Origin of the sequence: Paenibacillus agilis, assembly GCF_007786455.1 — a bacterium.
GTDB lineage: Bacteria > Bacillota > Bacilli > Paenibacillales > Paenibacillaceae > Paenibacillus_B > Paenibacillus_B agilis.
In genome coordinates this window covers 1-110,102 of the sequence record NZ_VNJK01000006.1, presented here as the reverse complement: position 1 = coordinate 110,102, position 110,102 = coordinate 1, and the positions used below count along the sequence as shown (strand labels likewise).

General features: G+C 38.4%; 151 protein-coding genes and 1 pseudogene (1 of these 152 running past the window's edge). 120 read left to right on the top strand and 32 right to left on the bottom strand.

Going from position 1 to position 110,102, the window contains the following annotated elements; translation table 11 throughout:
• The 24 genes from FPZ44_RS27000 to recD2 all read right to left on the bottom strand — a co-directional run.
• Positions 1-7,527 carry the 5' portion of a phage tail tape measure protein gene (locus FPZ44_RS27000; protein WP_261378536.1) on the bottom strand. 291 nt of this gene lie to the left of the window's left edge, so the window shows 7,527 of its 7,818 coding nt (coding positions 1-7,527); its start codon is at positions 7,525-7,527; its stop codon lies off the left edge, out of view.
• Positions 7,528-7,592: 65 nt separating this feature from the next.
• Complete coding sequence (locus tag FPZ44_RS24385) at positions 7,593-8,018, bottom strand: hypothetical protein (protein ID WP_261378535.1); 426 nt, start codon at positions 8,016-8,018, stop codon at positions 7,593-7,595.
• 20 nt (positions 8,019-8,038) lie between these two features.
• Positions 8,039-9,040, bottom strand: coding sequence for a tyrosine-type recombinase/integrase (locus tag FPZ44_RS24380; RefSeq protein WP_144994895.1), 1,002 nt, complete (start codon positions 9,038-9,040; stop codon positions 8,039-8,041).
• Positions 9,041-9,049: 9 nt separating this feature from the next.
• Complete coding sequence (locus FPZ44_RS24375) at positions 9,050-9,544, bottom strand: hypothetical protein (protein ID WP_144994893.1); 495 nt, start codon at positions 9,542-9,544, stop codon at positions 9,050-9,052.
• Between the two features lie 5 nt (positions 9,545-9,549).
• Positions 9,550-10,053 (bottom strand): hypothetical protein, encoded by a 504-nt coding sequence (locus FPZ44_RS24370; protein ID WP_144994891.1) that lies wholly within the window; start codon positions 10,051-10,053, stop codon positions 9,550-9,552.
• 135 nt (positions 10,054-10,188) lie between these two features.
• Positions 10,189-10,944 carry a hypothetical protein gene (locus FPZ44_RS24365; protein WP_144994889.1) on the bottom strand — a complete coding sequence of 252 codons (756 nt, stop codon included), beginning with the start codon at positions 10,942-10,944 and terminating at the stop codon, positions 10,189-10,191.
• A gap of 90 nt (positions 10,945-11,034) precedes the next feature.
• Positions 11,035-11,781 (bottom strand): hypothetical protein, encoded by a 747-nt coding sequence (locus FPZ44_RS24360; RefSeq protein ID WP_144994887.1) that lies wholly within the window; start codon positions 11,779-11,781, stop codon positions 11,035-11,037.
• Positions 11,782-11,796: 15 nt separating this feature from the next.
• Positions 11,797-12,282 carry a hypothetical protein gene (locus FPZ44_RS24355; protein WP_144994885.1) on the bottom strand — a complete coding sequence of 162 codons (486 nt, stop codon included), beginning with the start codon at positions 12,280-12,282 and terminating at the stop codon, positions 11,797-11,799.
• The gene (locus tag FPZ44_RS24350; protein WP_144994883.1) at positions 12,282-12,938 is read right to left on the bottom strand and encodes a hypothetical protein; all 657 of its coding nucleotides are present in this window, start codon (positions 12,936-12,938) and stop codon (positions 12,282-12,284) included. Before FPZ44_RS24350 ends, FPZ44_RS24355 begins: the two co-directional genes overlap by 1 nt.
• A complete protein-coding gene (locus tag FPZ44_RS24345) occupies positions 12,939-13,235 on the bottom strand; it encodes a hypothetical protein (RefSeq protein ID WP_144994881.1) in 297 nt (98 codons plus the stop codon).
• Positions 13,232-13,657, bottom strand: coding sequence for a hypothetical protein (locus FPZ44_RS24340; RefSeq protein WP_144994879.1), 426 nt, complete (start codon positions 13,655-13,657; stop codon positions 13,232-13,234). The genes FPZ44_RS24345 and FPZ44_RS24340 overlap by 4 nt, the downstream gene beginning before the upstream one ends.
• Positions 13,658-13,662: 5 nt before the next feature.
• Positions 13,663-14,418, bottom strand: a complete 756-nt coding sequence (locus tag FPZ44_RS24335) for a hypothetical protein (RefSeq protein WP_144994877.1) — start codon at positions 14,416-14,418, stop codon at positions 13,663-13,665.
• Positions 14,419-14,499: 81 nt separating this feature from the next.
• The gene (locus tag FPZ44_RS24330; protein WP_144994875.1) at positions 14,500-15,477 is read right to left on the bottom strand and encodes a hypothetical protein; all 978 of its coding nucleotides are present in this window, start codon (positions 15,475-15,477) and stop codon (positions 14,500-14,502) included.
• Positions 15,478-15,592: 115 nt separating this feature from the next.
• Positions 15,593-16,081 (bottom strand): hypothetical protein, encoded by a 489-nt coding sequence (locus tag FPZ44_RS24325; RefSeq protein WP_144994873.1) that lies wholly within the window; start codon positions 16,079-16,081, stop codon positions 15,593-15,595.
• Positions 16,082-16,121: 40 nt separating this feature from the next.
• On the bottom strand, positions 16,122-17,681 hold the full coding sequence (locus FPZ44_RS24320) for a hypothetical protein (protein ID WP_144994872.1): 1,560 nt from the start codon (positions 17,679-17,681) through the stop codon (positions 16,122-16,124).
• Positions 17,682-17,696: 15 nt separating this feature from the next.
• Entirely contained in the window at positions 17,697-19,184 is a 1,488-nt protein-coding gene (locus tag FPZ44_RS24315; protein WP_261378534.1) for a hypothetical protein, read from the bottom strand.
• A 14-nt stretch (positions 19,185-19,198) separates the two neighbouring features.
• Positions 19,199-20,866 carry a DNA-packaging protein gene (locus FPZ44_RS24310; RefSeq protein WP_144994868.1) on the bottom strand — a complete coding sequence of 556 codons (1,668 nt, stop codon included), beginning with the start codon at positions 20,864-20,866 and terminating at the stop codon, positions 19,199-19,201.
• The gene (locus FPZ44_RS24305) at positions 20,856-21,758 is read right to left on the bottom strand and encodes a hypothetical protein (RefSeq protein WP_144994866.1); all 903 of its coding nucleotides are present in this window, start codon (positions 21,756-21,758) and stop codon (positions 20,856-20,858) included. Before FPZ44_RS24305 ends, FPZ44_RS24310 begins: the two co-directional genes overlap by 11 nt.
• A gap of 70 nt (positions 21,759-21,828) precedes the next feature.
• Positions 21,829-23,082 (bottom strand): metallophosphoesterase family protein, encoded by a 1,254-nt coding sequence (locus tag FPZ44_RS24300; protein ID WP_144994864.1) that lies wholly within the window; start codon positions 23,080-23,082, stop codon positions 21,829-21,831.
• Positions 23,083-23,084: 2 nt separating this feature from the next.
• The gene (locus FPZ44_RS24295) at positions 23,085-23,282 is read right to left on the bottom strand and encodes a YonK family protein (RefSeq protein WP_144994862.1); all 198 of its coding nucleotides are present in this window, start codon (positions 23,280-23,282) and stop codon (positions 23,085-23,087) included.
• A gap of 76 nt (positions 23,283-23,358) precedes the next feature.
• Positions 23,359-23,502: a hypothetical protein gene (locus FPZ44_RS26620; protein ID WP_186786228.1), complete on the bottom strand. Its 144-nt coding sequence runs from the start codon at positions 23,500-23,502 to the stop codon at positions 23,359-23,361.
• Between the two features lie 81 nt (positions 23,503-23,583).
• Positions 23,584-23,868, bottom strand: a complete 285-nt coding sequence (locus FPZ44_RS24290) for an HU family DNA-binding protein (protein ID WP_144994860.1) — start codon at positions 23,866-23,868, stop codon at positions 23,584-23,586.
• Between the two features lie 116 nt (positions 23,869-23,984).
• Positions 23,985-25,094: a hypothetical protein gene (locus FPZ44_RS24285; protein WP_144994858.1), complete on the bottom strand. Its 1,110-nt coding sequence runs from the start codon at positions 25,092-25,094 to the stop codon at positions 23,985-23,987.
• A gap of 137 nt (positions 25,095-25,231) precedes the next feature.
• Positions 25,232-27,481: an SF1B family DNA helicase RecD2 gene (recD2, locus tag FPZ44_RS24280; protein WP_144994856.1), complete on the bottom strand. Its 2,250-nt coding sequence runs from the start codon at positions 27,479-27,481 to the stop codon at positions 25,232-25,234.
• 198 nt (positions 27,482-27,679) lie between these two features.
• Between recD2 and FPZ44_RS24275 the strand changes: the two genes are divergently transcribed.
• Complete coding sequence (locus FPZ44_RS24275) at positions 27,680-28,738, top strand: tyrosine-type recombinase/integrase (RefSeq protein WP_144994854.1); 1,059 nt, start codon at positions 27,680-27,682, stop codon at positions 28,736-28,738.
• A gap of 339 nt (positions 28,739-29,077) precedes the next feature.
• Here FPZ44_RS24275 and FPZ44_RS26995 read toward each other — a convergent pair whose 3' ends face one another.
• On the bottom strand, positions 29,078-29,839 hold the full coding sequence (locus FPZ44_RS26995) for a hypothetical protein (protein WP_261378533.1): 762 nt from the start codon (positions 29,837-29,839) through the stop codon (positions 29,078-29,080).
• Between the two features lie 338 nt (positions 29,840-30,177).
• Here FPZ44_RS26995 and FPZ44_RS24260 point away from each other — a divergent pair, with 338 nt between their 5' ends.
• The 34 genes from FPZ44_RS24260 (at position 30,178) to FPZ44_RS24100 (ending at position 52,181) form a co-directional block, all read left to right on the top strand.
• The gene (locus tag FPZ44_RS24260; protein ID WP_144994852.1) at positions 30,178-31,137 is read left to right on the top strand and encodes a ParM/StbA family protein; all 960 of its coding nucleotides are present in this window, start codon (positions 30,178-30,180) and stop codon (positions 31,135-31,137) included.
• Positions 31,121-31,660, top strand: a complete 540-nt coding sequence (locus tag FPZ44_RS24255; protein ID WP_144994850.1) for a hypothetical protein — start codon at positions 31,121-31,123, stop codon at positions 31,658-31,660. Before FPZ44_RS24260 ends, FPZ44_RS24255 begins: the two co-directional genes overlap by 17 nt.
• Positions 31,661-32,032: 372 nt before the next feature.
• Entirely contained in the window at positions 32,033-32,524 is a 492-nt protein-coding gene (locus FPZ44_RS24250; RefSeq protein WP_144994848.1) for a hypothetical protein, read from the top strand.
• Positions 32,525-32,856: 332 nt separating this feature from the next.
• The gene (locus FPZ44_RS26990; RefSeq protein WP_261378532.1) at positions 32,857-34,095 is read left to right on the top strand and encodes a hypothetical protein; all 1,239 of its coding nucleotides are present in this window, start codon (positions 32,857-32,859) and stop codon (positions 34,093-34,095) included.
• Between the two features lie 1,086 nt (positions 34,096-35,181).
• Positions 35,182-36,198: a hypothetical protein gene (locus FPZ44_RS24240; RefSeq protein WP_144994846.1), complete on the top strand. Its 1,017-nt coding sequence runs from the start codon at positions 35,182-35,184 to the stop codon at positions 36,196-36,198.
• Positions 36,199-36,325: 127 nt separating this feature from the next.
• Positions 36,326-36,481, top strand: a complete 156-nt coding sequence (locus FPZ44_RS26615; protein ID WP_186786227.1) for a hypothetical protein — start codon at positions 36,326-36,328, stop codon at positions 36,479-36,481.
• A 53-nt stretch (positions 36,482-36,534) separates the two neighbouring features.
• Positions 36,535-36,876: a hypothetical protein gene (locus FPZ44_RS24235; protein ID WP_144994844.1), complete on the top strand. Its 342-nt coding sequence runs from the start codon at positions 36,535-36,537 to the stop codon at positions 36,874-36,876.
• Positions 36,877-37,020: 144 nt separating this feature from the next.
• Entirely contained in the window at positions 37,021-37,293 is a 273-nt protein-coding gene (locus FPZ44_RS24230; RefSeq protein ID WP_144994842.1) for a hypothetical protein, read from the top strand.
• 85 nt (positions 37,294-37,378) lie between these two features.
• Positions 37,379-37,642, top strand: a complete 264-nt coding sequence (locus tag FPZ44_RS24225; protein ID WP_144994840.1) for a hypothetical protein — start codon at positions 37,379-37,381, stop codon at positions 37,640-37,642.
• An 80-nt stretch (positions 37,643-37,722) separates the two neighbouring features.
• A complete protein-coding gene (locus FPZ44_RS24220) occupies positions 37,723-37,974 on the top strand; it encodes a hypothetical protein (protein ID WP_144994838.1) in 252 nt (83 codons plus the stop codon).
• A gap of 141 nt (positions 37,975-38,115) precedes the next feature.
• Positions 38,116-38,331 carry a hypothetical protein gene (locus FPZ44_RS24215; RefSeq protein WP_144994836.1) on the top strand — a complete coding sequence of 72 codons (216 nt, stop codon included), beginning with the start codon at positions 38,116-38,118 and terminating at the stop codon, positions 38,329-38,331.
• Positions 38,332-38,460: 129 nt separating this feature from the next.
• Positions 38,461-38,700 carry a hypothetical protein gene (locus tag FPZ44_RS24210; protein ID WP_144994834.1) on the top strand — a complete coding sequence of 80 codons (240 nt, stop codon included), beginning with the start codon at positions 38,461-38,463 and terminating at the stop codon, positions 38,698-38,700.
• 248 nt (positions 38,701-38,948) lie between these two features.
• Entirely contained in the window at positions 38,949-39,173 is a 225-nt protein-coding gene (locus FPZ44_RS24205; RefSeq protein ID WP_144994832.1) for a hypothetical protein, read from the top strand.
• Positions 39,174-39,550: 377 nt separating this feature from the next.
• Positions 39,551-39,892 (top strand): hypothetical protein, encoded by a 342-nt coding sequence (locus tag FPZ44_RS24200; protein ID WP_144994831.1) that lies wholly within the window; start codon positions 39,551-39,553, stop codon positions 39,890-39,892.
• A 133-nt stretch (positions 39,893-40,025) separates the two neighbouring features.
• Positions 40,026-40,427 carry a hypothetical protein gene (locus FPZ44_RS24195; protein WP_261378531.1) on the top strand — a complete coding sequence of 134 codons (402 nt, stop codon included), beginning with the start codon at positions 40,026-40,028 and terminating at the stop codon, positions 40,425-40,427.
• A gap of 90 nt (positions 40,428-40,517) precedes the next feature.
• Positions 40,518-40,841 (top strand): hypothetical protein, encoded by a 324-nt coding sequence (locus tag FPZ44_RS24190; protein ID WP_261378530.1) that lies wholly within the window; start codon positions 40,518-40,520, stop codon positions 40,839-40,841.
• A gap of 225 nt (positions 40,842-41,066) precedes the next feature.
• Positions 41,067-41,642, top strand: coding sequence for a hypothetical protein (locus FPZ44_RS24185; protein WP_144994827.1), 576 nt, complete (start codon positions 41,067-41,069; stop codon positions 41,640-41,642).
• Positions 41,643-41,715: 73 nt separating this feature from the next.
• Positions 41,716-42,108, top strand: coding sequence for a DUF7222 domain-containing protein (locus tag FPZ44_RS24180; protein WP_144994825.1), 393 nt, complete (start codon positions 41,716-41,718; stop codon positions 42,106-42,108).
• A gap of 142 nt (positions 42,109-42,250) precedes the next feature.
• Entirely contained in the window at positions 42,251-42,475 is a 225-nt protein-coding gene (locus tag FPZ44_RS24175) for a hypothetical protein (RefSeq protein WP_144994824.1), read from the top strand.
• A gap of 73 nt (positions 42,476-42,548) precedes the next feature.
• Complete coding sequence (locus tag FPZ44_RS24170) at positions 42,549-42,998, top strand: hypothetical protein (protein WP_144994823.1); 450 nt, start codon at positions 42,549-42,551, stop codon at positions 42,996-42,998.
• An 81-nt stretch (positions 42,999-43,079) separates the two neighbouring features.
• A complete protein-coding gene (locus FPZ44_RS24165) occupies positions 43,080-43,292 on the top strand; it encodes a hypothetical protein (protein WP_144994822.1) in 213 nt (70 codons plus the stop codon).
• A 56-nt stretch (positions 43,293-43,348) separates the two neighbouring features.
• A complete protein-coding gene (locus FPZ44_RS24160) occupies positions 43,349-44,074 on the top strand; it encodes a tRNA(His) guanylyltransferase Thg1 family protein (protein ID WP_144994821.1) in 726 nt (241 codons plus the stop codon).
• 57 nt (positions 44,075-44,131) lie between these two features.
• Positions 44,132-44,410, top strand: coding sequence for a DUF4258 domain-containing protein (locus tag FPZ44_RS24155; RefSeq protein ID WP_144994819.1), 279 nt, complete (start codon positions 44,132-44,134; stop codon positions 44,408-44,410).
• A gap of 42 nt (positions 44,411-44,452) precedes the next feature.
• Positions 44,453-44,662: a hypothetical protein gene (locus FPZ44_RS24150; protein ID WP_144994817.1), complete on the top strand. Its 210-nt coding sequence runs from the start codon at positions 44,453-44,455 to the stop codon at positions 44,660-44,662.
• 80 nt (positions 44,663-44,742) lie between these two features.
• Positions 44,743-45,099 (top strand): hypothetical protein, encoded by a 357-nt coding sequence (locus FPZ44_RS24145; protein ID WP_144994815.1) that lies wholly within the window; start codon positions 44,743-44,745, stop codon positions 45,097-45,099.
• Positions 45,099-45,380 carry a hypothetical protein gene (locus FPZ44_RS24140; RefSeq protein WP_144994813.1) on the top strand — a complete coding sequence of 94 codons (282 nt, stop codon included), beginning with the start codon at positions 45,099-45,101 and terminating at the stop codon, positions 45,378-45,380. The genes FPZ44_RS24145 and FPZ44_RS24140 overlap by 1 nt, the downstream gene beginning before the upstream one ends.
• A gap of 70 nt (positions 45,381-45,450) precedes the next feature.
• Positions 45,451-46,029, top strand: a complete 579-nt coding sequence (locus FPZ44_RS24135; protein WP_144994811.1) for a hypothetical protein — start codon at positions 45,451-45,453, stop codon at positions 46,027-46,029.
• 54 nt (positions 46,030-46,083) lie between these two features.
• Entirely contained in the window at positions 46,084-46,491 is a 408-nt protein-coding gene (locus tag FPZ44_RS24130; protein ID WP_144994809.1) for a hypothetical protein, read from the top strand.
• 19 nt (positions 46,492-46,510) lie between these two features.
• The gene (locus FPZ44_RS24125) at positions 46,511-46,963 is read left to right on the top strand and encodes a hypothetical protein (protein WP_144994807.1); all 453 of its coding nucleotides are present in this window, start codon (positions 46,511-46,513) and stop codon (positions 46,961-46,963) included.
• Positions 46,964-47,231: 268 nt separating this feature from the next.
• Positions 47,232-47,909, top strand: coding sequence for a hypothetical protein (locus FPZ44_RS26985; protein WP_261378529.1), 678 nt, complete (start codon positions 47,232-47,234; stop codon positions 47,907-47,909).
• Positions 47,910-48,050: 141 nt separating this feature from the next.
• The gene (locus tag FPZ44_RS24110) at positions 48,051-48,833 is read left to right on the top strand and encodes a hypothetical protein (protein ID WP_144994805.1); all 783 of its coding nucleotides are present in this window, start codon (positions 48,051-48,053) and stop codon (positions 48,831-48,833) included.
• Between the two features lie 124 nt (positions 48,834-48,957).
• Positions 48,958-49,113, top strand: a complete 156-nt coding sequence (locus tag FPZ44_RS26610; RefSeq protein ID WP_186786226.1) for a hypothetical protein — start codon at positions 48,958-48,960, stop codon at positions 49,111-49,113.
• 92 nt (positions 49,114-49,205) lie between these two features.
• Positions 49,206-50,933 carry a DUF262 domain-containing protein gene (locus FPZ44_RS24105; protein WP_144994803.1) on the top strand — a complete coding sequence of 576 codons (1,728 nt, stop codon included), beginning with the start codon at positions 49,206-49,208 and terminating at the stop codon, positions 50,931-50,933.
• A gap of 240 nt (positions 50,934-51,173) precedes the next feature.
• The gene (locus FPZ44_RS24100; RefSeq protein ID WP_261378528.1) at positions 51,174-52,181 is read left to right on the top strand and encodes a phage lytic cycle repressor MrpR family protein; all 1,008 of its coding nucleotides are present in this window, start codon (positions 51,174-51,176) and stop codon (positions 52,179-52,181) included.
• A gap of 400 nt (positions 52,182-52,581) precedes the next feature.
• Here the strand turns inward: FPZ44_RS24100 and FPZ44_RS24095 are convergent, their stop codons facing one another.
• Positions 52,582-52,968, bottom strand: coding sequence for a helix-turn-helix domain-containing protein (locus FPZ44_RS24095; protein WP_261378527.1), 387 nt, complete (start codon positions 52,966-52,968; stop codon positions 52,582-52,584).
• A 399-nt stretch (positions 52,969-53,367) separates the two neighbouring features.
• Between FPZ44_RS24095 and FPZ44_RS24090 the strand changes: the two genes are divergently transcribed.
• The 85 genes from FPZ44_RS24090 (at position 53,368) to FPZ44_RS23675 (ending at position 106,598) form a co-directional block, all read left to right on the top strand.
• Entirely contained in the window at positions 53,368-53,814 is a 447-nt protein-coding gene (locus FPZ44_RS24090) for a hypothetical protein (RefSeq protein WP_144994799.1), read from the top strand.
• A 400-nt stretch (positions 53,815-54,214) separates the two neighbouring features.
• Positions 54,215-55,276 carry a hypothetical protein gene (locus tag FPZ44_RS24085; RefSeq protein WP_144994797.1) on the top strand — a complete coding sequence of 354 codons (1,062 nt, stop codon included), beginning with the start codon at positions 54,215-54,217 and terminating at the stop codon, positions 55,274-55,276.
• A 106-nt stretch (positions 55,277-55,382) separates the two neighbouring features.
• Positions 55,383-56,465, top strand: coding sequence for an ATP-binding protein (locus FPZ44_RS24080; RefSeq protein ID WP_144994795.1), 1,083 nt, complete (start codon positions 55,383-55,385; stop codon positions 56,463-56,465).
• Positions 56,466-56,542: 77 nt separating this feature from the next.
• Positions 56,543-56,905 carry a hypothetical protein gene (locus tag FPZ44_RS24075; protein WP_261378526.1) on the top strand — a complete coding sequence of 121 codons (363 nt, stop codon included), beginning with the start codon at positions 56,543-56,545 and terminating at the stop codon, positions 56,903-56,905.
• A 19-nt stretch (positions 56,906-56,924) separates the two neighbouring features.
• Positions 56,925-57,233, top strand: coding sequence for a hypothetical protein (locus FPZ44_RS24070; protein WP_144994793.1), 309 nt, complete (start codon positions 56,925-56,927; stop codon positions 57,231-57,233).
• A gap of 57 nt (positions 57,234-57,290) precedes the next feature.
• Positions 57,291-59,330, top strand: a complete 2,040-nt coding sequence (locus FPZ44_RS24065; RefSeq protein ID WP_144994791.1) for a YfaP family protein — start codon at positions 57,291-57,293, stop codon at positions 59,328-59,330.
• Positions 59,331-59,383: 53 nt separating this feature from the next.
• Positions 59,384-59,701, top strand: a complete 318-nt coding sequence (locus tag FPZ44_RS24060; RefSeq protein ID WP_144994789.1) for a hypothetical protein — start codon at positions 59,384-59,386, stop codon at positions 59,699-59,701.
• A gap of 19 nt (positions 59,702-59,720) precedes the next feature.
• Complete coding sequence (locus FPZ44_RS24055) at positions 59,721-59,978, top strand: hypothetical protein (RefSeq protein ID WP_144994787.1); 258 nt, start codon at positions 59,721-59,723, stop codon at positions 59,976-59,978.
• 36 nt (positions 59,979-60,014) lie between these two features.
• On the top strand, positions 60,015-61,118 hold the full coding sequence (locus tag FPZ44_RS24050) for an AAA family ATPase (RefSeq protein ID WP_144994785.1): 1,104 nt from the start codon (positions 60,015-60,017) through the stop codon (positions 61,116-61,118).
• A 2-nt stretch (positions 61,119-61,120) separates the two neighbouring features.
• Positions 61,121-61,384 (top strand): hypothetical protein, encoded by a 264-nt coding sequence (locus FPZ44_RS24045; RefSeq protein WP_144994783.1) that lies wholly within the window; start codon positions 61,121-61,123, stop codon positions 61,382-61,384.
• Between the two features lie 13 nt (positions 61,385-61,397).
• A complete protein-coding gene (locus tag FPZ44_RS24040) occupies positions 61,398-61,595 on the top strand; it encodes a hypothetical protein (protein WP_144994781.1) in 198 nt (65 codons plus the stop codon).
• 269 nt (positions 61,596-61,864) lie between these two features.
• Positions 61,865-62,224 (top strand): hypothetical protein, encoded by a 360-nt coding sequence (locus FPZ44_RS24035; RefSeq protein ID WP_144994779.1) that lies wholly within the window; start codon positions 61,865-61,867, stop codon positions 62,222-62,224.
• Complete coding sequence (locus tag FPZ44_RS24030; RefSeq protein WP_144994777.1) at positions 62,221-62,436, top strand: Acb2/Tad1 domain-containing protein; 216 nt, start codon at positions 62,221-62,223, stop codon at positions 62,434-62,436. The genes FPZ44_RS24035 and FPZ44_RS24030 overlap by 4 nt, the downstream gene beginning before the upstream one ends.
• Before the next feature lie 13 nt (positions 62,437-62,449).
• Positions 62,450-62,734 carry a hypothetical protein gene (locus tag FPZ44_RS24025; protein ID WP_144994775.1) on the top strand — a complete coding sequence of 95 codons (285 nt, stop codon included), beginning with the start codon at positions 62,450-62,452 and terminating at the stop codon, positions 62,732-62,734.
• 35 nt (positions 62,735-62,769) lie between these two features.
• A complete protein-coding gene (locus FPZ44_RS24020) occupies positions 62,770-63,423 on the top strand; it encodes a Gabija anti-defense Gad2 family protein (RefSeq protein ID WP_144994774.1) in 654 nt (217 codons plus the stop codon).
• Positions 63,424-63,457: 34 nt separating this feature from the next.
• On the top strand, positions 63,458-63,937 hold the full coding sequence (locus tag FPZ44_RS24015) for a hypothetical protein (RefSeq protein WP_144994772.1): 480 nt from the start codon (positions 63,458-63,460) through the stop codon (positions 63,935-63,937).
• Positions 63,938-64,309: 372 nt separating this feature from the next.
• Positions 64,310-66,625, top strand: coding sequence for an RNA ligase (locus FPZ44_RS24010; protein WP_144994769.1), 2,316 nt, complete (start codon positions 64,310-64,312; stop codon positions 66,623-66,625).
• 98 nt (positions 66,626-66,723) lie between these two features.
• Positions 66,724-67,266 carry a guanylate kinase gene (locus FPZ44_RS24005; protein WP_144994767.1) on the top strand — a complete coding sequence of 181 codons (543 nt, stop codon included), beginning with the start codon at positions 66,724-66,726 and terminating at the stop codon, positions 67,264-67,266.
• 17 nt (positions 67,267-67,283) lie between these two features.
• Positions 67,284-67,898: a hypothetical protein gene (locus tag FPZ44_RS24000; protein ID WP_144994765.1), complete on the top strand. Its 615-nt coding sequence runs from the start codon at positions 67,284-67,286 to the stop codon at positions 67,896-67,898.
• Positions 67,899-67,912: 14 nt separating this feature from the next.
• Positions 67,913-69,505: a replicative DNA helicase gene (locus FPZ44_RS23995; RefSeq protein ID WP_144994763.1), complete on the top strand. Its 1,593-nt coding sequence runs from the start codon at positions 67,913-67,915 to the stop codon at positions 69,503-69,505.
• Between the two features lie 12 nt (positions 69,506-69,517).
• Positions 69,518-70,597, top strand: a complete 1,080-nt coding sequence (locus tag FPZ44_RS23990) for a toprim domain-containing protein (RefSeq protein ID WP_144994761.1) — start codon at positions 69,518-69,520, stop codon at positions 70,595-70,597.
• Positions 70,558-71,238 carry a 3D domain-containing protein gene (locus tag FPZ44_RS23985; protein ID WP_261378525.1) on the top strand — a complete coding sequence of 227 codons (681 nt, stop codon included), beginning with the start codon at positions 70,558-70,560 and terminating at the stop codon, positions 71,236-71,238. The genes FPZ44_RS23990 and FPZ44_RS23985 overlap by 40 nt, the downstream gene beginning before the upstream one ends.
• 68 nt (positions 71,239-71,306) lie before the next feature.
• Positions 71,307-71,462, top strand: a complete 156-nt coding sequence (locus FPZ44_RS26980) for a hypothetical protein (protein WP_261378524.1) — start codon at positions 71,307-71,309, stop codon at positions 71,460-71,462.
• Positions 71,463-71,514: 52 nt separating this feature from the next.
• Positions 71,515-73,218, top strand: coding sequence for a DHH family phosphoesterase (locus FPZ44_RS26700; protein ID WP_144994757.1), 1,704 nt, complete (start codon positions 71,515-71,517; stop codon positions 73,216-73,218).
• Entirely contained in the window at positions 73,218-73,592 is a 375-nt protein-coding gene (gene nrdI / locus FPZ44_RS23970; RefSeq protein WP_144994755.1) for a class Ib ribonucleoside-diphosphate reductase assembly flavoprotein NrdI, read from the top strand. Before FPZ44_RS26700 ends, nrdI begins: the two co-directional genes overlap by 1 nt.
• A complete protein-coding gene (gene nrdE, locus FPZ44_RS23965) occupies positions 73,570-75,666 on the top strand; it encodes a class 1b ribonucleoside-diphosphate reductase subunit alpha (RefSeq protein WP_144994753.1) in 2,097 nt (698 codons plus the stop codon). The genes nrdI and nrdE overlap by 23 nt, the downstream gene beginning before the upstream one ends.
• 79 nt (positions 75,667-75,745) lie before the next feature.
• A complete protein-coding gene (gene nrdF, locus FPZ44_RS23960) occupies positions 75,746-76,789 on the top strand; it encodes a class 1b ribonucleoside-diphosphate reductase subunit beta (protein WP_144994751.1) in 1,044 nt (347 codons plus the stop codon).
• A gap of 27 nt (positions 76,790-76,816) precedes the next feature.
• Positions 76,817-77,074: a thioredoxin family protein gene (locus FPZ44_RS23955; protein ID WP_144994750.1), complete on the top strand. Its 258-nt coding sequence runs from the start codon at positions 76,817-76,819 to the stop codon at positions 77,072-77,074.
• A 54-nt stretch (positions 77,075-77,128) separates the two neighbouring features.
• Positions 77,129-77,641 carry a nucleoside 2-deoxyribosyltransferase gene (locus FPZ44_RS23950; protein ID WP_261378523.1) on the top strand — a complete coding sequence of 171 codons (513 nt, stop codon included), beginning with the start codon at positions 77,129-77,131 and terminating at the stop codon, positions 77,639-77,641.
• Entirely contained in the window at positions 77,634-77,918 is a 285-nt protein-coding gene (locus tag FPZ44_RS23945) for a PQ-loop repeat-containing protein (protein WP_186786225.1), read from the top strand. Before FPZ44_RS23950 ends, FPZ44_RS23945 begins: the two co-directional genes overlap by 8 nt.
• Positions 77,919-78,208: 290 nt before the next feature.
• Positions 78,209-78,376: a hypothetical protein gene (locus FPZ44_RS26600; protein ID WP_186786224.1), complete on the top strand. Its 168-nt coding sequence runs from the start codon at positions 78,209-78,211 to the stop codon at positions 78,374-78,376.
• A gap of 14 nt (positions 78,377-78,390) precedes the next feature.
• Positions 78,391-79,755 (top strand): PcfJ domain-containing protein, encoded by a 1,365-nt coding sequence (locus FPZ44_RS23940; RefSeq protein ID WP_261378522.1) that lies wholly within the window; start codon positions 78,391-78,393, stop codon positions 79,753-79,755.
• 13 nt (positions 79,756-79,768) lie between these two features.
• Positions 79,769-80,119 (top strand): hypothetical protein, encoded by a 351-nt coding sequence (locus FPZ44_RS26595; protein ID WP_186786223.1) that lies wholly within the window; start codon positions 79,769-79,771, stop codon positions 80,117-80,119.
• Between the two features lie 43 nt (positions 80,120-80,162).
• Positions 80,163-80,855, top strand: coding sequence for a nicotinamide riboside transporter PnuC (gene pnuC, locus FPZ44_RS23935; RefSeq protein ID WP_261378521.1), 693 nt, complete (start codon positions 80,163-80,165; stop codon positions 80,853-80,855).
• 1 nt (position 80,856) lies between these two features.
• Positions 80,857-81,903 (top strand): multifunctional transcriptional regulator/nicotinamide-nucleotide adenylyltransferase/ribosylnicotinamide kinase NadR, encoded by a 1,047-nt coding sequence (gene nadR / locus FPZ44_RS23930; protein WP_144994744.1) that lies wholly within the window; start codon positions 80,857-80,859, stop codon positions 81,901-81,903.
• A gap of 3 nt (positions 81,904-81,906) precedes the next feature.
• A complete protein-coding gene (locus tag FPZ44_RS23925) occupies positions 81,907-82,449 on the top strand; it encodes an NUDIX hydrolase (protein WP_144994742.1) in 543 nt (180 codons plus the stop codon).
• Between the two features lie 60 nt (positions 82,450-82,509).
• Complete coding sequence (locus FPZ44_RS23920) at positions 82,510-82,851, top strand: hypothetical protein (protein ID WP_144994741.1); 342 nt, start codon at positions 82,510-82,512, stop codon at positions 82,849-82,851.
• 113 nt (positions 82,852-82,964) lie between these two features.
• A complete protein-coding gene (locus FPZ44_RS23915) occupies positions 82,965-83,777 on the top strand; it encodes a DNA polymerase beta superfamily protein (protein ID WP_144994739.1) in 813 nt (270 codons plus the stop codon).
• On the top strand, positions 83,770-83,928 hold the full coding sequence (locus FPZ44_RS26590; protein WP_186786222.1) for a hypothetical protein: 159 nt from the start codon (positions 83,770-83,772) through the stop codon (positions 83,926-83,928). The genes FPZ44_RS23915 and FPZ44_RS26590 overlap by 8 nt, the downstream gene beginning before the upstream one ends.
• Positions 83,929-83,939: 11 nt before the next feature.
• A complete protein-coding gene (locus tag FPZ44_RS23910) occupies positions 83,940-84,242 on the top strand; it encodes a hypothetical protein (RefSeq protein ID WP_144994737.1) in 303 nt (100 codons plus the stop codon).
• Positions 84,243-84,255: 13 nt separating this feature from the next.
• On the top strand, positions 84,256-84,696 hold the full coding sequence (locus FPZ44_RS23905; RefSeq protein ID WP_144994735.1) for a GatB/YqeY domain-containing protein: 441 nt from the start codon (positions 84,256-84,258) through the stop codon (positions 84,694-84,696).
• Positions 84,697-84,746: 50 nt separating this feature from the next.
• Entirely contained in the window at positions 84,747-84,902 is a 156-nt protein-coding gene (locus FPZ44_RS23900; protein ID WP_261378520.1) for a hypothetical protein, read from the top strand.
• A 211-nt stretch (positions 84,903-85,113) separates the two neighbouring features.
• Positions 85,114-85,332, top strand: a complete 219-nt coding sequence (locus FPZ44_RS23890) for a hypothetical protein (protein WP_144994729.1) — start codon at positions 85,114-85,116, stop codon at positions 85,330-85,332.
• Positions 85,329-85,550: a hypothetical protein gene (locus tag FPZ44_RS23885; protein WP_144994727.1), complete on the top strand. Its 222-nt coding sequence runs from the start codon at positions 85,329-85,331 to the stop codon at positions 85,548-85,550. Before FPZ44_RS23890 ends, FPZ44_RS23885 begins: the two co-directional genes overlap by 4 nt.
• Positions 85,522-85,824, top strand: a complete 303-nt coding sequence (locus tag FPZ44_RS23880) for a DUF1653 domain-containing protein (RefSeq protein WP_144994725.1) — start codon at positions 85,522-85,524, stop codon at positions 85,822-85,824. The genes FPZ44_RS23885 and FPZ44_RS23880 overlap by 29 nt, the downstream gene beginning before the upstream one ends.
• Before the next feature lie 28 nt (positions 85,825-85,852).
• Positions 85,853-87,151: an ATP-dependent DNA ligase gene (locus tag FPZ44_RS23875; protein ID WP_144994723.1), complete on the top strand. Its 1,299-nt coding sequence runs from the start codon at positions 85,853-85,855 to the stop codon at positions 87,149-87,151.
• Complete coding sequence (locus FPZ44_RS23870; protein ID WP_144994721.1) at positions 87,151-87,348, top strand: zinc-finger domain-containing protein; 198 nt, start codon at positions 87,151-87,153, stop codon at positions 87,346-87,348. Before FPZ44_RS23875 ends, FPZ44_RS23870 begins: the two co-directional genes overlap by 1 nt.
• Positions 87,349-87,483: 135 nt before the next feature.
• A complete protein-coding gene (locus FPZ44_RS23865; RefSeq protein WP_186786221.1) occupies positions 87,484-88,212 on the top strand; it encodes a dUTP diphosphatase in 729 nt (242 codons plus the stop codon).
• A 47-nt stretch (positions 88,213-88,259) separates the two neighbouring features.
• Positions 88,260-88,553, top strand: coding sequence for a hypothetical protein (locus tag FPZ44_RS23860; protein ID WP_144994719.1), 294 nt, complete (start codon positions 88,260-88,262; stop codon positions 88,551-88,553).
• Between the two features lie 13 nt (positions 88,554-88,566).
• On the top strand, positions 88,567-88,809 hold the full coding sequence (locus FPZ44_RS23855; protein ID WP_144994717.1) for a hypothetical protein: 243 nt from the start codon (positions 88,567-88,569) through the stop codon (positions 88,807-88,809).
• The gene (locus FPZ44_RS23850) at positions 88,806-88,997 is read left to right on the top strand and encodes a hypothetical protein (RefSeq protein WP_144994714.1); all 192 of its coding nucleotides are present in this window, start codon (positions 88,806-88,808) and stop codon (positions 88,995-88,997) included. The genes FPZ44_RS23855 and FPZ44_RS23850 overlap by 4 nt, the downstream gene beginning before the upstream one ends.
• Positions 88,998-89,296: 299 nt before the next feature.
• Positions 89,297-89,977 (top strand): hypothetical protein, encoded by a 681-nt coding sequence (locus FPZ44_RS23840; RefSeq protein ID WP_144994712.1) that lies wholly within the window; start codon positions 89,297-89,299, stop codon positions 89,975-89,977.
• Between the two features lie 157 nt (positions 89,978-90,134).
• Positions 90,135-90,419, top strand: a complete 285-nt coding sequence (locus tag FPZ44_RS23835) for a hypothetical protein (RefSeq protein ID WP_144994710.1) — start codon at positions 90,135-90,137, stop codon at positions 90,417-90,419.
• Between the two features lie 5 nt (positions 90,420-90,424).
• Positions 90,425-91,057 (top strand): HD domain-containing protein, encoded by a 633-nt coding sequence (locus tag FPZ44_RS23830; RefSeq protein ID WP_144994708.1) that lies wholly within the window; start codon positions 90,425-90,427, stop codon positions 91,055-91,057.
• The gene (locus tag FPZ44_RS23825) at positions 91,041-91,343 is read left to right on the top strand and encodes a DUF7352 domain-containing protein (RefSeq protein ID WP_144994706.1); all 303 of its coding nucleotides are present in this window, start codon (positions 91,041-91,043) and stop codon (positions 91,341-91,343) included. Before FPZ44_RS23830 ends, FPZ44_RS23825 begins: the two co-directional genes overlap by 17 nt.
• Entirely contained in the window at positions 91,340-91,618 is a 279-nt protein-coding gene (locus tag FPZ44_RS23820; RefSeq protein ID WP_144994704.1) for a hypothetical protein, read from the top strand. Before FPZ44_RS23825 ends, FPZ44_RS23820 begins: the two co-directional genes overlap by 4 nt.
• Positions 91,615-91,974 carry a hypothetical protein gene (locus FPZ44_RS23815; protein ID WP_144994702.1) on the top strand — a complete coding sequence of 120 codons (360 nt, stop codon included), beginning with the start codon at positions 91,615-91,617 and terminating at the stop codon, positions 91,972-91,974. The genes FPZ44_RS23820 and FPZ44_RS23815 overlap by 4 nt, the downstream gene beginning before the upstream one ends.
• A gap of 3 nt (positions 91,975-91,977) precedes the next feature.
• Positions 91,978-92,502 (top strand): ribonuclease H family protein, encoded by a 525-nt coding sequence (locus FPZ44_RS23810; protein ID WP_144994700.1) that lies wholly within the window; start codon positions 91,978-91,980, stop codon positions 92,500-92,502.
• Entirely contained in the window at positions 92,502-92,750 is a 249-nt protein-coding gene (locus FPZ44_RS23805; protein WP_144994698.1) for a hypothetical protein, read from the top strand. The genes FPZ44_RS23810 and FPZ44_RS23805 overlap by 1 nt, the downstream gene beginning before the upstream one ends.
• 100 nt (positions 92,751-92,850) lie before the next feature.
• Positions 92,851-93,147: a hypothetical protein gene (locus tag FPZ44_RS23800; RefSeq protein ID WP_144994696.1), complete on the top strand. Its 297-nt coding sequence runs from the start codon at positions 92,851-92,853 to the stop codon at positions 93,145-93,147.
• A gap of 122 nt (positions 93,148-93,269) precedes the next feature.
• Entirely contained in the window at positions 93,270-93,899 is a 630-nt protein-coding gene (locus FPZ44_RS23795) for a thymidine kinase (protein WP_261378541.1), read from the top strand.
• On the top strand, positions 93,896-94,210 hold the full coding sequence (locus FPZ44_RS23790) for a hypothetical protein (RefSeq protein ID WP_144994694.1): 315 nt from the start codon (positions 93,896-93,898) through the stop codon (positions 94,208-94,210). The genes FPZ44_RS23795 and FPZ44_RS23790 overlap by 4 nt, the downstream gene beginning before the upstream one ends.
• 106 nt (positions 94,211-94,316) lie before the next feature.
• Positions 94,317-94,643 (top strand): hypothetical protein, encoded by a 327-nt coding sequence (locus FPZ44_RS23785; RefSeq protein WP_261378519.1) that lies wholly within the window; start codon positions 94,317-94,319, stop codon positions 94,641-94,643.
• Positions 94,640-94,837, top strand: coding sequence for a hypothetical protein (locus FPZ44_RS23780; protein ID WP_261378518.1), 198 nt, complete (start codon positions 94,640-94,642; stop codon positions 94,835-94,837). The genes FPZ44_RS23785 and FPZ44_RS23780 overlap by 4 nt, the downstream gene beginning before the upstream one ends.
• 258 nt (positions 94,838-95,095) lie before the next feature.
• Complete coding sequence (locus FPZ44_RS23770) at positions 95,096-95,275, top strand: hypothetical protein (RefSeq protein WP_144994690.1); 180 nt, start codon at positions 95,096-95,098, stop codon at positions 95,273-95,275.
• A gap of 4 nt (positions 95,276-95,279) precedes the next feature.
• Positions 95,280-95,456, top strand: coding sequence for a hypothetical protein (locus FPZ44_RS26585; RefSeq protein ID WP_186786220.1), 177 nt, complete (start codon positions 95,280-95,282; stop codon positions 95,454-95,456).
• 38 nt (positions 95,457-95,494) lie between these two features.
• Positions 95,495-95,701: a hypothetical protein gene (locus FPZ44_RS23765; protein WP_144994688.1), complete on the top strand. Its 207-nt coding sequence runs from the start codon at positions 95,495-95,497 to the stop codon at positions 95,699-95,701.
• 31 nt (positions 95,702-95,732) lie between these two features.
• Complete coding sequence (locus tag FPZ44_RS23760; protein ID WP_144994686.1) at positions 95,733-96,023, top strand: hypothetical protein; 291 nt, start codon at positions 95,733-95,735, stop codon at positions 96,021-96,023.
• Positions 96,024-96,276: 253 nt separating this feature from the next.
• Positions 96,277-96,498, top strand: a complete 222-nt coding sequence (locus FPZ44_RS23755; RefSeq protein ID WP_144994684.1) for a hypothetical protein — start codon at positions 96,277-96,279, stop codon at positions 96,496-96,498.
• Between the two features lie 126 nt (positions 96,499-96,624).
• Positions 96,625-96,981, top strand: coding sequence for a hypothetical protein (locus FPZ44_RS23750; protein WP_144994681.1), 357 nt, complete (start codon positions 96,625-96,627; stop codon positions 96,979-96,981).
• Positions 96,982-96,992: 11 nt separating this feature from the next.
• Complete coding sequence (locus FPZ44_RS23745) at positions 96,993-97,340, top strand: hypothetical protein (RefSeq protein ID WP_144994679.1); 348 nt, start codon at positions 96,993-96,995, stop codon at positions 97,338-97,340.
• A gap of 2 nt (positions 97,341-97,342) precedes the next feature.
• Positions 97,343-97,681, top strand: a complete 339-nt coding sequence (locus tag FPZ44_RS23740; protein ID WP_144994677.1) for a hypothetical protein — start codon at positions 97,343-97,345, stop codon at positions 97,679-97,681.
• 67 nt (positions 97,682-97,748) lie between these two features.
• On the top strand, positions 97,749-98,267 hold the full coding sequence (locus FPZ44_RS26695) for a hypothetical protein (protein WP_222429836.1): 519 nt from the start codon (positions 97,749-97,751) through the stop codon (positions 98,265-98,267).
• Positions 98,264-98,491, top strand: coding sequence for a hypothetical protein (locus FPZ44_RS23730; protein ID WP_144994675.1), 228 nt, complete (start codon positions 98,264-98,266; stop codon positions 98,489-98,491). The genes FPZ44_RS26695 and FPZ44_RS23730 overlap by 4 nt, the downstream gene beginning before the upstream one ends.
• Before the next feature lie 20 nt (positions 98,492-98,511).
• Positions 98,512-98,979, top strand: coding sequence for a hypothetical protein (locus tag FPZ44_RS23725; protein ID WP_261378517.1), 468 nt, complete (start codon positions 98,512-98,514; stop codon positions 98,977-98,979).
• A 14-nt stretch (positions 98,980-98,993) separates the two neighbouring features.
• Entirely contained in the window at positions 98,994-102,416 is a 3,423-nt protein-coding gene (dnaE, locus tag FPZ44_RS23720; RefSeq protein ID WP_144994671.1) for a DNA polymerase III subunit alpha, read from the top strand.
• Positions 102,416-102,610 (top strand): hypothetical protein, encoded by a 195-nt coding sequence (locus tag FPZ44_RS23715; protein WP_144994669.1) that lies wholly within the window; start codon positions 102,416-102,418, stop codon positions 102,608-102,610. Before dnaE ends, FPZ44_RS23715 begins: the two co-directional genes overlap by 1 nt.
• 17 nt (positions 102,611-102,627) lie before the next feature.
• Complete coding sequence (locus tag FPZ44_RS23710) at positions 102,628-102,897, top strand: hypothetical protein (protein WP_144994667.1); 270 nt, start codon at positions 102,628-102,630, stop codon at positions 102,895-102,897.
• Between the two features lie 78 nt (positions 102,898-102,975).
• Positions 102,976-103,569, top strand: a complete 594-nt coding sequence (locus FPZ44_RS23705; RefSeq protein ID WP_144994665.1) for a RusA family crossover junction endodeoxyribonuclease — start codon at positions 102,976-102,978, stop codon at positions 103,567-103,569.
• A gap of 145 nt (positions 103,570-103,714) precedes the next feature.
• Entirely contained in the window at positions 103,715-103,927 is a 213-nt protein-coding gene (locus tag FPZ44_RS23700) for a hypothetical protein (RefSeq protein ID WP_144994663.1), read from the top strand.
• The gene (locus FPZ44_RS23695) at positions 103,924-104,211 is read left to right on the top strand and encodes a hypothetical protein (RefSeq protein ID WP_144994661.1); all 288 of its coding nucleotides are present in this window, start codon (positions 103,924-103,926) and stop codon (positions 104,209-104,211) included. Before FPZ44_RS23700 ends, FPZ44_RS23695 begins: the two co-directional genes overlap by 4 nt.
• Positions 104,204-104,629 carry a hypothetical protein gene (locus FPZ44_RS23690; protein WP_144994659.1) on the top strand — a complete coding sequence of 142 codons (426 nt, stop codon included), beginning with the start codon at positions 104,204-104,206 and terminating at the stop codon, positions 104,627-104,629. Before FPZ44_RS23695 ends, FPZ44_RS23690 begins: the two co-directional genes overlap by 8 nt.
• A gap of 81 nt (positions 104,630-104,710) precedes the next feature.
• Complete coding sequence (locus tag FPZ44_RS23685) at positions 104,711-105,325, top strand: hypothetical protein (protein WP_144994657.1); 615 nt, start codon at positions 104,711-104,713, stop codon at positions 105,323-105,325.
• 322 nt (positions 105,326-105,647) lie between these two features.
• Positions 105,648-106,067 carry a DUF4262 domain-containing protein gene (locus tag FPZ44_RS23680; RefSeq protein WP_186786219.1) on the top strand — a complete coding sequence of 140 codons (420 nt, stop codon included), beginning with the start codon at positions 105,648-105,650 and terminating at the stop codon, positions 106,065-106,067.
• Positions 106,068-106,103: 36 nt separating this feature from the next.
• Positions 106,104-106,598, top strand: coding sequence for a hypothetical protein (locus FPZ44_RS23675; RefSeq protein ID WP_144994652.1), 495 nt, complete (start codon positions 106,104-106,106; stop codon positions 106,596-106,598).
• 717 nt (positions 106,599-107,315) lie between these two features.
• Here FPZ44_RS23675 and FPZ44_RS23670 read toward each other — a convergent pair.
• From FPZ44_RS23670 to FPZ44_RS26580, 6 genes and pseudogenes are all read right to left on the bottom strand, one after another.
• A complete protein-coding gene (locus FPZ44_RS23670; protein WP_144994650.1) occupies positions 107,316-107,828 on the bottom strand; it encodes an SMI1/KNR4 family protein in 513 nt (170 codons plus the stop codon).
• A 12-nt stretch (positions 107,829-107,840) separates the two neighbouring features.
• A complete protein-coding gene (locus FPZ44_RS23665; protein ID WP_144994648.1) occupies positions 107,841-108,908 on the bottom strand; it encodes an HNH endonuclease signature motif containing protein in 1,068 nt (355 codons plus the stop codon).
• Positions 108,909-109,051: 143 nt separating this feature from the next.
• Complete coding sequence (locus FPZ44_RS23660) at positions 109,052-109,300, bottom strand: hypothetical protein (RefSeq protein ID WP_144994646.1); 249 nt, start codon at positions 109,298-109,300, stop codon at positions 109,052-109,054.
• Positions 109,272-109,442, bottom strand: coding sequence for an aspartyl-phosphate phosphatase Spo0E family protein (locus tag FPZ44_RS23655; RefSeq protein WP_186786218.1), 171 nt, complete (start codon positions 109,440-109,442; stop codon positions 109,272-109,274). The genes FPZ44_RS23660 and FPZ44_RS23655 overlap by 29 nt, the downstream gene beginning before the upstream one ends.
• A gap of 262 nt (positions 109,443-109,704) precedes the next feature.
• Positions 109,705-109,830: a hypothetical protein gene (locus tag FPZ44_RS26975; RefSeq protein WP_261378516.1), complete on the bottom strand. Its 126-nt coding sequence runs from the start codon at positions 109,828-109,830 to the stop codon at positions 109,705-109,707.
• 19 nt (positions 109,831-109,849) lie between these two features.
• Positions 109,850-110,102, bottom strand: a pseudogene (locus FPZ44_RS26580) (transcriptional regulator); the annotation flags it as partial.

The following is a 110,102-nucleotide window of genomic DNA, read 5'->3' as shown; positions in this document are numbered from 1 at the left end:
ACCATCACCACTCCAATCACCAGTGTAACCACCACTTCTCAACTCATATAGTTTCTTACCGTTTTTATACCACGAACCATTTTTGTATGTCGCACCTATATCAGCACCAAGTTTTTGATTCGCTTTGTAGTAAATATCTTTCTCTGCTTTTGACCCCGCGTTCTTCCATCTCCAACTGTTTCTCTTCATCTCGTCGATAACATCATCATCATTCAACTCGTTATCCTTTGGTGGAGTAGATGGCTCTTTTAATTCTCCATCTTTATTTTTTGTTCCAGAATTGTTTTGAGAGTGAGTAACAGATTTGATTTTCATGCTGTTTAATTGTTTGATAGAATCAATAGCTTCGTTTACTTTCTTAGTAAAGTTATCAGTAACTTGTTGCCCAAGGTTGCCCATTTCGCCAGCTACATTTTCCGACCATGTTTTAATAGTAGCTTCCATTTCGGCAAAGTTTCCTTCGAGAACTTGTTTACGCATCTCTGCGAACTTCTTCTCGTTGATTAACTCTGCTTCCCAATATTCTTGTTTTTTCTTAGCTTGTTCTTCGAGAGATTTAATGTAGTTGTCGGTATCTTCCTCGTATTTTTCTCTTCTATTCTCCAACTTCTCCTTTTCAGCGTCCAAGTCATCTTCAAGGTTGTCTTTTCTCAGTTCAACTTCTCTGTTATGCTCAGTCTCAGAGAGTTGAAGCTCCTTTTCTGTTAGCTGTTTAACCAATTCAGCTTTCTTGGCTTTCGCTTCATAGGAATCGTCCATCGAGAGAAGGTCGATTTGTTTTTTCAGTTCATCTGCTTCTTTTTGGAGCTTAGACACATCGTTTTCATGTGTTCTTGCAGATTCTGCTCTGTCAATCATTTTCATTTGTTTAGCATACGCTTCTTCCAAAGCTTCCATCTCTTTATCAAGCTGTTTCATGCGTTTCTCATGCGCTTTTTGTTCTGCTTCGATTTTGTCAGCGTAATACTTCTCATCAGCCTGTTGCATTAGTTCTAGCTGTTCTTTGTATAGTTCAACGTAATCATCCGCGAGCTTTTCATAAACCTCTTTGATTTCAATGTTCGTGTCTTTGATTGCGTTTTTAGTATCTTTCAACTGTTCTTCTTGCGATTCAAGTTCGGAAGTTATTTTCTCGACCACTTCTTTGTTGTCTCTGTTTGCTTTAAGTTGTTCTTTCAGATACTTAATGTTATTTTCGATATCAGCTTGTTCGCCTTTACGCAGCGCAACGATTTGCTTGAGGAAGTCGATATGTTTACCCATATCCTTATCATCATCCAAGTCATACTTAATTTTGTCTTGGATATCGGAAATTGCATCGGCATATTTCTTGCTTTCGCTGGACATTCTATTCATTTGCTTGTCAAGTTTGGAATTGATAATGAGCGTGTTCATTTCATCAATCATCTTAGCCATATCCCAAATAGCATTTTTTTTAGCACGAATCAGTTCGTTCAGTTCGTTAATTTGAGCGTTAGTAAGACTTTTGTTTGTATCTCGTTCCTTAAGGAGAAATTCAAGTTCTTGTTTATTGTACTTTTGCTGTTCTTTAATTAAGTCCAATTTTTCTTGTGCATGTTTACGATAACCTTCCGTTGTTTCATCATATAGACTCATAGCATACTCTTGGTACGCAATATCATCTGTTAACATCTCACGTTGAATATTGTAAAACTCAGTCATCGTTTGAATCTTAACCATCCGAAGTTCATTGATTCTCGATTCAACAGCATCAGATTCAGAAGCAAGCTGATTCAGTCTGTCTTCGGCTTGGTCAATCTCTTGGTCAAGTTCAGCGGCAATTGCTTGCTGTGTTTTGTTTTCATTTGCTTTAGGGTCGATGTTAATCATACCCTTTTTCGCAATGCTATTCTTTCTGATTTGTTCGTTTAGCGATGCAATCTCAGCGTCAATAGCCTTCTTTTTCTCCACAGTAAGCCAAGTCTCTTCGTTCAGAGCTTTCTTATATTCGGCAGTCCAAGTGCTATTTTCACTTTGAAGTTTTTGTTGTTTCTCAATAGAGCGATTCAGCCAATCAATACGCTTCTTATACTCATCAACAACATAAATGGCATCTTGAAGCTCTTTTGCCTTATCTTCTTTTTCATCCTTACCGCCACCACCAGTAATATTACCGATTTGTGCGCTCCAATCCTGTGCAATGAACTTGTCGATAGCGGCAATCGCATCTTCCGTATCTTTTATGTTTTTCTCGTTTTTAATCATCACATCTTGTTGTTCTTTTAGCTTCGCTTGCAGTTCTGCTTGTTGTTTTTTCGCTTCTGCGTTCGCCTTTTCTTGAAGCTCTTTCGGCAATGGCATCATTGGGAAATCAAGACCGAATTGATTCTCTGGCTTTTGGTCTACGAACATCGGGTTTGTACTCAACCCATTGATTTGATTGTGGATTTTTAGTTTTTCTCTCAGAACTTCCATCTCTTTTTTTGCGGCTTCAATATTTTGATTAGCAGTATTAATTGCTTCAATTCTCTCTGTTTTCATTCGTGCCAGATTCGCCTTAAATTCTGCTTCCCTGATTTTAGACAAATCTTTAAGTGCATCTCCTGTTAGAGTTAGAACGCCATTCTCCATTTTCATGTGTTTAATAAGTTCTGGATGTTTGGAGACCAAATCCATTGTTGTTGATAATGAAAGCTCCTGACCATCTGCCAGTGTTCTGTAAGCAGAGTCAAGATCACTAATGTCATCAATCAATGAATGCACTTGACCCATTACGTCCTTCTGAAATTCAAAAGGAACTATCGGGGCAGTATCGACTGCATTCTTTGCGGATAGATGTTTCGCAATCAGAGCGTCATACACTTGAATGATTGGGTCTGCCGAATCAGAAACTGATGCTTTAAGTTCTTCCAGTTTCGCTTTTGTTAATTCAAATGTTTCATAGTTAGGAGTCATAATATCATCAATCGTAATCCCTTTGCTTTCTACATTGGCAACTGCTTCTTGAATGTAATCAGGAATTTCGTTAATAGTTTTTTCCATATCTGTCCCAAAGGCTTCCATGTTGTCTAACATGTTTCTTCTCAATTCCTCAATAAACAGGAATTTATTTGATTTAGTATCAATGTTATTCTCTCTAGCGAAGATGTTAAACGCGTTGTCGATGAGTTTTGCTACATCGTCAGTACCAGTTTGGAGAGAAGCTTTCATTTTCTTAGTTTCGTCCTCGTAGTGCTTGCGAAGTTCTTCGTTGTTTGCAATGAAGATGTCAAGGTTTTTCAAAGCATCTTCTTTACTTTGAGATGTGGGGATTAAGGACTGTAAGCCTTGCATAGCCATATAGTTATTATCTTGTTGTTCTTGGGACATTTTAGAGAATTCTTCTCTAACCTTATCGTTAAACGCATTCAGAACTTCAAAGTAATTAGAGTTGTCAATCTGGTCAATTTCGTTTTCAATAAAATCCTTCGCAACACTATGGACATTTTTCATACCTTCTGATGCGGAAACTTGGTCTTTAGCGTTTTGGATTTCTTTTAGTTTTTTGTTTGCATTTTTGAAGCTTGTTTCATCCATAGTTAGCTTAAACTGCTCTGTCTCTTTGTCTAAGAGAAGTGCTTCGTTAGCCTCGGCAAGTTTACGAATTTCTTCTGCACTCTTAACAACAATTTCGTTTTTATCGTTGTAATGCGAAATCAGTTCTGGCATTTCAGATTTGATTTGCTGAATTACAGAAAGATATTTCTCTTCTTCTTGCGTTGTTCTTCCAGTAGAACCTTTAGCTTGAAGGTCTGCGAAGTCATCGAGATTAAAGTCCTTTTGTTCGAATGTGTCTTCGTAGGATTTTTTGAACTCTTTATGTTTACTAATTTCATCATCAAGCGTCTTCAATCTTTCTTTGCGCGCTCTCGACTCTGCGGTGAATGCTTTGTAAACAAGTGTTACTGCTGTACCAATCGCGAGAAGAATACCTACAAATGGAATCAAACGAGGTATGAATTTAATGAAGTTCATCACAAACCCACCAAGACCCTCAAATGCCCTTCCTAACGCACCCACAGTTGTAACGGAATCTCTGAGTGGTTTACTTGCCATGACAGCTACAAGACCAGCTAGAAGTACAGTAATGTTCGTTGCGCCGAAAGTTTCAACCAACCACGTAAGTCCATCAACAATTGCTGTGATAGCATCAATGATTCCTTTAACAGCGTCATCATCAATGACAGTTGTCCAGAATTTTTCCAGAGCGTTTTTCAGTTGTCCGATTTTGTACTCGAAACCATCCATATATGCACTAAACTCTCGCGAAGCAGAGCCAGCGGAATTGGAAGCTGTATCACTTGCCTTTTCAGCATCTTCCCAGTTCTGAATGATTGCAGATACAACGACACCCTGATGCTTTCCACCCATCGTTTCAACGAGGTTCGCTTGCTCCATATCGGAAAGCTTATCCCACATTCCTACGACTTCTTCAAAAATATCATAGGTAGACTTAAATGTACGCTTGTCTTTTTCCATAACATTTAAAGCTTCTTCGCCAATAAGTCCAAACTCTTTATTGATGCGGTCAAATGTTTGTTGAAGTTGTGGAACAATCTCTTGAATATGCTCTCCTTCTTCACTCACACCACGAAGACGCATGGCAATGGTCTTCAAACCATTACCTACTTTCTTAGGGTCTTGTATAACAGCATTAGCGGCAGTCACCAATCCAACGGAATCTTCAATCGAATTTCCTGCTTCTTTAAATACAGAAGAAGAACGTTTCAATGCTTCACCGATTCCTGCGGAAGAGATTGCGAAGTTGTTACCAACTTCGTTGAACATGTCAACAAGATTACGAACGTTGTTCCCTTGTACATCGACTTCAATGCCAAAACCTTTGATTGCGGATACGAGGTTCGCACTCGCTTCCTCAACGCCCATATCACCAACGTTAGCGTAAATGATACTATTCTTACCAAGTGATGTAGCCTGTTCAAGAGAGTAGCCAAGACGTTGGAATTCTGTCGTAGCTTTAATTACTTCGGCAGATACAACACCCAAATCTCTACCCATTTCTATAGCTGTACTCTTAAACTCATCCAATTGTTGTTGACTGGCTTCGGATACTTTTGCCAAGTTAATCATTGCTTTGTCGATTTCAAGAATAGACTGAAATCCCTGTCTAATTAACTCGATTGTTCCGTACACAGCACCCATAGCCGCTGTCCAGATAGGAACTTTTCTTAGGGCGTTCGCAAGTTGACCACCCATAGAACCTCTTTCACGTTGGTCTTCGTCACGAAGTCTGCGAGACTCTTCATTCAATCGGTTCATAGATTCCTCAATCTCTCTAGTAGCCTGATTGAACTCATCTCCAACCCTGCCAGAAAGACCATTAACTTTAGCTTCAATTTCATCAATCATAGATTTAATCTTTTTCGCTTCGGCAGAGTTCTCGCTGAAACCTCTCGTTGCACGATAACTAGTACTGTTGAACTTGTCTCTGATTTTTTGTTCATCTGAATCTCTATTGTTACCTGTCGAGTTAGCTTCCCTTTGAATTGAAGCAAGTCGTCTTAGAGCTTCGATTTTTTGTTGGATTTCTCTTTGTTCATCGTAGGAAAGTTGCAGTCCTCTTTCTTTCAGCCTATTGATTTCTCGCTGAATACGAGTTGCATCTTCTTCGATCTGGTTTTGTCTGCTTTGATTCACCATTTCTTCCTGAGAAATACGTTGTAATGTCTGTCTCTTCTGTTCTAACTGCTTTTGTTGTTTTTGTGTGATTTTATTTCCGTAAGACTCTAAATCGTTAATCTCTCTTTTCAATCGAGCGGAATCGTGTGCTATTCTCTTTTGTCTCTCATCGAAGCTACTTTGCCTCTTAGAGTCTTGAAGGATAGATTTTACAGTATCGCCATACTTGTCTACAGACTTTGTTGCACTTGCCTGATGGTCAGCAATGGCTTTGCGTATCTTCTCTTCATCCTGTCCAGCCTTCTTAATTTCGTCTTCCAGTTTTGCAATCTTCTTCATTTCATCTTCAATAAGAGCAACGTCTTTTTTTGAAGAACTGAAATCAATCAGATTGTTTAATCCTTTAACATCATCAAGCAAGTTGTCTGGAACTGTACCCCTCATAGTTTCAATCTTAGCGTCATTTCTACCTTTTGTTATATCACGCGATTCTTGTCTTTCAGAACGTTTTTCGGACAATGTATTAATGCGAGTAATTAACGTTTGAATACGCTTCAAATCGTGCTCATATGTTTTGGACTCTGCACTAAGATTACGCATTGCTTTACGAACACCATCAAAGTCGTTTTCGTTTGCGAAGCCGCCGCCTTTAATTGATTCAATTTCTTTATTCCAATCATGCGTTCGTGCGCGAATATTCTGTTGTTTACCCTCTAATTCTCTCTGTTCCAGTACTTTCTTTTGCTTTTTAAACATTTCGTCGTAAAGATGGTTTACGCGCCTAACAGCATTCTCAAACTGCTTAACAGTTTCAGCATCAAAGACTTGCTTAATTTTAGCTTCAAGAGTATCCATCGACTGTTGACCAACCAACTCAGGGTCGATATTAGCCTTTACTTTGTCGTTAATTTTTTCTCCTTGTGCGGCTGTCTTACGTTTAAATTTACCTTTATCCTCTTGACCATTGATAATCTTCAATTGCTTCTCAATAGCAGAAAACTTTCTACGTGCTTCATCCAATTTAGAGAAGTCTGCATTTTCAAACGTATCCATCAAGCTTTTTAGCTTGGTAACAGAAGCATTGTTCGCAAGACCTTCACGTTGGATTTTAGCAAGCTTATTTTGCAAGTCGATAATCTTTTCCAACTGGTATTTTTCGGCGCTACCCTTTTCTTTAATCTTTTGCTCTAGTTCATCATATTTCAGGATAGCCTTTTGGATTTGTTCCAGTTCTTTATCGAATACTTGTCCATCACCACTAGCAAGAAGTTCTGGAAGCTTGTCGATGCTAGTTTTAACCTTATCAATGCTGTTCTTCGACCGACCATCCTTCGAAACATTTTCCAATGAGTCGATTTTAGCTTTAGCTTTGTCCATATAACTGTTGAGCGAAGCGAAGTCCCTAACATTGTCAATAGTAGTACCTGTCTTCGAGTCCTCAGAAACAGTTTGATTATTAAACTTATTTCCTGTCTTCGTCGTCTTAACAGTGTCCTTGTTTGGCTTTATTTTATTCGAAACCTTCATGAGCTTGTCATAAGACTTCGTAAGGTCATCTGTTGCCTTCTTAGCGTCTTTCATGTCTTTGGCAAGCTTTTCGCCTACATCATTAAGATTCGTATTTGCAACTTCTTTTAAGGATTTATTTATATTTTGAACATCTTTGGCATCGTCCTTTAAACCGAAATCAATATCCAGTTTCCCAAGATTAGAAAGTAAACTTTGGATTGTTTTTATTTGTTTAAAAAACTTATCCTTATTTCCGATGATAAGATTCAATTTCAAATTGTAGTTGTCACCAATACTCTGAATAGATTTTTTAATCTCATTCTCTGCATTAGTCATGTCTACGCCAATTAAAATATTGAAATCAGATTTTCCGCTCATGAATATACACTCCTTTTTATGCTAAAAATAAAAACAAAAAGGAGTGTATAAACACTCCCATTGCACTATTCGTATTTAATTTCCTCAATAATATCGCACCATCTGTCGTACTCTAGCGCTTCTCTACCTTTAAAAGTCTTATCACAGTTCAAAATTACATCTTTTATAAATAGCAACATTTCCTTACGTTCTTCATTCTCTTCAATTACAAAGTCTTCGTTTAGTAGAAGGAAGTATTCCTTATTGAATGCCGCCCTGTCAGGCACATCGTAAGCTTTTTGTCCTTGAATCTCCACTACAATCGGTTCACCATTCTCATTAAATCTTGCAAATTGTCGAAGCAATTCTTTGTGCTCTTCTCCGACAAGCTCGATTCGCTCTGCAAGCAACTTAACGAATCGTGTACGCATACGCGATTCTCGACCCTTCAACTCAAAGGTCATTAAGAAATTGGCAAAATGTTGTACTTCTTCATTCTTCATTCTCAACATTTAAAACACTCCTTTATCTCTTATAGCTCGAATTTTTTCTTAGCGTCTTGAAGCTTTTTCATGTCACGCTTAATGTAATGCTTCAATGTTGTATCAGGACTCCTGTGGTTTAAAAGCTCTTGAACATCTTCTAAAGACATACCTTTATTGAAGAGAAGCGAACTTCCGCTATGTCGGAAATCATGGGGATGGAGTTCTGGAATGTCGATAATCTTGCCAATCTTCTTCGTCCACACTGTCTGCAATGTATTCTTACTTACTTGCTTCCACTCTCCTGAGTATTTTGTAATAAACAAATATTCGCTTTCGATATCATTTTCTTTTCGATAATCTAGCCACTTCTTAATCAGCTTCATCGTTACATCTGAACAATACCCATCGACAATATATCCTTCTTTCTCTTTGATGCCAGTAATCATGCCTGTCTCAAAGTCAATCTGGTCAACCTTTATATTTGATATCGCATTCACCCTTAACATAGTGGACAATGACAACTCGAAGTAGAGTTCCAGTTGTATATCGTCAGTCTTCTTAAAATGCTTTCTAATCTGTTCTACTTGTGCTTCGGTCAAATAGGTCTGTGTAATCTGCGGCTTCTCTCCTGCGCGAACTGAGGGTCTTTCAATGTAGTCCAGAGGGTTGGATTTGATTCTCCGTTTTTTAAGAAGATATAAGAAGAATGAGGAAATCGAACTGAGCCTTCGTTGAATCCTGCGCTCGTTATTGCCTAATACAGTGACACAGAAGGCAATATAGTCCTCAATCAAATCTACCATATCCTCAATGCCATCTTCGTCTTTCAGCATTCTCAGAATATCTTCTGTAGCAAGACTACCTTTACCGAATTTATCGTTGATAAACACAAGCCATTGATTGAAGTCAGACTCATAACTAACCTTTGATGAATCACTAAGATTCATATTTTTATAGTTGAAATATTTTTGGATGTGTATTTTATTTTCGTCCGATACTTTCTCTAGCTTCTCTTTCGTTACGTACCGAACGTACTTTCTCTTTGTCATGTGAATCACCTACTTGTTCATGTAGTCATTTAATTTCTTAGCTAATTTCGTTTTTTCGAGATTGTCTTTCGTGTGACCAATGAAATCCCTTGGCTCATAGAAAGGTGTGAATCCATATGAGTTTTTTAAAAGCATTTTTTCGTAACTTGGGATTTTTGTGTGCTTCAAAATGTAGTTGTTTGTTATAGCCCATAGTTGACCTTTAATGATGAGTGGAGCAACCAAACCATTACCTCCACTTGCTCTCGCTTCGTTCTGAACTAAGAAGTCAAATCCAGTTTTACCCTCATTTAAGGCATAACCTTTCATGACATTCATATCGCCCAAACCTCCATTTGAATACTCTCGACGATTGTATTCAATAGGTGTATAAACACTGTAGACCTCAGATTCTATCGAATCCTTCATCTGCTTTTGCACTACAGGGAGGACGCTGTTTTGCATCCCCTCTTTTGCTTTTTTCATAATCGCTTTTCTTAACGCATCAAAATTTTTGTACGACATGCTCATCACTCCAACAAGCTTTTATCAACGAGTTGTTCACGAATCTGATTCTTAAACTCTTCAACCTGTTCCATATTGTTATTGAAATTGTCAACAACAAATGCAACTTCTTGTTGAATCAAATTGATTTGTTCTGCATCCATGTTCATAAAAATCTGGAATAGAACACCTGTATTCGTCATGTGTTCGATAGCCTTCAACTGCTCTGCAAATCGGTTTGGCAGTTTCAGTGTAGTGAAGTGCTTGATGATAAGGAAAACCATATAAGGAACCATAATGGTAGTAACTTGCCCCTTGTTGTGCGCCCGAACATGGTCAAGTTTCTCAACCAATTCTTGTACGCACATCTTAATTTGAACTGGACTGAAATATCTGTAAATCTCGACAATGAAACTCTCAATCTCATCGTTCTCAATTTCCATTTGGACAACTACTTCGCGTAGATTAGCGTACTTTTCACTTGCCCTTTCGATTGTCTGGAAATCAAGACTACGAATTTGTTCTGTCATTGATTTTTCCTCCTTTAATCTCTAAAGATGAAATTTTAGTTTTATTTAGAAGACAAAAAAAATGGTGAAAGGGGAAATTACCCCCTCTCACCATTAAAGTGTTTTTACCGATACTTTTTTCAGCTTCTATAACTTTTAGTATCGAACGATTTTTACCATATCGGTACTGGAAGAATCTTTAAAAACATCCAGATTCATGTCAAACACAGATGGGTCGCCATCTGGTTGCATCGTCAGCGTGAACGCAGAACTGATTTTAGCTTTAGGAATGACGATTTGAACTTTCTCGTCTTTACCAGTAGCTTCTGAACGCCACAGCGTTTTACCAACAACGCGGTAGAAACCACCGAACTTGTCGGATTTCAGAGTGATAACTTCTGCGTCAGCAGTCGTTTGATACGTAAAGTAAACAATTACTTGCTTACCAACAGCCAAAGATGCGGAAGGAATAGTAACATCGTTACCAGTTACAGTAATAGACGCCTTCGTCACCTCTTTGTCTTGACTATATCCATCAGTTGTCTCGTAGATTTCTACAGAGCCAACATCAGGAGTTTGCTCCAACGTAATCTTGGAGTTACCAGAACCATCGTCAGTTGAAATAGCGACAACGCGCTCGTAAATCGTTTCAACTTTCTTCTCCAAGTCTGTACCAGCTTGCATTGCGATTGCTTTCGGGTTCAAAAGAGCATCCTGTACGTTAAACGTAGCAGTACGACCGAAGTCCCACGAAATCAAACGAGGTGCTCCTTTACCACCATTAGCGTAAACTGTTTCAGCCGCATTTTCGAGATTGGACAACTTCAATGTGTCCAAGAATAGGTCAACTTTGTTAGTGAGCAGATTTATTAACATTACGTCTGCTACTTCCTTAACACCAAAACGTGCCATGTGCAATCCTCTCCTTTTGAGAAATAATATTTAGTGCGCTCAATATTAATAGTGGTTAACGCATTGAAACTTGTCGATTTTGGACACAAACTATGCCTTACTAGACCAGTGTCTTAACTTGACATCTTTTGCTCCTGCTAAAATCGACTTGATGCTTATGTCATATTGGTCGATGATTTCCATACGTTTGAATTTCCTGTACACTTGGTACACAGTCATATCAAGAACGTTTAATTCGCTAATTCCATATGACTTGGAAGATATAGCTGAGAGAATGTCGTAAAAGTCAATGTCAGATTCCTCTTCGTTCAAATCAGCTTGATTTTGCTTTTTCTTCAATTCATCCCTTCGCTTCGCAACTGCATCCATTTGTTCTTTTAGCTTTCGAGTTTCCTCGTCAGCAGGGTCAAAATTCTTATCAAGTTTCTTCTCGTCAAAGCTATTGATATAGTTCTGCCACTTAATAACTTCTTGAATTTCGCGATAGTTATCTTTGTTAACAATGTTGATTGTGTCCTCGCTAACCTTAACGAAGATACGCAAATCATCCCTATCTACGACTATCTCCCCTTTCAAAAAAAGGGATAAAGCCTTTTCAAAAATACTCTCTATTTCTTCTCCACCATATAAAAGAAGTAGGTCAAAAACGCTGATATCATCAGTTGCGTCTTCTAAGAAATCTTTCGTAGTCAAAGTCATAATATTTAAACACTTCATATATTCAGAATAGCCAACGTCAACTATCTCTCGTATTGTGAGTGGAATTATGTCCCCATAACCTTCCGCATTTATTGCCCTACCAGAAAATAGCTTGAGTTTCAAATCAATCTCTTCCATTGATAATCACTCTCCTTAAAATTCTGTGGTAGTAGCAACGAGACGAAATCCTTCGAACTGTTCATTGACAACTGTGTGTTCTGCACTAATGAAATGAATTTCTCCTAAACCCTCAACGTTCTTATCTTTGAAAGCGTCAAGGATTAATGTCGCGATTTGATATGGGCGAATGATTTTCTCTCCTTTGTCAGTAAGCAACCAAATGTCTTTATGAACAACAATGTCGAATAGGATTGCCGCCCTTCCTGCATTGCCATTATTTTCGAATTTCAGTTGCGGATAATAGATGTGCAACTGAGTTCGAACATCATCTTTAAATGTAGTATCGAATGGATACGGAAAGATTCTCTCGCTTGTTCCCCTTGGAGCAAGCAATGCAGGATTAATCATTTGGGTAGATGGATTGTCTCCATTCCAACCCAAATGATTAATGAGTTGTTGATTTCTCAGAACTTCTCCGATAATTGCGATGATGTTCGATGATAATCTTTCAAAGTTCATTACCATCCACCCCATCCTGAATTGCCGCTAGAATCAGCAATTTGATTGTCTTTATCATCTGTATCTGTCGTATTAGTGAATTTCAGAATAAGCTTCATGAAGCCTTTGCCATTGTAAACTTTCGATGCAGTGTCAATCGAAGTAACTTCATAAACACTTTCATCAAAAATAAACCTCATTTGAGGTTTAATGGCTTTTGTGTCGTCATTGAACTGCACTTGAACAGTGAGTTCTCCATCAGAGTTATACACAATCTTTGCGTCATCCTCTTCGTATGTCGTACCTGTGACGAAACACTTGTATTCTTTAATCTCACCCTGACTATCTTTCCAACGCAATGACCTATTACAAAGATTGACGTTAGCCTTCGGATATATTTCATTTTCGATAAAGTCCATAACGATAAAAGTATTTAGACCAAGAACCACATACGAACCTTTGTCGATAGTAAAATTTGGTCTGAGAAGTAAATCCATTTGATGAGACTTTTTTCGATTGATAATACAATCAGAATCGACTCCATCAATCACGACCTTTCTGTAAGAGGGAGACTTACTAAACATATCGTTAACATGAGAGATGGAGTCGTTAATGTAAGCCTGTGTCATATTAGAGTTGTTTGCGCCAATCATCTTTTGATATAGAGTCAAGTCCATTTACTTCACTCGCTCTCTTGCTTTTTCGATTAGTTCAATCGCTTTGAATACATCACTTTTTAATAACCTGTGGTCGCTATAATCAAGACCCTTTAGTGTTCCGCACACCGAAAGCAATTCTTCTCCTAGAAATAGCTTCGAATTCCCCATCAATTCTCTCAATAGAGAGTCCACATACGCTTCAAGTGTGCTTACTTGTTCCTCGTTCATTGGAATAATCTTAAAGACTCTTCCAATCAACTTTGACATATAAGCATCTAATTGATTTTCATTGATTATTCCATATTGCGTCTTCATTCTAAATCGTCTAAGCCATTCCGATATGAATAGCTAACCATTAGGTTGGAAGCTTCTAAATTTAGGTCTTTCTTCAATGAAAGCAATTGACTCAAATGATTTGCTGTGGAGTAAATTTTGTATTCTTTGTCGGAGAGGATTTGTTCCATGTTTTTGATGTGCGTAACCTTGCCTGATGTATAGCTAATGGTCATTAAAGTAGCGAGTATTTCCTTCTCGAAATCATCAAGAGTTGATAAAAACTGTTGTTCTCTCTTATCAACTGTCAAGTCTTTCGCTGAACCAGTAAATCGAACAATTGCGCTCCTAAGATGCTTGTACAAGACTGACTCCAAATCGCCAGTCTCATTAAGGCTGATAAACGAATAATCAGTGACCTTCGTTAAAAAGAAGTCATAGACTTCCGATAGGGGAGTTGTCATTTACATTACCCCCTTTGACCAATATCTGTCTGGAATCGACTATTGATAAAATTCAGTTTTTTAACCGAATCCAATTCTCCACTGTCATAAAGTTTTTTTGCTCTGGAAACAATGAGATGCTTAATTCCCTTTGGCGACTTATCAACAATTTCTTCAAACTCAGGTTGATTCATTTTGAAGATTACGTCGATTTGTTCTGGATTCTTAATATTTTGATACATCTTCGTAAGTCCGAGATGTTCAACTACTCTGTCATCCATAACCAACAGGAAAGGCTCGTCAAAGAATCGACGTTGAGAACTACGCATTGTAAGAAGCTCTTGGAATTCCATGTACTCAATGTCGCCATAGTCAGTGAAAATCCATTCTGCACCAGTTTTGCGAGATGCGTAAACCAATGTGCCATTCGTGATATTCATCACTGGAATCTGCTCAAATCGGTCGATTTCTTCACGCTTAACAATATTTTTTTGGACGGTACTTTTTTCTGCTTTAGGTCGCTCTGCTTCTACTTCCTTGCGCGCTTGCTCCAACAGGGCTGGCATCAACTCGCGCTTCATCTGTTCCATAAGCGCTTGCATGTCCACCTGTGGTGTTGCCTGTTTCGTTACAAGGTCTTCTGAAGGTGTTTGTACCAGTTCGTCTTCTAGCTCGCTTAGAAGTGATTCTAGCTTTGCTAGAGACAGCTTCATGAGATTGGACTTCGTATCCACTTCTTTGATGCTCAAAATCTCTTCAATCAACTGTGCCTTTGTTTTCATATTAAAACATCTCCTTTAACTCTCTTTTGATAAATAAAAAAGCAAGGAAGACCTAAGTCTCCCTTGCGTATGATCTCCCAATTAGGAGATACGGTAGATACCGTACTTAGCCGCAGACAGCACCGCGATACCAGCCTTTTTAATGAAGGTGTACTCACGTTGCATATCTTTACGGTTGGAGCCATCTCCCTCGATAATCATCGAGTCGCCTTCCATTACAAGCTTAACGAACTTGTCAGGCGATTTAGGAACGACCATGATGAAACCATTATCAATTGCAAAGTCGTTAGAACCAACTTTGTGCGCTTGCTTGATAGCCATCATCGGTGTACCATGGAAATTGCCATAAAAACCGAAGTCGTTACGTGCTTCTTTCGATTTCTCAGACTCAGTACCATAGTTGATTTTAGCCAATGCCGATTTCGTACCAAGAATCATTGCTTCCATGCCAGTTGCGGCTTCTACGTGAGCAATCAATTCATCCAATTTAGCTTCGCTGAATGTACCAGAGATAGCGTAAGTGGAACCCAATTGATTGTAGCTGTTGTAAACAGCATCGTAGATTAGATTCTGGATTTTGTTCTCGTAAGAACGAGCTACATTCTCAACCAATTTTGCAAAGTCTTGACGACCAGCAAGCAAGCGAGAAAGTTCTTCGTAGACAGCTACACCCATCATGTAAGTCTTAACTGTCAGTTCGCCAACGTCCAAACGGTCACGACGAAGGTCGCCATTACCATCGGAAACGATGGCTACGTCAAACAGACGATTCTCTTCGATTGTGAACACTTTCGCGTCACCATGCTCAATTACAACCGTTTCTACAAACGTGTCGAATTGACCTTTGATACCTTCCTCAACCAAAATGTCGAGTGCTTCTTCCAGAATTGCAAACAACTGTGGGTTGTTACGGAAGGATTTAGGTGTCAATTTATCAGAACCACCATTAGCTTCCACTAATTCTTTCCGAAGAACTTCCATTGCGTCTGTGCGAGAGAATTTAGTTGCTTCTCCTTGGTTCTTGTATACGTCAATTGCCAATTTAGCGATTTCGCGCATCTGTATTTCCTCCTTAAAATAAATCAAATATTTTTTGTGTGACATTCAAGTCATGACAAATAACCCTATACAAGATAGGGTTATTTAATCATTTCAGTACTTTCTTTGGCTTCTATTAAGCCTTGATTACACGAAGTTGGAACGCGTCAGCGTTGTCAAAGCCAAGTGTAGTCTTGCGAACTACTTCGAGTACCAGACTAGTTTCGTCAGTACCCTGAAGACCATCAGGGGATGCTTCAAGTTTCAGAGAGTTTAGTTGTGGTACTACAAACTGGTCAACTACAGGAGTGCCATCAATGAGGTCTGCTGTCAAAGTGATAACATCACCTTTTACCAAGTGGTAAGCGCGTCCTGCTTCGCCAGCTTCAACTTGGAAGTGTTTAAGTCCAGCTTGACGAGGGTCAGCCATAACCTCTGGCGTAGCATGAAGCAAGAACTCTTTCTTCAAGTCTGCCGCAACCTGTGCCGTTTCAACTGTGTACAACTCTGTTTCGCCACTCACAAGGGAGCCTAGCTGAACAAAATGACCATTCTTCAATACTGCTGTGTGACGGATTGACTCTAAGTGTCCACCAGTAATCTTATCCAAACGAATAACTGCCATTGTTTATTTCCTCCTTTAGAAAATAAAAGATTAATTTGTATTAGGAAAGCCCATGCTTTTTGAAGAGATGAGCGTAACCACTTGGGCTAGGAGAATCTTGGTTTGCGTTAACACCAATCTTCATGCTGTATGTGGTTTTTGGTGCAGAGAATTTTGTAGTCTTACGACCAACCATCTCAAAGCACTTAGATTCGATTTGCTCTAAAGTAGAGTTGTGAATATTCTCTCGAATCTCCGTAACATCATCTTCTGTAAGCTTATCGAATTGAGCAATAACCTCTTCTGCTAAAGCTTCATGCTGTCCTTTAAGAACGTTCGCTTGGAACTCTTTCAGTTCGGTATTCTCTTTCTCGTACTGTTCGAAGCTAGAGCGCATCAGTTCAAGTGCGCCTTTCTCATCGCTAGTAAGGAACATTGCGTATACTTCGCTTACATTGCCAAGAGCGATACTGTCGCCTTCTCTGCTGTATTCGACCTTATGGAACTTTCGACCATAATCATCTTCTGTAATGAAGTGTGTGTCATAAACAGATACGATGTAGTTCCAACTCCACTCTTCTTCACCACCAATTGCTGTTGCAATGTGTTGGTCAAGACCAGTATATAGTTGACTACGAATGTCATCATGAGATAATTCAAAGTTCAAAGTGAACTTGTCAGGTATTGATTCAGTCTCGGAGTCTTTTTCTTGAGAAAAATCTTTCTCATCTTTCTCTTTCTCATCGTCCTCATCTTCATCACTGTCAGAACCTTTTTCATCATCTTTGTCAGAGTCATCTTCGTCGTCTTCCTTGCTGGCGAACACTTCTGCAAGCTTCACATCCAAGTCCTCAATAGAATAAGTGTTTACCTCCACGCCTATTTCCGATAATGCGTCAACAGTAGTGGCGTACTTAGCCAGTAACTCTTCAAGTGTCATTTTTTGTTCCACCTCCTTGTCTTGATTTTTATTACTGAAAGCCATCTGAAATTCTTCAAGCTTCCGAGCAATTTCTTCTTGATAGACATTAACGTTTGCCGAGAACGATACCTCGACACTCGCTTTCTGCATGGCAGGAAGAACATCTTGACCTAGTAAACAAGCACCATAGAATGAGAATCTTGTAAATACGAATACGCCTTCGTCATTAAAGTAGCCATCGTAATCATCATGTAATTCCATCGACTGCGGAACTCCACCATGAGTATTTAGGATGTTGACTCCATCATCGAATTTCGTCCACATCAATCCATCGACTACTAGGTACTCCAATTCATTATCGAAGTCACCTTTCTTTATCTCGAATCGAGGATTACAATTCTCAGGGATTACTCCAAATGCTTGTCCGATGTACTTGGTTTTCAGTTCTCCACCTTCAACAACAAGCTCAACTTCGTGTCCTCTAAAATCTTTGTCTCCCAATCTCGACTCTTCAATATAACCAAGTATTGGAGTGTTTTTTAGAGTACTCATTGCTTCTTCTACTGACTCTTTCATGAAGATACTATTATTGTAGTTCTGCCCTATGTGCATGAGCCAAATCTTCACCTTCTGAAAACGAGTATCAATTTGGTCTACCTTCTCGAACAGAACAGGAATAGATTTGAGTACATTCTTCATTGTTTCTCACCCCCTTTACTCTCTATTAGCGTTGTTTTCTCCTTCTCGTTGTGCTTCGCCTTGTTCAGAAAGTTCATCGTCTTTCATCTCTGGTCTGCCGCCCTGAGAGTTGGAGTTATCCCCTTCTACTCCACCACTTTGGGTATGCGAAGAGGAAAGTGGAACGAAACTACTTGAAAGCATTAGCACTTGTTCTTCGAGGAAGTTCATAGAAACAACTGCGCTTGGAGAGATACCAAGACACGCACAAAGCATCAACTTAACAGGAAGACCATACTGAGCATTCTTTAGAAGAGTCTCTACATTTTCTCTCCAATTAAAGATTGTATTATTGAGTATTCTGAGCCTAAACTTGAAAGAGCCGCTAATCTCATTTTTGAGTTTTCCACTTCCGATTCGTTCAAGCTGTCTCAGAACACTTAACACTTCTGCCTCGTCAACATTGATAGATTTAGCCAGTGTAGAAGACGAACTTCCTTCTGGATTGAACAATTGCTTCGCTGTTCCTGCCGCTGTATAAAAAGCATTTTCAGAGTTCGCAACATTGTCCACTTCTGACTTATCTTTACTAAATTCAATCGTGTCGATTTCAAAGGGAGTGCTGAAAATTCCTATTTCGTCAGGAAGAAGGCTCGAAGTCTTGTTATGGAACATCGAAACAGTCTTCAAATCAATCTTGAAATCATTGTTCTTATCAGAATCTTCTCTAATTGGAATCTTCTCGATAATAAACTTGTAGTTTCCGATTACTGCGCTTGCCATTCGCAAAGCTTTATAGTCTTCAATATCAAAAATATCTCCGAACAATCCTGCGAATGGAGGAATGTCGTAATACGTTTCCTCATTGACCTTAATGCAAATAGACCTTGCAGGGTCAACTTCTTGCCACTTCGGTTTACTGCCAGATTTATAAGAGTTAAACATCTTTTTAAACTCTTTTGGATACAACTCTAACTCATTGGCATTGCGTTCGAAGAAGGATACATCAAAACTAAAAGTGTAAACTCCATCGGCAATTCCACTAATTTGGCAAAAGTCGAAAGGCAACTCTTTAATGAAATAAGAGTCTTTCGTGTACAGCTCGAAACCATAGAAAGTTCCAAGCTTCCACGCGGATACGAGAGCTTTACCAAATTCGTGACGAATGTTCATCAACTCAACAAATTCCATTGCTTTGTTGTAGTTATTACGAAGAGTCTTCGTATTCACATTCTTTGATGTGTCTAAGCCATAAAGCTCAACATAGTAGTCGAGTGTCGGCATTTTAGCGTAATAGTTAATCAGTCTCCGATAATGAGGACTCACATCATACAAGTATGCACTCATGCCTTGCAGTTCTTTAGAATAACGTTTCGGATTCCCTAGATAGGTCGAAACGTTATTCTTCGTGTACGTTTTAGTGGTTGTATTATTGTTTTTACTAAGGTCTTTAATGACCAATTCGGTCAACTTAGCATAATCCAGTACAACACTCTCTCGCACAAATTGTGGATTTTCGTTCATGGAAAATCCTCCTTTCATCGTGATGGTTTTTTAACACCCCTTCCCATAAAGAAAGATGAGATATCACCAATATCCTCTTCGCGCAACGTTTTATTACGTTGTTCTTCGAGGTAGACCCAAAATAACCCATATTCTAACGCAGAGAATCGGTCTTTCTGGATAGATTTCGATACTTGCTTTACTTCCGTTCTGTGACCAGATTGTCTATACTCCAAATTCATGATTTCTTCTTGGAGGAAGTCTGTCATCACATGTGGGCGCAACAGTTCAGCAAGTTTTTCGATATCTTTGTTCTTCATCTTCGCTTTGGCTTGGGATTCCGATTCGAGGAACTTAACTTGATTGTTAGCCATCCATTGTATAAACAAGTTATGGATATCACTCGCGTTAGTGTCCTTCATTTGCGACTTAATCGCGAAAATCATCGGTACACTATTAGAAGTCTTAAACTTGGCGTATCTTTCGTCATTCACGACTTCGTATGGAGGATTGGAGTCAATTTCAAGGATTAATTGGTCAATCAAGCCTTGACCCAAACCATTGGCATCGACAACAAGGATTCTTGCGCGGAAATCATTAACCTTCTGCTTCAAGAACAACGCTTGCTCCCTAAAATGAGTGCCTTCAAACGTATAGATGTTTACTACGTGTTTGGAGTATGTGCCATCGCCCTTTGGACTCAATTTAATGACAACCAATGCCGATTGAGCATTCGCATTTCCTTCGCTACGAGCAACGTCATACGCAAGGACATATTCGATATTTTTGTCATTGACAGCCTTTTCTTCTGCATGATTCAGAACCCTTGCTTTACGGAATGTTTCAAGGTCAACCAAAGAGTTTTCGCTTGAACCAGACCAGATAGAACCATACTCTCGCAAGAATGAGATTGGGTTGAAGTTTGGAGATTCCTTCAAATCATTGATGTAATCCAGAGACAGCAATCCGAATCCTGTCGCCAACTCATATCCTGCCCCAAGAATATAAGCAGATTTCCCATGTGCCATATCGTATAGATATTCTTTCAAGACACTGAATGCAAAGCTTTGTTTCGTCCCTGCTGTTGTAACAACAGTAATAGGCTTATGCAATTCATATGGGTCTTCTCCACCGCAAGCCGCTACACGATTGTTTGCCATGATTGGAAGGAGTACAGAGTTGTAGCTTTCTTCGTCAAATCGTTCATGGATAATTTCCTCTACGCTAAGTCCATTTGCACGAAGACCACGCGAAGACTCACTATTGGCAACTACGTGAAGAACAGAGCCATTGTGAAAAATCAATTTTGTGTAATCTTTCTCGAACCTTATACTTCTACACTCATTTTTCAGCAATGGTAGGAACGACCAAATTGACTCTATATTCTGTTGAGCAATTTGAGCCGCCATCTGCTTTTGTGGTGCGGTAATCGCCAATTTGATTTCGGGATACATGATACAACGAAGCATCAAAGCGAGTATTTGTAGGAAAGACTTTGAACTACCGCGAGTAAGCGTGAAATACGTTTTGCGGTAGCGAAAGATAATCCTCAGAATCAATCTTTGATAAAAGAATAATTTGAATCGCTTTGAATCAGGGTTAATCATGTCGATAAACAAATCAGGATAGCTTCTGAAAAGAGCAAGATACTTCTTCCATTCGGGTTGCATCTGCTCAAAGGACTTCGCTCTACTATCCCTCATCGCTCTCAACTCCTAACAAAACACCATTTGCACTATTTACCTCTTCCGACACATCAGCAGGAAGGTTTGCCAATCTCTCATGACCAATAAGCTGGCGTACATAATTGAGATGCGCCAATATTGCCATGTCAACCAAGTCCATGCGTTCTTCAATAGGTTTAGGCTCAACATAACCACTCCTTTCAACTTGCTCAAATAGTTGTGAAAAACTCAAAAGTCCTGATGTTTCACTTGCACTCTTCCTGTCAATAGGTCGGAAACCAGATGATTGAAGAATCTTCTCATAGCGGTCGTTGTAGTTCTTGAATGCGCTATCGTTCCCTGACTCTAGCGACCTGTCCATCCAAATTTGAAGCTTGCAGAGATACACCAACTGCTTCTTCAACTGTGGAGTATTGATGTCATGGCTATAAGACATATCCTTATAGAATTTCTCCATTGTCAAATACTCGCGGTTTGTGTAGCCAGAACCGAACTTCATTGCGATATCTTTCGACAGCTTAATTACGCCATCATCCGTAGTGATTTCGTCCATATTGTCGATATCATCAAATTTATGTTTGTAGATATCTGTCTGATTTTCGCCTTCAAAATCACTGTCAGCCCAACTCGAATTTTTGTATTGCTGTAAAGAATTAATCATTCGGAAGTATGTGCCTACTGTATCGCTCTCATTTTCCTCTGCCGATTTCCACACCTTTGCAATAAATGGCTTGTCGATACGTTGCAATGTAGTCTTCACTGACTCGATATTGTTTTCGTCAATCATATCTTTTAAACACTTTTTACAAACTGGAACATGACCATCGAACATTATGCTCAAAGATGTATAGAAGTCATTTAACAATTTGTTTTTTCCACACTCACCTTTACACACTTTTCTGTTTGCCATTAAATCACCTCTTTCAAATAAAAAAAATGACTGCCAACATAATTGTTGACAGCCCTTTTGTTGGCATCCATTAAACATTCTGTAAATCAATACGCTTAATATCGATTTCGCCTATTTCATTGACGATAATAATGCCCTGTGAAGCGTTAGAAAGGAATTTACCTTTCATTGCGTAGTTATTTGCACCTTGGAGAGAGCCAACGTAAACTTCATATTTGTTCTGTCCAACCTCTTTTACAGAGTGATGATGCAAATGACCCATAGCCAATACATTGTAGTTAGTGTTATCAATGTCGGCATGGCTTGCAAGCTTCTTATTACCCTTCTCGTTATCTCCATGGACAAACTTCATTTGATATCCATTCACGATGAACGATGTGCTGTAATTGATGTGGTCAACCTCTACATAAGAAAGTCGTTCAGCTTTCGACTTCTCGACAAATTCTTTAACCATAAAGTTGATGACGAAGATTGTGGAATCTCCGTCAATATTGTCACCTTTATCTCCGTTCATGCGGTCATGATTGCCACCTATTCCGCGATATGTGACGTTAAATTCGTCCGACAAATTGACAATAAAATCACGAATTAATTCGTATGCTTTGACAATTTGAACAGCAAGAGGAAATTCAGCTTCGTGTGCTTGATTCACCTTACGCATCGCTATGTGTTCTGTCATATCACCCATGCAAACAACGTCAATCTCAGTTATGCCTTCGTAGTTAGCAATCTTCTTAATACGAGTAAGATATTTGCTTACACGCGCTTGGGCAATCTTAAAATTAAAACTGTTTCCTTTGACGTTATCGACAGTTGCGCCAATATGCCAGTCAGAAAGAAGGACAACCATGCGACCAGCACTCGTTGGAAGTCTGTCTTTGTAAGTATAATTCGGGATTATCTCATTTAACTCTGTGAGCAAAGCTTCCCGAACCTGTTCTGCGATTACACCAAATAAAGTCATTTCGCGCTTCAATCTTCCAAGTTTTAAGCTCTCCATCTGTACTTCCCTCTTAGTGAAGTACATCTCGCCAACAGCTTCTTTGATTGAATTTAGCTTGGAATCAGCAACCAAATCAGCTTGCTTCTCGCGGCTCTCAATTGTGCCTGTGGAAACTTGATATGACTTAATCATCTGGCGATAGTTCTCGCTGAATTCACTGTCATAAAACCCTTCTGCTTGCATTAGACGCTGATGAGTGACCCAATTGGTTCGATGGCTTGGAGAAGCCATTTGAAGTTCGCGTTTCAACTGGACTGCTATGTCCAAATGCTCTTGCGATACCTCAACAACTTCCCCTTCCTTATTAGTATAGGAGCGCATTTTTATTCACCTTCCAGCTTGTCTTTCATGCTGATAGAAAGCGCAACTTCCTTGTCATCATATTCCGAAAGAATATCTTTTAAGTCGTGAGAAACCTCTTCACCTTCGTCGAGAATTTCAACAACCTTCATTTCTTCCAAATTCAAAAAACCCTTTACTGCATGACTCAGTGTGCGTGTGGATTTCGGTTCTTTTGCCATTAAAATCGCCCCTTTTACTCATGTATTATATAAAATAATTTAAAAGTCTTTTAAATTAGTTTTTAACTACATTAAACTATTTAAAGTATTTACCCTTTTCTAATCCCATTCGATATCCATGTTTGAAACCTTCATTGTAGATACTAGCATCATGTGCCTTCTCTGCGTTCCGAATATATTTCGGCTTTTTCCGTTTCATCTTAGATTGACTTTCTTTCATAAAAGCCACCTCCATGAATTTTTAAAGTTCATACAACAAAAAGGGCAAGCCACTCAAAAGTGACTTGCCCTTTTTGTTAAATTATGCTTTCACAGCGTTTTTGAGAGTCGCTTTTACGCTTGCATTTACCTTGCGAGTTGCACCCTTTTCAACTTCTTCACCAGTCTTCGGATTACGAACTGTGCGAGCCGCAACATCCTTAACCTTGAAAGATACAATGCCTGTGATATCAAGTTTCTCACCATCTTGAAGAGTAGGAACTACTGCTAGAATATGGTCAAAAACACCATTTACTTGCTCACGAGCTTCCTTGATAGATACACCTTTAGCTTCTGCATACGAACGAACGAATTGGTCTTTTGTCATTTTAAAACATCTCCTTTTATCTCATAGATATAATTTTGTGAGTTTTAGTAAAAACCAGTACTTTCTTTGGCTTTCTAACACTCCTACATTACTAATAGAGATTTGATGCGAACTTTTTATTCACTTTTGGCAACACTATCATTTTGGTACTTATCTTTCCTACAGTTTTTGCAGATTGGTCGCAATCCTGACTTCGACCTTTTGTTAGGGCTGAAATACTTTTTGGTAGCAAGATAGTTGTTTTTACAGCAACTGCAAGTCTTGTATTCTCCGCGAAGAACATATGTATAAATCCAATCTTCGCGCTTCTGTCTGTACGTATCCGCAATCATAGTTGGAATCGTTTCTCTCGTAATCTTGCTGAGCCGAGGTTTAGTCATCTTGATATTGTACTTCTCTTTAAGAGAGACAATCATATCATCGTAGGACTGACCTTCTACCTTCCATACCAAGATATCTTTCATGTAGTCATTGATTTCGGTCATCTCAATCAATTCCTCGAAAACGAACATGATAATCTTCAAATATCCGAATGTATCATCGCAGGAATACTCTTTTAGTTCAGCGTAATCTTCCAGAAGTACTCGCATCGTTTCCACATCATCAAAGCGGATAAACTCCATTTGGTGGAAATCAGGGTCAGACTTCGTGATATTCTGGAATCGAATGTAACCCTTCAATTCGTTCTTGACAGCAATCTCATCTTTCTGGATATCTGTTCGAATCCATTTCAGCTTCTTGATTTCCGATACAGTTAACTTTCTGCCTGTCGAATCTATGCCACTATTAATGAGATGAGTGATTCGTTTGATGACTTTACCTGTCTCCGCAAGTTCTGGATAACGCGCTCTATCTCTGTCGTTGATTTTGATTTTTGGAGTCTTAATGATAGAGCGATTCGTCTCCTTGCGAACCTCTCTTACTTTCATAAGCTTTTCAATGGAAGCTTCTCTATTGTTGTTGCGCTTCTGGCGGTAATCTGTAATTGTATCATCAGAAGCATCACTGTCTTTTGCATATAATAGGTAGCTTGCTAATGATTCAAGGTCTTTAGCTACTCTTGTATTCTCGCTCAATAATCCAGTTTGATTGATATGAGGATTGTAGTGATTGTCGTAGTAATCAACCAATTGCTTGTCGTTCTCTACTACGATTTTCATCACAAGCTCCATTCTTTCTTCGATGTTAACGAGTGTGTAATTTAATTGGTCAGATAGTTTATTCATATATTCAAGCACCCCTTGGTGTATTATTGTTGTTTGTAGTTCTATTATAGTACTTTCTTTAGTACCCGCAAACTACCTATTTAAACTTTTTTACGATAAATAGCCGCACAAATTTGGCGGCTACTATCTTCGGTATCTTATGCACATTTAAGCATTTTTGGCAGGAATGTTTGTCGCTTTGTAGACTTGTTCGTTTCAATAGAGAATTGTAAAGCTTTCAACTCTACTGGCATAAACAACGCCTTACTAGCCCTTGTCATAGCTGTATAAGTCAACTGGCGGTTTAGCATTCTATAAGATGAGTAATCCATTGCGAATACAACATACTTCCATTGACTACCTTGACTCTTGTGAACTGTTATGGCGTAAGCTAAGTCAACCCTATTCATCTCAGCCTTTGTAAATCTAATATCGCCAATGCCCTCGAAATCAATTACGATTTCCCCTGTGGATTCCCCATCTTTGCTTACATATGTAGAATCGATGTACTTGATGATTCCGATCGTTCCATTGAAGACACCCTTGTCGTAGTTATTACCATTGAGAATTATTTTGTCACCTTCGAGAAACGAAACATTCTTCTTCTCGATTTTGTTTCGTAGGTCTACATTCTCAGGATCTTGGTTGAATAACTTCTGACATGCTTCATTAATATTCTTAGCACAATTCTTTCCTCTGGTCTTCATCGGAACAATGATCTGGAAATCAAGAATATTACCTGTTCCGAATTTCTTGGCAATAGCCATTGTCTGCTTAAATATTTTGTCGCCATCATCATAAGACCAAAGATACAAATCTTGCAACTCGCCAAGTCTCTGAAACCCATAATCCTTATTGCCAATAAACTTCTTGCCTTCCCTTACGAGATTGGCACAAGATAGGATGCCAGATTTTTGGGCTTGTCTGTGTACAATCGTCAGTTCTACTTTCGGAACCTTATTACTTTCCAATAAATCTACGAGTACATTGCCCACTCCAATAGGCTCCAACTGCGCTGTATCACCTGTGATAATAAGTTTGGCTCCATCCTTTATTGCTCTCATCACATAATAGAACAATTCGGAGTTTACCATTGATGCTTCGTCGAGGATGATAATGTCTTTTTGTAAATGATTATACTCATCATACATCCATCCCATTTGAGGGTTATATCCGTATAGTCTGTGGATCGTATAAGCGTCAAGACCAGTTGATTCCTGAATTCTTTGACTTGCCTTTCCTGACAGAGCACATGTAGCGTATTCAAGTCCCTCAATCGTTCTAAGTACTTCAACGATACCTTTTATTACTGACGTTTTACCTGTACCAGCTTTACCATTAACTATAAGAATATTATGCTCAATAGCATAAACAATCGCTTGCTTCTGTTCATCGGTAAACAGGAATCCTTGCCTCTCTTCCACATGAGCGATAATGGCATCCAGATTATGAACCTTATGCTCAAACTTTGCGTTCAGCAATCTAACTACATTCTCCTTAATTTGCAGTTCATACTTGTGGTATTCGTGTAGATAGATAATGTTTTCTTCTTCATCTACAACATACTTCTGAGAATGTGCTTCCGAAATCAATGCATCCTTAATGCTATCAATACTTAACTCCAAAAGTTTAATAGATTCATTAATTAACCTAGTTAACTTCATCCAGCAATGACCATTGCTGGATTCTTCACTTAGTACATATTCAGTACAAGAAACTATTCTATGCTTTGAATCTTTCGCCATACCCATATTTAACGCCATCTCATCGACCTTTTTGAAGCCGAATCCATCCAATTCAGTGAGTATATATGGATTCTCGCTTATCTTGTCGATAAGCATATCTGGTGAGCCATACTTGTCACAAAGCCTTTTGACGGAGCTATACGGTATCCCATATTCCCCTGTTAAAGTGATAATTGCTCTCTGGTATTTCTCATTTGCCAGTATCTTATCCTTTATCTTCGCCAGAGTAGCTTCCCCAACGCCTTTTACGATAGCTAAATCAAGCTTGTCTTCCTTGATTAAGTCAACCAAGTTGCCACTAAGGTAGGCAGATGTGAGGGCTTTGATTTGAAAGTCACTTAATATAGAAGAAAGGAATGTAACCTGTTCTTCGCGAGTGGTGAACATTTTCATGTAGATCTGTCCATTGACCACTTCGTACCCTAAACCGAACTTAGGGTCTTTCTTTCGGCTGACCATAGCCGTATACTGCTTCCCGATTTGTAAATCAGGCATTCCACCTTTAATAGTGATATTTCCATAAGGATTAAGTTCTACTAAATCCCAATTTTGCGATTCTACTACCTCTACTCCAAAGATACCGAAGTCATTGTATTCAGCGAAAGGTTTTGGGAATAACCTTCTTTGCGGAATCAAGACTATCTCAAATTGTTCATCAGACATAGTTTACCTCCAAACATAATTGTTTACTGTATTATAGTACTTTCTTTGGCTTCTATCAAGTATTATTTGCAAAATCCCTTTTATATTATGTGAAAGGTTTGAACGGTTTTAAATACTTTTAAAGTTTTTTGTTGACTCCCACTCTTCTCGATGATATATTGTTCACATAACCGATATGTGAAAACGGAGGGATTAATTATGAGTAACCTTGCATTAGCAACAACAGATAAGGTTTCGTACATTACATATGACAAAAAGTTTGTTTCGTTTTACGAGCAATTTATCAAGAGTCAGCGTTCTAAAAATACATCTGGTGCGTACAGAACTGACTTGAAACAGTTCTTTAAATTTACTTTTAATAAGGAGCCACAATTCGTTCGCATTTCTGATATTGAACAATTGACAAGCGTTGATGCTATGGCTTATCATACTCATCTAAAAGATCTGAAATTATCAGGAAAACTAAAAAATGCAAGTATTAAGAGAAAAATTTCTACTGCGAGAGAATTTGTGAAATCTCTGAAAGTTGATTACCCTGCAATCAACGAATATATCTTCGAAAATATTAAGCTCGATAGCATAGACCTTGATAAAGAGGGTTACGGTAATCTAGATTGGGAAGAAGCATTTCTATTCATTGAATATGCTCACATTGAACAGATGGCAGAAAATCAGATGGCTATGCTATTGAAGCTTGCTTGTATCTCTTCTATTCGTCTGGAAGCTCTGTTAGAGCTAACTTGGGAAGATAGTTTTAGAACAAAGATGGAGAAAGGTGTTTTGGTTAATTACATCGACATCAGTGACAAAGGGACTCGCAACCAGACCCCTATCTCTGACAAGTTGTACAGTGAATTGAGAGAAATGTTAGGTGTGAGCGGCAAGCTGTTCCCTAACCTATACAAACACAAGGTTGGAAGGCTGCTGAAAAAAATTAAGGAGTATTTCGAAATTGACCCGAAACGGAACATCAAGTTTCACAGCTTCAAGAAGTGCGGCGTGAACCGCGTATTGGAGAAAACGGGAGATTTGACGAAGGCACAATTACAAGGAAAACACAAATCAATCATCACAACACAGAGCAGTTATATCGCTCTTAAAGATGATTTAACGTTAAAGCCATCGTATACGCTAGACCAAGAAATAGATGTTGTAGGCGAGATTAAACATCTCTCCAATGATGAATTGTTGAATGCGATAGCGAAGTTGAGCAACAGCGCACAGTTTGAATTATTGAGAATCATTCAGAAAGGGTAGCCCGAAGGGTTGCCCTTTTATTTTTGTTATTTCTAAAAGTAACATATTTTTCTGGTCTTATTTAATTAGTAAAGTATTATATATAGTACTTATTTAAGATATATAATTATATATTATACTTCTATTTATATAAGAGCGGAAAAAAATGATACTTTTAGGAAAATGAACGTTAAAACCAAAGAAAGTTCCGTCTTCGTTATTTTACGCATTTTAAGGCGCTTTAGAGCGACTTTCGTCTCCCGATGAAGAACTACCCTCTTTAAACTGTGCAATGCCGCTATGACCAATTGTAGTTTGTCTGAGAGCCAAAAAGAAGAGTCCATGACCTTCGCCATGAACTCATATCACCGAATACACCTTATACAAAAGCTTGTTGTCAAAGATTCTTCTTGTGCTTTTAAGCAAACCAATCTCTTCTAATCGCAAAATGTAACTCTGAATCGTTCTGTCACTACACCCTACTATCTCACCCAACTCTACATTCGAAATCTGATAAGCATTTGAGAACTTGTCGCACATCATGCTTATATATCCATAAATGAATAGCCCAACATGTCCAAGCTTGTCGTCGGATATTATCTTTATGAATCGTTCAATGCCGATTCTATGTGTGTTTTGTAGAGAATAAAATGTTCCTGTATAGTCCTCCCCATCAAATCTACTCATACATTTAAGTGGTTCCTTGATAGAAAATCTCGGACTGTGATTCAATTCTAATTGCGGCATCTTCTTGCGTAGTTCCTTTATTAGCCCAAATTCCAATATTCCATTATCCATATAACAGGCAACAGGATAATCAGTCGTTGTCTTAGTGTACCCCAACTCGTCAAGCAATCCATCATTCTTCGTTATATATGAAATGACAGTCTTGTTGCTAGTAAACAACTTGATGATATTCTGCTGACTGTACTGTTCAGTATTTCCCCCATACAGTGTATTCCTGTACAGATGGCTTATTAGATAATAGTAAGAATAAGCGAAGCACTTATGATTGAAGCTTTTGAAATCAGCTTTATCGAAGTCTTCGAATATTTCGTTTGGCATTTGGACATTAATACATTCGCTCGCATTGAGCCATACTTCTAATCTTGCTTTGTCCATGCCGATACCTCCGTTCTTCATACGAATTATATAATACTTTCTTTTGTTTCGGTAGTCAAGTTAAAAAGTAACATATTTTTCTGGTCGCAATTATTTTAAAACCTTTGAACGCGTTTATACCTTTGCATCATATTAAACAATTCAAACCTTTAATTTCGTTCAATTTCTTTTATCCGTCTCAAAGCTTTCATACCTTTAATATTATGGCGACTGTTGTCGAACTTTGAATCAATTTAAAATGTTTAAAAGGCATTGCCAAGCTATGGTTATCTATGATAATATACTAGCAGATAGATAATTAATCACACAAAGCTGACTAAAGGAAAGGATGAATCTAAGTGGCACAATCAACAGTTAAAAAACAACAACCCTCCCCTGTCGTCGTAGCAGAGAGTGAACCAACAGTAGGCATCATCGTTATCGACAATGGAGGATTCAACACAAAGATTTTATCGCAAGATATGGAATCTCCTATCGTAATTGATAGCAAAAAGGCGTTTGGTCACAATAACTACAATAACTTCAAAAGCGCAAACGATTATCCAGAAGGTACATACAAGATCAAATGGAAAGGGAAGTATTATTTCCTTGGACTACTTGCTCTTCGTTCGAGAAGGGAATTAACAGGTTTCACTTCGACGAAATCCACTGATTTTTTCATTCTTTCAGTTCTTCAATCTTGTGCCTTGTGGGGGTACGATATAAACTATATCATGACTTCCACTCCGTACTTGAGATACAGCATTGAAGAACAGGAATTAATCAACTCGCGTCTTCGTGGTGATCACGAAATTGAAATAAATAACAAGGTTTATATGTTCTCTATTGCTGAATCTGTCGTTGCACCAGAAGCTCTTATTGCTTCCTATGCTAATAAGAAGCAAGGTATTCATAGATGGCTTGACTTGGGAAGTAGAACAGTAGGTTTTGCTTCTACACAAGGATATGGAGATTTCTTCGATTCTATTGGTGGTGATTCTTGCGGAACCATCGAAAAAGAAGGATTGGAAATTACGAGAGTACTCGAAGACAAAGAAGGCGAAGAACTGAGAGAACACTTGTCTGAGTATGTCGAGAATATTTACAACTACCTCTCTCCTATCTGGGATGACAATGACAATATTACTGCTTTTGGTGGTGGAGCATTGGAGCCAATCTTGATTGAAGAGTTGCAAAAGCGTTATCCAAACCTTGAAGTTGATGAAGATCCTCTTACCCTTCAGGTTCGCGGTATGATGGCATACGCATTGACGCCAGAAGTCTATGGAAGTGAAGAAGAGTATGACGAAGAAAATTAGTAGAAAAGAAAAGTGGAGAAACCACTCTCTTAATCCATCTAATATCGACGAATACCTTACTGACTTGATAGAAGATACGAAAAGCCAGTATATCACACAGGGAGTCTCCTTTAATAAGGATGACTCCTATCAAATGGGTCTTCTTAAACAGGCTTTATTGCAACACAGTTCATTTAGTGGTTTGATGAAACATCTATTGACGCAACACTTTGCAAGCCAACAACAAGTACACGCACATATAGGACAGCAAACGATTGCAACACCTGCGAACTTTGTACCTATGACATTCACGCATACACGAGTAGAAGCTTCTACTCAAACACAGGTACAACCTGATGTAGTAAAGGAAGATAATCCTTTATCGTCGCAAACAACGCCAAGACAACCACAAGCACCAACACAACCGAAGCAAGGTAAAAGTGGTCAAGGCGGTAAGCGAATTGTTCCTAGTCGTCCTGCTGGTGGTGGCTTATTAGCACCGAATCCAAATGCTAAACCACCAACAGCCCCCTCTGCTGATTAGCGGAGGGATTTTTTTAGTCGTTATCTTTTAAAGCTTTCAAATACTTTTATATAATATGAAATACTTTAAAATCATATAAAGAACTTTTATAAAGTTTAATGATATTTTATAATTATATAAAAGAAAAACTATTTTTTCTTAGATATTTACACCAATCTTAACCTATGATACAGTTAAAAGTAGATTTAAGAACATCATTTCCATAGTTTTGGCACTAGATTTGATACCGTCATCTGATGACCTTATCAATGAGAATGTAATGAGAATAATAATGTTGGCATCAATAGAATCTTGCGGCTAACCTTTAAAACTTCTTAAAACCTTTTAAATATATTTCAAAGCTTTTGTAGTGTTTTATAGAGAGGTGATGAAGTGGGTTTTGTGCCACACGAAGTATCAACAGCCTTGTATGGTGGTATAAGTGATATTATTAAAAATTTGCGATCTAAACATAATAGAAAGTCTTGGAACGACTACGACTCACACGATTATTTAAGTCTGTCTGTTGCTATCGAGTGGTACAAGGACAATTGTGTCCTCTCTGCCGCATGTCTCGATGAAGACTATCAGAAGCTAACAGAAGAGATTCGAGGCAAGTACTTTCTCTACGATTGGTATAAGCACTATAGGTTCACTCTAAGATATGAGTCTATTGAAGGTGAGATAAAAGAAGAAAGCAATCACCTGATGGACAGAAAGAACGTTGATAGAGACTCGATTGTCGTCGGACGAATATTCAAGGTGAATGGACTCTACATAAAAATAATAGAGACATTCAAGCCCATCGACGATAAGTATGGCGTGTTCGTAGCAAAAACATTATCGGTTTCAGAGCTTATCAAAATGAAAAAAGGAGGATATTAGGCAAAAAAATACCCATATCGTATTACCAGTACGATAAGGGCGACAAATAAGGTAAAGCCAAAGGGTCTCCAACCCAAAATTGCGATTATCACACAAAGCTACAGGAAAGGCTCGTCAAAGCCACATCTGTAGTCTTGTTAAGCTATTTCTTATTATAGCAGAACGTGATGAAATTGCAACCCTTTTTAAACATTTTAAAGTAATATTTTTCAAGGAATCTCGTTAAAACCTTTTAAACTCCTTGAAATAACTTTAAATTGTTTAAAGCAATGGGTTCAAATCGCTATTAAAATCTTTAAAACCCTTTAAAAGTGATCTGAAATCACTCAAAAATGGCTAAAAATCGCTCGAATTGGGGCAAAAAATCACTAAAACTGCCCAATATGTCCGATTTCCTGTTTGTCGTGAGTATTAATGCGCCTAATTACGACATTATGACCAATACACGCAAGATTTCAAGCCTAGAGGTCAATTATTTGAAGAGTTTGACCCCATATGTAACCAAAAAGGACAAAGATAGCTACAAAACGCTTAAAACCACTCTGCTAGATTCTATGAAAGGTGTATTTGACGATTTGGGCATCAATATCAAGAATAAGACCAGAGATGCGCTGGAACACATGTGTTTCCGCTCTATGGAGCAAGGATTCGTACATACAAGCCCTGCATACCTCGAAAAAGAGTATGGTGTCGGGAAATCTACCATATATGCCAACCTAAAAATACTAATTGATGCAGGAGTTCTGTGTAAAAAGAACTTCTCTTCGAAGAACCATAATGGTCTTGGTGCAGGAATCTACTTCTTTACTGGTCACCCTTATTTCGACCATATCAACGATTACCTTAACCTTAACTGGAAAGCTAACGAGAAAGCTAACGAGAAAGCTGAGAATCCTGAAACCCCTTGTGAGACAAGGCTTCCGAGCGTTTCTGAGACTCCTACCTTTTATTTACCTTCTCTTGACCTAGAAGAAATTAAAGATATAGATTTACATATAAATGTGATTGCTGACGCGAATCGCAACTTATCCACAAAGTCTATTATTAAATATGTTCCAAAAGAGATTAATAAATTATATGCAGGAATCTTCGACTTTAGACTAAGATTTATTTGGGTCAAAATTACGCAAGCGTGGAAGACCATACATAATAACACACTAGACCGAGAATTCCAGCTTGATATTGGTTCCAGAGTCATTAAGCGAATCTATCAACTTTGGAAAGAGAAAACACACAACAATTCTGACATGACTATTGATGAGATGTGTGCGTTCGCATATAAAGCAACGAGAGACATGGTGTTTGGCATTCTAGCAGACGAACACATGGAAGACTACGATTCTGACGAAGTTGCAGTTATGGGCGAAGCTGTAAGCATGATTCCTGCTTATGAAGAGATATGCAAGCGAGTGTATCCTTATTACACTTTTTCAGAAGTTAAGGAGCATGTTGTAGGCTGTATTATGTGGGCATATCCTCAACTATCAACTGACGCATTTGATAGAATAGTAGATAAATACCATTGGTATACGACGATTCTGGAAGAACCTAGATTTTCTATGTGTTCCTAGCGACACCTTCTATTTTATATTTCTAGCATTACCCGATAGAATGACATTTATACAATCCTTAACAACATTTTTTATATGAATTAAATCCAACACGAATAGCCAGAAATCCGTCGATTTCCAGCTACCTATCGGCTCTCCATGGAGTAAAACCAGAGCAAATAGCGAGGTGTTCACCTCTGTTCGTGGCATTGTATATGAGCCTGTCGCGCAACAGCTAATGCTATTATCTAGTAATATCCAAGAAGATTTGTGGCTATACATTCGATAATAGATTGCTAGATAAGATTAAATTGAGAGCCTTATCGGAAGATGGTAGGGATTTGATATGTAATAGGGGTGGAATAGGGTTAAAACGTCACCAGAGAGTGTAGAAAGCCCCTCTGAGCCGTTAGGGGATAATACTGTGTAGTATTGCTAGTTTGACGAGAGATCTTTATCGTGGCTACGAGAGGGGATTTTAGAGGTCGTCGCTCGTAAAGTGAGGTCGGAAGTCTGGATGTATGTGATAGGGGTTTATGAAATGGAAGAATATGTCTTTCAACTGTAAACCTAGCCCCTCCTATCCTTCAAATATTTTCACATAATTGTAGTTATGTGAAAATGAACGGTTAAAAGTTTAAAAAAGGTAGATTAATTGCATGATGTAAAATATTTTGAGTAAGGTAAACAATGTTGCACTAAGGAAACAATCATGCACTTGTCCAACCTTCTAACGAAAAACATTATTGTACATGATTAAAAATGTTTCTCTAGTGCAACATTTTTTTATTTCGGAAAATGTTTTTCGTCTCGTATGATAATTAGTGTAGGTGTGAGACTCGAACACTTATTTGTACAACTACAAACACCAAACCAAAACACTCCAAGACGCTCCAAGCGCCATTCTAACGCCTTTGTTTTGTGTTCCCTTGCTAACTATCGACCAACGCAACAAAACGCCTTACAATCAAAATTAAAAAAATCGAAAAAACTTTAAAAAACATGCTTTTTTACATTTATTGTACTGTACTTTCTTTGGCATGAGTGTTATTATTAAGTAGTCGAGAGGGACACAAAACAAACAAATGGAAAAGGATGGTAAACATTATGAACAACTTTAAATTAGCTCACGCAATCGCAAAAGTACTAACTGGTAGTTATGCGGCAAGAATGGCTTATGCTTGGGAAATCATTAAAGGTAAACGCTTGAATGAAGTATCTGAACTATTTGACATTGAAACGCTAACGCCTAAAATGTACGTATCCAAGTATGAAAGCATTAAACCACAATCGAAGCAAAAGAAAGTACTAAACAAATCATTACAAACTAATGCAAAAAAGGTTCAACCAATCGAAGAACCTGCACAAAAAATCGTATATAATGGTCTTCCTTCATCCATCGCTGAACATTTCAACGCTGAACAATCCGCAACTATCCAAACGTTTATTCTTCGCTATATTGAAGAATCGAACAAGATGGAAGGCGCACACATGGATAAGGCACGTTTTAACTATGAAGATGGAATAAAGGCATTAGCGAACGTTTATGACATACAAAGTCTTCAAGCGGTTATGATTGCGTATTTCCTTCGCTCATACGTTCAAAAGACTGTAAAACGTTTCTTGGATATGGGTGTTAACTTTAAACAGCTTGAAAACGTTAAAGCTATGCAGGAAGTAGAAGCTCGTAACAGTTATATGAGGGCTTCAAGTAATAGTGGTAGCGTTGTAGCGTTCGACGTTGACGACATTACAAACGAGTTGATTGTTGACGCATACCGATTGACATTCAACGAACAAATGTTTGATAGCGAAAACCATGTCATTCCTACAATTTTCTTACGCATTAAAAACGTTTTAAAGGTTCAATTACGTAAATTGCGCAATCAAACGTTAGTTGTAACAGCTTCAAAAAACTATGTGCAAGAAGAAGGTGCTACACGCTCAACAGAAGAAGAAGCGGTAAAAGTAGCGGAAGAAATGGGTATCTTTTCGGACGCTGAAATGAATATCATTAAATTACGTCTTGCAGGATTCAAGAAAACGGAAATTGATAAACAAATTGGGAAACGTACTGACCGCGATTTTAAGCGTATCGAAAAAGCATATAATGCCGCTGTATAAAGCGGATTAATCGAGGATAGATAAAAATCTTATCCTCCAAAAATAAAATTTTTATAGTGTGTGTGATATAGCAAAACTTTTGTACAACTAATATTAGAAAACGAAAAACGAAATGGAGGACATTACAATGTCATTACAAGAAAAATTCGAACGCCTATATGAGCAAGAACAACGCAAGAACGCAAGAAAGCCACAAAAACAAATCAATATTCATAGCTCTGTAATGATGACACAAAAGGAAATTTTGATTATGAACCGCACGAAAAACGCTGTAATTGCATAATAAGCGTGTTAATATGTAAAGTTTTTGTACAACTAATATTGGAGGGCTTGAACATGAAAAATCTTGTATCAACTATCATTATTGCAATCTGTCTTTTCGTTGGAACGAACAACGCAAACGCTTGTGAATGGCAATTAGAAACGCCTATTAGTACCGAAGATATTTCCATCGTAACCGAAAAAGTACAATACGTTACTTTCCATGATGGATGGTATTACCTTGTAACTCAATCAGACGAAGATGGAGGCAGATGGGTTCTTGAAATTGAAGAAGCTGAAAAGATGGATAAAAAACGACTTGCTAAATTGGAAAAGGAGCACTATGGGAAGTTGGTAGATATTCAATATACAGGCGACTATGAATATATATCATGGTACTGGTTCGCGATGGAATGAAGGATAGACGAATCTTGTCTATCCTTTTTTTGTTTGGCTTTAAAATGACATGCTAAAAATAATTTAATTTTGGTGTGTGATTTTTGAATCAAACTGTACAACTCTATATGAGGGACAAACACATATAGAAAAGGTGATATGCGAATGCAAAACAAAGTAATGGAAATCGTAAAGCGTATTTGCGATACTCAATCGAATTGCAAAGGATTATCAAACAATCAACAAAATATAAGCGAGTTGTTAGCGTTGAAAGGCATTAACGAATCTGAAATAAATGTCTATGAAATGCCTATCAATTGGGGAAATCAAGCTTTAATTTGCTATGAAGTAAAAGCAACGAACGAACATAGAGAATTATTTGCTGGAATCGGTAACGACGGAATTTTTTACTTTGAGGATGGCGAACAAGAAGAATAATAATATTTTTCATAGGTGTGTGATTATATACGCCTTTTGTACAACTCTATACGAGGGACAAATAAACCGAAAAGGATGATACACAATGAAAACAGTACAAGATTTAGTAAACGCAACTAGAGAAGTGAAGAAAGGCAATCATAGAGTTAAGCTTGTTCTAGGATGGGAAGGCGTAAAATCTATCATTAAGAAAAGATATTTCATCTACTTTTCAACCGCTATTTGTACAGTGGATGAAATAAACAAAACTTTTTCTATTGATTCCAGCTATGGAAGTCAGTCCACAACTAGAGTATGTAACGCATACCGCAAACATTTTGCAGGAATGGGATACAGTGAACAAAAATAAATTTCAAACAGGCATGTGATTTAGTCATACGCCTGTATAACTAATTATGAGGGACAAAAAACGAAAAGGATGATAAAAACATGAGCAAAAAAGCATTGATTGAAAAGTTTAACAAAGGCGAATTGCGACCGATTGGCGTTACACATATCACGAACACAAGCGGAATCGCTGTATGTCATGTAGAACATGGAATCAATGATAAGGTTTTCGGATACATCACAGTAGGCGAAACGAAACGATTCTTTTTCGTGACGCTAAAATATATGGCTGAAAAGATTGTATTCAATGTTGGAAAAATGCGCTTTGACATAGGCGAATTTATGCGCGTATAGATGATTTATAGGTGAGGTGAAAATGGGTAGGCGAAACGCTTGCCCATTTTTTATTCAAGCATGAAAACATTCATCGAGAGATTGTTGTTTTCGGTGTGTGTTTTTGGTTTTGAATTGTACAACTCAATATGAGGTGAGGATATGTTTAATTTTAATTTTCTTGGAATAGCATTCATCGGTGAAGAAGTACCGAAAAAGAAAGCTGAACAAGTAGAAAATAAAATGCAGGAAATTATCGAAAGGCATAAAGAATTAGCACAGGCTGAGTTTGATGAGTATCTAGCAAGTAAAGGGCTGGAAAGTGCTATGGGTGTAGTAATTAAAATAGAAAAGGCGAGGTTGAAAACTTATGATTAGAGATTTGAAATATAAGATTGACGAATATTTTGGTCTGGATGGAGATTCAGAAGGGCAATTACTCTATTATGGTTGTATTGGAACTATGGTTATTCCGATAATTTTCGGAGCGCTTGGAGGTTTGTTCGCATGAGTAAACAAGTTCGCTACAATAACGAAACACGCAAGCTTGAAACTAATCATAACGCATGGTTAAGTGATTATGAATTATATGTACTTGAAGAAGCTTTAACCATACGCATAGCACAAGCAACTGCAACACGCAACAAATGCGGCATTCCAGCCGATGATATGGCGCGAGATATAAATCAGAATATACAGGCAATGCGTTCTATTGCTGAAAAATTCGGCATGAAAATAATTATTTGAATGTGTGGGATTCCATAAATGTTCTGTATAACTATATATGAGGACAACGAAAGGAGAAGGAAATGCAATCAACTGAAATTAAAAGCGTAAGGATTGGATGGCAATGTACTTGCGGTATTCATAGAAACAAATCTACTGAAACATGGGACGCTTGTGTGTGTCGTGTTGAATATACGAAAGAACAAGTCGAAGCATCGAACAACGAATACTGGAACAGATTTTGGAATCGCTAAAAGGAGAAATGACGAATGACAATGCCAAAAGCATATGACCCACAAGAAGGATACATGTATCAAATTCTAGTTATGTGTCCAAATGATAGAGAATATGAGCATTGCGACTATGCGGTAGGCAATGCCGACAAGAAACATCTTATTCAAAATTACAAGCTTGCATATGGTGCAGGATTCAGATTCAAAACAATTATGTTACCACAAAAATACTGGACTAAAAAAGAAGTGAAAGTCGTGTGATTTGGTTTAACTTCTGTATAACTAATATTGAAAGGTGGTGGAGGGATGGTTGAGATATTCGGATTCACATAGCGAATTACATAGACAATCAATAGGCTCTAGTCAGTCAAAGGCTAACCTAGAAAGGGGAATGCGATATGTGCTAGTCAACTGAGACGAATGAGGAAATCGGACGAACTAAAGGAGGGATGATATACATGATTGTCGAATAGTAATATGTCACCAGATTGCTAGCATAACGCGCGGTGTTGGCAATCTTTTTCATTAGGCACGAAAAAGCTACATAAGAGCTTGTGTATCTTTTTGGCGTTTAGTGTGTGATTTACAAACGCTTCTATATAACTTATAGTGTGAGGGACAAAAAGGAGAAGATAAGCATGCAAAAAGAATTGACATTCACGAAACACACACATGAGGAAGCGAAATCCAAAGAACTTCCAGTTTGGAATGGATGCAATCATTACGAAGTAGATATGTCACACTTGCAATCATCAACAGAAGATTATATGAATACGATTGTTGTCAAGTTGCCAAATGGTAATGCTATTACAATGTGCGTAATGCAAACAAGCAAGGATGAAACTTGTATAGATACCGCATTCCATGGCGACAATATCGAGAAACATCGGGTTTATGCAATGGGCGGCGAAGGTAAGGATGAAAATGTTTACAACAAAAACATTTACGCGCTAATTGCGAAGGCTAAAGAAATCAAATAAAAACTTTTCGGGAGTGTGGGAAACCACACTCCTTTTGTATAAGCTACTACTGAGGGACGAAACAGGAAAGGGAATGGTGAACATGGGAAGAGGAAACGCATGTGTTCATGGTAAATACGAAGGGCTTTATTATGTGGATTGGGATAATTTTGTAGGCGAGTTGGATGGTGAACGAGATTATGAACTTGAACGCGAAGATTGGGAAATGTCACTAGAAACATTTGTAGGTGATTTTACCGAGAAATACAAAACGTTCTCTGAATGCGACATATGGACAAGTAGGGATGAAAAGGCTGTACTTGAAAGTACGCTGTTCTATATTGTCGTTCAAGATAATGAATGGAGCATGGCAATCAAACTAATTCAAAAGGAACAGGATTATTGTAGCAAGGGTAATTTCGAAAACCTTCAAAAAGGATTATATCAAAAATACCTTGAAGGAATTAAACAATGCTTATTCAATCAATTTGAAGAATTGGGCATATATGGCGGTGCATGGACAAGCGGAACAATCCGAAAGCAAGAAGTTGCATAATTTTTTACTAAGAGCGTGGGGAACCGCGCTCTTTTTGTATAACTGCTAACGAACAATAAAACAAATTCAAAACTAAAGGGGAAATTAATTATGATGAACGCAACTAAACAAAACAAAAAAGCAAATAACGAAGGTAAAACATTTGAAGAGCTTCTATTTGAAATGCTTGGCGGTGGAATTCGAAAAAAGTTAGCAATGGCAATCGCAATCGAGGAAGCGAAAGAAGAGATGCGCAAACAACTTCAAGCAATGGGCGATATGGTAATGAGTTCGGTAGAGGTGGAAGAATGCCCATGCGAACGCAATTGCGGAGCAGTCAAAATTTCGGCAGAGTTTCTAGCCCTTGCATTTACACGATCTGGAATTGAAGTCAAAGAAGGAAAGATGGAAAATATCCTATCATTCAACAAGTAAACAAAATGCTAGCCAACTACGGTTGGCTAGAGAATTAAGCACATAAGGCGTGTCCCTCAAAAACACCTTTTCCCCTTGTGTGCTTAATTCTCTATACATAGCTCTGAAAATTAATACTCAATGAGGTTGTCCCTCAAACCTTTTCCTTCCTTATTGAGTATTAATTTTTGAAGCTATGTGGTTTTGCTTCAACTTTGTATAAATATAATTAGGAGGGATTAACATATGAATTTCTTAAATGGTGTTGCGGTTCTGGAAGCATACGAACTTGTGATTGATGCTATCGAATCTTCTAAAAAAGAAGGCTCTGACAATATCGAGTGGGATGACGCTTATACATTCCTGCATAATTCAATGCGCGACAAAATCATGAACGCATACAATTGGGGCAATGAACAACCATCGTATGTAAAAGATTTGTTCTTGCTATTCGGTGAAATGCTTTCGATTATGCAAGATGGGAAAGAACGAGAAGTCGCATATAAATCAATTATCAATTCTGTCAAAGAGCGCATTCAATACTTGAATGGCGGCGAAGTGATGGTATGGGTAAATGTTTATACAATAACTAGAGAATATGGCGGTGCAGAAGAAGGTGGATGGTTCTATGATTGGCGTAAATTATCAGACTCAAAACATTGCAAGTACGAAGAAGCTGAAAGCGTCGAAGCTTCATTGCGTGAAGAACATGGCAATGGAGAAGGCAATATTTCCAGTGTACTTGGAGGTTACGAAGTTGATATTTGCATCGAAGGTTATCGTGGTGCGTCACGTTCGACATGTAGACCGCATTATGAATAGTTGTAGCAATGCGTGGGATTTTGCAATTTTTCTGTATAACTAATATGGACAAATAATCTGGAGGATGATAAACATGGAACACACAATCGTAACGAAATTAGAAAATATCAAATCACAATGCGACAATGAACTGATTCAGCGCGTCATTGAGGATGCGATTGAAAATAACGAAGATGCTCAATCATGGCTGGAAGATGTTCGCCAGTATGGATGCCAAAGCGGTGCGGTGTCTGGTCTGATTTATCACTCTGACACAAAAGAGTTCTTTAAGGAATACGCCGTTGAGATTGGTGAAGCGTTCTTTGAGAGTGCGGAACTGATTAACATACAACGAGTTAAAGATAGTATTAATTCATTCGATTGGTTTGCATGGTTCGGTTATGAATGGGCGGTTGGCGAAGTGTTGAGCAAGCTGGAAAATTACGATGCAAGTGAGTATCCAGACAGCGAAGAAGAACAGGGATAATCTTACACATGAAGCCTATTGATATGATATAATATTCATGGGCTTCCTTGTTTGAAATTAGTTTATAAATCGTTTGTGAATTAATTTGAAGCAAGTGTGTGATTTGCTATTGAACCTGTATAAATATAAATGAGGTGATGATATGGCGAAACAAATAGCTAGAGAAACTGAAGTCATATTTTATGAACGTGAAACCTATATGTATGAATCAAAAGAAGAAGCGAGTCAACATGATTCGTTTATGATAGCGGCTGGATGGTTGAGAGTCGACCAATACGAATGGAAAGGAGCAGAAGGAACAGAGGAAACTATGTTTTTTCAAATATTTACGAAAAAATTTTTACAAAGAAGTGAGGAAAGAAAATGAGCGCGACAAAAACAAATTCTAAAATCGTATCACATAAAGGTTTTTAATTACATACTAATAGGCGGTGATAATAATGTCTGAGATTTACGAAAAAGAACAAGGACATACATATCTCATGGCTGGAAATCAAGTTGTTGCTATCTTCGTGCCTGATGAAACCGATGCCAAAATGGAAAATGGCGTTAGCGGAAATATTTATGAAGTAACTGCTTGGGAAACGGGTGACATACCTTTTGAATTGGATTTCTTTTGTCGCTTTTCGGTTAAATGGGATGGATGTTCTCACTTCTGGTTTTTCGGCAACGAATATACAGTTGAAAAAGGAATGGAACCGCAAATGGAAGCATACTACCATATATGCGGAGCAGAATACTTTGTCAAGCATATGCGGTTAATGGCATTTGCCTATGAACTAAAAGTTTTAAAGGCTGGAATGAATGAGAGATTCGTGCATGAAAACAAGGATTATGAATCCTTGAAAGCGCTTGGATTGCTAAATGGTTATACAATCGTGAAAAATTAATTTCGGTAGAGTGTGGGATTTTATCCTGCACTCGTACAATAATAAATGGAAGTTTACTTCCATTGAGACAGGAGAATAAAAATGAGAGAACCGAAATTTAACATCGGACAACAATATGAAACAATGGGTAAGCATCCGAAAGTATGTACAATTACTGATATTCACAAGACATATAATTCAAATGGTGAAATGGTGAAACTTCGATATGTTTCAGAGCATGAATTTTGCGGACAAATGTTGAAGGATGATGATGTTGTAGAAACAACTATAGCAAGAGGATTAATAAATAATTAAACGAAGGCGTGGGATTCACGCCTTTTGTTGTATACATATATATGGAGGGGTTAAAAATGACAAAAGACAACTTGGGAAATCGCATGAAAGGATACGAAGATGTATCACGAATTTACCTTATGAAGAGGATGCCTGTTATCCTTCGAATTGATGGCAAGGCATTTCACACTTACACAAAAGGTTTGGAAAAGCCATTCAGCGACATGTTGGCAGGATTCTTTTGGGAAGCTTCGAAATATGTTTCCAAAGAGATGATGGGCGTGAAAGTCGCATATCACCAAAGCGACGAAGTTTCATTTTTGCTTACTAACTATCACAAATTGACAACTGAATCTTGGTTTGACAACAATTTACAAAAGATGGTTTCTGTCGCGGCATCACTGTTCACATACAAATTCAATGAGTTGACTCGCGGTATTATCGACAAGCCAGCACTATTCGACTGTCGAGCTTTTGTCTTGCCGAAAGAAGAAGTAAATAATTATTTCATTTGGCGACAACAAGACGCAAGTAAGAATAGTATTTCAATGGTTGCACAATCCCAATTTCCTCACAAGTCCCTACAAGGTTTGAATGGTAATCAAATGCAGGACAAGCTGTTTAACGAGCAGGGGATTAACTGGAATGACCTTCCTACATGGCAAAAGCGTGGTGTGTGTATCACAAAGACCCAATACAGTAAAGAAACTGAGCAAGGTATTGCACAGCGTACTAAATGGGATGTTGATATGGATATTCCTATATTCACACAGGATAGAAATTATATCGAAAAATTTTTGTAGAGCGTGTGATTTATATCTTCTCTTGTATAACTATTTTACGAGGGAGGTGAAACAAACTTGAACGAAAAAGTAGTTTTTCAAATGATTTGCTCTATGATACGAGATGGAGCAAAAATAATTGAAACAAGCCATGCAACGCAACGCATGGACGAAAGAGGTATTGATAAGCATGACATTGTTGAAATTCTTCTAAATCCTACATACATAAAAGATGAAAGAAAGTCCAGTGAATATTATGGGAAAGATAACTACCGAATCATGGGTAAATATGATTGGTCTGTTGTTGTTTCTGTGTATTTTCCTGAGAAGCTAATTGTGGTGACAGTCATTGATTGATTCTCTGCGTTGTAATATAATGGAGATAGGAGGTGGGAGCAATTGTTTACAATCGAAGAATGTGTAATGTGTGGTTGCAAAGATGTTCCCAACAAGAAAATTGAACTTCCTGTTGGGGTTGGCGGTATTGTTAGTGTAATTGTTGAAGGCGCAGAATGTACTAAATGCGGCGAGAAGTATTATGACTCTGATGATACAGAAGCTATTCGTGAATTGAAAAAAGGATATAAAGAACAAGCTGTAGGAGCCTAGCAATAGGCTCCTTGCTTTGTCGATGTGATTCTCTGGTGTTCCTGTATAATTATTAGTATAATAATAAGGAGGTTATTGAGATGAAAGTTATTGCGAGTGTTAATGAAGATAATGTTATCAGTTTGAATGTACACCTAGAAGTTGGTACGCTAAATCAAAAGACATTTCTAGGTAATTATAGAGTTGTTCGTGAAGCATTAAACGAATCGTTGATCAATCAAATCAAAGAAGGAAATAGGGAGGGCGCTTTAGAAACACTAGATGAAATGTACAAGCTTCGTTTTTGGGAAATGGTTGGCGTCGAACAAGGCACAATTGAAATTCGAGATGGCGAATTGTTCGGTTTGAATAAGAGAGTTGAGCTAGATGATACACTGAAAGCGCGTGTAGTTGGCGCAAAGCGTTTCATTGAATTAAATGGAAAGGGTGCTGAATAATGTTTAGCGTTGATGAGAGAGGTCTTCCAAAACATTGTTTCGTTTGCTTGAAAACAACAAATGAAGTAGTTATGATAGCTCGTGACCAAAAGGGGTATTTACCTGTTCGAGAGGGGAATGAGCCATTGTGGGGGCAAGAGACTGCTGATCTTGCAAACAAAGAACGCGGAATCAATAAGGCGCAATCAAAAGCTATGGAAATGGGTTCGATGTTTGGTTGGGACACTCCAGCCGCTAATCCAGCCATGTATGACGAAGAAACTGGGCTTCCAAAAAAGTAAATGTGTTTTGAAAGCGTGTCATCATCTTAGTATGTTGGCACAACTTGAACACACATTTAGGAGGGTTTACATGGGAAAGGTGTTGTATATGAACAAACGCGACGAGGGTATCGCTAAATATATGAAAATTAACATTGATACAAGTAAGTTAAAAAGGGGAGTTGACTTCCACATAGCATCCATTTTTGTTGTGGATGAAAATTTTGGTGTCAACTCACTCGGTGGCTTTCTTAAAGAAAGTAGCAATGAATTATTCCAAAAACTTGAAAGTGATTATATCGGAAAGGCTAAAAAATTACTTGATGGTAAAGGTTCGGAAGGTTTCATGGAAACTCCACACCATGAAGGTGTTCCATTCTATAAGGTGAATGGTGATATTAATATTGATTTGGCAACTGAGATTGGATTGGGTGTTGTTAACTTTCAAGGCGAATATATGCTCTATGCCCCATCTAGCAAAAATGATCCAATGGATGCTGTTACGGAAATGCTTATGTTAAAAGTATACTTTCAGTTAATGTATCCAAATGAAATTGACCAAAAGCTTGGCGAATCATTCTCTAGGCTCCGAAACACTATTTTGACAAATATGACAGCCAATCAAGCAAAACATATAAATCGTTTGAAAGAAATTTTTAAAGTTGTGTAATTGTGTATGTATTCTGTATAACTATAATTGAAACCAAACTTTGGAGGGATTAGAATGGGAGTCAAATTCGATAAAAAGAAAGCTGTTGGAACTGCTGTTATCAAGAAAGAGATTACGGAATCAGATATTGAAAATATTATTGTAACTTCTTTTGAAGGCGGTAGCAATTCTTGGTTAGGATTGGATAATATAAGCGAAGAAATGCAATCGAAGCCAAAAGGTGTACCATGGTCAACGTGGACTGCAAGGCTTTTGATTGATGGAAAATCAATTAAGCTGTACGATGTGACTGGTGAGATAGAAGATGATAGTGAATGGATTCTAACGCTAGAAAAGATTATCAAAGGCTTTCAGTTAAATTGTGAAAAGCGACCGTTTGATTGCGATCTTGAACAAGGTGATGCAATCACATCTGATTGTATCGTTCAGTACGCTTTATTTGACAAACTTGTCTTTAATTAATAATTCGACAGGAGGTGAGGTGTTGAGCGACGAAGGTTATGTTCGAGAAGAGTGGGTTTACATTGGTATGAGTATAAACAGTAAAGGAAAGAAATCTTACGGATGGGCAAATGTTAGCAACGTTGAAGATGAACATTGGTTCGATAAGAATCTAGCAACTGCTTCCGTAGGAAATACCTTTTATGTTTATGTGATTCATAAAGGCGAAGGTGCGCTATCGGTGAGAACGAGTGGTGTAAATTCACCAGCTTGGTTCGGAAGATTCGACAATAAGGAAAAGATTAGAGAGTGGGCTATACGAGATGAAGCCGCAAGACAACAAGCGGCTACGAAGGCTATGAACACAAAGGCAAATAAAGAGGCGCCACTTGATGTGGAGTTTGAGAATCTTCGCAAAATTTCTACAAAACTAAACACAACCGAAAGACTTGCATTGATTGCCAAGCTGTCGGAAATTGTTCTAAGGGCGTGAGTGTGTGAGTGGTGTGATTGGTATGATTATTGGAACAAAAAACATATCCTTGAAGAAGATACAGGGAAAATCCTTCTAACAAAAGGTAGAGGTTATGCGGCAAGAAAAGATGGTGACACAATCACAATTCATAACAACGATGTTGGTCTACCAATGGTAGTTTCTACAAATGGCGTTAGCAAAGAGTTTCGTGGGAACTTTGTAGTATATGAATAGGTGTGTGTGATTCGCACCTAAATTTGTATAATATTAATATGGGGTGACGGTGATGGACTATAATAAATTAAATAAAATCATGCTTTCAAATGATGATGCAGTTAAGATTCTTGAATGGGATAGTGAGAATCATAAAAGATTTTCTTCTATTGAATTTCCTTTGGCAGAAGGGGTTCTATTGTTGTCTGGTTATGTCGAGATGGTAAATATGAATCTTACAACAGGAGTATACTTCAAGGTTGAGTCTGATGGAATGTTATTTGCGATTCTTGATTGGCAAACAAGAACAGAACTTGCATCATATAAAATGGATGCCAGTATGGTTGAGACAGGGAAGTTTTCCAATGTAAAGGTGTATCAACAAGGAATTTCAGATGAACAGATGGAAAAGGATTTCAAAAGACAAGCCCATCTAGTTATGGCGATATTTCAATACATGAACCACCACAAACATATCGTCGAATCAAAGATTGTGAGAACGTCTAAAGTAAAGAAAGCCAAACACAAAAGCGGTTCCAAAAATCGAGTCGTCAAACTGACAAGCGTTGAATATAGAATTGACTTTGCCAAAGAAAATACTGATGAAAAACGAAGTTATGAAAGGAAAACTGAGTCTTGGCATCAGAAAGGTTTCTGGAGATATTATAAGAAGAGTGGTAAGACTGTATGGATTGCTGAACAAATTAAAGGTAGTGGCAAAAATATTGAACCTAAAACCTACAAAATGTAACAAAGGAGGGCTTGTTCCTCGTTTAAGCGCATGAAGATTCGTGTGTTTAAATGAGAGAACAAGTCTTTTAAGTTTGCGTGTGATTTAAGCAACTTTCTGTATAACTAAATTTAAGAACACATTCGAGAGGGGCAGATAACTATGGCAGGACAATTGGAGAGAACGATGTGGGGATTCGATCATTATATTAAGGATGCGGTTCTTAAAAGGCAATTCCAAGAATTATATGCGAAGGTTGTCGAAGAAAATAAAAATAACGTAGTTGCATTCATTCCTGTTACGAAAGTTGATGTAGACAAGATGGATATCAGCGAACGTAAGATTTTTGAGGACTATGAAATTCGCTCTGGTACTCGTAAGGATGGCGACGAGGATGAGTTTGATACTGAAGCTGAGTACATTACCCATTTAAAGGAAAAGAAAGAGGAAGAATTTAAAGACTGGAAGGTTGTTGAAAAGACTGATGAAGCTTTTAATACAATCTATGTTCTGCTGGATGCAGATGGTGACGAATATAGTTGGAACTACAGTCAAGGTGAATCTATGCAAGATCTTGAAGATCTGAAACAAGAATGGATTGATGAGCAACCTGAATTTGAAGATCTTGAATTGGAATGCCATGAGATATACTGGAACACTGTATGGCGGTTTAACAATGATTTAGATAGAGAAGTCGCTGATAAAGTTGGTCTTGGATATCTTGAAATGAATGAGTCTGGTGACGAATACTTATTCTTGCTTGGATGTGGTATGGACTTAACTCCTAAAATTGTTGCATATCAAGCATTAGCGCATGGATACATTGATGAATCTTATTTGCATTATTTTAAAAGTAAAACTAGTTACACTAAAGATGTTATGGGTAAAAACGTTTGGAACGAAGTGGTTGAAAAGCTTGGTATTAAACGCTTTTTTCGAGAATGAGAGGTTTGGTGTGTGTGATATGCTACACTAGACTTTTTGAAAAATCACCTAAATATTCCCTCATACACTGTATACAGAATAAAATTATGTGCTATAATGTTTTTAGATGTAAGGGGGCTGTAGCTTGCAAATACTTGAAAGCATAGAAAAGTTCTTAAACAAGATATGCGATATTCATCAAAGTATTTTAGGTTATCCCCTTAATAAGAATGTTTTTACTGCTTATATGTGGATTTTCTTTATTGGAATGTGTATGGCAATTATTAGTGGTGGAAGATAGAAACCTAAGAAAGTATTAAGAATCGTGCGATATTACAACTGTGTTGTATAACTATATTATGAGGATTACAAATCGAAAGGAGAAAATAAATCATGGTAACTCAAAAACCACAACAAAACGCAGAAGGTACTAACCCCCCTAAAGCTGGCGGTATTCGCAAACCACAAACTGGTGGCACAAGAGGTGGGAAAGCAAAAGGCAAGAAAGAGGAAAGATTAACGCAAGACCCCAAACTAACACTTATTCAAGGCGAAGAGGGCGAGAATCCTTCTGGTGCTGATACTGGTACTAGTTTTGAATCAGAAACTGATGACACAAAGATTGTGGTTCAAGAACCTCAAAATTCTGTTGGCGAAGGTACTGACGACCAACAAGAGGTTGTTGGTAACAATGATAATAAAGAAGAAGAGAGTAAAGGTCAAGAATCTAGTGCTGAGAATCCTGCCGATGATTGGGACAAAGGCAAGCGTGATGGAATCGTTGAGGAAGGTGACGAAGAAGGCGATGGCGTACAGCTTAAAATGGATGACAGTGGCGGCGTAACCGAAGACGACAGCAAAGAAGGCTCCAATCCAATGCTGAAAGACACAATGAAAAAGGAAGAAATCGTTCCATTCTCTCGTGCTACAAAACTGGAATATGCGTCAAGCAACGTAAGCGTCAAGTCGCTTTTCAAAGAATGGAAGAAAGACCAATTAATCAAAGCTAACCGTAAACAAGAGGTTGAAGAAGCTGAAAAGGCTGGACAACCTATCCCTGAATGGGAAGATGAAACAACGCTTCGTTTTGACCTTGCAATCCAACGTAACGAAGCTTGGAGTGATTATCAGAAGAGCGACTTGATTCATACTGTTTTATATGGATATTATATTTTCCCTGTTTTGGTTCAAGACTCGAACGATGGCAAGAAGTGGTTCCTTGATGGTAAACAGCGTATCACAACACTCATGACATATATTAATGGTGACTGGCAATTGAGCAAGAAAACAAAAACTGTTTATGGTCACAAAATCGCTGGCATGAAGTTTAAAGACTTACCTATGGAAATGCAGGAAGAAATTCTTGATAGAACCATTACGCTCGTTCGCATGAAGAACATGACTGAGCCAGAGCGTGATGAGATGTTCGTGAAGCAAAACAGCGGTTCACCATTGACTCGCATGGAACTTACAAGAGCCATGCACAGTGAATTGATTTCTTCTATTAACAAATTAGGTAAGTTGCCATTCTTCAAGGATGATGTTGAATTATCGAAGAAAGCGCGTGACCGCTTTGTTGACCAAGAAATTATCATGCAAATCGCTATGTTATTTGAAGAAGGGAAAGAGAAAATTAAGGGCTTTGGTGCAGGACATATTGAAGAGTATGTGCTTCGCCTGAAGGAAGCTGAGAAGACTATCTCCGACGAGTTGATGGAGCGCTTCGAGGATGTTTCTGCGTATCTTACACTTGCCTTTGAGGATTACGAAATGGACGATGTGAAAAAGGCATTGAAGAAAATTCATGTTCCTATAATATTCTTTATTGCGGAAACAGCAATAAAAGACAATCTTCAACCGAAGTTGTATGGTGACTTTATTCGTAGTTTCCTTGTTACAAACTATAGTGTAGAGAGCAAGTATGGCAAGTCTTGTCAGTCTGGTTCATCTAAGAAAGAAAATGTCTTAACTCGCCTTGATGAAATGTCATCATCACTTGCAGACTTCTTCAAGATGATTAAAGAGTCCGCAAGTATGGAAGAAGGTGTAAAGGCTTTTGATAGACATCTTGCAGACGTAAATGGTATAGAGCGCCAATTGGATGCTGATGATATTGGGTAAATCTGTGATTTTAGTCACGAATCCATTGGGGTAAAGGCAAATAGAACAGCTATTGTACCCAAGTGTCTTAGTGTTTTTTTTGGGTATTGAGGAATTAGCCTCAATACCCTTTGCCTTTTATACATACATATATTATAATACTTGCAGTACGTGTATAACTTTATTAAATAGAGAGATAATAAATAAAGAAAAGGGTAAAGGGTTTACCAAAAAAATAAACTAGGGGAAGTGTGTATTGTCATGTATGTATTCAACATAGAGAAAAAGTCAATTTACTTAGAGCAATTTGAGAATCAGGATACAAAGGAGGTATATACTAGATTATTTAGAAAGTCTTTTGAAACAGAAGAAAGTATGCAAAAAGATTTATATAATTTCGATGATAGTGAATTTGAAAATTTCTTCTTGAACACTCTGAAGCCGAAAACCAAAGAAAGTGCAAGAACATATTGCAATGTTTTGTCGGCTTATGTCCAGTGGGCAATTGATAATAAATACTCTAATCATCTAATAAATCCTATAAAAAGAAGGCAAGCATATTTTTATGAATTTGTGCAGAATGACAATAAAATGTATATTTCTCTTGAAGAAAAGGATGCGATTATTAGTACTTTGATTAATAAACAAGACAGTTTTATTGTAGAAGCGTTGTGGAATGGAATAGAAGGGTCTCAAGTTCATGAAATAACAAATATGAGAATTGATGATTTAAATTTAACTGAAAATACAATTACGATACGTAACAATGAAGGCGCAAAGAAGAGAGTTGTAAAAGTTGATAAAGAAAGTAATCTGATTGAATTAGCTATTTTAGCTAATAGAGAACAAGTGTACTATAAAATGAATGGAACTGTTGATTACTCCGATAATCTCAAAGAATATGTTGAACTTTCCTCATCTAAATACATCCTCAAAGGCGCTAAGTTAAATCAGGAAAATGGAGGTGAAAAAGTTAGTCGTTATACAGTTTATAATCGCTTAGAAAAAATCAGAATGCTCGAAGATAATGAAGAGTACACTAAAGCCCTCACATCAAAATATATTATGCGTAGTGGTATGATATATATGGCATTACGTTTATATGAACGTGATGGAGAGTTAGGGAGAAATCAAATTGAGAAAATTTGTGCAAAGTATAACATGAAATATAAATGGTCTTTGCGGGATTTCTTGAACGTTGATATTTTGAGTGAGCTATATCCGTCTGAAATGAAAAGGATTCAAGCAAAAATCGCAACGGAAGAGTAAGTCTTCTTTTGCGATTTTTCATTCATTGCTCTTGGGTAAGATGCTACAACATTAAGTATAAAGAAAACAACCAATATCATAACAAAGATGAGAATGAATAATAAGTAAAATGGTTAATCGTGAATATCACTTCGCTTGCATTTCAGACAATTTGTCTTTATTGACTAGATGTAAGATTACAAGCCCAAACCTTTTAATTATTTTTGTGTCATAATAATTTGGCTTAACCAAGAAATCGACTTCTTAATTGTCCTAATTCATATGCTAAAAGGAGAGTGCTAATAATCATGAGAGAATCTTCAATCCGCACTGCAACTTTGTATACCCAAAAGTTAGCAAAAGTTTCAATGAACAATTCTTTAAGTCGCTGTATGTATATCATTTTTTTGTTTACTTCCTTTTATTCGAGATTATTTCGTTTAAGGAAATCAACATACACATCATATACTTCCACATATAGTTGATTCCTCAATTTCTCGTCCTTAACCTTCTTGGATAATTCACCGAGAAGTTCTCTAAATCCATCATGTTCATTTATAACACTGTTTATGGAAGGAGGAATTTTATCCAACATCTCAAATAGAGAGTTTTCATCTAGTTCTAGGATTTCAGCAAGCTTACTAATCACCTCATCTCGTGGTGACTTTAACCCACGTTCTACAAGACTAATAAAATTAGTGGATACTCCACAGAATTTGGCAATATGTTTTAATTTTAAATCTAATTCATTTCGCCTTTGATTAATAAGTTCGCCAAAGAGTATTCTATTGCTTGCGCTTTGTGGCAAATGGACACCTCCTTTATTCAATATTGCTGGTGAAAGGCAATGTCTAATTGCTACATTGCATAGGTACATTCTTCAAATAAATATAATAGAAAGCACTGATGTTAAATGGTAAAAATTACAGATTGCGCTTTTTCAACCAAAAGAATATGATGGGAAAGACTCTTTAAACCAAAGGTTTAATAACTGCTGTGCTGTGTCTCTTTAGCCTTAAATGTTGTTAAGAACGGGTAAAAAATATTTAAGTGTTGCAATAATCATAAAAGGTGTTCACTGTCAATAGTTTATCTTTCCTCTTGAAGATTGATTATACCCTTGGTTTAGTATATAATCAAATTGAGGAAAAAGCAAACACATGTTCCCATTACATCGAACATCAAAGACATTGGAGGATGAGGGTCAATGAAATTAACGAACCAAACGATTAAAGAAGTGCTTTTCGAAATGGGTTTTAAAGGATTACTGCTTAAAAAATTAGAATGTATTGTAGTAGATAATGACACTCTTCATGCATTATATAGCTTCATATTAGAGACAGAAGAGGAAAGAATGACAAAGATGCTATTAGTACATAAATTTGTGAAACAAATGCAGGAAAGGGCTTCATATGCAAGTTGCGAAGAATTTGTTTTCGCATATGAAGCCGCTGAGACAGAACATGAGAAGGGAGAAATTGTAGAGAAACTGATGACAGTAAGTTTTAAACCATCGATACTCACAAAAGTATTAGCAGTTTTGGATGACGATACTAACAACCTCTCTTGCCTATACGCACAAATGGTTAAATATCGCAAAATGCAATACAAACCAGAGGAATTCCTTCAACTGCTGGAATCGTTGCCCATGTAATATGGGTATATTCAAATAAATATAGAGGGGAGTAGGTTGGATGGGTATTAACAGTACATGAGTATAGGGTGAAAAGCCTGTACCGACTTGATAATTACCGATGCAAAAAAAAGTACAGAAAAATTGTTGACTTTTGATTTCGCATCGCTTATAATAATAATTGTCGACAGGGTGAAACAACCATGAGACATTAAAAAAAATGCGATGCCAAAGAAAGTACTTGCAATGATTCTTGATGGAATTATTATTAAATAGTCCCATCTGAAAGACACAACATGAACAATGAAGGAGAACAAGCAAACATAAACCTATGAAAAAATAGGTTGAACCTTCTGAAACATGAGAACATGAAGCGAGAAGATTGCTCCATGTAATCACAATCAGGGGAGATGTTTGAAGAATGGCAAAAACAAACTTGGAGCAAACAAAAGGCAAAATTAAATTGGTAGGTCGCGTTAAAGGTATCGGAAACGATAATTCCAAAAAAGAAGGATTCACGAAGTCGGACAAGCAATTCAAGTCGCTTCAATTCTTCTTGGAAACGTCAGCAGTAAACCAAGTTCGAGTTGAATTGTTTGGTATGGAGCGAGAAGAAGTAGTTGCTTATTCCAGCAAAGCGAAGCAATCGAAGAAAGTTCCTTGGAAAAATCGTAAGAATGATTTAGGTGATTACAAGGTCTTGGGTACTGGATGCTACCTCGAAGTAGACCCTAACGATTCCAGCAAGAAATTGCGTATGGTATTGCCTGAGTTTGATGCAGTCGAGTACATTAAAGCCAACCTTAAAGATGGCGATGTTGTACGTGTGAATGGCGAGATCGACTTCCAAGAGTACGTGAACAAGCAAGGAAAAACAGTAAGTAGCAAGAAATTCATTATCAAGTCCATCACGAAGCTTGATGAGAAGCTTGACTTTAACTCTCCTGAGTTTAAAGAAGAATCGAAATTCGAGCATGAAATCATCATTTCTGATGTAATGCTGGACGACGAAAACAAGCGTCTCCACGTAAATGCAAAGACGATTAAGTATGGCGGCGATATTGTAGATACATCATTCACAGTAGATACTTTTCAGTATCCAAAGCTTGCTGGTAATATGACGAAGCGATTTGGTTTTGGTGACTTCATCAAAGTCTATGGACTCGTAATCAACTCAGTTATCCTCAAAGAAGCAGAAGAAAGTCTCGATGACGCTCCTGTATCTGATGATGATTGGGGCGGCGACGAAGAAATCCAAAAGGACTTCGAGAATAACTACATGAAGGACTATATCCAAGAACTGCAAATCATCTCTGTAGATTCCTCGACTTATGAGCCGAAGAAATACAAAGAAGAAGATCTGATTAGCGAAGACGAAGATGCGTTCAATGGTGACGTAAAAGGCGGCGCGAAAACAGGTGGCGATGACTTCTCCGATGATGATGAAGATGGAGAAGGCTTGGATGAACTTCCTTTCGAGTAACTTTAATTGACATGTAACTTGTGCCAATGAAAGTACCGAGGGGAAGAATCGAAAATAATCCTTCCCCTTTGGTACTCAAATACCAAAACCAAAGGGGTAATGCTGAATGATTAATGTACTCAATATCCAACCTAACCTACCGAAAGCTTTGATTTACGAATATATCTTCCTTGTATATGGAGTTGGAAAAGCTGGTAAATCAAGCCTGTTCTACAAACTCGCACAGACTGAATACATTGGAGGCTTAGACAAAGCACTTCTGATTGCTTTTGAGAAAGGCTACAAGGCTCTGCATGGCATTCATGCAGTACCTGTTCCTAATGATGATCCAGAAGACAAACGCGATTCTTGGGTGCAATTCCAAGACCTTGTAACGCAGTTAGTCGAACACCGTAAGGCGGTATCATACCGAATGTTGGCATTCGACACACTGGATTACATGTACAAATACGCTACTGAATACATCATCAAGCGTGAACGTATCGCTCGTAAAGATGCGAAGATTAAACAAATCAACGACATCCCTTGGGGGCAAGGTCATGCAATGGTCGAAGAAGAAGTTGATAAGCAAATCAAACGACTTGTCAATGCTGGATACGGCATCTTCATGATTACGCATGATAAGGAGAAGAAGATTGAGACTAAGAGCGGTCAGTCTTATGACAAGACGACTGTAACGCTTCCAGAACGTGCGAAGAACCTGTTCGTTAATATGTCCGACTTCATCTTGTACATCAGCATCGACAAAGAAGTAGTGAGCGGAAACGTCAAAGAAACACGCTATATTCACTTCCGTTCTGATGGTGATATCGAAGCAGGAAGCCGTTTCGAAAATGTTCCGAACAAAATCGAATACGATGTTGATCTTATGGTTGAGACGTTTGAGAATGCCGTCTTGTCATCGTACAAGAATGATGCTAGTGCAATGAAAAAGGCAAAGGTTGAACAAGAGAAACAGCTTGAAGTACGTATTGAAGAGTACGTGAGTGACGAGGTAGAAGGCGCGGAAAAGACTTCTGAACAGTACATTGAAGAAATCTCTCTTATGATTACTAAGATGGATGCAGAACAACAGACTGAATTGAAGAAGCAGTTCAAGGAAGCTAATGGAAGCATCAATTATAAGAAATATACAGAGATTGAACAGCTTCAACGTGCATCTGAAATTGCAACACAAATTCTTGGCTAAACAGATGCCAAAGAAAGTACTTATGGAGAGCCAAAGCTCTTCATAAGTACAAACAATAAAACATGGAGGAATTTAACATGAGAATCAGTGATGTAGCTATTGGACAATGGAATCAAATTTGCAAGAAAAAAGAAGGTATTCGACGCACAAAGTACAAACTTCTTCGTGCCATTGTAATGGGTAATGTGGCACACACCTATATGTCAAAAGACTACATTATTCGCTACCATGACATGAACATCTTGGTCAGTCGTACTGGTCTGATTCTTACAATTTGGCGCGATAGTGTTAGTAATCCTATCATGGTTTACGATGAGGAAAAAGCTGAATACGATGCAAGTACTACACACAAAGAAAATAAAATAAAAGCTAATCACAGACACAAAGACATAATGCGCGAACAATTGAAAAATTCAATCGAAAGAAAACAACTAAACTAACCTAAAGGGGATATAGAAAATGTTGAATAAAATCGTAAACAAATTCCGCAAAGCAAAGATTGTCATCCTTTCCAATGAAGATAAGGTAAAAGAATTGAGCGATAAAGCTATTGGGTTGTTCGACCACATGAAAAAAGCGCATAGTGAACTTGATGTAATTAATAATGAACTTGACTTAATTATCGTTTCCGAAGAACAAAAGATTGAAAAGGAAATAGAAAATCACCAACGTAAGATTAAGCAACTTACTGACAATAAAATTCGTGCCATTGAAGAGAAAGGTATGAATACGAAAGTGCAAGAAAAACTTTCAGACTTCATTCGATAATTACGGGTAAAACTCTATAAATTAAAACCAAAAACATATATAAGGGAGCTAATACAAATGACAACAATCTACACTTCTACGGACAGCCATAACGACAACTACCCACAATTCAGCAATGCAATCCAAGAACGTTTCGCATCTTTCAGTGATAAGCCGCTGTTCATGACGAGTGCCGCAGAAGGACTGTTCGATGTATTCTTGGAGAATCTTCCAGAACACGCTCGTCAACACTACACTTGCCGTTGTTGCAAACAGTTCATTGAACGTTTCGGTGGCTTGGTACATATCAACGAGAATGGCGAAATGGTTTCCGTCCTGTGGGACGAGAGTGAAACGCCTAAATTCTTCTCTAAGTCTGTAAAGGCTATGAAGCGCAGCATCCTTAACTCTCGCGTAACTGGCATGTTCATTTCGAGTGAGAGAGTACTTGGAACACCATCATCTGGCGGTTGGAGCCATATGTCTGTAGAACTTCCAAGAGCGAATGTATTCAACAATCGCTTGAAGACTGCTGGACAGGAAATGGCTGAGAAGAAAGAAGACTTCCGTATCTTAATTGCTGGATTACTGGCGTATCCTATAGAAGCTGTTGACCAAGCATTGGCATTACTTCAATCCGAATCTCTGTATCGCGGAGACCGCTATGTAGGTATCGCACAATGGATTAAAGAGTTGCATGAGATGCGTGAGAACGCAAAGAACAGCCGCATACGCGACAACATCACATGGTTGGCTGTAGCAACTGCACCAAATGGCTTCTGCCACATTAAGTCAAGCATGATTGGTACATTACTTGATGATATTGTATCTGGATATGACACTGATTCGATTGTTCGACGCTTTGCAGATAAAATGAATCCAGCAACATTCCAACGTTCACAAACTGCTCCTTCGCAGGGTAACATCCAGCAAGCAGAGAAGATTGTTGAGAAACTTGGCATTGCAAATTCCTTGTTACGCCGCTATGCAACAATCGAAGAGATTCCGCAATTCATCTGGAAAGGGAAAGAAGTTACTAAAAAGCCTGTTTCTAAGTCTAGTGGAGTATTCGGAAACATTAAACCTCGTTCCAATGCCGAAGAAAGTACTAATGTTAACGGTCTAGTTCTGCCGAAAACAGTGATGACTTTTGATAAGTTCCAACGCACAGTGATGCCAACAGCGGATAGTATTGAAGTGTTGGTTGACAATGCAAATCGCCTAATGGCTCTGGTTACAGCCACAGACGAAACAGCACCAAATATCCTGCAATGGGATAACACATTCTCTTGGTACTACCATGGCGGTATTGATGGTGAAATCAAGCGGCGTGTTGAGAGTCAGGGTGGTAAGTACGAGAACAATGAAATTCGTTGCTCCTTGATTTGGGAGAACTACACAGACCTTGACTTGCATGTAATCACTCCAAATCGTGAACACATCTACTACGGTGATAGATATGGTCGTTGTGGTGGGAACCTTGACATTGATATGAATGCAGGAGGTCGTACTTCCTTGACTCCTGTCGAAAATATTCGTTGGAGCAATGGTAAAGCGCGTGAAGGTCGCTATCAGTTCTATGTTTATAACTTCTCTGAGCGTGGAAATGGTATCACACCATTCAAAGTTGAGCTTGAAGTAAACGGAAAAGTCTTCACATTCAATAGTTCCTTGCAAGACAGCCAAAAGATTAACGCATTCGAGTTCAACTACATCAAAGGTCAAACACCTACAATATCTGGTACAAATTACTCATCTGTTGACGCATGGGACATTTCAGTAAATGGTTTCGTGAAGGTTCAAGGAATCACTGAATCTCCTAACTTATGGGGCGAGAAGAAAGCTACGAATGCAGGTCATCATGTCTTCTTCTTACTGGAAGGATGTAAAGACACTTCCGAGGGTAAGGGTCGCGGATTCTTTACAGAAACTTTACAACCTGAGTTGCGTGAAGTTCGGAAGACGCTTGAAGCGTATACAGCGAATACACCAATCGAAGGCGCGGAAGACGCAACTGCTTGCGGCGTAGGATACAGCAAAGACAGCGAGTGGAATCTGATTATGAAAGTAACGACAGGTAACTCCACACGCCTTATCAAGATTGACCGTTGGGATTAATAATTAATCACACAAAACATAAATCCTAAAAAACATAAAGGGAGCTAATAAACATGAACAGTTACGAGCATGATGCGATTGAAGAACAGGTGGAGAGATGGTTTGAAGGTTACTCACTCGAAAGGGTGAGCAACCACCTCCGACGAGTAGTGATTGGTACAACTTCCGCTCTAACATCGTATAAGAGTTTCCTTGGATTAAAATATGCAAAAGAGTACGATGTTTCTACAATTGAATTGGACTTCACAGAAAGTCTTCAATATACACGACGAAACATCTATGGGCATACACTTTCTTGTTACAATGTCGAATGTGCGATTGATGAAGGCGAAAAAATTGTGTACTGGAAGGCTGTGCCTATGGAAGATTGAATGAAAGGTGAGTGGTGCAATGGATGCAATAGTAATGAGTAGTAAAGTTTTAGTGGTAACGCAAATTAATCGTAAAACAAAAGCGCAAATGTTTCAGAATCTTAAATTAGGAAGTAAGATTCAACTTTCAATTCCTGTTAAAAGAGCTGGCACTGGTCGTGGCACATACGCGAGTTATATATGTACAGAGAACGTAGATACAAGCGAAACAAATTACAGTTCATTCAACCAATTGCCAGCATTGTTAAGCGCATTTGAGTTCGAAGAATTAAACTAACAAAACAAAAACCAACCTAAAAGGGGATATAACAAAATGAAAATTGTTAAGACAGGCGAAATTACGAGAATTTTTTCTGATGACTTGAAGACTTTCGATAAGATTCCAGTGGGTAACTACAAGGTTTGTTTCCATCCTATGATGGGCTTCTACTTAGAAGATGCTGATTCATTTAAAATAAACGAGAAACCTTACGGCAAGCATCCACAGAAAATCGCTAAAGTTGTTAGCCTGTATAACAACATCGAACGTAGCGTAGGCGTGATTCTGAGCGGTAAAAAAGGTATGGGTAAATCAATGTTTGCTCGGCTTCTTTCTGCAAGCTTTGCTGAGACGCATGAAATGCCAACAATCATTGTTACAGAAGCTTATCAAGGAATCGTTGAATTTATTGAATCAATCAAGCAAGAATGCATCGTAATGTTCGATGAGTTTGAGAAAGTGTTCGACAACTCCGAAAAGAAAGAACATCAAGATAAGTTGCTTAGTTTGTTCGATGGTGTTTCTCAAACAAAACGCCTGTATGTAGTGACTGTGAATGAGATTAGACGAGTTAATCAATACATGATTAATCGCCCAGGTCGTTTCCACTATCATTTACAATTCAATTACCCTTCTGCCGAAGAAATCGAATTGTACCTAAAAGATAAGTTGAAGCCTGAGTATCATAACCAAATTACTCTTGTACAACGCTTCTCCAATCGCTTTGACTTGAACTACGATTCATTACGAGCAATCGCCTTTGAACTGAACTTGGGTTATAGCTTCTTAGAGACAATGGAAGACTTGAATATCTCTTCCACAGAAAATGAGTCTGTTCGATACGATGTAACTATTCACCATAGCAATGGACTTGTTGTTACCACAGAAGAAAGTATTAACTTGATGAGTGCTTTAACTCGAATTGGATATCATACCTCTGGGGACTTTGCTTCTGTTATGTTCTCACCTCTTGAAGTTGAAATCATTGATAAAGAAGTATTCACAGCATACTCTGAAAATGTTGACTTCGATGTGCGATACGATAACGACAATGAAGTTCTTACTGACGAGAGTGAAATTACAGTCGATAAGATTGTATTCAAGAAGCGTGTCGTAGGTGGAGCACAGTATGGTAAAGAATTTAGAGACTTGGTTTAATAATGGCTGATATTATTCTGAAACAAGTTAGCGAGGACGAGGGTGAAGAGTTTGCATCTACACCCTCGAAACCCAAAGCAATGAGAGTGTATCATCTGAATGATGGAGATATTTTCACTGTCAAAGGGCATACCTTTGAGCTTGAAGAGAAGTTGTTTTACGAAGTGAAGCAATGTGGGTATGACAAATTTATGCAAACTATATGGGAAAGAACTGGAAGCGTGTTTTCGATAAGCGAACTAAATACCTACATTCAGAAGACTTAGAATGGAGAATATCATGAGAAAAGAAAGTATTATACAGGAAATTCAAGCATTAAGACCTTCTATACGTGAAGTCCGTAAGACAATTGTAGAAGAGGTCAATGCGGAAAGCAGTCTTGATAAGGAATCTTATGCTCAAATCGCAAGTTATCTAAATTTTCTTGTACACGATGTAGAAGAAATAAGGAGAATTGCCTTGCATAGAAGTAAATAAAATACGTGTTCCATTTAGAACAAGGGAGAGAATTTGAATGAATGTTTTCTGGTTGGTCGTGTATGCCTCATGTACATTTTATGCTGTAAATAACACGATTAAGATAATTAACGAAAAGCCAATTGACAAAAAAATCATAGTGCTTTACTTCGTATCTGCGACATTATTCTTCATTACTTTATTCTTAGAACATTTGACTAAAATGCTTGGAAGCTAATAGCAACATTAATCAGACGATTAACCCAATCCGCGAAAAACTAGGAGGATTTATGGAAAAGTATACACTGAGCAAGACGGAAGCGAGAAACATCTTTATCGTAACTATCGTTGGTGATTCGAATGATGCGGATTACATTACGACAGAGGAAGTCTATAATAAATCTGACTTCGACGAATACGTTGTTAATGCTCTAATTGACTTGATGACAAATTACAGCAACAATCATCAACTGGAAAACTATCCTAATAAGTTCGACTTATCAATTCCTCATAATGGATGGGATGGGTACTGTCACTCTCTGGAATCTGTAACCATTAAGCATATTGACGATAATGGTGAGCATTGGGACGTAGAAATGATTCTTCCAGATGACGAAGAGGATGAAGAAGAAGGAGAGTGTGAAGAATGACACAACAGAATCCGCAAATCGAGAATATTTTTAACTACCATCCTCCGAAGGAAGGACAGCCTGAGAAGTACACTGAAATTCGCAACAAGGCAAAAGAACTAGCTTACCTAATCGAAGAAATGTGTCCGAATAGTCGAGAGAAATCGTTGGCTATCACAAACTTGCAACAAACTACCTTTTGGGCGAATGCTTCAATTGCGATTAATGAATAGGAGAGTGTGACATATGGAGTTTCTAATACTAGTATTGGCGACTGTCAATTGGTTCTGGCAAGGTTTTGTATTCATGAAGGTGTGGAATTGGTTCCCTACTGAACTGTTTGGCGCACCAGCGATTAGTTTGGCTGGCTCGATGGGATTATTACTTGGACTCGTATTCTTGCGAAGTATCAACATCGGAAAGAAACATGAAAATCCAACCGCAGAAGACCGCTTAAAGGATGTAATCTCTATGTCCATTTCATATGCTTTCGTCTTGTTGTTTGGATTCATTCTTCAAGCATTCATTTAAAATTATATAGAAGCCAAAGAAAGTAGAGTGATAAAATGAAAAAATCAAAGCTTGACGAAGTGAGCCGAAGGTTGAATCAAGAGAAGAATAATCTCATAGCGGATTTGCCAGCACATTTGCAGGATGATTTCGCTAAAGAAGGCTATATATCTGGTGGTTGCATCTACAGTCTGTATAACGACAAGGAGCCGAAGGATTACGATTTCTTCGTGCGTAGTCGATCTCTATCTGATAAGCTTCGCGAGTTCTTTATGAGTCTCGTTGTACAAGAGACAACTGATGATGGAGAACCGAAGAAAAAAAACATCTACATTGTACACTACAAAGGAAATCGTGTTGTCATCACGAAAAATGCGATTTCTATCGGCAACAAATACCAAATTATTACCAAGTTTATCGGGACTCCAAAGGAAGTTGTTATAGAGTTCGACTTCAAGCACAACATGTTCTACCACCAGAATGGCAGAATTGACACTCTAAGCGATTGGGACTACTTAGACAGTAATTCCCTATTCTACAACGAACAAAGGGCTAGGGATATTTCTGGAACGATTATACGAGTCCACAAGTTCTGTGAGCGTGGCATGACGATTACAAACGCCGAAATGTGCAAGATGTTGCGGAAGCTTCGTGATGTCGGCTTTACCGAAAGAGAAAACGAAATCATCGAGAATATTAGTTCCTACTAATCAAATAAATCACACAATAGGGAGATGTTTATACATGGCTAAATTTACAGTAGGTCAATTGGTTAAGGTTCGCGAAGGTCTTAAAGGCGGCACTGATATCGGAGATACTTACTTCAGCGAACAAATGGAACAGTTTTGTGGTCAGGAGTTTACGATTGAGGATGTATGTGACAATAATTACCATCTTCAAGGGCAAGATTGGACGTTCAGCGAAGAAATGCTTGAAGATGCTATTCCGTTGGTTCCGTCGAGAGTGCTGGAAGTTGGTCAAATTCACCGAATGGAAATCTATGTTGAACGCATCATCCTAAACGACCCTGCAACTATTATGTTCTATAAAACAGCAATCTACAATACAACATCTGGTGTATTCTCTGAATGGAGCGAAACGAAGAAGGTCGTTGCGAAAGCAAACAAATCCATTGGCGACCAGTTCACTGAGCAAAAGGGTGTTGATGTTGTGCTCTTGAAGGCATACCGCAAGGAAATTGAACGTCTGCTACGTAAAGCATAATCAGGCAAACTAAAGAAGGTATGGTCTACGGACTATACCTTTTGAACTTTAATTAGGGGTGTGTCAGATAGATGATTAAGTACATTACAGAAGAGAGTAGTAATAGTTGTAACGTGTTTCTGGTCGATGATGAATATGATATTAAGGTTCTTGTAGCTGTGGTCTTTGACAAGGCACATGCAAGCATTATTGCGAGAAAGCTTAATGAATACATTCAATCCAAAAACAAATAGGAACGGCTAAAATAGTTTTATATTGATGCCAAAGAAAGTATTGACTTATATATGGTTAACTTCTATAATAATAAATAGATGTTAACCCCTTTTAATTTATATAAAAGAATTTAAAACACAAACATTAGGAGATGATTAAATGCGTCAACTGGTATTGCTTCGTGGAGCTATGGGTGCTGGTAAGACTACATTCATCAAAGAAAACAAACTACAACAATATGTATTGAGTGCAGATGATATTCGATTGCTGTTCCAAACGCCTATAATGACAGAAACAGGGAAAACAGCTATCAGCGCAAAAAACGATGGCAGAGTGTGGAAGTTGCTGATGGAGTTGTTAGAAGAACGAATGAAGCGTGGAGAGTTCACCATCATTGATGCGACACACGCTAAACAAGAAATGATTGCACAATACAAAAGCTTGGCGCAACGCTATCGCTATCGTGTTAATGTACTGGACTTTTCAGATGTTCCTTTGGAAACATTGTTGGAACAGAATCGTAAGCGTGACGAGCATAAGCATGTTCCAGAACATGTAATTATGAACGCTCATCAGCGTATGCAGACTGAGCATGTACCTAAATGGGTAAATCTTGTAAAACCTAACGAATATCACGATACAATGCGTTTCAGTACAACAGATTACAGCGACTATAAGCGTATCCATCATATCGGTGATGTACAAGGTTGTTTTGATGCGTTGATGAATTACTTCCATGAAACAGGTCATACGTGGGGTAAAGATGGTGAAGTTACTCTTTATCCAAACTTAAATGACGATGAACTGTACATCTTTGTTGGTGACATGCTAGATAGAGGGATTCAGAATGCAGAAGTGTTGAAATTCTTTCTGCATATTTGTGAACGCAAGAATGTCGCTATCGTCGAAGGAAACCATGAGATTCACTTGTGGAATTGGGCTAATGATGAGAAAAGCTTTAGCAAAGAGTTCGTCAATTATACACAGCCGCAACTTGAAGATGGTTTGAGCGAAGAGGAAATTGTAGAGTTGAAGAAAGCTGTACGCCAGCTTTACCGCCGACTTCGCCAGCTTGTCTACTACACATATAAAGGTAAAAAGGTAATCGTTACTCATGGCGGTTTGTCTAAGTTGCCAGAAAATCTGATATACATTTCGACGCACCAATTCATTAATGGAGTTGGCGATTATGAAGTTGATATCGACAATCATTGGGATGAAAACCTTCCTTATGAAACGCTGTACGCACATGGAGGTCGTGGGAATCCTCGTCTTATAGCCATTTCGATGCCAAAGAAAGTAGAGATATATCAAATCCATGGACACCGCAATATTTTCCGTCTACCAGTACAGGCAGGGGAATACAGCTTTAATCTTGAAGGTCAAGTCGAGTTCGGTGGTCATCTTCGCGCTGTCACATTGACCGATGAAGGATTTGAGACGCATGAGATTAAAAACCATGTCTTCAAGATTCGCAAAGGAAATACGCCTAAAACGATTGACGAAGATATCAGCATGGAGCAGTTCATTGAGTATCTAGCGAATCACAAGGAAATCATTGAGAAGGATTTGGGTGGAAATATCTATTCATATAACTTCTCGCGAGACGCATTCCGAGATAAAAATTGGGACGATATTAATGTCAAAGCGCGTGGTCTGTTTATCAATAAGAACACAAAAGAAATTGTATCGCGCTCGTACAACAAGTTTTTCAATGTTAATGAACGTTCATTCACGAAGTTGAATGCACTTGCCGACAACCTTGTGTTCCCTGTTCAAGTCTATGATAAGCCGAATGGCTATCTTGGCACAGTAGGATATGATTCGGAATCTGATTCCCTGATTTTCACATCGAAATCGACGAATCAAGGCGACCATGCTGGCTGGCTGAAAGAACTGTTTGTGTCAAAACTTAGTCACACTCAATTAGAAGCAATTAAACATGACTTGAAGGATATGAATGTTGCTCTAGTATTTGAGGTAATTAAAGCAAAAGAAGACCCTCACATCATCGAGTACACAAGTGACAATCTTGTACTGCTTGACGTTGTGAATCGTACAGTCCAGTACGGAAAACTTCCGTACATTGATGTTGTAGGACTTGCAAGTCATTATGGCTTCGAGCACAAGAAACTGATGCACACATTCGATAACTGGACTGAGTTCTACTACTGGTATCGTGATGTTACTGCCGATATGTCCATCAAGGATGAAGGTTTTGTAATCGAGGATGCGGCAGGATTCATGACCAAAATCAAACTGCCTTATTATAACTTCTGGAAGCAATTCCGAAGCATTAAGGATAAGTTCGCGAAACGCCATGAACACACTGTAAGAGGTGGAAGCTTGTACACTCCACTGCACAATAAAGTGTTCAAGTGGATGAAAGGGCAAGATGGTCATTGGCTCAAGGAGAACAATATTATTGCAGTTCGCAAGGCATTTGATCGTGACCAATCTGTAAAAGATGCCTAAGAAAGTACTAACGTAAGCTGTGAATAACAGCCTTCCTAACATGAATGCGTGATACGAGAAAATCGTACTCATAGCAATCATTCAAGGGAGATGTTCAAATGATTTTTTGTCTGATTGGTCATTCATCTAGCGGTAAGTCTACAGTGGAGCGAAATCTGGAAGAGGTGGGTTATCCAAGGATAATCTCATATACAACTCGTCCAATGCGCGAGAAAGAGAAAGATGGGGTTGATTATCACTTTATAGAACGCTCCACTTTTGCGGAGTTGGAGAAACAAGGGTTTTTCGCTGAAAAAGCGAGATACCGCGATTGGTATTATGGCTTGTCTCTCAATGGTATCGACTATAAGAATAAGGATTACATCGTTGTAGTCACAACGCATGGCTATGACGAACTTGTTCGAGTTGTTGGAGAAGAGAATGTTATTGCCATTCACATCAAAGTTGAGGAAAGAGAACGCATCATTCGCCAATTGAATCGTGGTGATGAAGTGGATGAGGTTTTCAGACGCATCTACACAGACCGCAAGGACTTTGCAGGAGTAGAAGACATTTGTCACTTTACTGTCATCAACAATGGTATGACTGAAACGATGCAAGATGTGACCCATATCATCAATCTTCTTGGCAACGCTAAATAAAACAAGGAGGTCTGTTCATGGCTGAACGATATGTCAAATGTCAGTTCTGTGAGCAGACAGCACCCTTTAAACAAAGAGACACTTTGGCTCATGAAGTCAAAGTGTCTAGCAAAGGGAAGTCTGTGAATCAATACTGGCATCGTGAATGTTATCCAAAAGAGTTAGAGAAACGTGAGTTTTTGCTGAACGAACAAAAGCAGAAGGACGAAATGTTCGAGACAGTGAAAAAAATATACAAAATCAACTTCTCTCCGTCAAAGAGTTGGTGGGAGATGATTGCTGATTTGCGAGAAGGAACGAATAGATATCAAAAGTTTTGGAAGAAAAAGTATAAGCAAGGCGTTCCATTCAACGTCATCAAAGAAGCGTTTCTGCTGAGTGTTCAAGACATTGAATGGGCGAGAATGTCAAAGAATTTCAAGACTTTAGAACATGAAATGCGCTATGGCTTGATTGTTATGCAAGGTAAGGTGAATGATGCTTTCCGCAAAATGAAAACGCGAGAGCAACAATCAAAAATTAACGAAGCAATGGAAGCTGTCCACATAGAAGATATGAGGGACAACAGGGAAGTGTCATTCAAGAAGACACAACAAGATAGAGACTACAGCTATCTTCTTGGAGATGACTAAGGGGTTGATTTGATTTGAGTATTAAGCAGTTATCAACGGAAAGTTACAACAAGGAAGCTATGTTAGTGGGTATCCTTTGGAACAATCCTGATATGTTTGACATTTATAACGAGGAAAAACTTAACAAGAAGACTTTTGGTAATGTGATTTGGGCTTTTTATATGGGAATTGCAAGGAAGCTTCACAAGGAAAACTATTCGGTTTTCGATGATATCACAGTTCAACAGGCAGTTACAGAATTGAAGTTGAATGAAAGATATGAGAAGTATGGTGGTTATGAAATCATCGAAGAGTTGATGGAAGAAACAAAGGAAGCATTAGAAAACTTCGAAGGTTACTATGATGAGGTCAAGAAATACGCATTACTTCGTGAGTATTATAAACTTTTCGGAGATAAGGTTATCGAGCAGAGAGACAATTATGATTACAAAAAACTATCTCGAAATGAAATCTCGATGTACTGGAATGACAAGTTAAACAATATTGACATAGATCACAATGAGACAAATATCGTCGCATATAACCTTTTGGCAAACCTCAAAGATTTCATTAATAAGTTGGATATCAATCCTGACTTGGGAATGCCATTTTACAAAGGACGAAAGCTTACTGATATTATCAATGGTTGGGCTACTGGTACATTAAGCATTATTGGAGCCTTCTCTGGTAATGGTAAGTCCAGTTTCGTGATGGAAAAGCTGATTATGTCTTGCATCCAAGAAGGCGAAAAGCTTGCAATCATTGCGAACGAAATGGACTTAGAACAGTACCAGAAGATGTTGCTCATTACTGTAATGGGTGCGGAAATGTATGAAAAGTTTAAAGATTACTTTGGCGATAAGGTTCGATTTAATCGGAAGTCTATCAATAAGGGTAACTTTACAGCCGAAGAGAAGATGAAGCTTGAATTAGCTGTTGAATGGGTCGAAGAAAAAATTGATGGTAACGATAGTCTGATTAAGCTAATTCCTCTCGAAGAATACACGATGGATAATGTTGAGAAGGTTGTTAAGAAATTCGCTCGTCGCGGATATCATCGTTGGATTGTCGATACAGCGAAGCCATCTGAGGGTGGTGGTAGCAAGGAGCGCTGGAGAGTGTTCGTCGAAGACTTCGACAGACTCTACAAGTTAGCTCGTAAGCAAGGTGGAGGTCTTAACCTTGCGATGATGGCTACTGTTCAACAAGCAGATACACATGTTGGCAAGTACTGGCTCAATGAACAATGTCTTGCTGATGGTAAAAAAATTAAGAACGTAGCAGACCTTGTATGGCATTTACGTCCTGTGCATCCACAGGAATACGAAGGTGGAGCCAACGAACTTGAAGTAATTAACTGGATTCGCAAGAGTGATGATATGTTCAATCAGGATGAAGGCGTTGACGACGATGTATCGTTCCAGACAGACGATGGAACAACGCTTATGAAACAGAAGGTTACATTGAAGCAAGGAAAGGTTTATTACTTGTTGTTCACCAGTAAAAATCGGCGCGGCATGACTAATCTGACTGGTCTTGATGTTCTGGTGTTAGAGGTTGACTTTAACTCGAACAGATGGAAAGAGATTGGTTGGTGTAAGAATGTCCGAAGAGATGACTTCATGTAATAGGGTGATACGATGAACATAAACGACTTGCCTATTATAAAGGAACGAATTTATGAAGAAGGCTTAGTAGAGCCAATACTTGAAGCTCTCGAATGCGAATATATCACACCTGTTGGAACTAGGTGGGAAGCACAACTTCCTGAAAGATTCCACAGTAATAATCGTCGTTCAGTTCAAGTATATCTATCTGAATCACTTCCCTCGAAGGTTAGAAGTAAACAGATTTCGGGCGATATTTACATGCTTGTTGGATATATCTTGTACGAAGTTGAAACTTTTGATGAATTGAAAGATGTACTTCATCAAGTGAAAGCGTGGATTTGCAATCTGCTTGGATGGCATGAGTACCTTGAAATGCGTGATGATTTCGAAGAAGTCATTGAGAAGAAAGATTATCTATCCTTCCTCAGACCAACGCAGAAGGCTCGTAAGAAACGGAAGAGAATGCAAACCATGAGAGATAAAGAAAATCAAGTTTTGGACAAAGACTCTGTTTTCAGTTGGTATCGTGCGATTCCGCACGAACACTTCATTGAGGATGGAATCAGTGTTCGGACGCAACGGATTTTCGAAGTGATGTTCGATGAAACGACGATGCGAGTTGTGTTTCCAGTACATAACTCGCAAGGAGAGTTGGTTTCGATTAAAGGTCGATATGTTGGAGAGGATGAATGGGTTCTTGATGAAATCAAGTATCTCTACCTGTACAGCTATGACAAGAGCATTGAATTATTCAATTATCATAGAGCATTACAATATATCAAAGAAACAGGTGAAGTAATTGTCTTCGAATCCGAAAAGTCCTGCATGAAAGCATTCCAATATGGTTTCAAGAATTGCGTAGCGATTTGCGGCTCCGAGTTGAGTCCAGTACAGGCACATATGCTCATTATGCTTGGCGTTGATATAACTTTTGCATTCGATAATGATATGGATGATGAGCATGTAAGAAAGCAAGCGAAGCAGATACGAACACGAAAATGCTTCTGGATTAAAGACACTATCGGACTTCTCGGTGAGAAGGACGCGCCTGTCGATAAGGGGAAGGTAACGTGGGAAAATTTGATAAACGAGTGTCGAAGTGTCTTATAGCACTTCCTGTACTTTCAGTTCTGTTAGCGGCTCTTACTACTGGCAGTAGTCAAAGCCATGAAGAAGAAATAAAGGCACAAACAGTTGAACCAAAGACAGCAATGTATTATAATCCTTTGATGGAGAATGCTCTGCAAATCATGATGCAGGAGCAGAAGAAAGTCGATGAAGAGAAAAATGTTCAAGAGAAAAAGAAAAAGGCGGTAGTTATAGCCGCAGAAGTAAAACCTGAGCCAAAGTTTGTGGCGAAACCAGTTGTTAAAAAGAAGAAGGAAGAAAAACCGAAAAAGGTTGTTTCTGATGAAGGCGAATGGGAAACGTACAGACTTACTCATTACGGAATGGATTGTAAAGGTTGTAGTGGCATTACAGCGGCAGGAATTGACGTTAGAAATACCACAGAGTATCTAGGGTATAGAGTTCTGTCTGTTGATAAGCGAAGAATCCCTCTTGGTTCTATTGTTGTAATTAAAGATGGAGATACCACATATGAAGCAATTGCCATAGATACTGGCGGCGCAATAAAGGGCAATAAGCTTGATTTACTTGTAGGTAGCGAGAAGGAATCTAATAAACTTGGTGTGAAAAATGTTCAGCTAAAGGTCGTGAGAGAAGGATGGCAAGAAAAAAGGCAGAAGTAGCAGTCGAACCAAACAAGGCGAGGACAGTATTAGCTTTTATAGAAAGATGTTTTAGAGATGGACAGGTAATGTGTATCAGTCTTCGGTTCGACGAGATATATACCATCGACGGTGTTGAGTATAAATTTACCGAAGAAATCTTAGAGGATATGTTGGAAAGTGGCAAAGTACGTGCAACGTATCGCACAAATAAAGAGGTTAATCTTATGGGAGTCATCTCATAATATTCCTTTTTACGAATGCCAAAGAAAGTACTATAATGAAGGAGTTGCTTTAATGGCTAAATGGATTAAGCGCAACAAAATCAAGGTGAAAGATGACCTTTTGTTAATTGAGAAATTAGCAAAAGTCAGGAACATCAAGAATCTTGAAGAGTGGATGAATCCTCCCTCGACCTCCTTAAACAGTCCATATAATCTCTTGAACATGGATAAGGTAGTTGAGATCATCATCAAAGCCATCCATAAGGGGATGAAGATCTGTATCGTTGCAGACATTGATACTGATGGAGTTTGCTCTACAGGAATTATGTTTAATTATCTTCGTGAATTGACTCCAAACGTTACCTACATACACGCACAGCGTAGTCAAGGTCATGGTTTGGAAACTGTTCTCGACCAAATCGAAGACGATATTGAATTGGTTATCATTGTGGATTCGTCCTCAAATTCTGTTGAAGCTTGCAAGGAACTTCATGATAAAGGTATTCCTATTGTTATCATCGACCATCACAAAATTGACAGAGACAATCCATATGCTGATATTGTCAATTGTCAAATGGGAGACTATCCAAACAAGCATTTGTCAGGTAGTGCAATGTGCTACAAAGTTTGTCAAGTTCTTGATGAATATCTGAACATTGAACTTGCCGATGATTACCGCGACCTATCTGCTATCGGAATCGTTGCGGATATGATGGACATTAAGAACATGGAGAATCGTTATCTTATCTACAATGGCATCAATAACATAAACAATCTTGGAATTAAGGAGATTTTAAAACAAAGCAAAATCGACTTTTCCGAAGGGATTAACACGATGAACATAAGCTTTAAGATTGCACCAATCATCGGCGCGTGTTCTCGTTTTGATAAAATTGAGTTGGCTCTTGAACTGGTTACATGTGCCGATGAAGTTCGCGCAAAAGAACTGGTTGAAGAGATGATTACAATGAACGAAGAACGTAAGGCGAACCAGAAAAGGTATGTCGAGAGTGCCATAGAAAGTATCGACACTTCAAACAATATCATAATCTATGTAGACAATGATATTGACTCTGGTTTTCGTGGATTGATTGCAACAGAATTTGTTGAACGATTCCAAAAGCCAGTCCTAGTACTCACGCATTTCACATATGAGGGTGAGGAAAGTAAGAGCAACAAATACATGGGAAGTGCGCGTAGCGTTGGCGTAATACCGCTAAAATCGCTCTGCATGGACTCTGGATTATTCCACTTTGCACAAGGTCACGAAGGGGCATTTGGTGTGTCTTTTGCAGAAGAAGACCTAGATAAGATAATTTCCTACTTCAATGACACTTTAGATAGTACAGACCTCCAAAAGAGTATCGAATATGACTTGGAAATGGAAGCTAGTGACATTGAAGAGATGGACATTAAACAGGTTGAGAAGTTTGCAAAAATTGTTGGACAAGGCTTTCCAGAGCCTAAATTCCTAGTAAAAGGCTTGGTTGCAGAAGAAGCTTTCACCAAGAAGCTTGGCAATCATGTTCGAGCAGTTATGGGTAGTAATAACGATACAGTTAAGATTAATTGCGAAGATAGCTTTGCTTTGATGAAATTCCGTACACAGGATAACTATGCACAGGATATCGAAGCTCATTTCAATGATGAGAGCAACTTTGCAACCGAGATTGACGCAATCGGAAGCCTTAATTTGAACCGATTCTATCATGGCGGTCATAAGCGATGGATTACAACGAAACAAGTCTTCTTGGAAGACTATCGTGTGACTGAATAATGTTAATCGTTTATGCGTCTAAGACAGGTCAAGTTCAGCGTTTTGTAGACCGCCTTGACATGAGGGCTGTTAAAATTGACGATACCATTGGTGTCGTCAATGAGCCTTTCGTGTTGATAACTTATACAACTGGCTTCGGAGAGGTTCCAGCAGAAGTGACGGAATTCCTCAAACACAATAAGAAGAATCTTGTTGCTGTTGCCGCCAGTGGGAATATGAACTGGAAAGAGCATTTTGCAAGAAGTGCCAATACAATTTCTTATCTGTACAATGTTCCCATCCTTCTAAAATTCGAGTTACAAGGAAGCGATACAGACACAGAGAATTTCAAGGAAAGGGTGCATAGAATCAATGAAGTATATCGAGCTAAATAATAAGATGGCAAACCAATTTAAGGAGAACTTTGACTTTGAAGCGTTGCTTCTGGATAAGATTGCTGTCGAAGAGTTCCTAAAAACAGTGGAAGCCAAGTCAGTAAAATTTTCCTCGCTTAAAGAGCGCATGGATTTCCTTATCCACAACAGTTACTATATCAATTTCTACGATATGTACAACTTTGAGCAAATTCAAGAAATTCACGATTTTTGCTACAGCTTCAAATTCGAGTTTCAATCCTTTATGGCTGTTAGTAAGTTCTATAATGACTACGCGCTAACTAGCGATAACAACCTAAATTTCTTAGAATCCTATGAAGATAGGGTTGCGATTGTTGCCTTATTCTTAGGTCAAGGTGACTTTGCTAAAGCAATGCGTATCTGTCACGATATGATGTTGCAGAATTTACAGCCAGCAACGCCAACCTTTAAGAATGCTGGACTGGTTCGTGCAGGAGAATTAGTAAGTTGTTTCTTGCTATCTCTTGATGACTCTCTCAATTCAATCGCATACAATGCAAATGCTTCGATGCAACTGTCCAAGATTGGTGGCGGCGTAGCAACAAACTTCACTCGTCTTCGTGGTCGCAACGCACCAATCAAAGGCATTGATAATTGTGCCTCTGGCATCTTGCCAGTGTTGAAGATTTGGGAAGATGTTTACTCGTATGTTGACCAATTAGGGCAACGTAAGGGTGCAGGGGCAGGATATTACAGCATCATGGGATGGGATATTGAAGAATTCCTTTCTACGAAGAAAATCAATGCTGACGAAAAGGTTCGTCTTCAATCGTTGTCTATTGGGGTTATCGTTCCTGACGTCTTTATGCGTAAGGCTTGGAAAGGTGAAGATTACTATGTCTTTGAGCCATACAGCGTAAATAAGACGTTCGGCGTACATCTCGATGATATGAACATGAACAAATGGTATGAAAAACTTGTTGCGGCTCAGACAGTTAAGAAGAAAAAACTGAACGCTCGTAGAATGTTGGATTTGATTGCAGAATTGCAATTCGAATCAGGCTACCCTTACATCATGTATATCGACAACGCTAATAAGGTTCATGCTTTGCGTAACATCGGTTCTATTAAGCAATCCAATCTGTGTACAGAAATCATGCAACTGCAAGAGGTTTCGTATATTGACGATCCGAACGATATGAATCGTTTGAACGAGTATAATCGTGATATTTCCTGCAACCTGTCTTCTGGTAACGTTGTGAATATGATGGAGACTAAACGCATCAAGGAAACAAGTTATTCGGCAATGGACGCGTTGACAACTGTTTCTGATGAAACCAGTATCCCACAGGTTCCTTCTGTCAAGCTGGCGAATGATGAAATGCACAGTGTAGGTTTCGGAGCGATGAATCTTCATGGCTTCTACGCTAAAAATCAAATTGACTATGAATCGGAAGAAGCGAAGGATTTTGCTAATGTATTCTTCATGATGGTCAACTACTTCACAATTGAACGTTCGATGCAGATTTCACTAGAGAAGGGTAAGGTCTTCCGAGACTTCGATAAATCGGATTACGCTGATGGCTCTTACTTTAAAAAATATATCGAGAACGATTACTTGCCGAGGTTTGAGAAAATCGCGAAGTTGTTCGATGGAATGCACATTCCAACAAGAGAAGATTGGAAGGCTCTGATGAATGTTGTTATGAAAAATGGTATGTATCACAGTTACCGCTTGGCAATCGCACCAACGCAATCAATCTCTTACATCCAGAACGCAACTCCATCTATTGCACCAATCGTTAACGTTGTTGAGAACCGCATGTATGGAACTGCTCAAACGTACTACCCAATGCCATTCCTGTCGATGGATACGTATTTCTACTACAAGACAGCGTATGACATTGATATGTATAAGATGATTGACCTTGTAGCAGTTATCCAAGAACACGTAGACCAAGGGATTTCCACAATCCTTTATGTAACAAGCAACACGCCATCTAACGAACTAGCAAGCATGTACGCTTATGCTTGGGCGAAAGGATTGAAGTCGCTATATTACACTCGCACCAAGACATTGAAGATAGATGAGTGCGAAAGCTGTTCTGTTTGATGCCAACAAAAGTACATGTAATTATAGTATAACCTGTTATACAAAGGGATGTTCGAAAATTGAAAGAGGTGTTGAATAAATGTCAGCAGAAGTAATTAATTGGGATGAATTATCGAAGCGAAGAAAAGCGATTAACTGGAATGAATTATCGAAGGATAGTGTAGGTCTTCGTTTCTGGAATCAAAATGTTCAACAGTTCTGGTTGCCAGAGGAATATAGCCCCTCTAACGATAAAGCTATATGGGACTTGTTGACACCACAACAGAAAGAAGCATACAAGAAAGCATTGATTAAATTGACGCACCTTGACACTGAACAATTTAGTCAAGGCATGCCATTGTTAGTGTTGCATACGAAGAATCAACACATCTCTTCTGTGTTTTCATTTATGCAGATGATGGAAGCTGTTCATGCAAAGTCATACAGTAACATTTTCCAATCCCTTATCACTGATAAGGCAGAGGAAAGAGAACTGTACGAATATCAAGAGAATCACAAGAACCTTCAACGTATCGCGGAAATTATTGTTGGCAAATACCATAAGTTGTTCAATATCAAACCTAGCAGGAAGGACTTGTATATGGCTATGGTAGCGTCAGTTCTTCTTGAATCGTTCTTATTTTACAGTGGGTTCTTTTATCCATTGTACTTGGCTGTTGGACAGAAGAAAATGATTAATTCTGCTGAAATCATTTGGGCTATCATTCGCGATGAATCTATTCATGGTGTATTGGTCGGTCTGGAAGCACAGAACGTTTATAAAGAATTGAATGACGAAGAAAAAGAAGAAGTCGATACAGAGACGCGAGAGTTGCTTATCGAGCTGTACGACCATGAAGCAGAGTTTACAGAAGAGGTTTATGGGGAAATCGACTTGGTTGATGAAGTTATGGAGTTCGTAAGATATAACGCGAATAAAGCTTTGTCCAATCTTGGTATCGCTCCTTACTTTGATAATGTCGTTGTGAATCCAATTATCTTGAATGGTATCGACACTGAGACAAAGAACCATGATTTCTTTAGTGCTAAAGGAAATGGCTATGTTCGTTCTATCAATCTGGTTCCTATCGGAGATAGTGATTTTGCAAGACTTGAATCAATGCTTGGCAAAGCAGTAGCCTAAATTAAAATTATTGGAGGATGATTAGTAATGAATAAAGTAATTAAGTTTGTACAACCGAGTTGTGTACCTTGTCGTGTAGTGGATGGATTGTTGAATCATTTAGGTTTGAAAGTTGATGAATCGCATGATATTGCTATGGATAATGCGGCGTTTGAATTGGCACAAAAGCTTGGAGTACAAAGCACACCGACAATTATGTTGCTAGATGAATCTGGCAATGTGTTGGATAGAGTTTCTGGTGCAAATCAGGATGCAATCAAAGCACTGTTTGAGAAACGTGGATAGTACGCAGGGGAGGGCAAAACGCCTTCCCTACTTAATTCATTTATAGGGGGTTTAATGATGAAGGGTTATTTGGCTAATGGGCTTTTCTCATTGGGAGACAGAATGGTGAATCGAGTTATTGCAACTCAATTACGAGGAGCCTATCGAGAGATAACAGGTGAACAGCTAGACTTGTTCGTGCCGCAAGAGCAAACGATTAATGATAAATCAAGTTATGCTGATAGTGTAATGATTGCGAAGCTTGATTCAGAATCGTTAATGACTTCCGATTTCTTAGTGGCAGTTATTGATGGAGTTGAGATTGATTCTGGCGTAGCCGCAGAGATTGGCATGTATTCTACTACAGGGAAGCCTATCTTTGCTTTGTATACAGACATTCGTCAAGGTGGTAGAGACAATACGCAAAAGATTGGCGCTTTGATTGAGGATTGCACAGAGAATCAATTCATGTATCGAAATCTGTTCGTTGTAGGTCTTGTCAAGCAAAATGGTGCTGTATTCTTAGACATTGATTCGCTCATCGAGGACTTTATGACTTATGTCAAGGAGGATATTAACAATGGATAGTTTTCTACTAGATATCGTACCAATGTTGGCAACCATCTTTCTAACTATTTGCTATTTCCCACAAATAGTTAAAAACTATAAGACGAAAGATGTTTCAAGTATGTCTATGCCATTCTGGATTTTGCTCATCGTAGCAATCTCACTATTGACTGTCAATGCGTTTGTTATCTTCATCAAGTTCGGAACGTTTGGCTATCTGGTTACAGAGATTTTGAATTTAGCATTGGCTGTTACTGTGCTGGCGCAGGTTATTATTTATCGCAAGAAGAAGAAGTAGTTGGAGGGCATAAGCCCTCCTTATTTTTTTTTGCCTATTAACTGCAATAGAGTCGAAATGGATGATTCAGGAGAAGTTACAGATACCACTAGACTACCGTTTTGTGTAAAGTGCGGCAAAGCGCCGTCTATGATAGGACAAGACCTATATTACTTCTGTGCGCCTATCGTTAAAACCCTTTAAAAGTATTATAAAAAACTTTTCAAAAAGCGTTGACAGATGCCAAAGAAAGTATTATTATATTACTTGTAAGGCAAACGAAAACAAAACATAAAAAAGAGGTGAACATTATGATGGCAATTGCTTGTGCCATGGGAGACGAAGACAACAATGGAATCGACAATTCATACTTGAATTATCAGAAGCGTTGTGAAATGGAAGGTATGATTGCAATGTCTGAGTTCGAGTATATCAATCGAGTTGTTGTAAGAAATCCTCCTATAAGTTTCCCTCAATAATAAGGAGTGATTTATTGGTTGCCAAAGAAAGTACTCAAACTAAGGTCAAGGAGTTGAAGGATGTTATTAGGAATTTCGGCTACGAGAAGTATGAGGATTATGGAAATGGTCGATACATTCCGAAGGACAAATTGATTGGAACAATGTATATGGTAGAACGCATGGATTACGGTTTCCACATCTACTATATTCATGAACCTAGCGAATCAAATAAAATCGCTGGAAAAGATGGAATTGTAACTGAGATGTATTATGACCTAAGAAATAAGATGTACTGGATTAAACGCAACACGAAAGATGTTCAATTCAGCGCAAGAAACGTTGACAGCATCTTTCCGTATGACCGCATGAAACGAAAGGAAGTATTCGATTTCCTTTCCACAAAAGGGAATGAAGGTTTGTATGAATCAGCATATCAATATCTTGGTGCGATGGGGATGGAACGAACAGAGATGTTCGGAAGGTTCTTTCATAGACTCATAACCGAATACAGCTACTACGAATTACTGCATAAGGCAGGAATTAAGGTAGATAGCAACTTGTGTATCGTAAATATTAATGGAAAATCTCCAATGGAGATACTTGGATTATCGAAAACGCAATGGAAGATGTTTAATAAGTTTGGCATTTCCATTGGAAATCTACAATGTTACAGGCATAACGAAACTGGCGACAATAGAATGATAAATCAACTTAACCACATTAAATCTCTTGATGTTGAGTATGGGATTGAGAAGATAAAAGAGTTCTCTTCTAATGAGATGAGCTATATCTATACTCAAGGTACTTACTATGACTCAGCGTTACAGACTGCAAAGAGGTATGGATTGCCAGAGAAACACTTGATTAGATACCTCTATTACGAGTGCGATGTATCTCAAGGACTTTCTGTTGGTACAGCGTTATCCCAATATAGAGATTACATTAGAATGGCTAATGAAATGGGATATGAGCGATTCGATAGATACCCTAAGTTCCTGAGAACATATCATGATATCGTTGCAAGGAACTATAAGGTTAAGTTGAATGCGGAAGAGCAAAAGCAATGGGATGAAATTTGTGAGAAGAACGCGATCTACAAATACGCAATGGATGGCTTTAGGATATTCACTCCAATGACAACTCAGGATTTGGTTCGTGAAGGAAATGTCTTAGGTCATTGCGTAGGAAGTTATGTTGGAAAAGTGAGACAAGGTACATCGGTTATTGCGTTCCTTCGGGATGCAGACGATGTTGACAAGCCACTTGTTACCATAGAGATTCGCGATAAAGCTATTGTTCAAGCAAAGGCGAAAATGAACAACCCTCCAACGACAGAACAAAAAGACTTTATCGAAAAATTCGCTAAGAAGTTTGAATTAGAAGTAAAGTCATACTAAAGGAGATGTGTAGATGGGAGCAAGTATTGGTCAATCATATAAGCAGACAAAAGAACTTGATGGATTTCCATTCAATGCTGTTGGTGAAACATGGAGAGTCAAAAACATGCAGGGTAAATACATTGTTTTAAGGAATGAAGGGGTAGGGCTTGGCGTTAGCGAAGAAGAGTTAAAGGAACACTTTAAGCTTGTTGGAGATTATTCATATGACAGCGACTATGATGTGAGCGAAGATTGTGAGGATGAATATGAAGAAGATGAGCATGAGCGTGACGACGAAGAAGACGAGGAAGTTGAAGAAGATTCCGAGGAAGTAAGTAGATTCAAGTCATTTTTGCGAAAAATCGGACTCAGTAAATCTTAATTAGATGCCAAAGAAAGTACTAAATAACATTGGAGGAATAAAAATGAACAACATGGTTAAGGGTTGGACAATGTTTGAGAAGATTTGGATTACTGTATTCACTGCGATTAACATTTATCTATTCTTCGCATTCGATGACTCTTTGCTTGGATTAATTTCGTCGATGACAGGTATGCTGTGTGTGGTATTGGTTGCCAAAGGGAAGATATCAAACTTCTACTTCGGTATTGTACAAGCAGGAACTTATGCCTACATCTCTTATACATATGGATTGTATGGTGAGTCGATGTTAAATGCTTTGTTCTACTTCCCATTGCAGTTCGTTGGACTCTATCTGTGGAATAAGAATAAAACGAAAAACAGTGTCAGTGGGGAAGATGTTGTAGCTAAGAAGCTGACAGCAAAAGGTTGGATTAGCGTTGTAGTGATTGCAGTTGTTGCTTCTGTGGCTTATGCACAATTACTTCATAGTATTGGTGGTCAACAGGTACGACTCGATTCAGTGGCAGTAGTGTTGTCGGTAATCGCACAAATCCTGATGTTGAGACGATATGCAGAACAATGGATTCTATGGATTCTAGTAAACATCTTGTCGATTGCACTTTGGGTCATCGCTCTTACGCAAACAGGCGGTAATGATTGGACGATGATGGTTATGTGGACAGCATTCTTGTTTAACAGCGTTTACGGATACATCAACTGGATGAAAATTTCTAAAAAACAGGCGGTGAACTAACATGACAATCGGAAAAGTTGGTATGTATGGCGGCAAGTTCCTTCCGTTCCCTCACTTGGGACATGTATACGCAATGATTCGTGCATCAACGATGGTTGATGAGTTACATGTAATCGTATCTTTTGATACTGAATATGAGAAGATGCTTTGCGAAAAGGGTGGAAAGGTTGAACACGTTGATTACGCTATGCGACTTCGCTGGTGGACTCAACTCACGAAAGACCTACCGCACGTACATGTTCATGCTGTTTACGAAGAACAGACAGGACAACTTGAGGATTGGGTGAAAGGTGCAGAAGGAATTCAGAAAGAAATTGGTAAGCCAATTGATGCAGTATTCAGTTCCGAGCATAGCTACACACCAATCTTTGAAAAACTGTATCCAACTGCAAAACATGTAGTCATTGATTCTGAACGCGAAACCTACAGCATTTCTGGAACAAAGTTACGTGAAGAAGGTGTCATGAAACACTGGAACATGATACCGAAGATAGTACAACCTTATTTTGCTAAGAAAGTGGTTATCGTAGGAACAGAAAGTTGCGGTAAAAGTACGTTGGTTAAAAACCTAGCCAATCTATATAACACAACTTATGTTGAAGAGTTTGGTCGCACTTACTATGAACGATTGGGTGGATGCGAAGGTATTACTCGCGTAGAAGATTACGCTGAGATTGCTTTTGAGCATAAGTATCATGAAAAAGTTCAACTGCAAAATGCCAACAAAGTAATGTTCATTGATACAGAAGCAGTTGTAACTCAATACTTCTCACAACTGTATCTATCTGAAAAACAACCAATCTTAGATGAGATTATCAAGTTACAGCAATATGACTTGTGGTTGTTCTTGGAGCCAGATGTTAAGTGGGTTGATGATGGTACACGCTCTTTTGGAGAGCAAGAGGTGCGTGAGAACAACAATAACTTGCTTAAAGAAATGCTTACACAGTATGGAGTTCAGTTTGTAACTATCAGTGGAAATTATCAAGAACGCTTAGAGAAGGCTGTTCATTATGTGAATGAGCTAACTGAGATGAAAGGGTTGTAGAAGATGACAGTAAAGCATGAATCGCTACACAAGACTAAATGGGTCGAACTGATGCAACGTACTTCGGAAGAACATGGAACATACATTTACATTCGTGAGCCTTGGCTTCTTAATGGGAAAGCTGTCTCAGTTCTTCCATACCGAAGAGATGAATCAGGATACGTTCAATTCCTTCTTCGTGGTGAAATGGCTGATTCGCCTGTATTTGGAACAGTCAAAGGTGGCATGGATAAAGAAGGCGAAACACCTCGTCAATGTGCAGTTCGAGAACTGCTTGAAGAAGTTGGCTATACCGCTGATGAAGTTAACCTGATTGCATTAGGGATGGCTCGAACATCGAAGCTGAACACAACAAAGATGTATCTGTTCGCTGTTGATGTGACGAATCTTCCGTATGAAGAACCAAAAGGTGATGGTACAGCTAATGAAGCAAATGCCTACTGCCAATGGGTTTCCGAAGCTGATGCAATAGGTTATGAAGACCCTGTGATTCATACTACAATGTTGCGACTTTACAATTGGACTAACCAGCAAGAAGGCGAGTAAGAAGAAGTAAGGATTCATTGCCCTAAAAACTAAAATAACTTAATGAATGGAGAATGCAGAATGGTAAAGGTATACGCTAACGAGGTAGGACATGTAATTGTAAGCGAGCAATTGGTAGATTTGATTTTGACACTTCAACTCTTAAAGAGTCAAGAAGAAAGAGTTTATCGTGCGGCATTGAAGGAATTGTCTAATCAAGTGCGTGAAGAACTTGAAATCGACAATCTGATTAGCCTTCTCATTTTGAATGAGTCAACTGTTGGAGTTCTTGTGTTCAACATCATGGCTGATACTGACGATTTCTACAAGCAAGGCGAAGATGAAATTGGTGTGTATCTGGCAATCGGTGAAGAAGAGGAAGAAGATATGGTGTGCGGTGTGGATTGCGACTGCTTCATCTAAAATCGTTGATTTTCTAAAAACGCGGTTTTGAAACACCTGAGAAAACCACATTTTAGTGGTGTGGTTTTCTCAATAAAACTGCGATTCCATTTACAATTTGGAGGGTGATACGCTTGTCACTTATCGACGCTCTAAAAGAGCAAGCTGAGATACTTAAATCAGATGGATATACAGTAGCATTTATCGGTATCTATGGCTCTCAAAACTACGGATTAGATTTGAATACAGAGGAATATCAATCGGACATTGACATGAAAGCCATTGTAGTTCCAACGCTAGACAATCTGATTCGAAATAGTAAGCCTGTTTCTACTGTGGTAGATACGAAGTGGGGTCAATGTGACATTAAGGATATTAGAGTGTTTTTCGAGACACTTCTAAAAGCAAATCCATCGTTCATCGAGCTTTTGTACACTGACTACTACTATGTGAATCCTAAGTTTGAAACAGAATTCAATCAAATACTGTCGCTCAGAGATGAATTGATGGAAACTTTATCTCCACAATTCATGAGAGCAATGTATGGAATGATGTGTGAGAAAGCGAAGGCTATGTGCCATCCATACCCATCAATCATACACAAAATCGAGAAGTATGGTTATGATGGCAAACAGTTATCACATGCGTATAGGTTGCTTGTAATGATTAAGGATTACTTCAACAAAAAGAAGCCATTGAAAGAATGCTTTTATCCTAGCATTCCCGAAAAGAGAATCATTCTAGGAATGAAGCTCAATAACGCTACTCTTGAAGATGCCAAGGAAAGTATAGAATGGATATTAGAAGATGGGAAAGAGGAAAGGGACAAATACCTTTCCAGTGTTGACAACACTAAAATCGATTTTTCCATTAAGGATAGATTCCTGATGTTGTCGCAAGAAATTATCAAAAATAAAATAGTAGAGGAAATCAAAAACAATGACTGAACAAAAACTTCGCGAAATACAGGAATTTATAGCAAAACAGGTTGGTCACAAGGTTGATATTTATCATAGCGAAAAACATAGAGTAGTTGGTGTGTTCCATCATAACACAACTCCTACGCCAGCAACAGCAATTGAAATATTTAATTATTAGGAGTGGAATGTATGAGCAAACAACGTAAATTGCTTTTAGTGAAAATTACTGAATCTGATGGTGCAACGCCGAAGGTCGCAAAGCCAGCACAGAATTTCTCTTATGACGAACTTCTTAATCAAACATTTATTGAATCCTATGAGATTCAGTTAGGTTACAGCGCGGTATTCATTCCTCAATCCGCTAATGTTCTTGAAGGAATGAATCTTCGAACTTCAATGGTGCAAGATGTTAAATATAGCGAGTCAAATTTCGTTGAGAAGATGGTCGTTAAAACTATGAATACAATTTACTTCTTTGAAGTAATCGGATAAGGGAGAGAAACATATGACAATCAAACAACAGTTGATAGATGAGATGAAGGACGCAATGCGTAACAAAGATAAAGCGACACTGACGACAGTACGCTTGGTTATCGACCGAGTGCAGAAAAAGGAAAAAGAGCTTCTTCGCGAGATTTCAGAAGAAGAAGCTGTACAAGTGCTTCAAACATTCAAAAAGCAAATCCAAGAGGAAGCCGATGCTTTTGCGAAAGCAGGGAAGTTAAGTAGAGAAGCAGTAATTATTGATTCTCTTGCTTTCATTGACAAGTTCCTCCCACAGCAAATGTCTGAGCAGGAAATCAATAGCATCGTTATCAGAGTAATCGAGGGTATTAGTGGAACACCAAACAAGGGTGCGGTAATGAAGGAAGTAATGCCTTTGGTTAAAGGTAAGGCTGACAATAAGCTTGTAAATCAAATTGTAACAAACCTTCTGCAATTATGATGACAATGCGCGAACAGTTTCTTGCCGAAAGTAAGGGTGTGAAGGATTGTGTGAAATGGCTGAATAAGCGTATCAAAGAGAAAAATCGAAACATGTGTCGCGACTTCTACTCTTCTGATAAAGCTGTGATTGAAGAGCTGGTGAATTTGAAAGTTGGTATGGAGAAGTATGCGAAGAAATTGAAGCATATGGCTAATGAGGTGTAAGCATGTTCTGGAAAAGGAAGAAACCCGAAGACAATTGTGAGCATGAATGGACGATTGTTCAATCAGGGATTGGATATTACTCTGAAATTTACTGCCCTAAATGTAATTGTAGCAAACACCTTCGGAGTGGTGATGCAGACGCTTATGTAAGGAAATCAAAGCTAAGAAAAGAATATCTTGAAAAAATCTCAGAAGAGAGTGGGGATACAATATGAGCGAATACGCAACGATTTACGCACGAATTGAAGAAGGTAAGTATAAGACCCATGATGGCATTGGCTCCTTCCGCAACGATTTGATGGAAGTTTATAGGCTGAAACACAATACGAAATTCGAACTGTTGTTCGACATTTCATGGGAGCATGGACATGCACATGGTTTAACTGATGTTCTTGGAATGTTTGAAGACCTTGTGGAATTAGTCCGATGAAAATCACTGAGTTAGAGTGGCTAAAGAAAAACGTCGAGAAGGTAAGTCTTACTGATGTTGAGCGTCTAAGAGAGCTTGGTGCTTTTCGAATGATTGAGCAAGGCTTAATAAGTATGCCACTATCAAAGTTTGTCTCCATAGCGGAAGAGATTGCAAACATTGTGGGCAGATACATGGAGGGTGAGAAAAATGTTCTACCGCCACCACAAGGGCAATGATTATTACGTATTAGGCATCACTAAGTCTGGTGTTGACACTAATAAAGCAGGGAAATATATCGAAGCAAAACACACCGAAACAGGTGCGACAGTAAATGTCTTCATCTATGATGGGCAATTCAATGTCCAGTACGAAGAAAAGCTTGTCTTGTATATCGACACTCAAGGTCAATACTGGCTTCGTCCAGAGGAAATGTTCTTGGGTGATGCATTGGTTGATGGTAAGGAAGTTCGTCGATTCAAGCCTTTCAATCCTCGTACAATGATTAAATAGAAGATAAAGAAAGTATTGGAGGAATTAAATGCAGAATATTGTTGATGTATTCAAGCGAATCAAAGAAACGTCAAGCAGGTCAGGCAAGGAGTCTATTTTGAAAGCGAATGAGGGTAATGTTGAGTTCCGTAGGATTTTAGAGTTCATGTACAACCCATTCGTCCTTACTGGAATCAAAGCGAAGAAGTTGCAGAAATTCTCTGACTTCCAGAGCAATCATTATCATATTCAGTTTTACAACGTTTTCGAAGCAATGCAGTATATCGTTCAGAATAACTCTGGACGAGATGAAGATGTGAAGGCGATTGCCAACTTTATCAACGAACATGAAGACGAAGAGCATGACTTTCTCCAAGACATGTTCACGAAAGATTACAAGTGCGGCATTACTTCTGGAACAATTAATAAAGTATATGGCAAGGGAACAATCCATGAGTTCGATGTTTTGCTGGCAAAAGCGTTCAAAGACCATGGACACAAGCTTAAAGGTATCTTCTACATTACGTTGAAGCTTGACGGAATCCGTTGCGTAGCAATCAAAAAGGATGGAGTTGTTCAGTTTTACACTCGTCAAGGTCAACCGATTGATGACCTGATTGATATCGAAGCTGAGATTGCACAGAAGTTACCTGACAACTTCGTTCTTGATGGAGAATTATTGCTTGAAAATCCGAAGAGACTTCCAAGTGACGAACTATTCCGAGCGACACAGAAGGTAGTACGTAAAGATGGCATTAAGCAGAATTTGGAGTTTAATGTGTTCGATGGTCTGCCGCTAGAAGAGTTCTTGGAAGGGAGATCCAAGTTGAAGTATGAAGCGAGACGCAAGGAAATTGGTGAACTCTTCAACAACGCCAAACCGCAGTTCATTCGTCAACTACCAGTTCTATACATTGGAGATGATAAAGCTGTAATTAGCGAAATTCTGCAAGAAGTCGTTGCCAATGGTCACGAAGGATTGATGATTAATACGGCAAATGGGCATTATGTCACCAAGCGTTCAGACGTACTCTTGAAGGTTAAGGAAATGCACACAGTTGACCTTCAAGTCCTTGAACTGGAGGAAGGTAGTGGTAAGTACAAAGGAACTCTAGGGGCTATTGTAGTAGATTACAAAGGTTATAGAGTAGGTGTAGGTTCAGGGTTTACGGACACTGAACGAAATATGCTCTGGAATACTAAAGATATTAAAGAATTAAGTCTTATTGGTAAGATTGCTGAAATTCAATATTTCGAAGAGTCTTCGAACGAAGATGGCGGTATCTCTTTACGGTTTCCTGTATTTAAACGAATCAGGGATGACAAAGATGAGCCTAGTCTGCACTAATGAAAGCCGAAGTGCGTCGAGAGCGCGTAAAACTGCTGATGGAGATTGACCGTATACAACAACCTTGTGATGGTTGTCGGACACGCGCACATTTCAATAATTTGAAGGATGCAACAGGATTGTCCCACGCTTGCAAGGCTTGCCCTGTGGGTAAAAAGTTGTCGCAATACGGAAATAAGCTGTTAAAACTGACATAAAAATATATTATTGTCGAAACCAAAGAAAGTATTGACTTATGATAGTGATGGTGATAGAATATTAGATATAAGAAAGAAGAAAGTCATAACGGATTTGATGCCAAAGAAAGTATTATATAATGGAGGAATGCAACAATGCAGAAACGAACAGATAAGCGGTACTATAAGGTAGATGAAACGGTTTGGGTTAAGTCTGAGAGTACTCTTGGAGTAATCAAGGAAATGAACATCAAACCAGATGAAAACATTTACGAAGCAATCGTAGAAATTAAAACGGAAGAACAAGGTACTTCGCGTCTGAAGGTTAATCTATGGGAGATTGACAAGAACAAGAAATCTCAGTTCAAAGGAAAGCCGAAGGTTGCGGCTACCGCTAAGAAGCCAACGATTCTCTTTGCAAAAGTAACTGAGGATGCAATTATTCCTTCTAAAGCTGAAGAGAACGCTGGATACGATATCTACGCAAACTTCGAGCAAGAATTCCTGACATTCGCTCCACATGAGACGAAACTGGTTCCAACAGGAATCGCGTCCAGTGTGACGAAAGATTATGCTCTCATCGGAAAAGAGCGCGGTTTAACAGGTTCTAAGGGAATGGCATTACGAGCAGGGGTAGTTGACTCAGGATATCGTGGTGAAATCTTCATCGGTCTGACTAATGAGAATGATAAAACTTTAGTAATTGCAAAGAATCCTGACTTGTTCGATGCAGAGAAGAATATCATATATCCTTATACGAAAGCAATTGCTCAACTTCTTCTTGTGCCTGTAATCGACGCAAAAGTAAAGGAAATCGCTCTGGAAGCACTTCGAGCCATTCCATCAGTTCGTGGTCAAGGTAAGATCGGCTCATCTGGCAAATAATGATGCTAAAGAAAGTACTATAAACATAAATTAAAGGTGGTTATAAAATGAACAAGATTGAGAATGAACTTAACACAGTGAAAGACTTGGTGCTTCATGTGCTTAGTTGCAATCCTGAGACAAGAAGCAATGATACTCTTCTATATCTTGAATGCTGTAAAGTGTTAGGCGCGACTGACATGACTGACCTAGAGAGCTTAAATCTTAGCATCGTTAGTGTTCACAAGATGCGCCAAGTCATTCAAAACAAGGATAAACAGTTTATGCCCGATGAGGAAGCAATACAAGTGCGTAAGCGTAGATCGCGTGAGGTTCGCCAATATATGAGAAAGACTTCTTAGGAGGAAATTGAAGATGGCAAGAATTACGGTAAAATCGAGAAATCGAATCGATGTTCGACTAAATATCCAAGAATTAAATACATTGACTATTGCCCTAGCCTTACTAGACATTCCAACAATGGAGCAAGAGTTAAAGGATCAAGGATTGAGTCATGAAAAGGCTGAATATGACCACCTCACAATGTTCAAAACCTTGACTGATATTACTGGTTTGTATCCGCAAGTACAACTTCAACAGGAGGACGATGCAACATGAAACTCTGTGGAACATGCAAAGGTGAGGGTTCAATAAACTTCGAGATTTGTCGGGCTTGTGATGGAGAAGGAGTCTACAATCGTGGAACTTTCACTGTTGGCAAAGTTCAGCGTCGAAGAAGTGCAGAATTTGAAGTCGAACAAAAGAAGATCAAGTTCGACAAGAAGAATGCAAATAGGAGCGTGTAGCAAATGTATACAACTTGATGCAACAATCCATCACACCAGAACTTCTGAAAAAGATGGAAATGGAAGCACGTTTGAAGCATGGTTGGGTTGAAATCAACGGAGCAAGTGCTGTAGTAACTAAGTAATAACAGATACCAAAGAAAGTAGTCCGCTTGCATATGTGAGTGGGCTTTTCTTATTTTAAATAGACCGTCTAAGCAAAAGATTTCCATTATTATTTCTTATTTAATACTTGACTGTTGCTAAAGAAAGTACTATTATAAAGAAAAGAGTTAAAATAAACTGAAAGGGGAGCCAAGATGAGCAAAGAGAAGGAATATCGTTATACCAAGAGCAAAGGAGAGTTCGAAAAGGAGTTCAATATGCACATTCGCGAAATGATTGAAATGATGAAGAACGAAGAAGTAAAGAATAACCTGTATGTAAAAGCAGTAAAACTGTCCACTCACGCCTTTAAACGCATGAAACAGCACTTCAATAGTGTTGATATGGTAGTGGCTACTAGAACAGCGAAAGAGATGCTTAAACACGCTGTACGTATTGGCACAGTCCTGTCTTACGATGGACGAATCAACGTTCTTTACGCATACCGACAAACGGCATTCTTTTTGTCTCCTGATTTGAAGACGGTTGTTACTGTAAACAGATTTCCAGAAGTCACTTACAAACCGTTACTAAAGAATGTGCGAGAAGGCGTTGAAAGAGAAGCGATGCTTGAATTGCACTTCGACCATCTTCGTGAAATGGAACGAAAAGAAGAGGAGCAAATTCGCCTGATCCTTTCTATTGAGGAGAAGGTGAGGGAGGCAACGGAGCAATGTGCAATAATGCTACGAATTGTGAGGGGTGGAGGTCGAAAAAAGAACATCAAAAAATTGATTTCTGAGCAGAACAATCACCTGAAGATTGAAGGTAGAAAACTATTCGAGCTAAAGATTAAAAAGCGTCATTTGTGCAAATCACTTGTTGCTCTTTACTAGACTGATGCCAAAGAAAGTACATTAATGGAATCATTTCTCTTACTGATATTCTTTATATTTTGAAGAACAGCAAGAAGGATGGTCACAACAGATATCAAGGCGTTGGCGACAAAGTGAGAGCAACATATAATCACACATGGAAGGAAAGGGATGTTTGATGGGGTTTTTATTGTCTTGGATTATATCAACAGCAATCGTGTTCTTCATACTTTTTATTGTATTCAATCTCGATGAAAAGTATCTATATGGAGATGTAAGAGATATAGCAGAAGAGATATGGGTTCTTTATATCATATTAACATTTGTACCAATCATCAATATTATATTGTGCCTTGTAACGACTGTTGTCTTTATCGTTCTAATGATATGCAACTTCATGGATAGCCACAATATGGATGGCGAGAAAATGCTTAAAAAAATATTTTTAGTGAAGGAAGATTAAAACTAATGACAAACGATAAAATTTTAGCTTTCGATGAAATCATTACACACCCATCTTATGTTCAAGAACGAATTGGCGATTACATTCAGGTAAACTCTGGACGACATTTCTATGTCCTTGACCCTCGACCAGAAGACATCACTATCAATGATATTGCTCATTCATTGGCTAACATTTGTCGATTCACAGGGCATGGTGACAGATTCTATTGTGTAGGTGAACATTCCATTTTGTGCGCGAGAGTCGCACGTAAGCTTGGATATTCTACACTTTTACAGCTTTACTGCTTGCTTCATGATGGAAGTGAAAGTGTAGTGAATGACTTGGCTAGACCAGTTAAGCAAAACATTCCACAGTATAAAGAAGTAGAAGACCGCATTATGGAAGTCATTTGGGAAGTCGCTGGATTGCCGAAACCGACAGAAGAAGACTACAAAATCGTCAAGCTCATCGACAATACTCTACTTGTCAATGAGATGGAGCAGTTGATGAAGCGTAGCGACATTCCAACTAATATCGAACATGAAAAGATGTTTGTTGACCTTTCTGTTGGATACAACGCAGGAGAGTCAAAGATTCCGTTCTTGACTATGTTTGTCACACTGATGGAGGAATACATTTATGCAAACAATTCATAAGTTTAAGCTTGATGATGAAAGAGAGATGATTCGCCTTCCTTTAGGCGCAAGAGTTCTTTCGGCTAAAGTACAACGAGGTCGAGCAGTTGTCTATGCTTTAGTTGATACAGCCATTACAGAAACAGAAGATTATGAGTTTGTTACTGTTTCAACTGGTGAAGATGCAGAGGTGTATGCAGATGGAATTGTAAACTATACATTCCTTGATACTCTACTCTTTGGAGACAATCATGCCTTTATATCGCACATCTTTTATAGAAAGTTTTGGAAGGTAGTGAATCCATGAGCAAACAGATGACCAAGAAGCAAGCAATTGACCTGTTGGCGACACTGACATTCATATCAATGAGTAAGAATGGCGAAGAAGTCATTGAAGCACTTGGGTTGACCGAAGAACAGACAGATAAAATGATGCGTGTAGTCGTAAGCCTATTCAATAATAATGAAGTAGAAGCAAACAAATTCATCGTAAAGGAAATGAGAAAGCTCTTGAAAAAGCTTGATGTTCATGATGACACTGATGCCAAAGAAAGAACTTTTAAAGGAGTGGATAACCAATGAAAATATTCACAACCGCTGAGATGGTAGAGAGAATCGACATTGCACAAAAGGCTGAAATGATTGAGCCTGTACAGGACATTATAGTTCAACGAAAATCGGAGGGGATTGTTGTGTTAAAGGATGCTATGTCCACTAAACATATTGGACAATGGTTGCCACTATCTCATACAGTTCTTGGTGCAAAGTGGGTGCTAGAGCGCAAGGAAATTCCATTTTTGCGCGCTGTTGAATTGATTCGCCAAGGTAGAACTGTTTCTTGTGAATACGATGGAAGACCACCAGTAGTTTACGACAGTCTCGATGACCTGATTCATCTATATGAAATCGTTGAAGGAAAATGGTACTTGGAGGATTAAATCATGGAAAAAGAAATCCACCTTTGGGGTGATGGTTCAAGCGTCAATAATGGCGAAGAAAAAGGTCTTGGTGGATATGGATACACTCTCTTATTCGGTGAATTTGAGGGTGTAGACATTAAGACTGAATATGGCGATAAAAACAAGATGCTTACTGGTTGGGATGGATTCGAGAATACAACCAATCAGAAGGAAGAAATTAAAGCAATCATAAATGGGTTGAAGCGCATCAAATCAAACATGAATTATCCGATTCAAGTCTTTTCTGACAGTGCATATCTTATAAACTGTATGAATCAGCGTTGGTATGATAACTGGCGTACAAATGGCTGGAAGAACAGCAAGAAAGAGCCTGTCGAGAGTCCAGAGTTATGGAAAGAGCTTCTACAAGTGATTGAGGATGGTTTCTTTAAAATCACTTGGAACAAGGTTAAGGGTCACTCAGGAGTCTTTTACAATGAACAATGCGACAAACTGGCTCGTCAAGGCTTAGAAAAGATGAGGGAAGTCAGAAGAGGTGAAGGCTGATGCCTAGACAACAGTGTACGATTTACGAAGCATATGATGCTGTGAATGTAAATACAGGAGCAGCTATCCTTTATACGAATCAAAAGGGTTTAAAACAATTTAAAGAAGGAAGTTCTTTTTATGTGTGGACTCAGGCTCATTCATCTGTAAATGATGTAAAGCTTCGAGTCTTTGAGAAGGATTTATCGGAGGACAGCGAAGGCAATGTTTATTGTGTTGATGGATTGGATGTGATGGTCATTGATTAAGAGTGATTTCTTCCCGATGTTCCTGTTCATGGTGTTTGCAGGATTGCTTTTGATGCTTGGTGTAATAGGTATGTTTTTATACTTCTAGAGGAGTGATTTAATGACAAAGAAAGAACGAACAGAAATGCTTAGAGTAGAGAGAAGCAAGCTATTACGAGAGATTAATGAAGCACTTCCAGAATTTCGTGCGACGAAAATCTCCAACATCGAGAGTAGACGCATATTCATTGAAGGCGGTATATTCCCTGCATCTTACGACAGAGACGAGAAAAAGCTGTATATTTGGGGTCGCAGTTCTCGCAGTTCTGGTGGAGTAATGAGTGTTGAAGAGCTTATTAAGCTAGAAAATGCATTTCGTCTTTGGGATGCAGAAACTGTGATTGAAGATGCCAACTAAAATTGGTGTTAAGGACGTTGCCGAAATAGCGCTGATTGATATCACTAATAACAACAAACCAATCTTATTTCTGAAGACTTTAAAACTTTTCTCTGAGAGTGAAGTGTACGTCAGTGGCGGCAATGGAAGTAAAACGATTAAAGGGCTTGGTGATAGTAATGGCAAAACTAATATTTAGATATGGTTCTATGAATGCCAGTAAATCAGCTAACTTGATTATGGACTGGTACAATCATAAATCAAACGACAAGAGTGTACTTGTCTTCAAGCCTGTAACAGACACAAGAGACTATGGATACGTTACATCTAGGGCTATTGAGACGAAAATCCCTGCAAGTCTTATAACACCAGACATTGAGGGCATTATGTTTGCAATGACCAAAACATTTATGCCACGCATTGTTTTTGTTGATGAGGTTCAGTTCTTTACAACTAAACAAATTGACGAGCTTTCAAGCGTTGTTGACGAGCTTGGAGTTACAGTAATAGCTTATGGTCTTATGACAACCTTTAAAGGAGAGTTGTTTGAGGGTAGTAAAAGATTGGTTGAAAGAGCAGATGTGATAGAACGGATTCGTTCTGAATGTACCGAATGCTCTAACGAAGGTGTTATGAATGGTCGATTTGTTAATGGCGTAATGCAGACCGAAGGGAAAACTGTTGTAATGGGGAAAGAGAAAGACGAGGATAAGCATATTCCTGTCTACAAGGTACTCTGTCGGAAATGCTACGAAAAGGAGATGAGTAAATGACGAATAGATGGCAATTGACAGAAGGTGTTAAGGAAAAGTTTCTTCCGATTGTACAAGGGTTCATCAACAAACTTGAAGCATCGAATCCCGACGAAGAGGAAAACTTACTTGAAGTGGATTTGAGCGGAACAGAGCTTAATCCATTCACATTGCAAGAGTTGTTAGAGAGTCTTGGCTATAAAAAGGGTGATGCTGACACGAACGGTTGGGAGATGGACTTCTGGATTCCTATGAATAAAGAGGGCTTTAAAACTCTTTCTGTTGATGGTACAGGAATGATATTTGCATTATATTTAAGAGAAAAAGAATGACCGTTCAAGAGGGAGACATTTGTCTCTCTTTTTTGTTATAAACCATTGACCGATACCAAAGAAAGTACTATAATATAAGTATAACATTTAGCGGAAGGGTGATGAGATGTACGAGGTTGATAAAGTGAGTATTGTAGTCTTCACAAAGACAAAAGAAGATATTGGGAAATACTTTAGATTATTTCGGTTGATGATTGGCGATAAGGTTGAAAGTGCTTTTCTGAGCAAAGACCATGCAAGAATCGACACTGAGAAATTTTTTATACGATTCTATGTTGGTGGCTTGCATATGAAAGGTGTGAGAGCGCATTATGTCATTAATATGATGCAAAATGAAGAGTGGGATTCCATTTGTGCATTGCCAATTACCACACCATTCCACTATCTCAAAGAAGACCCGAAATGGAGCGTCTTGACTGGAGGAATTGAATGAGCATGCAGAATAAACCTTATTTAGAGACATTACACTCGATGAAGGCGACTTATGAGAGTCAGATACAAAAATTGAAGGAAGACAAGAAAGTTGGATTGGTTTGTGACAAGCAATACAATGCTCAATTGAGCATTTGGAAGAAAAGAATAAAGCAGTATGAGAGGACGATTATATATGAGTCGATGTTGTGCTAACTGTTTCGCTCAGTCTGTCGATGAATCAAAGCAGAACTTCTATTATCGTGATTGGCAAGGCAACAAGTGGGATGCAAGTTGTCGTCCAATATGTGACCTGTGTATTCAAGCAGGAGAGCATAAAGATGAGGAATTTGCAGGAGAAAAACTAAAAAGGCTGTACCTTGGCTCGTCAAGGCTATATAAACCCAAAGAAACATCAGGATATGGTTGGTATTGAAACTCAATTAATATATTTCATTGAAAGTGGGATGTCGAATGATATTGTCTTGGGGTTCTCCATTAAAGTCAAAGTCTTTAACAGCGGTTTATGGCTCTGGTTGGGAGAAGGGTGAGTTTAAGTTTATTGAGTACAGAAAAACACCACTTGGTTGGGATTTTAATTTATGGCGCTTGTCATTGTCTTATGATAATTTCGGGAAAGTGAAAAGAGGATGATTTTATGGGTGTTGCAACTTCATATGATGAGAAAAGGAATGAATTACGGCTTGCTCTTGCAGATTGCTTAGATATGGCTAAAGGTTTGCTTGATGAAAATATATGGGGATATGAAGACATGAGAGAAGATTATGCTTTGGATGTTTATGTTGCGGTCAAAAAAGCAAGAGATGAAGTTTAGTTAAAACAAATCTTCTATTTAGAAAGGTTGAAAAGTGAATGAATGAAGAAAATAAAAGGTTAAACGCTGTATGTGATGTACATTCCAAGGATTTATTGAATTTTGAGCTGTCTGATATGAATTATGTAACTGTAGATATGATTTATATTGAAAGACCTGTAGGAACTATTATTTTGAACAGGAAAGAAGCTGTAAAAATAAGAGATTTTCTAAATGTGTTTTTGTACGAAGACTCAATAAAATAAGGGTTCCATTTAGAGTTAGGAGAGTGATTTGGTGTCGTTGCACCCATTAAACTTCACATCAGAAGAGTTGGAGTCAAAGCTTAAAGACAAGAAAAAGCATGTAGCAGAGTTGCTTTCGCAGTATGCAACCAGTAAAGATATTAAAATAAAGAATGAAATAGAGAAAATCGTACACTCTGCCTTTGATGAAATTGTAAAGGAAAGAATCAATCATTTCTTTGATAATCTAGCATCAATTAATGAATTAAGTGTCAAGAAGAGTGAGCCTGTCGAAAAGAAACATGGAAACTCATGTTCTTGTTGGAATTGTGTAATGGTGTAAAGGGAGTGATGACAATGGGTATGTACGATGACGATACTGCACATAGAAGTGCGAACACTCACAAGGAAGTTGTAAACCTTTTTAATGAAGTATTAGAAGAGTTAAAGAGGGAGTATTCAGGGAGTAACTTTGAGTATGGCATCACAGGGAACAAGGATGGAATTACAGAAAGACAAAGAATGATTCTTCATAGATACAGAGAACGACTTCACGAAATCCATATAACCTAACACGAGAAGGGTGATGAGCAAGTATGAATGCCAATATAGAGGACATTAATCAGCGTTTTGCAGGGAAGGTTTTCATGAATATTGAACTTCATGAGGATAACGAATCAGCAAAAATCAATTTCACAGATGGTAGCTTCATCAACGTCGAACTGGATTATGTGAATGAAAGTTGCCATTGTCATCCTGAATATAGATACTACTTGGAAATCCAAGCATCGGAGGACTTGCATGAGCCAAGCAGTTAGAGCCTTAATACGCTTATTGATATACAAAGGCGTATTTACTCAGAAAGAATTTGATTAGTCTTTGTCTAGTGTGGAGTACGACGATACGCAAATCAAATTATGCAGTAGAAGGAGATTTGAAGATTTATGATAATAATTGAGGGCAAGGCTGGAAAGTCGAGAGTATTGCAAGATATCATCAACAATCAAATGCGAAATCGTAGTGTTGTAGTTTTTGATTCTGTTGGCATAAGAGGGTTGCGTGTTCCCGATGGAGTTCAACACTTCATGTTGGATGGAGCCAGTGTCGAAGAAGTTGTTGAAGAGTTCATGAATAATGCTTTTCAATTCTATGAAATAGACTGGATAGTATTTTCAGTAAATGCAGATATCATGAGTTTTGATTTGGGAATCTTCAAAAACTTGGACAGAAGATACAATCACAATTTCATTATTACTGTCCAAAACAATGCTCTCGATGAAGTGAATGTATACTACGCATAGGAGGTATGACAATGGCTTGCAGTAATTGTGGCAAAGAGTCCACTTGGACAAAGCTTCCCGATGGTGGATACAAGTGTAACACAGATGATTGTGGAAACATTTCATATGAAGCAATAAACTCGCGCATTGAACGGATTGTGGCGGTAGTTAGGGGCAAAGCCGAAGATTTACGCATGACAGCCGCTTATAATGGTGAGCGTGGAGATGGTGGTTCTGGCAGGATTATCGAACAAATCCAATACTTTGAGTATGGTAGACAGGGCGTTATTCCTCCTGATTGGGAAAAAACTTATGGTCATTTTCTTGATGAAGAGTGGAAAGAGTATGAACGACTAAAACGTAAATTTGGAGGTAAATAAAGATGAGTCAGATGCCTAAGAAAGTACCATATGAAGAACATATTGAACAAACAAGAGCGAAGCATACAAAGTCACCTTATCTTGGTGATTACACACCAGAAGAAGTGTTGAAGCACAAAATTGATTTAATGAAGATGTGCATCAGACAATATAGTGAAACATTGGAAGAATACAGACTTTTTACGGAGCAGTACATGGCAACTGAAAACTACTTTGTGTCTGTTGTATTGACAATCGCGCATGAAGAATATGTAAAAGCTGATGAAATTGAGAAGTTCAACAGCAACCTTGAAGAACTTTACGAGGACGCTAAGATCATGGGAGTAGAGGTGGAAAAGTAATGTCTGTACATCTTGCACATACGCACTCAGGCGAGAAAATTATGGTTGGCGAAGGGTGTGCTGTTGAATGTTAGATTTGGCTATCAAATATGAACAGGAATTACAGCTTAAATTCACTGACCTTTGGATGAATGATACGTACAAATTCTTTTACAACTATTCATATCGAGACAAGTACAAGGCGAAAGAGTCTACTTGGACAGACCATGAATTTGTAAGTAGAGATAAGGATGGCAAGCTTCTTGGGTACTTGGCTTATTCCATCGACAGAGAGTTATATTCAGCAAAATCATTACGTATTATCAACTTCTATAATGATGCTAATATGGTTTTCGTTAAAGATTTGCAGAAATTCTTGTCCGATATCTTCGAACGATTCGGCTTCAATAAGCTAAGTTATTCTGTTGTAATCGGTAATCCGATTGAAAAATCTTATGACAGGATGACCCATAAGTATGGTGGAAGAATTGTCGGAGTTAATCGGAATGAAGTGCTGTTATCCGATGGGACACTCAACGATTTAAAGCTATATGAAATATTGAAGGAAGACTATAACTTTATGAAGACTAGGAGAGATGCTAAATGAATACAAGTGGATGCATTCCTAAAGACAATCCTTTTCTGGCTCATCTAGATAGAAGCTGTTCTGGTTGTCATTTGCTGGCGAAACAATTAGCTGAATTGAAGATGATTCCAAATGTCAATGTCAATATCGTCATCAATACCTCATCGGAAATTGATCCGAAAGAAGTTGCCAAAAAAATCTCAAAAATGATTGCCGATGCAGTTAAACGAGGTGGGACAGCCTAAGACGAAAGGAAGTAATAAACATGAAAGGTTGCGTAGTTTGTGATGTAAAACATCAAGGGTTTTATGTATCTTCTGATGAGGTTTATATGTGTCCGAGACATAAGTTGATTTTGTCAGAAGAGGACGAAGAACTGTCAAAGCAATTCAAAAAGAATCGTTTTGTTATTGAAGGCATGATAGCGAGAATGTCTACTTACAACAAGCAGTTTCAAGAAAAACATTATAAGTTCATTGTCGATACAGAAGATATTCCACTCCTTGAGCATCTTCGTTGGAGAGAAGATGAAAATGGTCATGCAGTAGCAAGTGTCAGGAAGGGAAAGAAAGTACTTACTTTAAAATTAATGGATTATTTGATGTATTTACGACATGGCATAAAATCCCCTTCATATCATCCTAACTGCAACAACTATGATTGTCGGAAGTTGAACATAAGAGTCATGAAAGACAAACGAAGAGAGCGTTCAACTGTCAAGAATATCATTTAGGAGTTGGTTATGAAGTGTGTCAAACTTGCGGTAATGTCTTAATCAATCATGCCACACCAAAGGGCTATGATGGATTCGTAAACCTTCACTTACATACTGCTTACTCGTTGCTAGATGGCATGAGTAAGCCAGAAGATGTAATTCAAAAGGTTGCAAGTCTCAAACAAACTGCTGTGGCTATTACTGAGCATGGTAATGTATTTTCTGCTGTGAAAGTCCATAAGCTGGCGAAGAAGGAAAACATCAAGCACATCTATGGGGCAGAGTTCTACATTACTGATGATAGGTTCGTTCAAGACAAAACAAAGAAATACTACCATTTGACTGTTCTGGCGAAGAACGAGCAGGGTAGACGAAATATTAATAAGCTGGCATCTCTTGGCTATCTCGAAGGCTTCTATTTCAAGCCACGTATTGACCACGAACTGTTGGAAAGGTACAAAGAAGGACTCATTGTTATGTCAGGGTGCATGGCAAGTGAAGTCCAGCAAGCATTGGCAGGAGGTAAGATTGGTGATGGCGAAATCGAAATCACAGAAGCGAACAAAGAGTTGGCTAGGGGGGTTGTACGAAAGTATCGTCGAATTTTTGGTAGAGATTATTACTTAGAGGTACAAGCGCACAGAGACTTCCGTCAACAACAGCTTAATCGGGCAATCGTTGATTTGGCTGGCAAAGAAAGTATCGAGTACGTAGCAACGACGGACTCTCACTTCGTTGAGGAAGACGACCTTGAACTGCATGGTATTTTCATTCAGATAGGTACGAATCGCGAAGCAGGAGAAACTTATCAAGATACTCACATCATGGATGCTGGCGAAGTAACGAAGAAACTTCTTGGTTCAATGACCTACGATGAAGCTGAAATAGCTGTTCGTACATCGTTAGTTATTGCTGATAAGTGCAATGTTGATCTTCCATTGTCAGAACCTATCATTCCTCACGTTGACATTCCAGAAGGCTTCAACGATGAGATTGCTTATTTAAAGGAATTGATTAACAAGGGTTGGGCGCGCAGAGAAATCAGGAAGAAGAAGGATGTTCAGAAGTATAAGGAACGCCTTAACTATGAGTTCAATTCAATTACGAAGATGGGCTTTGAAGGTTACTTCTTGCTTGTAGAATCTTACGTAAACTCTGTTAAACGAAGAGGTATTGCGCGTGGTTCCTCTGGCGGTAGTCTCATCGCCTACCTATTGGGAATCACAGAGATTGACCCAATCCCATATGGTCTGTACTTCGAACGTTTCATCGATGTAGGCGCACTTGACCTTCTGGAATCTGGACAAATCACTCGTAAAGAGTTGAAGATTCCCGATGTAGACTCTGACTTCGGAACGAGTGATAGAGATAAGGTAGTCAGTGATATTATTAAGAAGCATGGCGAAGATAAGTTCGCCGCTATCGGACAGTTTGGATACATTTGGGATAAATCAGCAGTAAAAGACGTTGGTCGAGTGTTAAATATTCCTTTCGCTGTGACAAATCAAATGACTCAGCAAATGGGTGACCTAACAATCACCTACATGCGAGAAGCAGGATTGTTCACTCATTGGTTCGAGGAATATCCAAAACTGTTTGAATATGCTGAAAAGATTGCAGGATTGCCTAAAAGCTTCGGTGTTCATCCATGCGGAAAAATCATCTCCATTAAAGAAATTGATTATTACACAGCTATTGCTTCCAACGATGGAACAATCGTCTTCCAAGGAGACATGGATGATACTGACGACTTAGGCTTAGTTAAGGTAGATATTCTTGGTCTGAAATCAATTGACGTTATCTATGACACATTAGAGATGATTGGCAAGGATTACGACTACATTAATCCTGACAAACTTAACTTCTCAGACGAAAGCATCCTTAAGCTCTTCCGCGAGGGTAGGACAGATGGCGTATTCCAGTTCGAGTCAATCGGCATGAAGGAAACGCTTCGACAGGTTTATCCTGACGGCATTGAGGACTTAGGAGTGTGTAATGCGCTGTTCCGACCAGCATCAATGAAGCATATCGAACATTACGCAAAACGTAAGAAGGGGCTTGAAAAATACTCCTACTTGCATCCTGACTTGGAACTGGTTCTAAAAGCAACAAAGGGAATCATGACGTTCCAAGAACAGCTTATCGAGATTGGTTGGATTGCCAAGATGAAGAATCCAGATAAAATCCGAAAGGCGACAGGCAAGAAGTCTATGGCTCTTATGACTGAGTGTAAAGCTGAATTGTACGAAGGATTAGGTCGAAGAGGATGGAGCGAAGAACAGCTTGAAACATTATGGGAAGTTATGATTGACTTTGCATCGTATTCCTTTAACAAGTCTCACGCAATGGCTTACGCAATAATCGCATGGCAAATGGCGAAGCTGAAGCACTACCATCCAGTAGAGTTCATGACATCATTGCTCAATAGTAAGATAGGAGACATTGCCGATATCTCGCACTATGTCAGTGAATGTAAGCGTATGGGTATCAAGGTGAATGTTCCTGATATCAACGGAAGCCAAGGAAAGTTCACAGTGAAAAATAACGATATTGTTTTCGGTCTTCTTGCGATTCGTGGTATTGGTGAGCCAACTGTTACGTTGATTGAGCGTCTTCGCAATTTGTATGGCAAGCCTTTCGCTTCCTTCAAATCCTTCTATGACTTCAATGTGATGATTAACAAGGATAACGAAGAAGCAAAGGAATATTGGGGAGAAATGTATGACGCAACAATCCCTACGTTTGAGATGATGCCGACAGACGCAATAATCAACCTTATCAAGTCTGGAGCGTTTGGGATAGATAAACATAATTGTTTGGTCGAATATGCTGAAAACACTTACGTACCACTGAAATGGATTCCGAAGAAGCCTATTCCTTCTAAATCTGATTTTGTGAAGGCTGGATACCCAATCTCTGATGAGCAGTTTGCAGACAAGTTGGCTCGTCGAGATGTATTCAATGAGTTCAAGTACAAGGATTACTTGAAGAAAGATGCAATTCGTAGACAGAAGCATATTGACGAGTTCTTTGAAAAGTACGTTGGGGATGCTGAGTTTTATGAGTTTGATACTATGGGTGCATACCTCACAGTCAGTCCTTTTGATAAGTATATCAAGTCAATTAAAGACTTCTACACTTATGAGGATGGCACAGACAAGGTTTTAGTTGTAGGCACTATCATCGGTAAGACAGTCAAGAAAGGGTCTAGAGGTGGGCAGTATGCGAAGATTCAAATACTGACTCCACATGGCGTTGTACAATCGAAGGCTTACTCTAACGCATACAGCGAATATAAGCACATGCTGGACAAAGGTTCGACTGTCGTTATTCTTGCTAAACGTAATAAAGATGAAGCAATCATTTCTAAGATGAAGACCTTTCAAGATTGGAAGACTCTCATCGACAGGAAATATGCGAAGAAGTTGCAAGATGCGAGGAAGGGGAATGCTTGATGGCTAAGTATGGCGTTTTTGTTTCATTCGATTTGGAGGTTAGTTTTCACGAACTAATCTCCAAGGCTTTACATTCTTTTAATAGTAAACCCGAAATAGTTGCAGTCAGGAAGGTAGCTTCATCAGACCTAAATATCTCTATTGATGCCTTTGATGGCAAGAACTACATCACTTTAATTTCGGTAGAAGTATGAACAAGGAGATGGTTTAAATGAGCGAAATCAATCAAGGTAGCATAGTTACTGTCGTGGACAAAGGTTTTACGTATTCTAATTATACTGAATTGTTCAACCATGCAAGGAAGCTAATAAAAGTAGACATTTTACACGCCTATAATCAAACACCAACCGAAGGTGAAACGTATCGCGTTTTGACTGTTGTACACCATCTCGATTCTATGACTCCCACTCCGATTGCTTTGATACACAATGACAATCTATACGCATACTTGGTAGAGGTTGATGGTCTTAGATTGAAGTAAGGTTGAACCTCCTAGTATTTTCTTGGCTTCTACACTCCTACAACAGAATGCCAAATGAAACTCTAGGAGTGATTATAAATGGAACTTAATCTATTATTACCTGTACCAACGTCAATTAACAAGCTTTATATTAATGAATATCAGTATCAAAAGAATTTTGTCACAAAGAAGGTAGAGCGCGTACCAACTGGTCGAAGAATCCTTTCCAAAGAAGGTCGCGCTGTCAAGGCTCAAATTCAAGGTCGAGCAAGAGTTCAGTTGAATGAACAGCCGCATTGGGATTACGAATGGACGAAGGAGAACTTTGTTTATCAAGACACCATCATTTACTTTGCTCGTCGTGGTTCAGATGACAATAACATTTACAAGCTACTGAATGATAGTCTGGAAGGTATAACATATGATAATGACTCTAGGGTGCTTGTACGTACTCAACGTATCGTGTATGACTCTCAGAACCCTCGTATTGAGGTTTCAATTAAGCCTGTTGAATTCATCGGAATCTTTGAGAATGCAGAAACGCTTGAAGGGTTCCAAAAGGACTGTGAAGGATGCTCTAAGTATCGAAAGGGTAGCTGTTCAATCTTAAAGGACTCCATTGCTGGAACCGTTCGAGAGGAAATCGGAAGCATCCACAATCCAATTTGTACAGCGTATAAAGAGAAAAAATAAGAATTCAGGGCTGCCATCAAAGGCAGTCCTTTCTCTTTAGTTGGGAGTTTGACATGTAATTAAGCAAAGGATATAATCTAGTTACCATAGTTACTATGGTAACTACTACATACAAAGTCGAATCAGAAACGAGGTGAGCCTGTCATTGGCGAAAAATATTAAGAAAGATGTTAAAATATTTCCTCTTAGATTAGAGCCTACTTTCTCGAAGGAAGTTGATACATTGGTCTTCTATACTGATGCGGATTCAAAGCATCAGTACATTCTTGATGCTATTATTGAAAAAATGGAAAGAGACAGGAAAAGCCCAAAGTTTAAAGAAAGGCAAGCTTTAAAGGAAGGTGAAGAAATTACATGAACGAGTCCGAAATTATGCGAATACTTGCAGAAGAGACAGAAGACGAAAATTACGGTGCGCCTGTTCATCAGGACAAGGTGTTTATCATAATGTGGCAATCCTCCAAAAGTGGTGGAACTTATACAGAATTACGTAAGTCTGTACGAGGAAAGAATCGCTTTCTACAAGGTCTCAGCTTTCATGGTGTAGACCTAAGAGAAATTCAAGTGATCGAACAGCCAAAGCTATGGATTCCAGAGCGTAAAGTTAAGACTAAGAAAAAAGGGGGATTTATTGGTGGGTAAGTCTTTTACTAAAGAACAGGATGTTATAATTTTAAGTGTTGGAAAGGAAGCGCAAGAAGAAGGAACTTCACTTCATATTGCTTTTATTAAGATAGCAGACGAATTGGATCGTAAAGTAAGTTCAGTTTATGGTCGTTATAAACGTCTGACTACATCTTTAAAAAATGGTAATACCAGCGCCCTCACAGATAGTGAAAAAGTTGTTCTCAAACTTAAAGCCCTCAGTAGAGAAAAAGAACGAAATGCAGAAAAATTTGATTTATACAAAGAGAAGTTCGAAGCACTGCAAAAAGAACATGATATTCTTAAGCGGAAACATAGAAAACTTCAGCTTGAACATCAGACGTTAATAGATACTGTCAATAAGGCTATTGGAGAAGAAGTTATTCTTGGAGGTACAAACATTGAAGTTGGGTAGACCGCTATTCCAGAAGATTCATGAAACTGCTATAAATGTCTTTGCTAGAATGCAACAAGTAGCCAAATAGAGGGGTATACGATGAGCGATATTGAGCTGATAGATATAAGGGTAGGCAAAAAGTTTCCTCTCTTTTCTGAAAGCGTAGAAAAGTTAAAGGGTATTGATGGAGCATTCTTTGAAGCAAATGAGTTCAATCAAGGTTACTTTTTTTGTGTCCATTTAGCGAACATTAATTTTATGGATAAACAATGCTTTCGTAACGATAAAATTTCAGTGAGGATTTTACAGGGTAGTGATGGGCTCGTTCTTCCTCTTATGAAATTTGGAAAATCGATGATTTTTGATATAAATTTTGACCCCACATTGTATGCTGATGAAAGAGTGTTTCAATTTGTTGATACAAATAATATACTCACTATTTTTCTTATTGAAAGCAATACTGGTGAAGTAAAGGCTATTCGTCAATGCAACTTCCCCCTGAAGATGATTCAAATTTGTAGAGAAGCTTGGGGTAGAGCAATGCTCGACCTTAACTTTTCTGAAAAATATACCGAATGGATTGGTCGCATGAACAACTACTCACAACAAACATTGTGGGATAGAGCAACTAAAGTTGGTGATATGGGCGAATCTTTTAACTTGCAAGAAATCAAAACTCCCAACAACTACAAGCCACAAGGAGATATTCTATGAGGACTCCTATACCATACGTAACCAATTTAAAGGACTTTTGCGAAGATGTTAATGATACTCTATCTTACTTCGTTACGTTTCGAGTTTTAAATGGCTATGACAGTATAGTTTCAAACGTAACAATTCCTTTTTGTCGGTTTCGTCCAATAGAAGAGGGAGTTATAGAAGTACGTAGTTGCGACTGTAATGGTTCATTATGTGGTCATCCACCGCAGAAGCTTTATATATCTGAAAACCAATTGCAAAACTATACATTTATTGAGCAAAACAACATACACTACATCTTTGTATATAATGTTCTTAGCGCAGAGAGGGTATGACGATGAATAGAGAAGAGCGTAAGAAAGCGATGAAAATGGCAACAGCGATAGCAGAGATGGGATGGAGAGCAGATATTGTTCCAGCCAGTGAGTATGATGGAATCCATGCCAACTACCATACTCATGGACTTCAAGAGAATTTTGGTCACATAGACTTCCAAGTCGTACTCCCTATTGACCCAAGCAAAACACATGCAGTTATGTTTCAGATTATCGAGAATATTAAAGAAGGAAAAGTATACGAGGAAGGCAAGCTATATGATGATATAATTCCTATGCCTATGGGTTTCAAAGTATTCAAGGAGTGCGGTAGAGACGTTCTTCGATTGCTGATTCCAGACGGTCAAGGAAGGCATCCTGACGATCCTCAATGCGAACCGTTCTTCAGGCTTCAGCTAGATGATTATCCTTTTGACTCATGATACTCTATAGTCTACAAAGAACGGAGTGTAAAATTAATGGACAACACCCTATATGCCTTCCAAATACCTAAGTCAGAAGTTGTAAAAAAAGATATTAGCACTATAGCTCATTATATTAATCAATTAGAAAAGATAGAAGCTCACAGCCAATGTGTAGAGATAATTTTTGATGGGTATGACGATACAACCGACGAAGTGTTTGAAATTCAAGACATTAGAGAATGGGTAACAATGCTTCTAAAGAAATCGCCTGAAATATTGTATTATACTTCTTTGTCGTTAGGTACAACTACAAGGCTACTGGCTTGTGCCTATGATGTTGAAACGGTTTCTCAGAAACGTATGAATGGCTATGAAGCAAGTGAATATTTTGAAGTCCATGGTGAGCTTCCGCAACAGCCAACGCTCATTACTATACCAGAAGATGAACGTTTACGATTGTATAATGCCATTAAAAGCTATGGAATTAAACGAAAAGACTTAATTGGAGCCGGAGTAATTGTTGCGGCGCTGAAAGAAGTATTTGGCTAATTGTAACTAAACACGAACAATATCATTCCTGGTCAGCTCCTCAATTCAACCTATAACCGTACAATTAACGTACACATTTCATTATAACGTTCGGATTTTCTCTGTTTTTAACTGGTTCGTGCAAAATATGCACAAACCACTCATCTTACGAATTGCTGAAAGGAGCCATGTTATGAATAAGGACGGAAACGTATCTCCTTGTTGTGGTCAACCGATTATTATGCCTGATAAATTATGTTCTCAATGCCTACAAAAAGTTAAAACCGTGTAGTCCTCATATGAGGACTATTTTTTACGTCTAGGCTATTTCATAAAAGTCGTCTTTTGTACATATGTACATATACTCAGATTTTATTAATTACACAAAAAATGCCTACCCTATGTAAGGATAGACATCGTTTTGTTTTGTTTGAAGTGAAGCAAAATGTTTGTTACAATCCACGCCAGTACATGACCAGCGACCATTGCTTCTTGAATTTATTATACAACAGAATGTGTTCCAATGCAAATTATACCAACTATAAGTGGCGCATAAAAAACTATTTCTTCTTCGCACACTTAGTAAATTCCATTATCACAGATTTCGATTCAAAGCTACACAAATACTTATTCGCTTCTATATGTCATTAGTATTTCCTTAATTAGTTAAGATACTCTAGAAATTGAGACAGCAAATGAAAAGCCTGTCCAATTAAGAACAGGCTTTACTCTAACGGATTAAAATTTACGATCTTCTACACGCCACGTCCAATATTTATTACCTTGAGCCATAATATAACGATCAAACCAAGTCTGGAAATCGCAATACAATGAACGTGCATCATCATAATCACTAATACTTTCAAGTACATACATGTATTCTGACTTACCTGATCTCACATCATCAAGATCAATAATAATGTAATCATCAGAGATATACGCAACAGATACTCTGGTTGGGTGTTTGATTGGAGCATTAAACTCTATGACTGAATTTATCCGATATATATCTCCTCCACCAAAAAAATCAGTCTCAGTGAAAGGAGCAAGTCCGTTCGTTACCGACAAGAACTCAAGGTAATCTTTAGGCATATCAGGATACTTTTCTAATAAACGAGAAATATCATGAGAAGTAGCTGAGTCTTGAAATACGCATATGCTCTCAAAATTATTGCCTTCTTCTCTAAGAACAACCCTAGTACCTTGTGCATACATATCATGAAGTTCCTGTAGAGTTTTTTTAATAAACATTGATACTCACCCTCAATTATCTGGATATCCTACCCACCACGGCGAAACTACTCCTCTATGGAAGCTGTAAGGTAATGGCATTAAGTTATAAAAACTATTGTCCCCACCCCAAAGTCTTGGTCTAATGTGGTGTATTTCAGTTACATATTGACCCCAATCGACAGTGTGGTTAGGGTATGCTGTAAGGTAGTCTGCTCTAAACTGTTTTCTTTGAGTATCTCCCCAACCCAGATTAGGTAAATACCCTCTTGGATAATTAGTGGTTGCTGGCTCATGCATCACACGGTATGCGTTGTAATCATAATAGAATGGATATACTGTTCCATCTCTATTTAGCAGAGTGATAGTTGTTAAAGTATCTCCTTCTGCCACCTTAGAAGGAATAATGTAACCCTCGTATACTTTTACAGTTACTACAGCGAAATAAAAGCCTGTTTTACGTACTGGGAAATTGTAATCGGCGGATTTTCCAGCCTGAACACCTAGTATTCCCGTTAAAGCCATTTCTACTGAGCTTACAGGGTAACCAGTATGTCCTCGAACATCTCCTCTGTAAAGTTTCATATCAAACGCTACTTTAGAAGGTTGACTACCAGTTATTTCTAGTATAGTTGATTTAACATTGACTTGTCCATTGTTAGGGGACAGTTCCGATTTAGCTACTACCCCGCCTACTTTTAGCGACAAACTATTATTTTCTGACTTTTTCTGCTCTATGAATTCTTGTACTTGGTCTTTTGGAATATGTGTTATTTTGGAGGTTTTATGTGTTGGTGAATCTGTGGAAAGAGCTGTGTTAGGGTCTTCTGTGGAATACTCGATGTAGTAATACAATTCTCTAGGTGCATTGGGGTCTGATTTAAGTTCGTCATAACTTCCAATTGTTACACCAAGTGACTGGGCAAGTTGTTCATGACTGACACTTATTTCTGAATTGATTTCAGAGGTGGGTACAGTTGTTTGTAGTGTTTCACTATGTGAGGTTGGAAGTTCTTCAGCAGATACTAACGAAAATGGAATAACTAGTGTAATAAGTAAAGCAATTGTTAAGAAAGATAATAGCATTTTTTTAAGTTTCATGCAAATTCTCCTTGTCAATAATTAGTTTAATTTTATGTAGGATTTTGCAGGCTTTCACGATTCTATTAGTTAGCATCTCTCACCCCTCTCATATGCCCACTTGAATATAGATCGTTTTTACATAAATGTCAAATACTTTTATTTTACCAACATTTCATTTGATTGGTTGTCCATGCCCCACAAGAACAAGCAAAAACATCAATAAATGTTTCTTCAAAGTCAAAACGCTTGTAATAAGTTTTCTTATAAGTACAACCACACCTAGTGTAATAATGAGCTTTGTTCGTAAAATCTATATTATCAATCTCTTCTCCCACCAACTTACTACGTATGAGACGTATATTTGCTTTTGCAAATTCGTCTTTACGTAAATGATTTAATCTTAACTTCATTGCGAAGACGCTCCTTTTGATACTTTAACAATAACTTATCTAAATCCTGACTCATTTCAACCATCTTACCATCGGTCAATTCTAAACCCTTTTCATGTGCTTCATTTATTTGGAACCGCAAGAATTCAATCTCTTCCAGCATTCTCATCAGTCCTTGCAGATTAATCTATAATGGTGAACGAATCTCCCCATTCGTTCACCATTTATGCTGAGTCCCCTAGCCTTCCGACCCCTAGATATAATGTAACACTTGTTGACAGCTTTTCCCGTATAAGAAAATCACTGGCAACAAAAAAGTAGACACTTAATTAAGTGTCTACTTAAATTTGAATTAATTATTTAGGTAATATCCAAGGAGTCGTCAAACAAATAACAACTCCTACTGATTCGATTCAACCACCAACTTACTTGTCAATAATCCAAGGAATACCGCCGCCAAAAGGTATAACAGTATCATTTGAACTAGATAAACCTACAAATATTAAAGTCAACATTAAAAGAATCGGTAATTTTGACAACAACTTCTTCATGCCAACCAATCCTTTCTTTCTATAGATTATTATTAGCGATTTGCTTATATATATCATTAATTTTCATTATAACCTTAGTGCTTAAGCGTGAGTTATCTTCAAGAATAGCTTCATTAATTAAAACTACACTTCCTAAAGCATTCTCAAATAATCCTATTTTCATATACTCCAAAGCACTCTCCAAATAATAATCAAATGCCTTTTCTACATCTTGGCTTATTAAAGCATTTCCAGCCAGTTGATAGAAGTAAGCCATTCTAGCCTTTTTATCT

Excerpts from the sequence above, each read along its gene's own strand:
- FPZ44_RS24385 (WP_261378535.1), bottom strand. The coding sequence starts at position 8,018 with ATGTTGAGAATGAAGAATGAAGAAGTACAACATTTTGCCAATTTCTTA.
- FPZ44_RS24380 (WP_144994895.1), bottom strand. The coding sequence starts at position 9,040 with ATGACAAAGAGAAAGTACGTTCGGTACGTAACGAAAGAGAAGCTAGAG.
- FPZ44_RS24375 (WP_144994893.1), bottom strand. The coding sequence starts at position 9,544 with ATGTCGTACAAAAATTTTGATGCGTTAAGAAAAGCGATTATGAAAAAA.
- FPZ44_RS24370 (WP_144994891.1), bottom strand. The coding sequence starts at position 10,053 with ATGACAGAACAAATTCGTAGTCTTGATTTCCAGACAATCGAAAGGGCA.
- FPZ44_RS24365 (WP_144994889.1), bottom strand. The coding sequence starts at position 10,944 with ATGGCACGTTTTGGTGTTAAGGAAGTAGCAGACGTAATGTTAATAAAT.
- FPZ44_RS24360 (WP_144994887.1), bottom strand. The coding sequence starts at position 11,781 with ATGGAAGAGATTGATTTGAAACTCAAGCTATTTTCTGGTAGGGCAATA.
- FPZ44_RS24355 (WP_144994885.1), bottom strand. The coding sequence starts at position 12,282 with ATGAACTTTGAAAGATTATCATCGAACATCATCGCAATTATCGGAGAA.
- FPZ44_RS24350 (WP_144994883.1), bottom strand. The coding sequence starts at position 12,938 with ATGGACTTGACTCTATATCAAAAGATGATTGGCGCAAACAACTCTAAT.
- FPZ44_RS24345 (WP_144994881.1), bottom strand. The coding sequence starts at position 13,235 with ATGAAGACGCAATATGGAATAATCAATGAAAATCAATTAGATGCTTAT.
- FPZ44_RS24340 (WP_144994879.1), bottom strand. The coding sequence starts at position 13,657 with ATGACAACTCCCCTATCGGAAGTCTATGACTTCTTTTTAACGAAGGTC.
- FPZ44_RS24335 (WP_144994877.1), bottom strand. The coding sequence starts at position 14,418 with ATGAAAACAAAGGCACAGTTGATTGAAGAGATTTTGAGCATCAAAGAA.
- FPZ44_RS24330 (WP_144994875.1), bottom strand. The coding sequence starts at position 15,477 with ATGCGCGAAATCGCTAAATTGGCAATTGACGTATACAAGAACCAAGGA.
- FPZ44_RS24325 (WP_144994873.1), bottom strand. The coding sequence starts at position 16,081 with ATGGCAGTTATTCGTTTGGATAAGATTACTGGTGGACACTTAGAGTCA.
- FPZ44_RS24320 (WP_144994872.1), bottom strand. The coding sequence starts at position 17,681 with ATGAAGAATGTACTCAAATCTATTCCTGTTCTGTTCGAGAAGGTAGAC.
- FPZ44_RS24315 (WP_261378534.1), bottom strand. The coding sequence starts at position 19,184 with ATGAACGAAAATCCACAATTTGTGCGAGAGAGTGTTGTACTGGATTAT.
- FPZ44_RS24310 (WP_144994868.1), bottom strand. The coding sequence starts at position 20,866 with ATGAGGGATAGTAGAGCGAAGTCCTTTGAGCAGATGCAACCCGAATGG.
- FPZ44_RS24305 (WP_144994866.1), bottom strand. The coding sequence starts at position 21,758 with ATGGCAAACAGAAAAGTGTGTAAAGGTGAGTGTGGAAAAAACAAATTG.
- FPZ44_RS24300 (WP_144994864.1), bottom strand. The coding sequence starts at position 23,082 with ATGCGCTCCTATACTAATAAGGAAGGGGAAGTTGTTGAGGTATCGCAA.
- FPZ44_RS24295 (WP_144994862.1), bottom strand. The coding sequence starts at position 23,282 with ATGGCAAAAGAACCGAAATCCACACGCACACTGAGTCATGCAGTAAAG.
- FPZ44_RS26620 (WP_186786228.1), bottom strand. The coding sequence starts at position 23,502 with ATGAAAGAAAGTCAATCTAAGATGAAACGGAAAAAGCCGAAATATATT.
- FPZ44_RS24290 (WP_144994860.1), bottom strand. The coding sequence starts at position 23,868 with ATGACAAAAGACCAATTCGTTCGTTCGTATGCAGAAGCTAAAGGTGTA.
- FPZ44_RS24285 (WP_144994858.1), bottom strand. The coding sequence starts at position 25,094 with ATGAATAAACTATCTGACCAATTAAATTACACACTCGTTAACATCGAA.
- recD2 (WP_144994856.1), bottom strand. The coding sequence starts at position 27,481 with ATGTCTGATGAACAATTTGAGATAGTCTTGATTCCGCAAAGAAGGTTA.
- FPZ44_RS24275 (WP_144994854.1), top strand. The coding sequence starts at position 27,680 with ATGAGTAACCTTGCATTAGCAACAACAGATAAGGTTTCGTACATTACA.
- FPZ44_RS26995 (WP_261378533.1), bottom strand. The coding sequence starts at position 29,839 with ATGGACAAAGCAAGATTAGAAGTATGGCTCAATGCGAGCGAATGTATT.
- FPZ44_RS24255 (WP_144994850.1), top strand. The coding sequence starts at position 31,121 with ATGACGAAGAAAATTAGTAGAAAAGAAAAGTGGAGAAACCACTCTCTT.
- FPZ44_RS26990 (WP_261378532.1), top strand. The coding sequence starts at position 32,857 with ATGGCTAAAAATCGCTCGAATTGGGGCAAAAAATCACTAAAACTGCCC.
- FPZ44_RS24240 (WP_144994846.1), top strand. The coding sequence starts at position 35,182 with ATGAACAACTTTAAATTAGCTCACGCAATCGCAAAAGTACTAACTGGT.
- FPZ44_RS26615 (WP_186786227.1), top strand. The coding sequence starts at position 36,326 with ATGTCATTACAAGAAAAATTCGAACGCCTATATGAGCAAGAACAACGC.
- FPZ44_RS24235 (WP_144994844.1), top strand. The coding sequence starts at position 36,535 with ATGAAAAATCTTGTATCAACTATCATTATTGCAATCTGTCTTTTCGTT.
- FPZ44_RS24230 (WP_144994842.1), top strand. The coding sequence starts at position 37,021 with ATGCAAAACAAAGTAATGGAAATCGTAAAGCGTATTTGCGATACTCAA.
- FPZ44_RS24225 (WP_144994840.1), top strand. The coding sequence starts at position 37,379 with ATGAAAACAGTACAAGATTTAGTAAACGCAACTAGAGAAGTGAAGAAA.
- FPZ44_RS24220 (WP_144994838.1), top strand. The coding sequence starts at position 37,723 with ATGAGCAAAAAAGCATTGATTGAAAAGTTTAACAAAGGCGAATTGCGA.
- FPZ44_RS24215 (WP_144994836.1), top strand. The coding sequence starts at position 38,116 with ATGTTTAATTTTAATTTTCTTGGAATAGCATTCATCGGTGAAGAAGTA.
- FPZ44_RS24210 (WP_144994834.1), top strand. The coding sequence starts at position 38,461 with ATGAGTAAACAAGTTCGCTACAATAACGAAACACGCAAGCTTGAAACT.
- FPZ44_RS24205 (WP_144994832.1), top strand. The coding sequence starts at position 38,949 with ATGACAATGCCAAAAGCATATGACCCACAAGAAGGATACATGTATCAA.
- FPZ44_RS24200 (WP_144994831.1), top strand. The coding sequence starts at position 39,551 with ATGCAAAAAGAATTGACATTCACGAAACACACACATGAGGAAGCGAAA.
- FPZ44_RS24190 (WP_261378530.1), top strand. The coding sequence starts at position 40,518 with ATGATGAACGCAACTAAACAAAACAAAAAAGCAAATAACGAAGGTAAA.
- FPZ44_RS24185 (WP_144994827.1), top strand. The coding sequence starts at position 41,067 with ATGAATTTCTTAAATGGTGTTGCGGTTCTGGAAGCATACGAACTTGTG.
- FPZ44_RS24180 (WP_144994825.1), top strand. The coding sequence starts at position 41,716 with ATGGAACACACAATCGTAACGAAATTAGAAAATATCAAATCACAATGC.
- FPZ44_RS24175 (WP_144994824.1), top strand. The coding sequence starts at position 42,251 with ATGGCGAAACAAATAGCTAGAGAAACTGAAGTCATATTTTATGAACGT.
- FPZ44_RS24170 (WP_144994823.1), top strand. The coding sequence starts at position 42,549 with ATGTCTGAGATTTACGAAAAAGAACAAGGACATACATATCTCATGGCT.
- FPZ44_RS24165 (WP_144994822.1), top strand. The coding sequence starts at position 43,080 with ATGAGAGAACCGAAATTTAACATCGGACAACAATATGAAACAATGGGT.
- FPZ44_RS24160 (WP_144994821.1), top strand. The coding sequence starts at position 43,349 with ATGACAAAAGACAACTTGGGAAATCGCATGAAAGGATACGAAGATGTA.
- FPZ44_RS24145 (WP_144994815.1), top strand. The coding sequence starts at position 44,743 with ATGAAAGTTATTGCGAGTGTTAATGAAGATAATGTTATCAGTTTGAAT.
- FPZ44_RS24140 (WP_144994813.1), top strand. The coding sequence starts at position 45,099 with ATGTTTAGCGTTGATGAGAGAGGTCTTCCAAAACATTGTTTCGTTTGC.
- FPZ44_RS24135 (WP_144994811.1), top strand. The coding sequence starts at position 45,451 with ATGGGAAAGGTGTTGTATATGAACAAACGCGACGAGGGTATCGCTAAA.
- FPZ44_RS24130 (WP_144994809.1), top strand. The coding sequence starts at position 46,084 with ATGGGAGTCAAATTCGATAAAAAGAAAGCTGTTGGAACTGCTGTTATC.
- FPZ44_RS26985 (WP_261378529.1), top strand. The coding sequence starts at position 47,232 with ATGGACTATAATAAATTAAATAAAATCATGCTTTCAAATGATGATGCA.
- FPZ44_RS24110 (WP_144994805.1), top strand. The coding sequence starts at position 48,051 with ATGGCAGGACAATTGGAGAGAACGATGTGGGGATTCGATCATTATATT.
- FPZ44_RS24105 (WP_144994803.1), top strand. The coding sequence starts at position 49,206 with ATGGTAACTCAAAAACCACAACAAAACGCAGAAGGTACTAACCCCCCT.
- FPZ44_RS24100 (WP_261378528.1), top strand. The coding sequence starts at position 51,174 with ATGTATGTATTCAACATAGAGAAAAAGTCAATTTACTTAGAGCAATTT.
- FPZ44_RS24090 (WP_144994799.1), top strand. The coding sequence starts at position 53,368 with ATGAAATTAACGAACCAAACGATTAAAGAAGTGCTTTTCGAAATGGGT.
- FPZ44_RS24085 (WP_144994797.1), top strand. The coding sequence starts at position 54,215 with ATGGCAAAAACAAACTTGGAGCAAACAAAAGGCAAAATTAAATTGGTA.
- FPZ44_RS24080 (WP_144994795.1), top strand. The coding sequence starts at position 55,383 with ATGATTAATGTACTCAATATCCAACCTAACCTACCGAAAGCTTTGATT.
- FPZ44_RS24075 (WP_261378526.1), top strand. The coding sequence starts at position 56,543 with ATGAGAATCAGTGATGTAGCTATTGGACAATGGAATCAAATTTGCAAG.
- FPZ44_RS24070 (WP_144994793.1), top strand. The coding sequence starts at position 56,925 with ATGTTGAATAAAATCGTAAACAAATTCCGCAAAGCAAAGATTGTCATC.
- FPZ44_RS24065 (WP_144994791.1), top strand. The coding sequence starts at position 57,291 with ATGACAACAATCTACACTTCTACGGACAGCCATAACGACAACTACCCA.
- FPZ44_RS24060 (WP_144994789.1), top strand. The coding sequence starts at position 59,384 with ATGAACAGTTACGAGCATGATGCGATTGAAGAACAGGTGGAGAGATGG.
- FPZ44_RS24055 (WP_144994787.1), top strand. The coding sequence starts at position 59,721 with ATGGATGCAATAGTAATGAGTAGTAAAGTTTTAGTGGTAACGCAAATT.
- FPZ44_RS24050 (WP_144994785.1), top strand. The coding sequence starts at position 60,015 with ATGAAAATTGTTAAGACAGGCGAAATTACGAGAATTTTTTCTGATGAC.
- FPZ44_RS24045 (WP_144994783.1), top strand. The coding sequence starts at position 61,121 with ATGGCTGATATTATTCTGAAACAAGTTAGCGAGGACGAGGGTGAAGAG.
- FPZ44_RS24040 (WP_144994781.1), top strand. The coding sequence starts at position 61,398 with ATGAGAAAAGAAAGTATTATACAGGAAATTCAAGCATTAAGACCTTCT.
- FPZ44_RS24035 (WP_144994779.1), top strand. The coding sequence starts at position 61,865 with ATGGAAAAGTATACACTGAGCAAGACGGAAGCGAGAAACATCTTTATC.
- FPZ44_RS24030 (WP_144994777.1), top strand. The coding sequence starts at position 62,221 with ATGACACAACAGAATCCGCAAATCGAGAATATTTTTAACTACCATCCT.
- FPZ44_RS24025 (WP_144994775.1), top strand. The coding sequence starts at position 62,450 with ATGGAGTTTCTAATACTAGTATTGGCGACTGTCAATTGGTTCTGGCAA.
- FPZ44_RS24020 (WP_144994774.1), top strand. The coding sequence starts at position 62,770 with ATGAAAAAATCAAAGCTTGACGAAGTGAGCCGAAGGTTGAATCAAGAG.
- FPZ44_RS24015 (WP_144994772.1), top strand. The coding sequence starts at position 63,458 with ATGGCTAAATTTACAGTAGGTCAATTGGTTAAGGTTCGCGAAGGTCTT.
- FPZ44_RS24010 (WP_144994769.1), top strand. The coding sequence starts at position 64,310 with ATGCGTCAACTGGTATTGCTTCGTGGAGCTATGGGTGCTGGTAAGACT.
- FPZ44_RS24005 (WP_144994767.1), top strand. The coding sequence starts at position 66,724 with ATGATTTTTTGTCTGATTGGTCATTCATCTAGCGGTAAGTCTACAGTG.
- FPZ44_RS24000 (WP_144994765.1), top strand. The coding sequence starts at position 67,284 with ATGGCTGAACGATATGTCAAATGTCAGTTCTGTGAGCAGACAGCACCC.
- FPZ44_RS23990 (WP_144994761.1), top strand. The coding sequence starts at position 69,518 with ATGAACATAAACGACTTGCCTATTATAAAGGAACGAATTTATGAAGAA.
- FPZ44_RS26980 (WP_261378524.1), top strand. The coding sequence starts at position 71,307 with ATGTGTATCAGTCTTCGGTTCGACGAGATATATACCATCGACGGTGTT.
- FPZ44_RS26700 (WP_144994757.1), top strand. The coding sequence starts at position 71,515 with ATGGCTAAATGGATTAAGCGCAACAAAATCAAGGTGAAAGATGACCTT.
- nrdI (WP_144994755.1), top strand. The coding sequence starts at position 73,218 with ATGTTAATCGTTTATGCGTCTAAGACAGGTCAAGTTCAGCGTTTTGTA.
- nrdE (WP_144994753.1), top strand. The coding sequence starts at position 73,570 with ATGAAGTATATCGAGCTAAATAATAAGATGGCAAACCAATTTAAGGAG.
- nrdF (WP_144994751.1), top strand. The coding sequence starts at position 75,746 with ATGTCAGCAGAAGTAATTAATTGGGATGAATTATCGAAGCGAAGAAAA.
- FPZ44_RS23955 (WP_144994750.1), top strand. The coding sequence starts at position 76,817 with ATGAATAAAGTAATTAAGTTTGTACAACCGAGTTGTGTACCTTGTCGT.
- FPZ44_RS23950 (WP_261378523.1), top strand. The coding sequence starts at position 77,129 with ATGATGAAGGGTTATTTGGCTAATGGGCTTTTCTCATTGGGAGACAGA.
- FPZ44_RS23945 (WP_186786225.1), top strand. The coding sequence starts at position 77,634 with ATGGATAGTTTTCTACTAGATATCGTACCAATGTTGGCAACCATCTTT.
- FPZ44_RS26600 (WP_186786224.1), top strand. The coding sequence starts at position 78,209 with ATGATGGCAATTGCTTGTGCCATGGGAGACGAAGACAACAATGGAATC.
- FPZ44_RS26595 (WP_186786223.1), top strand. The coding sequence starts at position 79,769 with ATGGGAGCAAGTATTGGTCAATCATATAAGCAGACAAAAGAACTTGAT.
- pnuC (WP_261378521.1), top strand. The coding sequence starts at position 80,163 with ATGAACAACATGGTTAAGGGTTGGACAATGTTTGAGAAGATTTGGATT.
- nadR (WP_144994744.1), top strand. The coding sequence starts at position 80,857 with ATGACAATCGGAAAAGTTGGTATGTATGGCGGCAAGTTCCTTCCGTTC.
- FPZ44_RS23925 (WP_144994742.1), top strand. The coding sequence starts at position 81,907 with ATGACAGTAAAGCATGAATCGCTACACAAGACTAAATGGGTCGAACTG.
- FPZ44_RS23920 (WP_144994741.1), top strand. The coding sequence starts at position 82,510 with ATGGTAAAGGTATACGCTAACGAGGTAGGACATGTAATTGTAAGCGAG.
- FPZ44_RS26590 (WP_186786222.1), top strand. The coding sequence starts at position 83,770 with ATGACTGAACAAAAACTTCGCGAAATACAGGAATTTATAGCAAAACAG.
- FPZ44_RS23910 (WP_144994737.1), top strand. The coding sequence starts at position 83,940 with ATGAGCAAACAACGTAAATTGCTTTTAGTGAAAATTACTGAATCTGAT.
- FPZ44_RS23905 (WP_144994735.1), top strand. The coding sequence starts at position 84,256 with ATGACAATCAAACAACAGTTGATAGATGAGATGAAGGACGCAATGCGT.
- FPZ44_RS23890 (WP_144994729.1), top strand. The coding sequence starts at position 85,114 with ATGAGCGAATACGCAACGATTTACGCACGAATTGAAGAAGGTAAGTAT.
- FPZ44_RS23885 (WP_144994727.1), top strand. The coding sequence starts at position 85,329 with ATGAAAATCACTGAGTTAGAGTGGCTAAAGAAAAACGTCGAGAAGGTA.
- FPZ44_RS23880 (WP_144994725.1), top strand. The coding sequence starts at position 85,522 with ATGTTCTACCGCCACCACAAGGGCAATGATTATTACGTATTAGGCATC.
- FPZ44_RS23875 (WP_144994723.1), top strand. The coding sequence starts at position 85,853 with ATGCAGAATATTGTTGATGTATTCAAGCGAATCAAAGAAACGTCAAGC.
- FPZ44_RS23870 (WP_144994721.1), top strand. The coding sequence starts at position 87,151 with ATGAAAGCCGAAGTGCGTCGAGAGCGCGTAAAACTGCTGATGGAGATT.
- FPZ44_RS23865 (WP_186786221.1), top strand. The coding sequence starts at position 87,484 with ATGCAGAAACGAACAGATAAGCGGTACTATAAGGTAGATGAAACGGTT.
- FPZ44_RS23860 (WP_144994719.1), top strand. The coding sequence starts at position 88,260 with ATGAACAAGATTGAGAATGAACTTAACACAGTGAAAGACTTGGTGCTT.
- FPZ44_RS23855 (WP_144994717.1), top strand. The coding sequence starts at position 88,567 with ATGGCAAGAATTACGGTAAAATCGAGAAATCGAATCGATGTTCGACTA.
- FPZ44_RS23850 (WP_144994714.1), top strand. The coding sequence starts at position 88,806 with ATGAAACTCTGTGGAACATGCAAAGGTGAGGGTTCAATAAACTTCGAG.
- FPZ44_RS23840 (WP_144994712.1), top strand. The coding sequence starts at position 89,297 with ATGAGCAAAGAGAAGGAATATCGTTATACCAAGAGCAAAGGAGAGTTC.
- FPZ44_RS23835 (WP_144994710.1), top strand. The coding sequence starts at position 90,135 with ATGGGGTTTTTATTGTCTTGGATTATATCAACAGCAATCGTGTTCTTC.
- FPZ44_RS23830 (WP_144994708.1), top strand. The coding sequence starts at position 90,425 with ATGACAAACGATAAAATTTTAGCTTTCGATGAAATCATTACACACCCA.
- FPZ44_RS23825 (WP_144994706.1), top strand. The coding sequence starts at position 91,041 with ATGCAAACAATTCATAAGTTTAAGCTTGATGATGAAAGAGAGATGATT.
- FPZ44_RS23820 (WP_144994704.1), top strand. The coding sequence starts at position 91,340 with ATGAGCAAACAGATGACCAAGAAGCAAGCAATTGACCTGTTGGCGACA.
- FPZ44_RS23815 (WP_144994702.1), top strand. The coding sequence starts at position 91,615 with ATGAAAATATTCACAACCGCTGAGATGGTAGAGAGAATCGACATTGCA.
- FPZ44_RS23810 (WP_144994700.1), top strand. The coding sequence starts at position 91,978 with ATGGAAAAAGAAATCCACCTTTGGGGTGATGGTTCAAGCGTCAATAAT.
- FPZ44_RS23805 (WP_144994698.1), top strand. The coding sequence starts at position 92,502 with ATGCCTAGACAACAGTGTACGATTTACGAAGCATATGATGCTGTGAAT.
- FPZ44_RS23800 (WP_144994696.1), top strand. The coding sequence starts at position 92,851 with ATGACAAAGAAAGAACGAACAGAAATGCTTAGAGTAGAGAGAAGCAAG.
- FPZ44_RS23795 (WP_261378541.1), top strand. The coding sequence starts at position 93,270 with ATGGAAGTAAAACGATTAAAGGGCTTGGTGATAGTAATGGCAAAACTA.
- FPZ44_RS23790 (WP_144994694.1), top strand. The coding sequence starts at position 93,896 with ATGACGAATAGATGGCAATTGACAGAAGGTGTTAAGGAAAAGTTTCTT.
- FPZ44_RS23785 (WP_261378519.1), top strand. The coding sequence starts at position 94,317 with ATGTACGAGGTTGATAAAGTGAGTATTGTAGTCTTCACAAAGACAAAA.
- FPZ44_RS23780 (WP_261378518.1), top strand. The coding sequence starts at position 94,640 with ATGAGCATGCAGAATAAACCTTATTTAGAGACATTACACTCGATGAAG.
- FPZ44_RS23770 (WP_144994690.1), top strand. The coding sequence starts at position 95,096 with ATGATATTGTCTTGGGGTTCTCCATTAAAGTCAAAGTCTTTAACAGCG.
- FPZ44_RS26585 (WP_186786220.1), top strand. The coding sequence starts at position 95,280 with ATGGGTGTTGCAACTTCATATGATGAGAAAAGGAATGAATTACGGCTT.
- FPZ44_RS23765 (WP_144994688.1), top strand. The coding sequence starts at position 95,495 with ATGAATGAAGAAAATAAAAGGTTAAACGCTGTATGTGATGTACATTCC.
- FPZ44_RS23755 (WP_144994684.1), top strand. The coding sequence starts at position 96,277 with ATGAATGCCAATATAGAGGACATTAATCAGCGTTTTGCAGGGAAGGTT.
- FPZ44_RS23750 (WP_144994681.1), top strand. The coding sequence starts at position 96,625 with ATGATAATAATTGAGGGCAAGGCTGGAAAGTCGAGAGTATTGCAAGAT.
- FPZ44_RS23745 (WP_144994679.1), top strand. The coding sequence starts at position 96,993 with ATGGCTTGCAGTAATTGTGGCAAAGAGTCCACTTGGACAAAGCTTCCC.
- FPZ44_RS23740 (WP_144994677.1), top strand. The coding sequence starts at position 97,343 with ATGAGTCAGATGCCTAAGAAAGTACCATATGAAGAACATATTGAACAA.
- FPZ44_RS26695 (WP_222429836.1), top strand. The coding sequence starts at position 97,749 with ATGTTAGATTTGGCTATCAAATATGAACAGGAATTACAGCTTAAATTC.
- FPZ44_RS23730 (WP_144994675.1), top strand. The coding sequence starts at position 98,264 with ATGAATACAAGTGGATGCATTCCTAAAGACAATCCTTTTCTGGCTCAT.
- FPZ44_RS23725 (WP_261378517.1), top strand. The coding sequence starts at position 98,512 with ATGAAAGGTTGCGTAGTTTGTGATGTAAAACATCAAGGGTTTTATGTA.
- FPZ44_RS23715 (WP_144994669.1), top strand. The coding sequence starts at position 102,416 with ATGGCTAAGTATGGCGTTTTTGTTTCATTCGATTTGGAGGTTAGTTTT.
- FPZ44_RS23710 (WP_144994667.1), top strand. The coding sequence starts at position 102,628 with ATGAGCGAAATCAATCAAGGTAGCATAGTTACTGTCGTGGACAAAGGT.
- FPZ44_RS23705 (WP_144994665.1), top strand. The coding sequence starts at position 102,976 with ATGGAACTTAATCTATTATTACCTGTACCAACGTCAATTAACAAGCTT.
- FPZ44_RS23695 (WP_144994661.1), top strand. The coding sequence starts at position 103,924 with ATGAACGAGTCCGAAATTATGCGAATACTTGCAGAAGAGACAGAAGAC.
- FPZ44_RS23685 (WP_144994657.1), top strand. The coding sequence starts at position 104,711 with ATGAGCGATATTGAGCTGATAGATATAAGGGTAGGCAAAAAGTTTCCT.
- FPZ44_RS23680 (WP_186786219.1), top strand. The coding sequence starts at position 105,648 with ATGAATAGAGAAGAGCGTAAGAAAGCGATGAAAATGGCAACAGCGATA.
- FPZ44_RS23675 (WP_144994652.1), top strand. The coding sequence starts at position 106,104 with ATGGACAACACCCTATATGCCTTCCAAATACCTAAGTCAGAAGTTGTA.
- FPZ44_RS23670 (WP_144994650.1), bottom strand. The coding sequence starts at position 107,828 with ATGTTTATTAAAAAAACTCTACAGGAACTTCATGATATGTATGCACAA.
- FPZ44_RS23665 (WP_144994648.1), bottom strand. The coding sequence starts at position 108,908 with ATGAAACTTAAAAAAATGCTATTATCTTTCTTAACAATTGCTTTACTT.
- FPZ44_RS23660 (WP_144994646.1), bottom strand. The coding sequence starts at position 109,300 with ATGAAGTTAAGATTAAATCATTTACGTAAAGACGAATTTGCAAAAGCA.
- FPZ44_RS23655 (WP_186786218.1), bottom strand. The coding sequence starts at position 109,442 with ATGCTGGAAGAGATTGAATTCTTGCGGTTCCAAATAAATGAAGCACAT.
- FPZ44_RS26975 (WP_261378516.1), bottom strand. The coding sequence starts at position 109,830 with ATGAAGAAGTTGTTGTCAAAATTACCGATTCTTTTAATGTTGACTTTA.